Here is a 110,710-nt window from a genome sequence, read left to right on the forward strand (position 1 = left end):
CGATGCCGTCACGCGATAGCCGACGAACGCATCCAGCGCGCGCTCGCCGAAAGCGTCGACACCGCTGGCGGCGGCTTGCTGGTCTCGCTCGAAGTCGACGCCAGAATATTCGACCGCCGACAACACCAGCGGTTCGGGCGATGCTGTCGGGGGCCGGGGATCGACCGCCTCGTCGCCGAGCAGTCGCTCGATCCACGCCAGCGACTTGGTGCCGCTGGCGACGGCCTGCACGACGGCGACGAACCGGCGGACGAAATGGCGCGGAAAGCCGCCGGCCGCGACAGTGAGGGCCAGCACGTCGCCGTCGCGGTCGATACTGGCGGTTATATCGCGTTCAGTTCCGGTGTCGTCGGGCGTCAGGTTATGAAAATCGTGGCGGCCGCTGAGGGCCGCGACCGCATCGGCAGCGCGATCGTCGTCGATAGTGGAGCGGTCGTCGAGTGTGCGACCATCGGGAGTTGGCCCGTCGTCACCGACTTCTTCGGGCGCGTAGAGATGGTAGACGTACTCGCGCCGCGCCGCGTCGTGGGTCGCATGAAAATCGTCGCCAACGTCGGCACTGGCCCACGCTCGGATCGTCGCCGGCAATTCGCTGTTGAGCGCGCGCGGCGACAGCCACTCCGGGCACTCGAAGGCGACCGTCTGAGCAACCGCTGAAACGCCAGCGTCGGTGCGGCCCGCGGCGGCGTAGCCAGTGGGTTTGTCAGCCTCCGGTGGCAGGATCGACAACTCGCGGAGCGCGTCGAACAGCGCGCCTTCAACGGTCGGCACCGACGGCTGCCGCTGGAAGCCGTAGAACGGCCGGCCGTCGTAGGCGAGGCGAAACGCGCGCATCTGGCGTCCATCGCGGCTGTGTGGTGAAAACAATGCAGGAAGCGTGGCCGAACCACGGCACCGACTCAGAAGTCGTCAGTCTGTCTGGCCTCGGCGGCATCCCGATACTCGCTGTAGACGCCTTCGGCCCACTGACGAACGCGGGCATCGGTCGTCTCAAGCAGCGCACGCGGAATCCCCTCATCGTCGGCGACGCCGATCTGGACGGCCTCTTCGTCCGCCAAACCGAGGTAGTATGGCAGTTCAGTCGGCGACACGAGTACCGTCGATCGGCCAGTCGACATCCCCTCGCTGACCAGCAATTTGAACTCCGGGGTTTCGAACGTCGCCGCGACCGACGGCGAGACGACGCTCTCCAGTTCGAGTCCGTCTTCGGTCACAGCGTCGGTGACCGCCCGCGTCGACTCCAGATCAGTAGCCGGGAGGAGCACGCGAAGCCGATCAGCACGGTGGACGATTTCGGTCTGTTTTCGGGCGGGCGCGTACGGGTCCGCATCGGTGGGCGTCGTCACCGTCACGTCGGCCGTCGTCAGCAGGTCGGTATTGATCGCATCGATCGGAGCGTATCGAAGGAACGCCGATAGCTCTGCGGTAGTAGCGACTGTATCGAGTAGTTGAGTCACCGACGAGGCGATTAGTGTTCCGGTGGTCGTGAGACAGTAGCCCTCAGTTGCCTGTTCGATCCAACCACGGTCCTGTAAGGAGTTGAGGGCACGGGCGACCGTCGTTCGGGATGCATCGAGCGCGTCTCATAGTTCCCGTTGTGTGGTGTAGTCCCGCTCGGCGAGTTCGCGCATGACCGCCAGCCGCGATTCGGCCCGCGTCAGGAACTGGACGGCTTCAACTGCCGTTCGGTCGACGCGATCCGTAGCCGAGGACCGATCACTCATGAGAGCCCGGCGTTGGCACCGTTAGGTCACCACCCGATCGACCACACCCACTCCTGTTGTGCACGGTATGCACAGTGTGCACCCAGTAGTATAATACTGTATACCATCGACCGTCCGCTCAAAATGGCTGGTATGCGATGGAAGGGGGTCGCAATCGGGGTACTGCTGTGCGTGTGTTTGCTCAGCACCGGTAGCTCACCGGTCGCCGCACAAGCCACGGCCGGCGAGGTGGACGTATCGACGCTGTACGAAACCGACACCATCGACGGGAACCAGCAGGTCCGTGACCTCGTCCGCACCGAAGAGGGTGGATTAATCGCGCTGGTGATCACGAGCGGCGGACGGGAAACACTCGTCGTCCGCCTCGATAGCTCCGGCGACGTGGTGAGCGAGGAGACCGTTTCGGGACGACTCGAATCCATCAGCCGCGTCGATACCGATGCCTACGCCGCGGCCGGCACACGGGGCGAAGTGGCGATCCTCACCCGAATCAACGAGGAGGGATGGATCGAGTGGACCGAACGCTACGGCGGCGACGAACGCGATGTCGGCTTCGACGCCGTGTCGGCGCCCCACGGTGACACCTACCTCCTCGCTTCGACCGAGTCGTTCCAAAACGACACCGAGTACAACAGTTCGAACCTGTGGGCCGTTCGCGTCGACGACGAGGGCGAGCGCCGCTGGGATCGGCTGCTCGAATACGAGCAATCGACGGTCTTCCCGCAGGGTGAACGACTCAACGACGGCAGCCTCGTTATCACAGGCCAGATCGGGCGCGAACTCGACGGCGATGATACCGACGGCGATACCGAGGTCGCGGCGGTCCGGCTGGCCCCCGACGGCGATACCGAGTGGCGGACGGAAATCAGCGGCGTCGGTGAGTCGGAGGGCTCCGAGCGGGTAGCCGACGTCGCGCCGGCACACAGCAACGGCGTCGTTCTCGCTGGCGGGAGCAACAGCGGAAACGACGACGAGGAGAACTTCGACGCCTGGGCAGCCCAGCTCGGCAGCGACGGCGATGTCGTCTGGCAACAACAGTACGACTCCGATGGTCCGACGTTCGTCTCTAGTGTCGTTCGGACGGCCGACGATTACCTGCTGGCTGGCGGGCAGATCGCCAGAGCAGGGGGGCGAGAGGTAAGCGTGCGGACGCTCAGTCGGATCGATACTGACGGAGACGAACAGTTCAGCACCCTCGTTCCGCGCGACCGGAACGCCCGCGAAACCATCCAAGCAGCCGCGTGGCTCGATGATGGTCGCCTCGCTATCGGCGGGACCAGCGCGGTTGGCGTCGACAGCGGTGAGACACAGAGCGATGGCTGGATTGATGCGGCTGAAAGCTTCCCCGAAGAGGTCGATCCCGGCCCCTCGACATGGGACACTCAGCACTCCGACGCCGAGCAAAATGGCGAGGGGTGGACCGTCGAGGACTCGTCGGCAGACATCATGCTCTTGGGTGCGACAGCGGTGTCGATACTCCTGCTGTTCGTCCCGTACGGCGGACGGCGGCTTCGGAGGTGGCGATAGATGGCGATGATCGAGACACGAAACCTGACGAAACACTACGGCGACGAGCAGGCAGTACAGGGCATCGACCTGACGGTCGAGGAGGGTTCCATTCACGGCTTCGTCGGCCCCAACGGCGCGGGCAAGTCGACGACGATGGGGATGCTCGTCGGCAACATCACCCCGACGGTCGGCGAGGCCACCATCGGCGGCGAGCCCGCCGGCACCCACGCGGCCCGCGAACGGATCGGGTTTGCCCCACAGGACCCGGTGTTCTACGACTCGATGACCGCCGACCAATACCTGAAATACATTGGCACGGTCGCCGGCGTCGAGGGATCGGTCGCCGAGCGCGTCGACGAACTCCTTGAGTGGCTCTCGCTTGCCGACGCGACCAATCAACCGATCGGCGGCTACAGCGGCGGGATGAAACGCCGGCTGAACCTCGCCCAAGCGATGATCAACGATCCGGACCTACTGATCCTCGATGAGCCGACCGCCGAACTCGACCCGCAGGGCCGGTCGGCCATCATCGACGCCCTCCAGCGGTTGACCGAGGAGGGCAAAACCGTCTTCGTCAGCAGCCACATCCTCGCCGAGTTGGAGCAGTTCATCGAGACGGTGACTGTCATCAACGACGGCCAGCTGCTCATGACGGGCCCGCTCGAAGAAGTCTGGGAGAGCGTCGAAACGGCCTACATCGTCGAATCGACCGACGACGACCGGCTTGGGGAGTTGCTGGCGACACACGAGGCGGTTTCCCGCACAGAGCCGGCCGACGATGGCGGGCTCACGGTCTGGACTGACGATCCGGAGGCGTTCGCCACCGCGCTGCCGGCGGTCGCTGGCGACGCTGGCTTGGGGCTGTACTCGATCGAACGTGCCGGCGGACTCGAAGAGGCGTTCCTTGAGATGATCGACGAGGGGGGTGCGTGAATGCGGATCACCACGATCTACGCGAAGACGATAGCGGACCTAGCACGGCCGAAGCTGCTGGTCGGCTATTTCGTCCCGCTGGTGACGTTCGCGCTGTTCTTCGCGGTCGGGACATCGAACAACATGCTGACCGAGGGCGCGCCGCTGTTCCAACAGGAGGCCGAACTGTACACCGTCTCACTGTTTATGGCGTACACCCTCGGGGTCGGCATGCCGCTACAGGCGGTGTGTTCGGTCTTCTGTGCGCTCACTATCGCCTCGGAATCCCAGCGGGGGACGTTGCGAATCCTGCTGAGCAAGCCGATCAAGCGGTGGCAGCTGTATCTCGGCACCTTCGCCGGCATCGTCAGCTACGGGCTGTTGATGGGGATCGTTGGGTTGTTGGTCTCGGCGGTCCTGCTGTACTCGTTCGCGGATGTCGAGGCAGCCGCGCTCGGAGCCGGCGTCTTCGGCTCGATGGTCGGATCGCTGGCCTACGGGCTGTTCAGTATCACGCTCGTCACCGCGATCGGTCTCGCGTTGGCCGTCTATACGAAAGATCGACTCAGAACGGCCGTCGGTGGGTTCGTGATTCCCGTACTCACCTTCGTGTTCATTACGGTGAATCTCTTCGATCTCGACCTCTACGACGACTTCGCGCTGTACCTCATCGATCCCAATCGCCACTTGGCGAACGTCCTCGTCTTCCTCCACGAAACGGTCGGAGCCGGGTTGCCTGCCGAGACACAGGTCTTCATGGCGACGTTTGCAGGCGTCTACGAGCAACCGGACTCGCCGATGCACGTGCCGGAAACGCTCGCATACAGCAGCGATTTCCCCCTGGTGCTGTCGGTTGTGCTGTTGACTGCAGTCACCCTCGTCGCGTTCGTCGTCGGCCTCAGGGAGTTCAGCCGAATGGACGTCTGATCTGGAGCGGTCGCTCACGAATTGATCCGGGTTGAGAGGAGTAAGCCCCCTTCTGTTTCGACCCGACATTCGGCTGAGCAGTCGCGTCGTGTTCGGACTACCTCGGCAGCCAGCGGCGAGCCGCCGGCCGCCTGACGCGACCTTGCACCGGTGAGGATTCACCGTTCCATCCGTTCCTGCCTGTTTTCGCGGTTGACACCGCAGCCCTCGACGGGTTAGCTCCCTTCCCTTACGGGTCGGTTCGCGCGTCTCATCGGTCGGGGCAGGGGGTCTCGTTGCTGTTTCAGAGCCAGCCGTCTCCGACTCCGGGCTTGCGCCCGGTCACCTGTCCGAACGGTGGGGGGACTTTCCTCATGGGGGTGCCCGCTGGCACCGCGCCCACGGGGATCGGGCTCTCTCTACCCGGTTTTCCTACGCGGATAGCACAAATAAGGCGTTCGGTGGCCGCGTAGTCACTGCCTAATTGTCCCTCAACGAATGGGAAGAATTCAAGTCAGTACCGCCCATGCATACCTGTATGTCCGAGGCACAGGCCGTTGAGCTGAGTTATGATGACGGCGCACGAGCGGTCGAACTTGCACGTGAAGCGGTTGAATCATATGTTCTCCATGGTCAGCGCGAACATCCCGGGAGTATGCGTGATGCGTTCTATGCACGCACCGGCGCGTTCGTCCGCATCTGCTCGACCCGTGGCCGTGGCCAACTCCGCGGCTGTGCCGGCGCGTATCGCACCGACGACCAACTCGGCCACGCCATCGTCGACGCGGCGATCAAAGCCGCCTCGTCGGATTCGGCCGGCTCGGAGATCGGCCCCAAAGAACTCTCGGACCTCTCGATTTCTGTCTGCATCGTCAGTAATACCGTACTGACGAACGACCCGCTCGACGACATCGAACTCGGAACCCACGGCGTCGCCCTCGATACCGGCAACGACCACGCGTGGCTCTATCCGACACTCCCAGTCGAGCAGGACTGGAGCAAGGAAAAGTATCTCTCCCTTGTCTGCCGGAAAGCCAACGTCTCACCGATGGCATGGCAGGACGACGAAACGATGATCACTCTTTTCGAAGGCCAAGTCTTCCGCGAGCGACCTGACGGCGGCAGCGTCGAAGCCCTGTAACGCGGAGCGACCCGACCGTTCTACGGACTGTCCGTCCCACCAAAGCCGACCAGCGACGCGTCGCGGTCGGCTCGCTCGGTTGCGCCCGACAGCGAGAGATCGAAGTCGTCGACGACCTCGCCGTCCCGAAGGAGCGGTTCGAGCAGGGCCTCGCCGTCGGTCGGCGCGTCGCCAGCGCGATGGCCGATGTGGTGGCTGCCATCCTGCGTTCGATACACCGATTTGACGCCCGAGAGCTTGCCGCGTTTCGAAATCGGCTCGCCATCGATCTCAACAATGTCAAGCGCGAAATCGACGGGGTCGGCGTTCGAGATCGCGCTGCCGACGCCGAAGCCGTCGGCGACATCTCGCAGTTCGCGGAGGTCGTCGACGCCGAGCCCGCCGCTGACGAAGATGTCCACGTCATCGTGGCCGGCAGCGGCGAGTTCCCACCGCACTTCGCGGATGATATGTCGGAAATCGCCGCGACGGGAGCTCGTCGTGTCGAGGCGGACGCCGTCGAGGGCGTCACCGAGGGCGTCGGCCGCTCGGAGCGTCTCATCGACCTCGTCGGTGAACGTATCACAGAGAGCGATCCGCTGGACAGCGTCGCCAACGGCGGCGTCGAACGCCTGCCATGCGGCTTCCTGCTCGCCGCGGCCGAAACACAGCAGGAGGGCGTGGGGCATCGTCCCGCTGGCCTCGCGGTCGATCCGGTCACCGGCAGCGACGTGCGAAAAGCCATCGAGGCCGGCCAGCAGTGCGGATCGCTCGACGATCGCCGCAATCGAGGGGTGGACGTGTCGCGCGCCGAAGGAGAGCACCGGCGAGTCGGGCGCGGCTGCTCGTATCCGCCGCGCGGCGGTGGCGATGCCCGACGCATGCGAAAGAAAACCGAGCAGCGACGTTTCCAGTCGTGCGAATTCGAGATACGGCCCTTCGATTCGCATGACTGGCCCACCGTCGAAGAATCTGCCCGGCGGGATGGCGTCGACATCGACCGCGCGGTCGGCCAGCAGTGCGGCGGCGTCTTTCACGCCCGCGAGGAGTTCGAACTCGCCAGTTGGGAACTGATCGGCTGTCACCTCGGCGACGACGTGGGGGTTGCGGTCGGCGTGTTCAAGCGCGGCCTCGGTGCGCTCGAAGTAGGCGTCGGTCGCCCGACCGCTCCGGATAGCCTCGGGCGAAATAATATCGAAATCGAGATCGGTCATAGGCCGTGGTTCGGGTCGTGCCACAAAAAGAACAGTGGGGACGACAACGAAGGGAGATCAGCTTCGTCGGCGGGCGACGAACGTGGCCGAGCCAAGTGCGACCAGTGCAGTGAGCGCGGTCCCGATGCCGAAGCCCGGCAGTGAATCAGTTGTCGCATCCGGGTCGAGATCCGGTCGGAGTTCGAACAGGCCCTCGGTCGTCGGCGCGTGGACGATCGTCACGCGTGTGCCATCGACATCGACCGCGTAGGCCCCGCTGAAGCCGCCGTCGTCGACGACGTAGATGCCGGGGGCGGTCTCGTTGGCGTCGTAGGCCGCGAGGATCTCACCGTAGGCGTTCTGGAACTCGATGGCGTCCTCGGCGGTCTCCCATTCGAGGGCCCAGACGTAGCCGTCGTCGTCGCCGCGGCGGTAGGGGTAGAGTTCGTCGCTCACCCAGCCAGCCGACGGTTCGGCGATGTAGTTCCGGCGGTTGTAGGGGTTGTCTCCCGTCTCGTAGAGGACCTCGGGATCAACGGTGTCGGCCCCGTTGGTCGCCGCTTGGTACCAGAACATCACGAAGATCGAGGCCTCGCCGGCGACCTCCGCGCCGTCGCGTCCCTGGCCAGGATACCGCTGCCAGTCGCCGGTCGCCGTGTCGGCGAGATCGATCGGCTGTGGCTCGACCGGCTCGCGGTGGATAATCTCCGTTGTCGTCTCCGGCGGCTCGTTCATCTGCTCGTCGATCCCGTCCCAGCCTTCCTCGGTGACGATCTCATGGACGTACGCCGGGCCGTTCGAGTACGGCTGGAGGACGGTCGTCAGGATGCCGCGGTTGGTCGGCCCGCCACTGCCGCCCGGTGGGCGCACGTCGAAACACCGCCATCGGCCGTCGGTACATCGCTCCTCGTAGCGGGCTTCGACGTAACCTGTCACGCCCTCGTAGAGCCCGGTGACGGCGAGGTCTTCGTCCTGTGTGTCGCCGACGAACTGCGGGGATCCGAGGTTGTGTCGCTGATCCTGGAGGGCGTGCATGAGTTCGTGGATCAGCGTCTTTTCGCTAATGCGCGGCGCGTCAGGATTCTCGGTGACGATGATGATCTCGTCGTTTCGCGGGCTGTAGAGACCATTGACCGAGCCAGTCAGGGTTTGGGTGATCTCGGTTTCGCTGCTGCTGTTTTCGCCGACGATGAACAGGGCTTCCCAGACCTGATCGTTCCAGCGATTGAACATCAGGTTCGACTCGTTGGCCGAGAGCTGTTCGCGGCTGAACGTCTCCGTGTCAGTGACGCGGACCGGAACGTCGGACTCGAACCGCTCGCCGCGGATGACCTCGACACGGGCCATCGACCGGTCGATCAGCAGCTCCAGTTCCCGGTCGGTCAGCCCGTCGGCTTGGCTGAAATTGAGGCGGTCGTCGTGACAAACGCCGTCGACACAGCCAAGCGTGTCGTCAACGAGGAGGTCGTCCGCTTGGTGGACTGTAGTCCCGGAATCAGCAGGCTGTGCGGCGGCCGCGACGGGGAGGGCGGCAACGACGAGGCACAGCAGCACACAGCAGCCAACCGCCGGACGCTTCATACTCGTCGGTGGGGTTCGTGGTTCAAGTACTTTGTTCGACCCCCCACGACAGTGACCTTTAGAAGCCGGCAGCCCAACCGTCGGGTATGAACGTCGATCCGAACGGCAGCGCGCTCGTCGTCGTCGATATGCAAAACGGCTTCTGCCATCCGGATGGCTCGCTGTACGCCCCCGGCAGCGAAGATGCCATCGAGCCGGTCGGCGACCTCGTCGACCGCGCTCATGACGCGGACATGCCGGTCGTCTACACCCGGGANGTCCACCCGCCNGANCAGTTCGANGNNNNCCACTACTACGACGAGTTCGACCGCTGGGGNGANCACGTCNTCGAGGGGTCGTGGGANGCNGAGNTCNNCGACGACCTNCCCGTCGCCGATGACGACCACGTCGTCGTGAAACATACTTACGACGCCTTCTATCAAACCGAGTTAGAGGGCTGGCTACAGGCCCACGGCATCGACGACCTCCTGATCTGTGGCACGCTCGCTAACGTCTGTGTGTTCCACACCGCCGGGAGTGCCGGCGTCCGCGATTTCAAGCCGGTCGTTATCGAGGACGCGCTGGGCTACATCGAGGAAGACGACCGCGAGTACGCGGTCGATCACTGTGACTTCCTCTTTGGCGAAGTCACGACCAGCGAGGAGCTGTCGTTCTGATGGCCCCCGGTGATCTCGAAGCGGTTCCCGACACCTCGGACATCTACTACGTCGATACCGGGATGTACGATGTCGCTGGCTACGGCGCGGTCTACATTTTCGATACCGACGAACCGGCAGTCATTGACACCGGCATCGGCACCAACCGCGAACGCATCTTCGACGCGCTCGATGAACTCGGCATCGACTCACTGAGCTACGTTCTGCCGACCCACGTCCACCTCGATCACGCCGGCGGCGCGGGCTTTCTCGCCGAAGCGTTCCCCGACGCGGAAGTGTTGGTCCACGAACGCGGCGTCGACCACCTCGTCGATCCCAGTCGCTTAATCGAGGGAACGAAGGCCGCCGTCGGCGACATGTGGCCCTACTACACCGAGCCGAAACCGGTGCCCGAAGAGCGGATCGACGGACTCACAGATGGCGACGAAATCGATCTCGGCGGGCGGACGCTCACGGCGCACGAAGCCCCGGGCCACGCGCCGCACCAACTCGTCTTCGAAACCGACGGGATCGTCTTCACCGGCGATGCCGCCGGCATCTACGTCGCCGACCGCGACGAGATTCGCGTCACGTCGCCGCCACCGCAGTTCGACGTACAGGGGTGTCTCGACGACGTGTCGATGATTCAGTCGCTCGACCCCGAAACGCTGTGTTTCGCCCACTTCGGGCCGCGGAGCTATGACGAAAGACTGCTCGACGGTTACAAGCGAACGCTCGTCGAGTGGGTGCAGGCGGTCCGCGAGCAGCGCGACCGCCACGCCGACGACGAGGCAGTCATCGATTACTTCGTCACCAACACCGAGCTGACCGAAATCTGGGGCACTGAGAAAGGGTGGGCCGAAACCCGGCTCAACGTCCGCGGCGTTCTCAGTGCGTTGGATCAGGGCCGCGTCGACGGCGACTGAATTATAACCCTCGGCGACATCACCGTCACCCAATCGAGTCGCTCCAGTATTCACACTGATTCCCATGCCACCTGAGACGACCACAACTGACGGATCAGAGAACAGCGACGAGCCGTCGCTGGGTGGAATTCTGATTCATCCGATCACGTTTCTCGGCGTTTTCGGCGTCGGCTTTCTGATCGCCGGGCTGGTCTATGCGGTCGCCGATCGACCGTTCACGAGAGCCAACGCCCGCAACGCGTTGAACTGGCATCTCTCCGTGTTCGGCCTCGCCGCAGTCACGGGCGGGCTGTTCGTCCTCGGCCATACTGGCATCGTCGACGGCAGCGAGACCGTCGGCTGGTCGTTGCTGCCGGCACCGATCGATGCGGTCGTCGGAACCATCGGCGTCGTCTTCTTCGTCCTGACGCTGGTCGCGGGCCTACTCACGATCGTGTTTTCGATCGTGGCGACGATCAACGCCGTCGTCGGCGACGCGTGGCCGTATCCCTTCGCACCGGAGTTGATCGAGCGGGAGAGCTAACAGCGGGCTCGAGGTCGCTACTGGTCGGCACGAGGACCGTGACCGCGAGCGGCTGCCAGATCCTCGTGGGTGTTGATGTTGGCGAAGGCGTCAGGATCGACGTGCGCCCGCACCACGCGCTCGGGGACGACGAACGGATCGAGCAGTGGTAGCAACTCATCGAGGCGGTCAGCGTGTTGCTCACGAGCCTCCTCACAAGCAGCCGTCGCTGCGCGAACGTGGAGTGCGGCCGGCACGGGCTGAACACGGCCATCGACGCGGGGGACTGCTCCCGTTCGGTTTTCGGCCCGCGACAGCAGGTACTCGATGAACGCCGCCGGCAACGACGGCATGTCGCAGGGGATCACAGCCGCATACGTCGCCGTCGTTTCGGCAAGCGCGGTTCGCAGGCCGACGAGTGGCCCGCGGTCGGGGACAGGGTCGATAGCAAACGTCGGCTCGAAATCGTCGAGCGCGTCGGCGAAGGCATCCCGTTGGTCGCGCCGGCAGTTGACGAGGAGATCATCGACGACGGGCGCGAGATTCCCGGCGACGTGACGGATGAGTGGCTGGCCGTCCAGCGGAGCGAGGGCCTTATCGATCGTCGGGAACCGCTCGGAGCGACCGCCGGCGAGGATGATCCCGGCGCGGCCGGTGTCCGCCGCCACGTCCGTCGCGGAGGTCTCACTCGGCAGCGACATGGCTGGGTGCTCGATGCTGTGGCTTGCTCTGGGGTGAGTCCGAAGCGGTCGGTGCGGACGTGCCGATACGCTGGGTGACTGGACGATCGGTCGTGCTCACTGGATCACCCCGCCGATACGATCTCGATTCATGGATGACCGTTTGTCAGATAGTATCCGATAAAACACTGGTGATTTCACCTGTATCCATTTTATACTGTCTATTCGCTGTTTGAAAACCCTAATCATTAACGTTTAGATGATTTTCGTATTCTGAATCCGCAAGCGTTCGGTTTATATTCAAATATAAGGCCATTATATCCGAAGACAGCGGGTTAATTCAGACGATAGCAATCGTTTGTTCTGGTAAGCAACGTAGTTATAAAATTTCGTATTAAATTTCAGTGTCAGATGGCTCGATCCGTATCGAGACAGTCGTGGCTTCGACGCTCTTAAGCGAACTTAGGCAGAAGGTATGTGGGATGAGTGACCTGGCACTGGACGTGGTCGAGTGCGTCCTCACGACACACCTGTACAACGAGACGCGCTCGTTGGACGAAAACGACCTCCCGCCCCGCTTTCGTCAGGTGTTTTGGACCGACCGGACCGACGAGGACACCGACCAAGAAGCTCCCGACGACGAGCCGTTACCGCCGGGAGAGATTAACCGTCCGCTACGTGCGACCGAGTCGGTCGCCCGAACGGCCACCGGCGTCGAACGCCCGTGGGACGCGATTTCGGACCTACTGTTTACCCAGCGCGAGGAGTTCTCGGGCGAGATCTCGATTACCCAACCGGAGATGGCCATCGAGTGGTACCTCGAACGTGCTGACGACGAGCGGCTGGTGACGAACCCGACGATGGCTCACGCCGTCGAAGACGAGGAGGGCGTGACCGTCACCTACGACGACGCCCGCCAGAACAACCGCCCGATTCAGGCCGACCGCGTCTGGATCGACGCACTGCTCTCGCAGTATTTCGACGAGGACGACGACGCCGAGATGCTGGATCTCGTGTCGGTGCGCGCCCCCGAAGAGATCGAGATGANCCTCGACGANCTCGTNCTNACNACCGANCANGANGANGAAATNNAGAAGNTCGTNAAGGCCATCGAGCACCGCGANTANCTCGCNNNNATCGGCCTGCGNGAGATCGGNAAACTCCTCTTCGTCGGCCCGCCGGGGACCGGCAAAACGACGATTTCCCGCGCGCTGGCTCACGAACTCGGCCTGCCGTTCGTCGAGGTCAAACTCTCGATGATCACCAGTCAGTACCTCGGCGAGACGGCGAAAAACGTCGAGAAGACCTTCGAGGTCGCCAAGCGACTTTCGCCGTGTATCCTCTTTATCGACGAGTTCGATTCGGTCGCCAAGACCCGCCGCAGCGACGAACACGCCGCACTGAAGCGGGCAGTCAACACGCTGCTCAAGTCGATCGACGACATCTCGCTGATCCGCGACGACGTACTCCTGATCGGCGCGACTAACCACCCCGACCAACTCGACGCCGCGGCATGGCGACGCTTCGACGAGATCGTCAACTTCCCGAAACCCGATAGTGGGATGCGGGCTGACATCCTCGAAGTCATCACCAAACCGATGGAGATAGACGGTTTCGATCCCGAAATCATCGCCGAACACACCGAGGGCCTGACCGGCAGCGATCTCCGAATGGTGCTCCGTGAGGCCGTCTTGGAGGCTCTCACCGAGGAGCGGACCGAACTCACACAGGAAGATCTGATCGCCGCCGTCGAAGACTTCGAGGAGCGCGATAATCTCAAGAACATGGACATGATCGACGGCGACGGCGCGGCCCTCACCGGAAGCACGGACGGCCACGACCACGACGACCACGATCACGACCACGACGGCGAGGCCGACCACGGCGAGGCGAGCGACGCCGAAACCCCACCACAGTAGGAGCCACACGGGATGAGCATGCGTGTCACCCTTCTCGGCACCGGCGACACGACGGGGACGCCGACCGTCGGCTGTGAGTGTGACACCTGTACCGAAGCTCGTGCCCGCGGCGTCGAGCGCAGCCGGTTTTCGGTCCACATCGAAAACGAACGCACCGACGAGTCGGTTCTCATCGATCTGAGCCCGGATTTCCGCCAGCAGTTCCTCATGTGGGACGTGCCGCTACCCGATGCAGCGGTCGTCACCCACATCCATTTCGACCACCTCGACGGCCTCGGCAACGCCTATCGCGTCTTCGACTCTTTGCCCGTCTACGCCGCCAACGAAGTCGACCCAGCGACCGGAGAGTCCGTCGCCGAAACAGTCCGCCGGAAGTACGACTACCTCGACCGGGTGGCGGTTCACGACGTGACGCCGGAGGACCCAATCGAGGTCTGTGGACTCGAACTCACGCTCGTCCCCGTCGAACACCCGCCGCTGCTCTGTTACGGGCTCGTCGTCGTCGACCCCGAAACAGGGGCAAAACTCTCGCTGTCAGGCGATACCAGCTACGACGTGCCCGCCGACTCCCGTGAGCGACTCCGCGATCCCGACTTGTTTCTCGCCGACGCCATCGTGCCGGCCGCACTCTGTGAGCGCCACCCGCTCGGCGGCAGCGACCACGACGAAAGCGGTGTCCCGCAAAGCTTCGGAACGAAGCACATGACCCGCGAGGGCGCGCTGGCGATGGCCGCCGAACTCGACGCCGATGTGACGCGGCTGGTGCATACGGCTCACTACTATCCGGCCGAGGAGGCCTTCGAGGAACCGCTGGCGGTGGATGGCGAACAGTATCGCCTCGACGCCAGCGGTGTGACGCGGCTCGATACGGCGACCGAGACGACCACCGAGTCGGGGCCGATGACTGACTGATCAAATCGTTGCAACTGCTCAGAACAGTTTGTAGTATTGTTCGGCGTCGCTGTCGGGTGCGGCCCACGCAACGCCAGGATCGGGAGACTCGCCGGCCCAGCAGTCGCGTTCATCGATCGGCGTCAGCGACGAGGCAGCGTCCGCCTCGTGGGTCGCCAGTACCTCACGCAGGATATCGAGGTGGGCTTCCAACGGGTCGTCGCTGTCGGCGTCAGTAAACAGCAGCAGCGCGGTGTCGGCGGGGAGATGGCCGGGGAGGTCGGCCTCGTCGGCGGTGATCACGCGTTTCGTGAGCCGGGAGTTCGCAAGGTTGTGGAGCCGTTCAGTGACGGTCGGCTCGATTGAGCCGGCGTGGACCTCGATGATCGCCATCGTTTCGCGTCTGAACTCAGTGAGGCGGAGCGCGCTCCACGCCAGCCACGTCGCATCCTGCGAGCCGGGAGCATCGTGGGGCGTCGAAAAGTCGAGCCGGCGGACGATCTCTGCGAACTCCCCCTCGAAGAACGCCTCATAACTCGCCGGCGGCTCGGCCGGCGGCTCGGGATGGGCAGCGATGTACCACGCACACAACATGGCGAGGTGTTCGTCCAACGCCTGCGTGAACTGGGTCAACGCGGCTTCGCGGGCCCTGTCCTCGTCGCTGCGGTGGTTCTCGTCGGCCGCATCGTCGTCGATGTCGCTACCGATGTCACCGTCGATGTCGCTACCGGTATCGTCGGCGACATCGGTCCCGCCGTTGCCGACGCTGCGTGCAGCGGTGGCAGGTCGGTCGGGCTGGGCCGGCGGCTGCGGGGAGGTAGAAATCACGTCCGAGCGGGTGACGAACACGACGACGAGATACGCCGCGAACAGCGACACCGACAGCTGGCCGAGCAGGAACGTGATCTCACGGCGGGGGAAAATGCCGATCAGCGTCGGCGCGATCTCGAAGAGGTAGAGCAGATAGACGACACCGAAGGCGAGACTCGACAGCAGCAGGGAGAGATACGGCCACTGCAGCAGGTCGTCACTGAGGTCGGGCGTCGCTTGCATTGGTGTGACCAACTCACGACACCATCATTAATCATTGGTCGCCTCAGAAGTCGTCGGCGAACTTGCTGCGGTTGTTGATGTCGATCTCGCTGATGCTCGATCCCTCCCGCGTCGCGGCGAAGGCGATAGCGTCGGCTACTTCTTCGGGCTCGCTGGCCTCGCCTTCCTCGAAGACCTCCTCGAATGCGCGGCCGTCAGTTGATTCGAACTCAGTGCGGACCGCACCGGGGTTGACGACGGTGACGCCGACGCCGTCGTCACCGACTTGGGCGGCGACGCTCTTGGCGAAGCCGCGGGTCCACCACTTCGAGGCGGCATAGACGGGGTTGTACGAGCGGGGGTACTGGCCGGCAAAGCTCCCGAGGAAGATCAGATGACCTTCCTGCTCACGAACGTGGGGGATCGCCGCCCGCGTCGCATAGAACATCCCATCGATGTTGGTTTCCTGCATCGTCTCATACTCGTCGGTCGCCATCGTCTCCACGTCGCTGCCGCGTGCGAGGCCGGCGTTGTTGACGAGGATATCGAACCCGCCGAACGTGGCGACCGTCTCCTCGATCAGCTCGTCGACAGCCGATTCCTCCCGGACATCGGTCGGCACGACCAGCGTGTCGACGCCGTAGTCGGCTTCGATCTCGGCAGCGACCTCCCGCAGTCGAGCCTCGCTACGGGCAGCGAGGACGACGGTCGCGCCCTCGGCGGCGAGCGCGCGGCAGGTCGCCGCGCCGATTCCGCTGCTTGCACCGGTGACGATAGCAGTCTGCCCGTCGAGTGGGTCGGTTGACATACATGGGCTCAACGGCTCCCCGATGTAAGCCGTTCTGGAACCGACTCGCCGGGATCACGACGCGGCACCGACACACCCTCGCGGAAAATCTATACTGCTCGCAGTCCAGTGATATACTATGGGTCTCTGCAAGGATTTCGTCAACGGAATCGTCTCGCTCGTCATCAGCGTCGCAATCACCATCGCCCTCGCCGGCGACGACGACAGCTACACGCTCAGCGATGTCGCACTCTCGGTAGCGATCTCGGCGTTCCTCTCGGGCTTTTTCACGAGCTATTTCGCCGAGTGATCGCCCCAAGAATCGACGGCAGCCACACCTCACAAGAACCGGCCCAGCCCGCTCTGTGACCGACTGACGCCATCGGGATCGGCGACCCACGGGCTTCGCTCGTCGCGGATTGCCCGCAAATCCACATCGGGCGACTCTGCCGGTTCGTAGCCCGGACACGACTCGCCACAGTCGGTCGCGGGATCGACGATGCGGTCGAACCACTCGCAGTACGGCCGGCCGTCGTCGGTCGGCGCGGCGTGATCACAGGCCGGCAGGTCGTAGGTGCGCCACCCCTTCCCGTAGGCGCGTTCGGCGATCCGCCGTCGCTTGCGAGCCTTCGCGTCGGCATCGACGACAGCGATATCGGTGCGGAGCGGTTCGGCGTTCGTCGGCTCGATGCCGGGCTCATCGGGCGACAGCGGCGTCGGCTCGCGGACGACCGTTCGCTCGCCGTCGTCGGGATCAAACCGCCAGACTCCGACCGAATCCGGCAGGCGATTGAGATGGGCGCGGGTGACGTAGCTCTCAGTGGCGAGGATCACCTCGTCGAAGAGCCCCAAGGCGATATCGACGCGGAGTTGGCGGTCGAGATCACCCGGCCGGGCAAGGTCCGGCTTGTTCTCGATGCCGACGAGTGAGTCGATCCAGTCGGGGTATCGGGTCGTCTGCCGGACGTACCGCCGGCCGTTGTGTCGCTCGACTTCGAAAAAGCCGCAGTCAATAGAGCGATCAACGACACTGCGGGCGTGTTCGATGCTGCAGTCGAACGCGTCCCGCCAGTCGACGGCCGCGCCAGCACCAACGTCGCTTTCGATCGCAAGCGACGGGATTTCGCGGCTCGTGATCGCCGCGCGGTCGCCGAGAGCGTCGGTGGTGCGGACGGCACAGAGGTCCATGATCCGGCCGCCGGGGTCGGCGACCGCGCCGCCGAGTTGGCGGGCGATGAGCCAGTCGGTCGTCGCTTCGAGGTGGGCGGCCAGTGCCAACTCGAAGCGGAACTCCATACGCGGCGTTGGTCGCCGGCGAACAAAAACCGGTCGCCATCGACGCTGCCGACGCGCTACCCAGTCATTGCTACCGTCCCGAAATCGGTATCCCGAGGGGTCGCCTACGACCGGTATGCGCCGAATCATGCGGAACGCGCTGTTGCTGACGGGCTTTGTCGTCGTCGCGCTGCTGGCGGTGGGGGCGGTCCCGAGCTATCTCGGCAGCGGCGACGCCTACTACCTCGAAGCGACCCCGACCGACGAAGCGGGGGCGGCGGTCAACGCCACCGGGATCAGCGAGCGGCGGTTCCCGTATCTCACGACGGCACTGACCGCCGATGACGGCCGCTCGGAGGGCTACCAGCGCGCGCTGGGCGGCTACAAGACGTTGTTCGCCCACTCGCCGTTCGACGAGTTCGACGCCCTCCAGCGGCTCGATCGGGAGGCCGTCCGCGACGACGGCGACCGCGTGCTCGTCACCTACGATGGCGACCGCTACAGCGTCGCCATCGTCAGCGACGCGGGCGGTGGAGAGCAGTGAGCGACGACCATCACCTCTCGACGCTGGGTGAGCCTGAGTGGCCGATCATCGAATCAGTCACCGAGTACGAGACAGGGTGGTTCACCGGCGGCTACGATCTGGTCGAACAGCCCGACGGCTCCGAAAAACGGTACTATTGGGCCGAGTTGCCACCGGCCGCGGTAATCGTCGCGGTGACCGACGGCGAGCTGTTGTTCGTCGAACAGTACCGCCCGACGATCCGTGAGACGCAGTACGAACTCCCAGCCGGCATCGTCGAGCCCGACGAATCCTTCTGTGAGGCGGCGGCCCGCGAACTACAGGAGGAGGTCGGCTTTCATCCGGGAGAAACCGAGCTGTTGGAGGACTTCTGGTGTTCGACCGGCCTGCTTCGACACCGCCGCGGGATCGTGCTGGCGACCGATCTCAGCGAGGCGGACCGAACGCTGGACTCCAACGAGTTTCTGGTGCCGAAATCGGTGCCGGTCAAGGAGGCGTTGTCGGTTGCTCGCGCCCAGCCGACGAACGATGCAACGCTGGAAGGCGTCTTGCTGGCGAAAGAAAAAGGGGTGCTGGAGCGTTAACCGTTGATGTGGACGGTCAACACCGGGGTTTCGGATTGTCTGACGACTTTCTCGGTGACGCTCCCGATGAACTGCCGTTCGACACCGCTGCGGCCGTGGGTCCCCATAGCGATGAGATCGGCATCGTGCTCCTCGGCGTAGTTGATGATCTCCGTGTGGGGCGTCCCCTCACGACAGACTGAAACGGTGTCACAGCCGACATCGGCGAGCTCCTCGGCGATCGCCGAGGTATACGCCTCGCCCTCGGCTTGGAGGACCTCGTGAACGTCCACACTGCCTTTCGCCATTCCGGTCGTGCTCTGTGGCTCGGTCTTCCGTTTGAACATCCCGGTTCGCCAGTTGCCCTGCTCGTCCTTTTCGAGTGTCAAGGACGCGTCACCGGCGTCGGGGGTGACCACGTAGAGAACGTGGATCGTCGAGTCGTACGTGGTTGCGAGGCTCTCTACGTGCTGCATCACGGTTTCGGCTCCTTCACTACCGTCTGTCGGATAGACGATGTCGTCGTACATTGGAAGCCCCTCCATATGAAAATAGGAAGGAGAGTTACATAAGTGTGCTGTTCGTTCGCATTTAAAATCATGTTGTCAAGTGCGAGCCACATATGAAACTGGTCAAAAAGTGTATATAGCATCTTTCGTTGGGTTTGAACTCGTTTTACTTTTCAGATTTGGGTGGCAGATACTGCCGCCATATCGGAACTATCACCGTTCATGGGGTACCCAGCCGCCGACACGCCAAGCAACCGAGGACGGCGGAAGCAGGCTGTGACCTCCCGACANTGTTTAATANGACGNNNCTGTANGNNNCGNCGTAATGTCGGAAGTCTGCTCGACGTGCGGATTGCCCCAGGAACTCTGCGTCTGCGAGGACGTCGCCAAGGAGTCCCAGGAGATCAGCATCCGCATCGACGAGCGCCGATACGGGAAGGAGGTAACGGTCATCGAGGGGTTCGACCCGAAGGACGTCGACATGGACTCGCTGTCTTCGGACCTCAAGTCCAAGTTCGCCTGCGGGGGCACCGTCGAGGACGGCGCCATCGANCTCCANGGGAACCACNNNGGNCGCGTGGAGGACTTCCTCCGCGACAAAGGTTTCACCGTCGCGTGATCGACACCTGACGCTTTCTCCCGTCCGACACTCGTTCGCAAGTCACCAGCGGCTGTGCTCTCCGTACAGCACGGTGGCTGGGCTCGCCTGTGTCGCGGAAGCTGAACTGTTATGTGGCTGTCGACCCTGTCGTTGCCTATGAGGATTGGGTGGGTCGGCGGCTGTGTCGTACTGCTCCTGATCGCGCTCTGTACCATCCCGGCTATCGGTGCGGCCACGAGCGATGTTTCGTCGTCGCCAGCGACAGCCATCGACGACGGGTCAGCAACGGTCGAACCACTGACGACGAACGCAACGACGCTGACCGACGCGACGACGACAGAGCAGCCGAGGCCGCTGTCGAGCCACACCGATCTGACGCTGACGACGATCCTCGATCGGACGCCGGAGCAAGTCGGCGAGGTCACCGCCACGGTCGAGGTCGATATCCCGGATGCATTCACCGAGTTGGAGCTTCAAATCTCCCCGAACGTCACCGTCACCGACACCGACGGCTTCAGCGAAACGAGCGACGGCGTCTACGAGTGGGACGAACAGACAGAGCAGCCGTCGGTCACCTACCGCGTCGACGCCACCGAGCGAGGCGAAAGCGACGATCCGGAAGCTGACGGGCAGTACCGCTTCGCCGACACTGAAGACTGGTCGCTCGTTCGCATCCCACCGCAGCCGTCGATCAGCGGGCGATACACCGGCACCGATGAGCCAGCGGTCGTCCGCGAAACCGAGATCGACGGTCCCGGCGCGGCCGGCGATGCGATCGCGTTCCTCGGTGACTACGAGCGACGCACCCACACGGCCCACGGCCAGACGTTCACGCTCATCGTTCCCGAGGCAGCGGATCTCGAAGCCAGCCCTGACGAGATCTTCGAGGCCGTCGCAGGCGCGTCAGACCGGCTGCGCGTCGGCGACCGCGACGAGGAAGTGTTCATGATCGCCGCGCCGACCGGCGAGATCGATTGGGCCGTCCGCGGGCTCCAAACCGGCGATACCGACTTCTGGGTCCAAGACAGCGAGCGGCTGGATACGGCGGCGAACAACTGGGTCCACGAGTACGTCCACACCCGGCAGGACTACGAAGCCGAGACCAGCTTCCGATGGTTCACCGAGGGGAGTGCGACCTACTACGCCGCTCTCGACTCCCTGCAGTCCGGGCGAATCGGCTTCGATCGCTTCCAACGATTCATCGCTGAGGGCGAGGAGGAGCCCCAAGTCGAGGCGACGCTGAGCGAGCCCGACACGTGGGAGAACTACGCCAACTACCGGAAGGGCGCGCTGATCGCCGGCGGGATCGACCGCCAGATCCGGCTGGCGACGGACCAGGAGGCGAGCCTCGCCACTGTCTTCCGGGCGATCAACAGCCATGACGGGTCGGTCGACGCCGCGACGTTCGGCGGTTACGTCCAGCAGGTCGCCGGCGAGCAAACGGCGGACGAAGCCATCGGGGCGACGACGACTGACGCCCTCATTCCGATGTGGGATGCCGACGAACACGCTACCGCCTTCGGGCAGCAGCCGGCCGCCTTCGCCTACCGATTCGCCGACAACGAGCCGATCACCGTCACGAGCGACGGCACGACGACCACCGCGGATACGAACGTCACCCTCAGCGTCAACGACACGCTGGCGGTCGGAATGGTGGTCGAAAACGTCGGCGGAACCGTCGGCGATTACGAACTCGCCTTCCGCGTCAACGAGACCGAGTTGACCCGCGAGGGCCGACTTGATCCCAGTGAAACGGCGAGCCACCGGTTCGAGTACCGGTTCACCGAGCCCGGCGTCTACCCGGTCGCCGTCGGCGACGAGACGCTGACCGTCACCGTCGAGGAGTCCGGTCTCGGCAGCGTCGATCTTCCGGACGGCAGCGATATTCCGACCGACATCGAAACCCCCGGCTTCGGCTTCGTTCCGGCCATCGCCGCGCTGTTGGGCGTCGCCGGGCTCCGGTGGTATCGACGCGAGTGACGCGACGAAGAACGGGCAACTCAGTCGGTGCGGGCTGCGGTTTTTATAATCGGCTCTCCTGCACCACGTATGGACGTTCGGCAGTCACTGGTGGTGGGTTGTGTCCTCGTGTTCATGCTCTGTGCGGTGCCGGCCGTGAGCACGGCCGACGCCGGAACGGAGACGACAGTACAGGAAATCCGGCCGGCGGAGGACTCGCTCCCGCAAACCTCGTCGAGCGACGAGATATCGGTGACAACGACGCTCGACCGGACACCGGAGACGGTCGGCGAGATGACCGTCACGGTCGCCGTCGAGATTCCGGATCGGGTCACCGAACTCACGGCCATCATTCCGGATCGGGCACGCGTCTCGGGAACTGACGGCTTCAGTGCCGTCAGCGACACGGACTACGAGTGGGACAGCGAAACAACGCGGCCGACCGTGACCTACCGGGTCGATCCTAACCGACTGTCGGATCGAGAGGGGCCGCTGTCGGTCGACGGCCAGTACCTCTTCGCGGACACCGACGACTGGGCCCTCGTTCGGATTCCCCACACCGGGATCAGCGGTCGCTACACCGGCAGCAGGCCGATCACGCTCGACCAGGAGACCGACATAGACGGCCCCGGAGCGGCCGGCGAGCGGATGGCGTTCCTCGGCCCGGTTGACGTGCGGACGACTCGCGCCCACGGCCAGCGGTTCCGCCTCATCATTCCCGATGCGGCCGATCTCGAGGCCAGCCCCAGCGAAATTTTCGACTCGGTCACCCACGCTTCCGACCGGCTCCGGGTCGGCGACCGCGACGAGACAGTGACGATGATCGCCGCGCCGACCGGCGAAGTCGGCTGGACGGTGCGCGGCCTCCAGATCGGCGATGCGGACCTGTGGGTGCGGGACAGCGAAGGGCTGGCGACGCCGCCGAACGTCTGGCTCCACGAGTACGTCCACACCCGGCAGGGGTACACCACCGACGAGGACTTCCGGTGGTTCACCGAGGGGAGTGCGACCTACTACGCCGCGCTGCTGTCGCTCCAGCAGGATCGAACCGACTTCGAGTCCTTCCGGCGGTTCCTGCGATCCGGTGAGGGACGACCGCAGGCGTCGGCGACGCTGAGCGAGCCCGATAGCTGGGAAAACTTCGCCGAGTACCGCAAGGGCGCGCTCGTCGCCGGCGAGATCGACCGGCAGATCAGACGCGAAACCGACCGTGAGGCGACACTTGACACTGTCTTCCGTGAGGTCAACGCCGAGACAGAACCCGTGAGCGCGCGAACGTTCCGGAGCGGAGTCAGAGACGCCGCGGGGAGCGAAGTCGGCGACGCTGCGAACCGCTACACGACGACCACGGCGGTGCCGTCGATGTGGGACGGCGACGCCCACGCCGCAGCGTTCGACCAATCGCCCGCCCGGTTCAGCTACCGCCTCGCGGAGACCGACCCGATTCGCGTGAGCGGGCCGGAGCGGGACACGTCGCTATCGGGGCCTGACCTCGCGCTCGTCGCTGGCGAAACTCTTCGGATCAGGATGGCCGTCGAGAACGTCGGCGGAACCGTTGGCGACTACGAACTCGCCTTCCGCGTCGACGACACGGAGCAGCCTCGCTCGGGCCGGCTTCGGGCCGGCGAGCAGGTGATCGAGACGTTCGAATACACCTTCACCAACCCCGGCGAGTACACCGTCGCCGTCGGCAACGAGCAGTTCGCCGTCGCGGTCGCACCGGCCGACAGCGACGACGGCGAAACGGGAACCGTCGATACCGAGCCGCCGGAACCGCTTGAGGACACGGTGGAAGGAACGACTGACGACGGTGAACAGGCGGAGGAAGAGAAGGAGAACGAAACAGCGACCGACGAAAGCGATGTATCAGCTCCCGGCTTCGGCGTCGTGCCGGCACTGATCGCGCTCGTGCTCGTCGCTGGCGGCTATCGCCGACGACGGCGAACTTAGAACGGGGCTTCGGGGCCCTCGTCGAGAGCCTGTTGGGTCTCGGATTCGAGCGGCCCGTCCCACGCAGTGAGGCCGCCGTCCATGCTCTCGACGCGGCTGTCGGCGGTGCCCTCGTAGGAGCCGATCAGGCGGGCGGCTTGGACGCTGGCTTGGCCGTGCGGACAGACAGTGATGATCCGGTCGGCGTCGGCGAGTTCGGCGACGCGATCGGGGAGCGTCTCGAAGGGGATGTTCTCGCTGTCGGGGATGTGACCCTGCTCGTAGGCCGTCGGCGAGCGGATGTCGACGATCCGGGCGTCGTCGCCGTCGAGTAAGTCTTCGACCGCTGCGGGGCTGATTTCGCCGTCCATGTCTCTGCCCAGTCGAGCGGCGACCATAAGCCCCGCGGCAGCGCGGCGTGGCACGTCGCCGGCTGGCGCGCGCTGTGGCAGTCAGGGCAGCGGCAGCTCGCGGTTGTCCTTGTAGTAGAAGATGATGCCGAAGACGATCGTCATCAGGAAGTAGACGATCCCGAGGCCGACGCCCGTCAGCACGCTGAACAGGAGGCCGCTCTGCCAGACGACAAGCGAGTACAGCGTGAGCAACACGGCCAGCATGAAGGAGATGAACACCAGAGCGACGGAGGGCGACTGGCTGGCAGCTCGCAGCGCGAGCAGCACGCGGCGAGCCCGGCCGCTGGAGAGCAGCCGAACGATGCGCTCACGGACCATACCGCCACCAACGAAAGGGGTAAATAAATACTCATTGCCTGTCCGCTCGTGTATCTGCCCGTCACAGCGGGGTGAGAGTTTTACGTCGGCTGGCCGACCGTCGGGCTATGACCGCGCCGTTCGTCGTCGTCGGTGCCGACGCCGCCGGGTTGAGTGCCGCCAGCAAATACCGCCGCGTCGATCCCGACCGCGAGGTGATCGTCTTCGAGAAAGGCCAGTGGATCTCGTATGCCTACTGCGGGATGCCGTACTTCATCGCCGGCCGGATCGACCAGCTGAGCGATCTGCTCTCGCTGTCGCCAGCGGAAGCCGACGAGCGCGGGATCGACCTCAAGCGTGGCCATGAAGTGATCGCCGTCAACCCCGACGACGGAGTCGTTCACATCGAACGCGGCAAGGACGGCGAGACTATCGAGCAGCCGTACTCCGATCTCCTCGTTGCGACCGGCGGCCGGGCGTCGACTGGTCCCTTCGATGTGCGTGACCTCGACGGTGCGTTCACCCTCCACAACATGGACGCCGCGGCGGCCATCGACGCCTACATCGCCGACTCCGAGAGCTACAGTTTCGATCGCGTGGCCGACACCCCAGTCGACCGCGAGCGGATCGAATACAACGCCGGGCAGCCGGCCCCCGAGACGGCGGCGATCGTCGGCGGCGGCTACGTCGGCGTCGAGATGGCCGAAGCCCTCCGCGAGCGCGGCCTTGAGGTACATCTCTTCCAGCGATCCGGCCACGTCCTACCGCCGTTCGGGAAGCCGGTCGCTGACCGCGTCGAAACAGAACTCGCTGAACAGGGCGTGACCGTCCACACGAATACCCCAGTCGCCGAACTCCGCGGCGAGGAGCGAATCAAGGCCGTCTCCTTCGACGGCGGCGACGACGAGATTCCGGTCGATCTCGCTATCGTTGGCGTCGGCATCCAGCCGAACACGGAGCTGCTGGACGACACCGGGATCGAATTGGGTGAGGGTGGCGCGATCCGCACCGACGAGTACGGCCGAACGAATCTCGATCGGGTCTACGCGGCGGGCGACTGCGCAACCGCCCGCCACACCGTCACTGGCGAGGAGACATGGGTGCCGCTCGGGCTGACGGCCAACCGTGGCGGCCGCGCGATCGGCGCGACGGTCGCCGGCGACGAAACACCGGTCGGCGACATCGCGGGTACGGCCGTCGTCAAAGCCTTTGACATGGAATGTGGGCGGGTCGGACTGCTCGACGAGACAGCCGCCCGCAAGGCCGGCTTCGACCCAGTTCGAAAAACGATTACTGCGGGGTCGCGGTCGGGCTACTACCCCGGCAACGCCGAAACCGACGTGACGCTCGTTGCCGACCGCGAAACGGGGAAACTGCTGGGCGGAGCCATCGTCGGCAGCGACCGCGCGGCCGTCCGGATCAACACGCTGTCGACCGCGCTGGACGCCGGGCTGACGGTTCCGGAAGTCGAGCGACTCGATCTCGCCTACGCGCCGCCGTTCAGTCCGGTGTGGGATCCCGTGTTGGTCGCGGCGAAGGTGCTCGGTGGCCAGCTTCCGGACTGAAAAGTGGCCGGTTGGGTTGTCGCGGCACATTCCAGCCGCCGGCATATAAACGGCCACCCCCTATCGGTGGTGTGGCAAACGCAGCAATCGTCGTTCTGGCAGGCAACGAATCGCATGCAGACTACGGCCGGCTCGCAAACGCACTCGAAGCCGCCAAGGAGTTCGCCGAAACCGACGGCGACGACGTGAAACTGATCTTCGACGGCGCGGGCGTCCAGTGGGTGCCCGAACTCGAAGACCCCGACAGCGACTACCACGACCTCTTCGAAGCCGTTCGAGACCACGCCGCAGTCTGTGACTTCTGTGCGAGCGCGTTCGATGTCGCGGAGGCCGTTGACGAATCCGGGCTGACGACGCTCGCCGAATACGACGGCCACCCGAGCATCCGCGATCTGGTCGCCGACGAGTACGAGATCATTACGTTCTAACGCGGCCGTTTCACCTGTTTTTGCAGAAGAGCGTCCAACCGGATTCGGTGGGACAATCATGTCTCAGAAACGGTAGAACGCCTCGTGCTGAATACAGGGCGCGAATCGCTCAAGAGGGAGTGAGCAAATCGCTCCCCACTGATGGCATGATAATAATAACGACCTCAAGAAGAGCACAGCTGATGAGAAACGAATCCGGTAAGACTAGAGCGGTGTCTACTCATTAATAACCGGAGAGCCGTCTCCGGGCGGCGTTTTTCGTGTCCAGCTATCCGTGTCAGCCCCCCAAAAGGTTCCTTTTCTATAGTAGTCTGAGTTGCAAGCCTTACACGTCATTTTATAAGCAAACACTCTGTCATCGCCGTCCTGAAGCTCAAACACGTGTTTATTTAATATCCCATTCTCATTCTCATATCCGCAATAAGGACAGTCCACTTGGAGTGTCTGAGTTTCGTTTGGATTCTGCTTTCTCTCGGTTCTCGCCTCGAGAGCTAATGCATATATAGAAATAATTATGAAGATCAGCAGGACCAAAGCGAGAACCATAGCGATGAAATAGATCATTGCATAATCAGATTGCTTCTATGGCGGACTGATGAAAAAAATTTACTGCTGCTGCACCCATTCTACTGAAGAATTGCATTTGTGTAGTTCCTTACCGGCTGTCCCTCAGGCTACAAGTTCAATAGACAATAATCGCTTGCTGAGCTCAATCTCTATATCTTGCAGACTATTTATGTAAATATCACGATTTAAACACATTTCAGCAGAATAGCCGAAATTGAGAGAAGGGCGGCTACTCGCTGGGCGCGAGGCCGAACGGCTCGCCGCGGGCGTGACTCTCAGCCAGCAGGACGTACATCGCCTGACTCCACTGGAGGTTCGAGTTCCACGATACAGTGCCGTCGCCATCGACACGTTCGGGAAGCAATCCCGCGGTTGTCGTCCACTCGGTCGATTCCTGCAGGTGGTCGGCGACAGCATCGTCGTCGATGCCGGTTTGCCAGCGCACCATGTCGGCGTAGGCTTCACACAGCGGCCAGCCGCCGTCTTCGGGCGCGCCGCTGGGCGTGTAGGTGTCGGCCGGATACCGCCCGACGCAAGGCGTGCTGTCGGCTCGCCAGCGCGGATCGTCAGCCAACTCGGCTGTCTCGATCAGTGCCTCGTCGTCAGCGTCGACGACGTTCCACGGCCAGTAGGCCATGAACGCCGCCGCGTCGGGACGGGCGTCCGGCGCGGGGTGGATATTGCCCTCCGGCTTGTCGGCGGTGACGTAGTGGCTGCCGTACAGGGTGTTCTCCTTGAAGCAGTACTGCTCGAAGTTGTCGGCCCACGTCTCGGCGGTCTCGCGGCACTCGGCAGCGAAATCCGTTTCGCCCTTCGTTTCGGCCATTTCAGCCATACAGCGCAGCCCGGCGATAGCCGCCGCCGAGCCCTCGGTCGTGTGGCCCCAGACCTCCTCCCACGGGTCTTGGTGGGGTTTGGGGAAGCCCCAGCCGTTGTCCCAGTCGAGCAGGAACTCGGCGGCGCGTTTCGACATCTCGTAGTAGGCGTCGAGGTAGCTGTCGTCGTCGGTTTCGTCCCACAGCAGCCAGTGGGCGTAGATCGGCCCGCCGACCTGATCGAGTTGGAGCGCGCGCCAGTGGCTCTCACCAGTCGTGTAGTAGTTCTGCCACCACGTCCCCCGACGGTCGATCCCACGGTCGTCGTAGGTCTCTTCGGTGATTTGGACGCCGCTAAGCCAGCCGACCGCGAGTTCGGCCTCTTCGACCGCACCCGCCGCCAGCAAGGCTTGAACGATAATCACCTGATCGCGGGGCCAGATGAACTTGTAAGTCATGTCGTGCGGTTTGAACGCCCCCGCGATAGTGGCACAGCAGCCGTCCTGTGCGGTCTTGATACTCGTCAGCGATCGCTCATAGAGGTCGGTCACCGTCTGGTCGTCCGTCGGTGTCTCGGTGATTCCATCGTGCCACTCCTCCCAGGCCTCGATAAAGGCCGACAGTTCGGCGTTGTAGCCCGAATCGAGGAGGTCACGAGCGTTGGCGATGGCGTCGGCCTCGCTGTAGCCGAAGCCGACCGCTGTGAGCCACTCGACGGTGGGGCCGTCCGCGTCGGTGTCGTCATCCTCGGCGTCGCCACAGTATAAGCCGAAGCCGATGTCCAGATCGCCGGTCGCGGTCTCGTTGGAATCGATCCAGCCGTCGTTGTCCTCGTAGATCTCGCTCCACGCGCTGCGGTCGGGGCCGTCGGCGTCGCCGGCAACGCCGACGCGGTGGCCGTCGAAGCGGCGACTCCCGCCGCGCTGTTGGGCGAAGGCGATGTAGCGGTCGTCCTCGTCGTCGTGGGCGACGATCACGTCGCAGTCGGCCTCGTGGTGGACGGTTGCGGTCTGTTCGGTGATGTGGTGTTCGTGATCGTGGGCCGTGATGCCGAGTTTCGAGATCGTAAACAGCGTCCGCTCGCGGGCGTCGTCGAAGCTCGCCTCGTTGTGGAGCAGGAGGCCGGGACAGTCGATGCTGGCGACGGTCCGCTGGCTGAGTTCGGCCTCGGTGCCGTCGGCAAAGCGGAGGGTGTTGGTGAGATGGATTTCGGGGACGCGCTTGGAGTGCCAGTCCACGGTGCTCGTGACGGCGTCGTTGCGGCTGTCGAGCGTCTGGCCGAGTTCGGGATCCCAGACAAGGGTGTGGAGGTTGTAGAACAGCTCAACGTCCGAACGGAACGCGGAGGTCTCCTCGATCAGCGCGCCGTTCCACTCCGAACGTGGGTTGTCGGCGTAGCTGTTGGCGGTGACCATCGTGTGCTGGCTGTCGCCGCTGGGCGTGCTCATCAAGGCGTCCTTGTCGCTGGCGACGCGGAACGCGGCCGGTGGTTCGTCCATAGCCGAGAAGGGAGCCGCCACCGCAAGATAGTGTCGAGGGTGTGCAGAGACGACGCACTGCTGGCAAACGGATGGCAGTGACGCCGATGACAGGGAAAATCGGGTGCCGACGAGCGATCGGAAGCCGCGATCGCTTACTCGGTCAGCTGGAGGATGTTGCCGTTCCGGCTGATATGCATGTCGCGGCCGACTTCGTAGCCGAAAGAGTTGGCCGTGTTGACGTAGCCCGACAGCCCCTTCAGGTCCTGGTGGGCCGGGATCAGCTCTTTGGGCTGAAGTGCCTCAAGCATCTGGTAGTGGCCCTCCTGACTGAGGTGGCCGGAAACGTGGATGTCGTCGTAGATCCGCGCGCCCTGCATTTTCAGGAGGCGTTCGGACTGGTATCGGTTGCCCTCGTTGGTCGGCTCGGGGATGATGCCGGCCGAGAAGATCACCTTGTCGCCGTTGTCGAAGTCGTAGTTGGTCTCGCCGCGGCCCATCCGGGTGAGCAGCGCGCGCGGCTCGCCTTGGTGGCCGGTGACAATAGGTAAGAAATTCTCCTTGCCGTCTTCCATGATCCGTTCGAGGCTCTGGTCGATGGCGCGCCGGTGACCGTACATCTCGATGTTGTCGGGGAGGTCGACATCGAGGTTGGTCGCGGTGCCGGTGTATTTCTCCATCGAGCGGCCGAGGAGGATCGGCTCGCGTCCGATCTCCTGGGCAAACTCAAGCAGACTCGACACGCGGGCAATGTGGCTGGCGAACGTCGTCGCCACCATCCCGCCGTCGTAGTCTTCGAGGCTGAGCATGGTGTCGTGGAGTTCCTTCCGGGCGACGGACTCCGAGGGCGTGCGACCCTTCTGGTTGGCGTTGGTACAGTCCTCGATGTAACAGAGGACGCCGTCGCCTTCGCGGCCGATCTCGCGGAACCGTTTCATGTCGATCGGGTCGCCGAGAACGGGGTCGTGATCGAGGCGTTTGTCCAGCCCGTAGACGATCGCGCCCTCCGGCGTGTGGAGCACCGGGTTGATCGCGTCGATGGTGGAGTGCGTCACGTTGACGAACTCCATCTGGACCTGGTCGCTGATCCGCATCTGCTCGCCGGAGTTCATCACCTGCAAGTCGAGATCGACGTCGAATTTGTCCTCGTCGGCGATCTGATCGCGGACGAGTTCGATGGTGAACGGCGTGGCGACGACCGGCGCGTCGTAGCGGTGAGCGAGTTTCGGGATCGCCCCGATGTGGTCGAGGTGGCCGTGGGTGGGGACGATGGCCGTGACCTCGCCGTCGAGTTCGCTCATGACGCGGTCGTCNGGGATNGCGCCCATGTCGATGAGGTCNAGNCTGTGCATCCGCTCNGTCTNNACGTTGTCGTGNATNAGNACCTNCGAGAGGTTGAGCCCCATATCGAAGACGACGATCTCGTCGTCCATCCGCACTGCAGTCATCTGCCGCCCAACCTCTTCGTAGCCGCCAACGGTTGCGATTTCGATTTCCATAGGTAGTCCGAACGGTAGCCGTTCCCTCGTTCAGGACCGACCGCGAGGTCGTCGGGGCACGCTGCCGACGGCGGCCACGATGGCCGCCCGGAGCCGACGACCGAACGCTGCCCGGCCCGCAAGCGGGGAACCAGCGCGTTGGTTACGCGGATAGCCGCTCCCGAGGCGTAAATAGGCAGTGACTTCAATCGAAGCGATCGCCAGACCACAGTCGCCCGGATGCGGCCGCCCAGCCACCGCGACAACCGAACATGTCAGACCATGGCAGACCAAGCCAGACCAAAGGACATACATAATCGTTACACGCCGTTGTACGCATGGATACGTTGCAGTTGCACGCCAATGAGGCGGCAGCGCGGCCGCGACCCCGTTCGGTGGTGGGGCGATGACGCTCCAACTCCCCAGCGAGATCGTCGTCGAGCGGTTCCTCCCGACGGCTCGGGCGATGTTGGCGACCGAACTCGCCGACAAGGGGTTCTCTCAGCAGTCGATCGCGGACACGCTCGGTCTCTCGCAGGCCGCCGTCAGCAAGTACCTCAGCGGCGAGCAGACCGGCGATCCGCGGTTCGCCGACAACGCGAAGCTGGAGGCGACGATCAGCCACATCGCCGAGGGGTTCGCCGACGACAGCATCGACGACTACGAAGCCCTCGCCGAACTCCTCGAACTCGTTCGGGAGTTCGAAGACCGCGGCCCGATCTGTGCCGTCCACGAGGAGGAGATGCCCGCCCTCGACGGGATGGGCTGTGATCTCTGTGTCCGCGGACAGGACACGCTGGTCGAAACTGAACGCGCGGTGTTGCGGGACGTACAGGAGGCCGTCCGGCTGTTTGCGAACACGTCGGTCGTCGTCGACCACATTCCCAACGTCGGCACCAACGTCGCCATGGCCCTCCCCGATGCCGAGGGCGCAACCGACGTAGCGGCCGTCCCGGGGCGGATCCACGCGATGCGCGGCCGCGCGAACGTGCCCGCCGACCCCGAGTTCGGCGCGTCGGAACACGTCGCCACGACGATCCAAGCGGTGATGGCCGTCGATCCCGACCTGCGTGGCGCGCTCAACCTCCGGACGACCGACGCGCTGCTCGCGGCCGCCGAGGCCGCCGGCGTGCAAACCGCCACATTCGACGCCGAATACGAGGACCGCGCCGAGCGCATCGAGGCGGTCGCCGGCGACGGCGAGGGCGTGCCGCGGGTACTCTACCACGAGGGTGCCTTCGGCATCGAACCGATCACCTATGTCTTCGGCGAGACCGCCAGCGACGCCGTCGACACCGCGATCGACCTGCTGGAATCGGTGCCGGAGACGACGACTGCGTGATCGGCGGCCACCCGAGCGGAGTCTTTATTTTCTCGGCCGTGGCTAGGGTTGGCATGGACAGCGAGCCCGCCGATGGCAACGAGGCCTACGAGGAGTCGTTGAGCGAACTGGTCAACTATCTCACCCCCCGGCGGGACAACGAGATGATCTCGACGTACCAGAACACGACCGCCATCGCCTGTCCCGTCTGTGAGGAACCCTTCGACTATCTGATTCGCTGCAAACAGGAAGAGACCAGCCTCTCGCTGTCGGAGGTCATGGATCTCTGTGTCTCCGTCGACGACGGCCAAGCGTACCTCTTCACCCACGAAGAAGAGTAACCCCGGGGGTTGCTGCCGTCGTGTCGCCGTGTCGGCACCACTGAGGCGATGACACAACTAATGAGGCGATGACGCAAGGATTTTTATGAGTCGCACTAGCCACTCCGGTAATGGTAGTTGCAGCACCCGCTGTTGCGGTCGTCGCCCTCGTTGCCCTCTACGGTTTCCTCGATTCCACACACCGCGGCCCGGATGCGACCTACTGGAACCGGGTTCGCCGGCAGTACCTCCCCGGCCTCGACCGGCTGGCCCGCCGGCTCGGCCTCGGCTACGCGGCCTACGAACTCAACGCCGAGGAGTTCGCCGGCCGAATGGACGAATCAGTCGAAGACGTCGAAGCCCTGCTGGCGGCCAACGGCTTCGAGCGGATGCCGCTGTCGGCGTGGAAAACCCTCCCCGACGGCCGCGGCGAAGTCGGCTCGTGGGCCCGCCGTGACTCCCCGCTTGCCGAGCGGCAACTTCACGTCATGCTGTTTCGGGGGCCGGACGGAACAACCGAACTCTACGCCCACGAGGAGTTCAACCCGTTCAATCCGCGATACGCGTCGAAACACTACCACTGCATCGGGCACGATCCGGCCGCAGGAACGGAACAAGTCGCCGCGCTGTTCGATGACCGACTCGTCGAGCCAGCCGAACTCGACGACGCGCCGTCGGTCGCCGAATCGAGCGAGCCGATCACCGCCGAAAGCGAGACGGCCGACCCCCTCTCGACGGAACACGCCAGCGACTCACCGTCGCCGACTCACGAACCGGAGTCGACGCGGAACCACAACTCCGGGGCGGCGGCCGACTGACCGCAGCGGGTTCCATTCCACAAAACACCTAACATACCGGCCGCCGGAGACAAAATATGGATGACGTGCGACGGTTCGTCCGTCGGGCACTGTCGACCGATACCCGCGAGGAGTTCGACCGCCGGGTAACCGAGCAGGCGACAGCCCTCCGGGCGGCCATCAGCGAGGGAGCCTACGATAGCAGTGGCTTCGCCGTCGGCCTCGAATGTGAGTGCTACGGCGTCGACGGCGAGGACCGCCTCAGACGGCTCCCCGACGCGCTGTTCGAGGGGACCGGTCGAACCCGCGAGATCGGCCGCCACAACGTCGAACTCAACAGCACACCCCAGCCGTTCGACGCCGATGGCACCACCGCCCACGCCACCGAGTTGCGAACGGCACTTGCTGACCTCCGTGAGGATGCTGCCGCCTGCGACGCCGACTGCCGCATCGTCACCGACGGGATGTGGACGATCCCGCCGGCCGAAGGAAGCCACGCGTATCTCGGCGAGATCGAGCGCGACGAGGAGATCGTCGTTGCCGAAAACATGCACCGGAAGCCGCGGTACTGCGCCATCGACAACGCGCTGTTGGAGCACGCGGGCGGCTCGATCCCGCTCAGCGTCCCGGGCGCGGAGGAGTCGTTCCCGACGATCCTCGTCGAGTCGCTGACGACCTCGATCCAGCCACATCTCCAGATTCCCGACACCGAGGCGTTTCCCCAGTATTTCAACGCCGCCATCCGAACGATGGGCCCGGTACTCGCACTGGCGACGAACTCACCGTTCCTGCCCAGCGACCTCTATACCGAGATCGACGATCCCGAGCGACTGGTGGCGGAAACGCCGCATGAACTCCGGGTCCCGATCTTCGAGGCGACGGTCAACAGTGCCGGTGATATGAAGGCGGGCTGTCCCGGGGATATCGACGACCCGACCGATATCGTCGACCGAGTCGTCGACGACTGGACCTGCGGCCCGTTCCTCAGCGAGTGGGAAGTCGATGCCGACGAGGAGCCCGACCCCTACTGGGAGTTCCGCCACAAGTACGGCACCTACTGGCGGTGGGTCCGCAGCATCATCGGCGGCGACGCCAGCGCGGGCGGAGCGGCCGGCGAGCCAGCGGCCGACACAGCGAGCGACGGCGCGCTTCGGATCGAGTACCGCCCGCTGCCGACCCAGCCGACCGTCGACGACATCCTCGCCCTCCACTGGCTGGTCGTCGGCCTGCTGCGTGGGATCGTCGCTGCCGACCACCCGCTGACAGAGTTGGCGTGGAGCGACGCCAGAGATAGCTTCTACAACGCCGTCGACGACGGGCTCGACGCTGAGTTACACTGGATGACCGCTGATGGGGAGCCAACGACCGATCACGACGTGATCTACGAGGAGGTGTTCGCACTCGCCGAGCGAGGCCTCCGCGAACAGGGACACAGCGATGAGACGGCCGCCGACCGCATCGGGCCGATTCGGGCTCGATGGGAGCAGGAGACGACGCCGAGTCAGTGGAAGAAAGCGCGTGTTCGTGAGGGGCTTGCCGACGGCGAGTCGTTGGCTGGTGCGATCGAAGCAATGCAACGCAAGTACAACAAACGGAGTCGGCAGGGCGAACCGTTCGCGGCGTGGTGATGCTGCGAGGCGGCGAGTGACCCCGTCACAACGGTTTTGGTAAGACAGACGTAACACTGACGTATGTCCGAAGCAGCCACCGGCGAGGACGACGAGGTCGTCACGGTGAATTTCAAGACGACCCAGTCGTTTCTCGACACAATCGACGAAACGTGGCAGGGCCGAGGGTTCAACAGCCGTAGCGAGTTCATCCGCTACACGCTACGGGATGCCGCCGAAAACCCGACGTTCGACCGCGATGAGTTGATCGCCTTACTCCAGGCCGAGGTTGACATCGACGCCGGGCGGACGATGGACGCCGAGACTGCCCGCGAGCAGTTCGCTACCGACGAGGATGCCTGACGAATCATGGACGTGGGAACTCACACCGACTGCACAGGACAATCTCTCGCAGCTCTCGCCGACAGAACAGGAGCAGATTCTCGATAAACTCGATGAGATCGTCGACTCGCCGTGGCGTGAGCCACTCGAATACGGCGAACCGCTCCAGAACAGCCCCCGCAGCAAAATCCGTGTCGGCGCGTTCCGGCTCGCAGTAACGTTTCGGCGAGAGAGTTAACGACTGATCGTCGCTCGGATCAAACGACGGAGCGACGCCTACACCGCAGACGACGACTGACAACCCTTCTCAGTCGTTGTCGACGAGTCCGGGGTTCGTCACCGCACCTTTCGCGGCCGAGCCGAAGTCGCGGGCGTACTTCCCGAGGACGCCGCTGGTGTAGTTCGGCTCGCGTGGCTCCCACGCCTCACGCCGCGATGCCAGCTCCTCGTCGGAGAGGTCGACCGATAGCTCTCGTTCGGGAATGTCGACCGTGACGGTGTCGCCCTCTTCGAGCAGCGCGATCGGGCCGCCGTCGGCGGCTTCGGGCGCGACATGGCCGATCATCGGGCCGCGCGTGGCTCCCGAGAATCGGCCGTCGGTCAGCAGTGCCACGTCGTCTTCGTGGCCCGCGCCGACGACGGCGGCGGTGACGCCGAGCATCTCCCGCATACCGGGGCCGCCGCTGGGGCCTTCGTTGCGGATGACGATCACGTCGCCGCTCTCGATGTGGCCCTCCTGCACGTAGGCCATCGCGTCCTCCTCGTTTTCGAAGATGCGGGCAGGGCCTTCGTGGTGGAACTTGTCGTCGCCGGTGACTTTGAGGACGCCGCCGTCGGGGGCGAGATTGCCCGTCAGGATCTTGATCGCGCCCTCCTCGGAGTAGGGATCGTCGACGGTGTAGAGGTAGTCGGCCTCGATCTCATCGTCGTCGGGGATGCGGCCCTCGTTTTCGAGGTGTTCGATCTCCTCAGCGATGGTGCGGCCGGTGACGGTCATCGCGTCGCCGTGGAGGTAGCCGCCTTCCAGCAGTCGACGGAGGACGACCGGTACGCCGCCGACCTCGAAGAGGTCGTTCATGACGCGAGTGCCGCCGGGCTGAAGGTTGGCGATTTTGGGTGTCCGGCGGGAAATCTCGTCGAACTCCGTGATGTCGAGGTCGATGCCAGCCTCTGCAGCCATCGCCAGGATGTGCAGCACCGCGTTCGTCGAGCCGCCGGTGGCGACCTGGAGGGCGATGGCGTTCTCGAAGCTCTCCTTGGTGAGGATGTTGGAGGGTCGGCGGTCGTTTTCGATGGCGTCGACTGCGACCTCGCCGGCGCGCTCGGCGATCTCGTAGCGNNCCTCGTNNTCGGCGGGCGNGNNCGCNGANCCGAGCGGNGCNAGCCCGAGCGCCTCAGAGATGGACGCCATCGTGTTGGCGGTGAACATCCCGCCACAGGAGCCCGCGCCGGGACACGCGTNGNGNTCNANCTCNNCGAGTTCNTCNTCNNNCATNTCGCCNNNGGCGACCGCGCCGACCCCCTCGAAGACGTTCTGGATCGTGATCTCACGGCCGTCGTGCTCGCCGGGCATNATNGANCCNCCGTAGAGGAANACGNNNGGGAGGTCCGTGCGGATGGCGGCCATCATCATCCCGGGGAGGTTCTTGTCGCAGCCGGCGACCGTCACCAGCGCGTCCATCCGCTCGCCGAACGCGACGAGTTCGACGGAGTCGGCGATGACCTCCCGGGAGACGAGCGACGCCTTCATCCCCTCCGTCCCCATCGAGATGGCGTCCGAGATGGTAACGGTGCCGAACTCGATCGGCATCCCGCCGTTCGCGTCGACACCGTCGATGGCCGCGTCGGCAACGTCGTCGAGGTGGACGTTACACGGCGTGATGTCGGCCGCGGGGTTCGCGATGCCGACCATCGGGCTCGCGAGGTCCTCGTCGTCGNACCCCATCGCGCGGAACATCGCNCGNGAGGGTGCCTGATCGACACCTTCGGTGACTTCGTTGCTCCGCAGATCCGGATCTTTCCCCGACTGCTTTCGGGGCTGCTGTTGGCTCATAGCCCTCTGTTGCCACCGGATGGCTTAAAACTGCTCGGCTGCGCTGTCGGCCGTCGGTGGCGAGGCCAATCCCGCGAACCGTGAGGGCTTTGCCACCCCAGCGGGAACAGCCCACAGTGAGTTCCGAGCGCGACGAGGGCGACAGCGCGGACGATGCCGACGGCTACGTCCACGAGCCCGATAGCGTCGAGCGCGACGGTACCGACGACGAGGGAGCCGACGATGATGGGACCGACGACAGCGACGGGTTCGGCCGGCAGGGATGGCTACTCGTCGGCGGCGTCATCGTCTGCTTTCTGGTGATTCCGGGCCTGATCTACCTCAAGCCGGCCGTCCCCGCCGCGGCTGGCCTGCCCTTTTTTGCGACGTTTCTGGTGTTGCCGCTGATCCCGGCGGTGATCCTCGGGCTGCTCGCGGTGTGGTCGATGCGCGCAGCGGCCTGAGCCGGAACGACGTGGCGACAGGGGGTGTCGCCGACGGCTGCAAATTCTGCAACTGGACCGGAGACCGAATAACATATACAACGACCGGAAGAGAACGTAGCATGGACACGCAGGACTACCGCGAGCACGTCGAAACGCAGGTGCTCGCTCAGGACTACGAGCCGGTGCCGCCGGAGGAAGCCAATCCCTTCACTCCGGTCTGGTACAAGCAGGACGACGATCCGACCATCGGCCGGACGAAGGTCTTTGTGACTGTCAACGACGACCCGTCGCTCGATGTCGAAACGCTGGAGACGACTGCCGAATCCTTCCGGACGCTCGTGACCTCCGCCTCGCCGTCGACCGAGACGAGTGTCGAAAACCGCTTCGGCTACATCGTCTTCGCTCTCGAAAACCCGACCGACGACGTGATCGAGTTTGCGACCGAGGATTTCACCGTCGCCGACCGCCGCTCGAACGTTTTCCCGCTGGTCTACGATCTCACAAGCGACACGCTGCACACCCACAACGTCCCGCGACTGAAGGGCCGTGGCTTCTACGAAAAGCAGAAGCTCGACGCCGAAGAGTTGCTGACGCCGTCGGCTGACTAACTCGGTTTCTTCGTCGGTCGGCAGCAGATATTACGCGCTCCGGCCCGTTGGTCCCGTATGGACGGTTCTCCATCGGCAGTCGATTCCGACGCCACAGCCGACGGGCTCCCGGGTGAGTCCGTCGTCGTCGACACGAACGGAATCAGGCTGCACACGCGACAGGCTGGCCCCGAAGACGGCCCGCTCGTGGTTTTGCTGCATGGCTTTCCCGAGTTCTGGTACGGCTGGCACCGACAGATCGAACCGCTAGCCGAGGCCGGCTACCGCGTCATCGTGCCCGACCAGCGCGGCTACAACCGTAGCGACAAACCCGACGGCGTCGCCAGCTACCACATCGAGGAGTTGGCCGCTGACGTGGTCGGGCTCATCGACGCCGCCGACCGCGAAACGGCGGCGGTGGCGGGTCACGACTGGGGGGCGGCCGTCGGCTGGTGGCTCGCGCTCAGCCACCCCGACCGCCTCGATTCGCTGACCACGGTCAACGTCCCGCATCCGACTGTGATGGAGCAGACGCTCCGGAACAGTTGGTCCCAGCGATTCAAAAGCTGGTACATGCTCGCATTCCAGGTTCCGATGCTGCCGGAGGCGATTTCGAAGGCAAACAACTGTCGGGTGCTCCAGCGCGGCCTTGAAGACAGCAGCCGGCCCGGAACGTTCTCGGCGACGGACATAGAGCACTACCGCGAGGCATGGACGCAGCCGGGCGCGTTGACCGCGATGATCAACTGGTATCGAGCGATGGTGCGGTATCGCCCGCGGCCCGCCCGACAACAGGTGTCAGTACCAACGCTCGTGATGTGGGGGCAGGAAGACGAGTTCTTAGAGGCCAAAATGGCCGACGAGAGTCTGGACTACTGCGATGATGGGCAACTGGTGACGTTCCCGTCGGCGACACACTGGGTGCTCCACGAGAAGCCAGCCGCGACGGCCGACGAGTTGCTGGCGCATCTCGACGCGACTGTCGAACAGGAATAGGAGAACGAGATATATCGAAGAGGTCGTTATTTCGGATCTGCCAACGGCAAGGTGATTTCTATTATTTTTCGCTCCGGATTGTTTTCCTTGAGCGTGAGTTTCCCTTGATGGCTGTTGATAATCGTTTGCACTTCCCACAGCCCGATGTTTTTCGCGTGTTCGAGTGGATCGGGGTCGTATCCGCCCAAAAGGGGCTGAATTTCCATGTCCGGGATCGGCTGTCCGGTATCCATGATCTGGATGTCTATCTGTTGGTCGGCGATGTTTTCGCTTGCAGAGACAGTGATATCCAAGTCCTCGTGGGAGTTGTGCCGTATTGCGTTCTCGATAAGCTCGTCAAACGCTTTTTGCAACGGCTGGTTCGCCTCTATGTACACGTTCTCGCAGTTGATCTCCCAGTTGATGTCGGGGTATTCGGTCCGATATTTCTCGATTCGGTTGGTGAGCAGCTCACAGACGTTGACTTTCTTCGGTTGTTTATCCCTGTTAAGTGAGGTGAGTGCGTTCACCCAGCTGGTGAGGTCGACCAACTCAGCGATAGCCCGCCGCATTCGGTTCAGGATTTTGTTGTTCTTTTCGCCGTGGATATGATTGAACGAGCTCTGGACGACTTGGAGTTCGTTCCGGAAATTGTGGCTGATGATACGGTTCAGTAGGTGGAGATGCCGAACCTCCATTTTGTAATCGCTGATATCGCGGATGACGGCAATGACGTGGGATTGGTTGTCAACGGAGAGTTGCGACAGGCGCATCTCTAACCAAATGATTTCCCCCGATGGCCGTTTGATCCGCCATTCGAACTCTTGGGGTTGGCCGTCCGCGGCAGCCCGTATCCGTTTGCGGAAGTCCGATTCGGAGATGGAATCCGGGCTCAGATCGCCGACATTGACTCTATTGAGTTGCTCCTTTTGATAGCCGTACAGCTCTTCGGCGTACGCATTGGCGTAGCGGATATCGCCCGTCTCAGCGTCGTAAATCGTGATCCCCACCTCTAAGCTGCTGTAGAAATGAGCGGCCTCGTCGTCAAAGTCGAATTGGGATTCCGTCATCTGAGTCCTGTGATACGGTCAAGAGGTCTGACTTCGTGCGTCTATCACGACTGAGGGCTGAGTAATTAAATATTTGCCAGCGACCGTGCGCTGAGAAGCACTCAGGAGGGGCCGTAACGAGTGGACCGAAGCAACACACCGTGATAGCTTCTGTCGAACACGGAACGACGGCCCGCTTTTCACGGTTGAGCCCGTAGGTGAAGCCATGTTACTCGTTCGTGGGCACGGCGGGGGGACCGATCTAACGGGCACGGTCTTCGAGCGCGGCGAGGAGCCGCCGAGCTACAAGGGCACGCCGGACGCGGATGCACCCTACGTCTGGATCTGTGACTCCTTCTACGCCGTCGAAAGCGGGGGCTCGCCGATCGAGGTCGATGGCGAGGAGATCCGTATTGCCTTCGAGTCACCGATGCCGCGCGGCTTCGAGACCAAAGAGCAGGCTATCGAAGCGGCCAAGGAACACGTGGTCACGCAGTTCGTCCGCATCGGCGTCGACAGCGACACCGTCGATGTGGAAGTCGAATCCGCCGAGCCGACGGCCGACTAATACTCTTCACCCCAGCGACGCTTATCGTGCGTTGACTGTTGTTCGCTGTGGAGGATGCTCTCGAATTTTCGACGGATAGCCGCCTTTTCGGAGGCACTGATTTTGGCGAGTTCGTCGGCTTTATTCACCGCCGTCGGTGGCCCGCGTTCGGCGGCGACCTCTGAGAGGATTTGCGTTTGGAGTCGCTGGCGCATCTCCGGATCACGGGTGACTGCATAAGGGGATTCAACTTTGTAACAGAGGTCGGTTCGGGGATCGTAGAGCACGAAGAAGGTCACCTCGTAGCACTCGGGATCGAGTTTCCGCTCGACGCCGAGGGCGTCGCCGTCGGCGGCCATCGCGCCGTCCGGCCCGCCGCGAGAAATAAACCACGAGGTGACAGTGAGTTCGTCGGTCCGGCGGTTCTCGCCCGGTTCGGGTTCGACATCCGGTTGAGCCTCGTCGGCCTGCTGTTCAAGAAGTCGGGTGAAGAAAGTAGTATCATTGGGCCACGGCGCATCGAACCCGGTATCATTCTCGGTGAGCGCGTCGGTAATTACACGAGCGGAGGGGTTCTTGACGAAGCCCGCAATTGGTGTTTTCTCCTCAACGAAGCGCTCGACAAGGCGGACGTAGTTTTCGAGGACGCTCTTCGGGCGGGCCTCGTATGTCAGCGCGTCGAGTTCGGGGTTTCGATCCCTCCATGTGAGAATCTCTTTCGGATAGAGCGGACCATCTAGCAATAGAAAATCCTCAACCGTATGTGCATGTTTTCTGGCGTGGTGCCCCTCTGCGAGATATAGTGATAACGCGTGAACGACCGCCTCCGCATATCGATTTACCTGTGGCGCACGGATCAGACGCCGCTGACTGTGGCCGCCGTCCATTGATACCCAGTCGGATTCCAGCGACGCGGTTCGGTCATTCGTGTGGACCGTCGCCACGATGGTCCGCGCGCGGTGAACCGAGAGTTCGGAGGGATCGACCGCCATCGCGGCGTGGGCGAGGTCGAGGACGACCCCGTTTTTGAAGGAGGTGGGGTTGATCGTCCCCGAGTCAATGCCGTGGACGGTCGGAAACGGTCGCTCCGCAAGCGCGATATCGTCGATATCGACACGGGCGCGCTGCTGCTCGCCGAGCGGTTCGACCACGGTGCGCCCCCGGCCGTCGGTGAGCGGGTCGAGCCACTCGGTCCAGACGGTCTCGGCGAAGTCGTCGTGGTCGCTGTCGTCGACCGAGTCCGCGACCGACCCCGCAAGCCGGGCGATGGCATCGACGTGGATCGGATCGAGCGTCATACGCCTACCGCCGCGGGCGACGTGCAAAAATACCGTGGTCGGGCAACGGCTGTCGCTACTCTCATACGGATGGAGCCAGAAGAGTCGTCTATGTCGATACGCGGGGTCGCTTTCGACCTCGATGACACGCTCGCCGTCCCCAACCGCGACCGGGAAACCCTGCTGGCCGAAGCGGTCGACCAAGCCGACGCGCCGCCGATCTCCCGCAGCGAGTATATTCAGGCCCACCGGAACCACCTCACGACCGAGAGCCGAACCCCGATTTTCGCCGAACTCCTCGCTGATGATACGACCGACACCGACCCCGAACAGTTGGCGACTGCCTACCGGGAGGCCGTCACCAACGCCCTCGTGCCGATCCCCGATGCCGAAACGCTCCTGCGCGACCTACGGAACGACTACCGCGTCGGCCTGCTGACCAACGGCCCGGTGCTCGCCCAACGATCGAAGATCGACTACCTCGGCTGGGAGCCGCTGTTCGATACGACACTCGTGACCGGCGAACTCGCCGCCGGAAAACCCGAGGCACCGGCCTTCGACGCGCTGCTGTCGGAACTCGGCACGGACCCCGAAGAGACGGTTTTCATCGGCGACACGCCGGATGAGGATATTCTGGGGGCCGACGATGCGGGCATCTACACTGTCCAAGTGCTGTTCGACGGCGGACCACAGAAGGACCCCCGCGCCGACGCCTACATCGAGCGGGATCGACTCGCCGCCGACCTGCCGGGGCTGCTCGCCTCGCTGTAGTTCCGCGTCGTTTTCGGTACCGCGTGCGGCGACAGTATTGTCCGAACCACGACAGACAACACTGGCAATTCGTGTCGGCGACGGCGGATTTTATACGGGCGGTTCGGCATTGTTCGGGTGGTCGTCCTGCTCGCCCGAGGGGGGACCCACATCGGCCTGCGCCGGTGTTGCCATAATCCACTTCCGGGCGGTTTCAACGCTCCGGAGCAGCGCGTCGTGGCTCGCGGCAAAAGAGAGTCGTGTGGCTATTCCTCAACGAAGACCTTCCCCAGCGTTTCGGATTCGATCCCCCACCCATCGGCCGGTTCCTCGGCTTCCGGTTTGTAGTACCGGATCGCCTCGTGGTTGTCGGGAGCCGCATCACTGAGATACGACAACTCGGTGATCTCGATCCAGTCGTCGGCATCCGGCTGGTCCTCCTGAATAGCAGTGATGCGCCCGTCGTCCGCAGTACGAATGTATCGTGTCATGGCTCAAACAGTCCGTGGTCGGATCTACTGAAGAACGATGCGAAGCCTTGGGTTTGTATGTTCCCCGGTTGGGGTCGAGGCATGCACAGCCGCCGGGGGTTACGCGCCGTCCGCCGATAGCTCCTCGAAGACAGCCTCGAAGACCGGCAGGACACGTTTCGCGTCGACGCCGCTCTCGATGAAAACGAGCGTCCGGGGCGGTTCGACGGCCTTCGGCCGCACGCGGAGCTCGGTGTCGCCAGCGGCCTCGGCGGCTCGATCCGGCGCGACGGCAAATTCGACGCGAGCGCGGGCGGGTTGGACGTAGACGGTAGCGATTTCAGTTGTTTCGGCATCGGCCTCGCTCGCCGGGTCGGCCGCGAGTGTCGGCCGGCCGCGATCGTCGGTTGCGAGCGCGTCGTCGTCAGCAACGTGGACGACGCGGTAGGCGACCGCGCCGTCGTCGGTCGGCTCGACGTCCGGGTCGGCGTCGGCGACGACGACATGGGCGAGGGTGGCGTGGTCGCCGGTGAGTTCGCTGGCCAGCAGTTGGGCGATCCGTTTCCCGTCGCGGAGCCGATCCTGTACCATACCCGATAGCGAGTGAGCCAGGCCCAAATCGGTTCGTGTTCGGCGGCGTCATCGCAATCCCGTCGTCAATGTCGCGGCGACCCGTCTCGCCAACCTCGCCACTGCACGAAACACTATACTGGTCGGGTCGAATTACTCGATATGAGCACCCCATCCGTCACCGACGTGATGACGACGCCAATGTTGACGTTGGCTGCCGACACGCCGATCGACGAGGCCGCCCGCGCGATGGGCGAGGCGGACATCAAATCGCTCGTGATCGTCGGCGAGGGCTGTCAGCCCGACGGGATCTTCACCTCGACGGACGCACTGGAAGTGCTGGCCGATGGCGAGGTGCCCGCCGACGCGACCGTCGACGAGTATATGACCACGCCCGTCAAGACCATCTCGCCGGAGACAACGCTAACAGACGCGGCTGAACGAATGCAGAACTACAGCCACCTGCCGGTCACCGACGCCGACGGCGATGCCGTGGGCATTCTTACGAAAACGGATCTCGCCGCGGCCGTCGCCGACTCGGATACCGAGATAACCACCGTCGGCGACGACGAGTAGCCATCGCGGCAGTGAACCGATCGCTTACTCCGCTTGGTCCGTGAGTTCGGCCCGAACCGCGTTGGCGGCGGCACTGACATCGATTCCTTCGCGGGTAGCGACGAGAACGGCCGCCGCCTCAAGCGTGATCCCCAGCGTTCGCTGTGTTTCGTTGGCGGCGGCGACGGCCTCCTGTTTCGCCATTCCGGCATCGACCATCGCGTCCAACAGCTGCTCGAAGGTCGACTGCTCGCGGAGGATCTCGGTGTCCGGCGTGTAGCCCGACGGCACGTCGACCGAATCGGTGTCGAACGTCGCCACGAGATCGCCGTCCTCGTTGGCAAGGAGGCCGCGACCGATCGCCACGTCGACCAGCCGTTTGGCCTGATCCGGCGAGAACCACTCCCGGTCGAGAGAGAGCGCGACAACGAACTCGCCTTCACCCAAGCGGTCGGTGCCGCGCTGGCGGAAGGGGACGGCGACGGCGACCTCCAGACTCATACCCGAACGGAACCACGAGGGGAAACCTAACGCTTGCGACTGCGCCGCCGGGTTTCGAGCGATTCAAGTAGCTGCTGGCAGTTTCGTTCGGTATGAAAGATCAGGGACGCTCGGCGCGGAAACGCACCGGCGGACGACTCAAACACGCCAGCAAGAAGAAACGGCACCAGCTCGGCCGCGAGCCAGCCGAAACCACCGTTGACGACCCCCGCTTCCAGGTCATCGACGCCCGCGGCAGTGAGGACAAACTCCGCGCGCTCTCAACCAACATCGCCCAACTCTCCGACGGCGGCGAGACGACGGAAGTCGAAATCGAGGACGTCGTCGAGAACCCGGCGAACGTCAACTACGCCCGCCGAAACATCATCACGAAGGGTGCGATTATCGAAACGAGCGAAGGGAAGGCCCGCGTCACCTCCCGACCCGGCCAGATCGGTCAGGTCAACGCCGTCGCTATCGAGTAATCGGTTCGCTCTTTTCGTCGCTTACAAGCCGACTGCCGCCGAGCACTCGGTATGGAACTCGCCGAGTTCGTCAGCCGCCTCGACGACCGCCTCGATACCGACGCCTACAGCGACATCGATGCCAGCGCGAACGGGCTCCAGGTCGGCCCCGACGAGAAACCCCTCGATCACGCGGCATTCGCTGTCGACGCAGCCACGGCGACGATTTCGGCGGCTGCCGACGCGGGCGCGGACGTGCTTGTCACTCACCACGGCCTCTCGTGGGGCGGGATCGAGCGCGTCACCGACCGCCACTACGACCGCATCGCTGCCCTCGTCGACAACGACATCGCACTCTACGTCACCCATCTCCCGCTCGACGGCCACCAGACGCTCGGCAACGCGGCCGCCCTCGCCGACTGCCTCGGGCTCGACGACACCGAACCGTTCGGCACGATGGGCCCGGAGGCCGTCGGCCAGCAAGGCACCGCACCGGCGTCGCTGACGCGGAACGAAATGACCGCGACGCTCGAAGCCGAACTCGAAGACGACGATGTACAGGTGCTCGATTTCGGGCCCGAAGACATCGAACAGGTTGCTATCGTCACCGGCAGCGGCACCGACTGGCTCGACGAGGCCCGCGAGGTCGGCGCGGACACGCTCATCACCGGCGAGGGGAAACAGCAGGTCTACCACCGCGCACGGGAGGCCGGCGTCAACGTCGTACTGGCCGGCCACTACGCGACCGAGACCGGCGGTGTCCAGCGGCTCCAAGCCCTCGCCGAGGAGTGGGGGCTGTCGACGAGCTATCACAGCCATCCGACCGGCCTCTGAGCCGAGCGAGAACGGGTCCGTCGGGGCGTCGATCCACGTCCCGCTGAGTCGCCGGCAGGCACGGTGAGCCATGGGATTTTATACCCTTGGTTTTCCAAGGGTTCGGTATATGTCCACAGACGTACCGCTCCGCGACCGTCTCGCCGCCCACGACGAGACGAGCATCGCGCTGGGTGTCGCCGGCGTGGTGTCGCTCGCGCTCGGATCGGGCCTCCTCGTGTATGTACGGTTTACGACCGCGCTCGGGTCGAGCCTCCCTGTCTACGCCCAGCTTGCGGCCGCCTTCGGCGCGGTCGCCGGCGTGCTCGGGCCGGGCGGCCTCGTCGTCGGCCTCCTGTTGTTAGGCGGCGGCCTGTCGGCCCTCGCTGTCGCGCTCACTCGGGATACCGATACTCTCAGTGACGACCTCGCCGACCTCGCCGAGACGACCGACCGACTTGCAGACGGTGAGTTCGACGTAAAGATCGAGAGCGACCGCGACGATGAACTCGGCCGACTGGCCGACCGCCTCGTCGTCCTCCGGGAAACACTGGCCGAACAGCAGGACGCCATCGCGGACGCGCAGACGACCGCCGAAACGGCCCAAGCCGATCTCGATAATCGGACCGAGGCAGCGGGCCGGACGGCCGACGCCTACCGACGCGTGCTCCGAGCGGTAGCCGACGGTGACCTCACACAGCGGGTCGATCCGCCCGCCGACAACGACGCCCTCCGCCAGATCGGCCGCGATATCAACGAGACGCTGGACGCCGTCGAGCGTTGCCTCGACGGCGCGGCGACGACCGCCGAAGGGATCGAACAGGCCGCAGCGGGCGTCGATTCCCGCACCGACCAACTCGACGCCGCGACCGACCGCGTTGCCGACGCTGTCGGCGAGATTTCCGACGGCACGGACGAGCAGGCCGCGACGCTCGGCGAGATCAGCGACGAGATGGACAGTCTCTCCTCAGGTGCAGAGGAAGTCGCCGCAACCGTCGATACGGTCGCCGAAACGACCGAGCAGGCGACCGAGGCCGGCACCGAGGGCGAGGCCGCCGCCGCGGACGCCATCGAGCAGATGGACGCCGTCGAGGCGACGACCGACGAGACGATGGCCGAACTCGAAGCCCTCGACGAGGAGATGGACGAGATCGGCGAGATCGCCGACGTGATCAGCGAGATCGCCGAGCAGACGAACCTGCTCGCCCTGAATGCGTCGATCGAGGCCGCCCGCGCCGGCGAGGAGGGTTCGGGCTTCGCGGTCGTCGCCGAAGAGGTCAAATCACTCGCCGAGGAGACGAAGGAGGCCGCCGCCGAGATCGACGGCAAGATCCAGAGCGTCCAGGCAAAGACCGGCGAGGCCGTCGCCGGGATGGACGAGACCAGCGTCCGCATCAGTCAGGGCGTCGAAACCGTCGAGGGCGCGATCGACCAACTCGACGACGTGATCGACTACGTCGAGGAGATCGACGGCAGCATGACCGAGATCAACGAGACGACCGAACAGCAGGCCGACGCCGCCAACGCCGTCGTCGAGATGCTGGACGATCTCGCGGCCGTCAGCGACACGACGAGCGAGGCCGCCGAAGCCGTCAACGACACCACGGTCGATCAGCGACAGACCGTGCGCTCGGTCGACGCCTCGGCCTCTGAGCTGCGGTCGAAAGCCGCCGAACTCCGCCAGACGCTGACCGACTTCGAAACCGGATCGGGCGCGTCGGCAGCGTCGAGTACCACGAGCAGAACGACCAACACAAACACCACCAGCCAGACATCGGCCGGAAGCCAGTCCGGCCCCTCGGCGTCGAGCGATCTCACGGCCGGCGCGAGCGGCTCGTCGAGTTCAGTCGCCGCCGACGGTGGCGACTCATGGACGAAAGACGAAGACGAGGAGGAGACCGGCGGCTTCCAGTTCGGAACCGCCGATCAGTAAGCACCGATCGGATTAGACTTCTTTTTCGCGGTCGATACCGCCATCAGCAGCCGTCGCCGGCAACAACTCCGTCAGCGACTGGACCCGGTAATCGCCGCGGACACACCGCCCGCGGCGGGCGTGACCGTGGCGTTCGACGTGTACGCCGTCGAGGCCAGCGTTCCACGCCGCGCCGATATCGACAGCCGCGTCGCCAGCGAGGACGCCCCGGTGGCTCTCATCGACGCCGAGATCGCGCATTGCCTGCCGAACCGGCGTCGGATCGGGCTTCCAGCCGATTCCCTCGTCACAGCAGACGACGGTGTCGAACCGATCGGCGAGGCCGAGTTCCGCAAGCACCGGCCCGGTGAGAAACGACTGGCAGTGAGTAACGAGGCCGACCGGCACCGACTGCTGGTCGAGCGTGGCGAGCAGGACGGCCGCGTCGTCGTGGAGCCGGCTCGCGGCGGCCCGCTCGTCGGGCGTCTCGATCTCGTGGAACGCGTCCCAGAACGCCTCGGGATCGAGGCCCATCTCCTGCAGGAGGCTGTTGCGCGCGCCGCCGAGGCCGTGCCAGATCAGTTCGGCCTCATGGTCACTAAACCGATAGCCGAGCCGCTGGCCGGCTTCGTCGAACACGCGGCGGATGTAATCCCACTCCGCGTCGATCAGGGTACCGTCGAGATCGAACAGCCAGAAGTCATACTCGTCGGTGACCATCGAGCAGGAAGCTACAACGGCGGGCTATTTGTGTGTTATGGTGTGCCAAACGGATGGACCTATTCGGTGTCGAACCCGTCGTCCCGAACGTGGATCGAACTCCCGAAGTGTTGGTGGAGCACTTCATCGACGGAGTCGGCGTTGAACCGCGCGAGATCAGCCTCGATCGTCGTCTTGAGCGCGGTGAGGTACGCCTCGTCGGTCGCCAGCTCGCTGAAGGAGATCGAGACAACGTCAACAGCGAGGCGGTCGGCAGCGACGCGGCGCATGTGCTCGGCGTCGGCGACATCGCCGCGCCAGAGGTGCTGTTGAAAGAACAGCCAGCCGTCCGCACCCGGCGGTTCGGCTGGGATTCGGAGCACCGTCTCGAAGGTATCGGGATCGACGTGGGCGTCGCTCGGATCGAGGCGGAACGTCACCCGAAACACGTAGCTGGCGTTCATGCCAAGGAAAACGAAAGCGGGACAGCCTCAGTCGTCGGAAAGCTGTTCGAGGACGTGTTGGGGGATGTCCTCTTCGGCACCTTCGGGGAGGTCCTCAAGCGAGTCAGGAATCGATGACGGCATCGACGCCGACGGAGTCGGTGCCGCTTCAGCGTCGGTGTCGTCAGCGGCAGCAGCCGCCTCGCTTTCGGGAGTCATCCCTTCTGGCATCTCGTCGAACTCGGGGTTGAACAGCTGCATCGCGGTTTGGATCGTCGTCCAGTCGTCGTCGGCCGCGGCCTCCCGCAGGCTCTTCGTCGGTGCCGACAGCAGTTGGCCGATCAGCGACTCAGCCATCGACTCGATGATCTCTCGCTGTTCGTCGGTGACATCGCCGTGGGAGTCGAGTTTGGCGAGGGCCGTCCGGACCTCTCGCTGTTTGAGCCGTTCGGCACTCTCGTACATCGTGCTGATCGCCTCGTCGGCGCGCTTGCGTTTGAACAGCGCGAGCAGGCGGTCGAACTCCTCGTCGATCATCGCCTCGACTTCGGCGGCGGCGTCCTCACGGCGGGCGTGGGTCTCGTCGGTGATCGCTTCGAGTGCGTCGATATCGTAGACCTCGGTGGTCGCGTGGTCGGCCGCTGCAGGATCAATATCCCGCGGCTGAGCCAGATCGATACAGACCGTCTCGCCGGCGTCGGCGAGATCGGCGGCGTCGAGCACGGGGTCGGGACTGCCGGTCGCCGAGATGACCACCGATGCGTCGTTGGCGGCCGAACCCGCAGCCGGGAGGCCGATCCCACTGGCCGGGACATCCAGAGTTTCGGCGATATGCGTCGCGTGTGGGATCGTCCGGTTGGCGATCAGCACGCGATCGACGCCGGTATCAGCCAGCGATTCGGCGGCGATGGTTCCCATCTCGCCGGCCCCGATGACGAGCGCGGTCGCGCCGTCGAGGTCNNNTTCNCGGNCAGCNAGCNNGACNGCNGCCGAGCCNAGCGAGACGACGCCCTCGTTGATCGCCGTCTCCGTGCGGGCGCGCTCGCCGACGTGGATGGCCTTCANCAGCGCGTCGTCNAGCNTCGGGCCGANNNCNTCAGCACTGCGGGCGGTCTCGATGGCGTCTTTGAGTTGGCCGATGATCTGATCCTCGCCGAGGACGAGCGATTCGAGCCCGGCGGCCAGCCGCATCAGGTGCCGCAGGCTCGCCTCGTGGTCCATCGTTGCGACCGCGCCGGAGCGGACCGGGGCGGCGACCGAGCTGAGGGCCTCACGGCCCTGTTCGGCGCGGTCGGTGACGACGTAGGCTTCGCTGCGGTTGCAGGTCTGGATCGCAAAGGCCTCCGAAACGCCGGGCGTCGCCAGCAGGTCGGCGATGCGCTCGCGCGTATCGGCGACACTGGCGGCTTCGATCTCCTCGACAGTCGCCCGATCATGGGCCACGCTGACCCCCGTGATGACGCCGCTACCCATCATTCGGCATCACTCCCGTCGTCCCCGTGGTCGTCCTGTGCCATTACGCGTGTTGCCTCGTGTTCGGCTTTGGCGATTCCGCTATGTAAAGCCTTCCAAACCGACGGCGAGCGGACGACTTCACGGATCGCCTCGCGGCGTTCGGCAGGGGGTTGGGAGGCCTTCAGATCCTCCCGAAGCTGGCCGGTCAGCTCCGCCATCGCGCCGGCGTTCTCTATCTCCGCTTCTATTTGTTGCCGTAAGTACCGCGAGAGAGCCGGACTCTGCCCGCCAGTCGAGATCGCCACCGACACGGGGTCGTCCTCGACAGTTGCAGGAACAACGACGCTGCCGACCGCTCGGTCGCCCGCGTGGTCGGTTTGATTGACGAGTACGTCGCGCTCGGCGGCCACGTCGGCGACAGCGGCGTTGAGGTCGCCGTCGTCGGTGGCGGCGACGACTAACGCTGGCTCGACGCGGTCGAACCACTCGGGTACGTCCTCGATGCTCGGCGCGGCCTGAATCCGATCGACGGCGGGGAAGTCGTCGGCATCGAAGCGATCATCAAACGTCGGGCTGACGACGACGACTTCGGCCTCGGCAGCGAACCGCTTGGCCTTCCGCGCGCCGACGCTGCCGCCGCCGAACACGAGGACGGTCGCGTCGCTGAAGTCGTGATACAGCGGGATCACAGTATTTCCCTATTCATCTTCCGTATTTGCCTCCGCGCGTTCGGCCATCCGGATGCCGGTCTTCTTCAGGATCTGCGTCGAGAACAACGAATCCCAGTCGTCCTCGCCGACATCCCAGAACTCGGCCATCCGGTCTCTGACCTGCTGGATGCGCTNNNGGCTCTCNNCNTCGNNNCGNCCGTGNGTCATCGCGAAGAAGTTGTACGGCCAGACGCCCTCGTGGCGCGGCCGCCGGTAGCAGTGCGTGACGAACTCCAGCGCCGCGACTTCGGGGCCGACCTCGTCGACGACCTCGTCGGGCACGTCCCAGACCGTCATCCCGTTCTCCGTGTAGCCGAGCGCGTAGTGGTTCGGNANNNCNCCGACNCGNCGNANCTTNCCCTCCTCGTTGAATCGCTTGATCGTCTCGATGACCCACTCGGTGTCGGCGTCAATGGCGTCGGCAACATCGGCGTACGGCGTCGCCGTCAGCGGGAGGCCGTCCTGTATTTCGAGGACGAGGTCACGCTCGGCGGGCGTCAGCGTCGTCCGGTCGGTCGGTTCGACAGCGGGGCCGAGATCGGAGAGGTCGAGATCGCCGTCCTCGATGGGACCGTCGAGCATGAACTTGGCCTCGACGCGGAACTCCTGCTGTTTGGGGAGATTGTAGGTCTCTTGGCCGGTTTCGGCCTCGATTTCCGCAAGGACGGTCTCGATGCGGTCNNNGTCNGCNACCGAGACGACNAACCACATGTTGAGATGCGGATGCTCCCGCTCGTAGTTGTGGGCCACCTCGCGGAACCCGTTCACCTGNTCGGCGACNTCCTCGAACCGNTCNGGCGGGGCGTGCATNGCGACNAAGGAGGCGTTGCCGCCGATCTCCTGAGCGTTGACAAGCGCGCCGAAGCGCGTCAACACGCCCTCCTCGTCGAGGTGTTGGATGCGGGCCAGTAGCTCGTCGGCGGTCACGTCGATCCCGCGGTCCCGCAGGGCGGCCGCCGCTGGCTCGAAGGGGTCGGCGACGACCGGGAACCCGCCCTGAAAGGCGTTGATGATCGCGCGGTCGAGCGTCGATAGATCCGCGTCGACCTGTTGCATACCCGTCCTCGGTGGCCGACCAGAATAAGACTCTCGGAGCCGGTCGCTCGGCGGTAGCGGGACCCGGTGTGATTGTCACTACGGCAGTCCTGGAGGACAGACCAGAACGGCTAAACCGCCGAATCGATCCCATGTAGCTAACGGGACACACCGTCGATACAGTGTCCTCGGGCGATGGGGCTCGCCTGTCTCAACCGCCGATCCGGCTGATGGCTCCTATCCACTCAGTATGATACGGAGACAGCTCCTCGTCCGACTCGAACCGCTCCTGTTGATCGCCGTCGGCGGCTTCGCCGGCGCGAACCTCAGACATTTCGTTGACCTGCTCGTCTCCAGTTCGTTGCCGGCGACGCTCGCTGTCAACGTCGTCGGTAGCTTCGCGCTGGGCGTGTTGGTCTACGATTCGCTGGCCCAGCCGGCGATCGCCGACAACTCCCGGCTGGTCTTCGGCACCGGCTTTCTGTCGTCGTTTACGACCTACAGCACGTTCGTCCTCGATACGGTGCTCAGCGATCCACTCACCGCCGGCGGCTACCTCGCGGTGAGCTATCTCGTCGGCTTCCTCGCAGTTGTTGCCGGCCGGTGGTTCGTCGGTGGAGGTGGGGCATGATCCCGACCGAGCCGGCCTATCTCGTCGGCACCGGCGGCGCGATCGGTGCCGTCTGTCGGTATCTCGCCGGGAGCCTGCTGACTCAGCGGATCGGCTCGCCGCCGTTCCCAGTAGCGACGCTCGTCGTCAACGTCGTCGGCAGCTTCGCCCTCGGGCTGTTGCTGTTCAGCGGCGTCAGCGATGAGACAGTACTGTTTTTCGGGATTGGTGCCTGCGGCGCGTTTACCACGTATTCCTCGTTTAGCGTCCAGACCGTCCGGCTCTGGGAAGGTGGCCGGCGCGGCTACGCAGTCGCCAACGCCGTCGGTAATTTCCTGTTGAGTGCCGGCGCGGTCGGCCTCGCGTGGCTGCTCGTCGGGTAGGAACGCGGAACGAAGCGACCGCGATCAGTCCGAGGTTCGGTGGATCGGCTCGGCGACGTTGACGCCGGTGATCTCGAAGCGGACGCCCTCGTCGCCGCTGTCGACGCTGAGCTCCCAGCCGTGCCCGGAAACGACGCGGGTGACGACCAACAGCCCGAGGCCGAAGGACTTGATGTTCTCAGTATCGCAGTCGTCGAGCGCGGCTTCTACGTCCGCGGGCAGCGGCGGGCCGTCGTTGGCGACGACAAACCCGTCCGGGTGGTCGGCGACGGTAACGGTGACGCCGTCGCCACCGTGTTCGACGGCGTTGCGAAACAGGTTTTCGAGGAGTTGCTGGAGGCGGGTCACGTCGGCGAAGATCGTGGTCTCGCACTCGACGGACAGCGTCGCGTCACGGGTGCGGACAGTTTCCCATGCGTCCTCGACGACTGCGGCCAGCGCGATTTCGCTCCGCTCGCCGATATCCGTCCCTTCCTTGGCGAGCATGAGACACTCGGCGATCATCGACTCCATCCGCTCCAGCGAGCGGTCGACACGGGCGAGGAACTCCAGTTGGTCACCGCTTGCGGTGTCGGCTGCGAGCTCAGTGTACCCCATCGCCGACGACAGCGGGTTTCGGAGGTCGTGGGCGATGATGCCGGCGAACTCCTCTAACCGCTCGTTTTGCTCACGGAGGTCGGCTTCGTGTCGCTTCCGCTGGAGTTCCGCACCGATCCAGTCGGCGAACAGGGCGGCGAGTTCCCGCTCGTCGTCGGTGAACTGGTCGGCCCGCGGATCGGGGTCTTCGAAGGCCAGCGTCCCAAAGAGTTCGCCGTCGACGAAGACCGGCACGCCGAGATAGCAGTCGTTGCCGGTGGTCTCCCGAGCGATATCGTCGTGATACGCGCTATCGGCCGCATCAGCGATAACGACCGGGTCGCGGGCCGCGACGACGTGGCGACACCACGATTCCGCAAGGCTTCGATCCGGCGGCGTGGTGTCGTCGCCAGCGTCAGGCGTCGTTGTGGCATCAGAGGTCGATGTGGCGGTGCCAGCCGCGGCGTCGGCGGTAGCGGCATCAGCGGTAGCGGCGTCGGGGGTGGCGACGGTGTCGCTCGCAGCGATCTCGTATTCACCGCCGGCGGTGTAGGAGAGTACGCCCGAGGCGACGCCGAGATGGCTGCGACCGATGGCGATGGCCCGCTCGATCCGCTCGGCCGGCGTCAGTTGCCTGTCAGCTAACGCGCAGAGCCGTTTGTACGGCTCATCACCGTCGCTCGCGTCCATGGGAGTGAACGTGGTAGCCATCCAAATAGCAGTGTCGGAATCGTACACGGGTGAGAGGATTACTGCCCTTGGTCGCTGTTCGACCAACCACGACTGTTTTGATCCCGGCTCAGAAACACCGCAGTATCAACCACCCGGCCACCGGTATCCCCGCCATTCACCAACCGCAACTACGCCACGTATGCGCCTGATCCAAACACTCGTTCCCGAGGGGAAACGCCAGACGGTCATCGAGATCCTTGAGGCCGCGGAGATCGATTTCGCCATGACCGAGGAGACCTCCCGGAGCGACTACAGCGACATCGTCTACATCCCCACCGACGTCGACAGCGTCGAAGGCATCCTCGAAGAACTGCGGGATGTCGGCGTCGAGCGTGACGGCTACATGATCGTTACCGACGTCGAAACGATCGTCTCCGACCGCTTCGAAGAACAGCTCGCCGAAGCCGAGGAAGCCGAAGCCGAGGACCCCGAAGAAAAAAACGGCATGGGCGAGGACGAACGCATCTCCCGAGAGGAGCTCCAGACGAAGGCGCGGAACCTCTCGCGGAGTACGCCCAACTACATCGCGCTCACGCTGATCAGTGCGATCGTCGCCACCTCGGGGCTGCTGCAGGACAGCGCGGCGGTCGTCGTCGGCTCGATGGTGATCGCACCGCTGATCGGGCCGGCGATGGCCTCCTGTGTCGGCACCGTCATCAGCGACGACGAACTGTTCTGGGAGGGGATCCGCTCGCAGGTCATCGGCCTCGTGGTGGCGGTCGCCAGCGCGACGCTGTTCGCCGCCGGCTACCGGGCCGCCCTCGCACCAGAACTCGAATTGCTCCTGATTCAGCAGGTCGCCGAGCGGGCTCACCCCGGCTTGCTCTCGCTGGCGATCGCCCTCGGCGCGGGGACCGCCGGCGCGCTGGCGTTGACCTCCGGCACCGACGAGGCACTGGTCGGCGTCATGATCGCCGTCGCGTTGATGCCGCCGGCGGCGGCGGTCGGGCTCGGCATCGCCTACGTCGATCCGACGCTCGCGGTCGGTGCTGGCGTGTTAGTGTTGGTCAATCTGCTGTCGATCAACGTCTCCGGCGTCGCCACCGTCTGGCTCAAGCGGTACAAGCCGACCCACTGGTACGACGCCGAGCAGGCCCGCCGGCTGACTGGCCGGCGGCTCGTGATCTTCGGACTCGCTATCCTCGTCCTCACGTCGTTTTTGGCGACGAGTTCGCTGGCCGCCCGGGAGAACGCACAGTTCGAGGCTGAGGTCGAACGGATCGCCGAAGACGCCAGCGAGAACCTGCTGTCGGTCGATTTCGACTACGAAGCGAACCTCCTCACCCAGCAGCCGGAGGGCGTGACGGTGCGGGTCTACGGCGACAACCCCCCGCAGGCCAGCGTGCTGCGCGAGCGGATCCGCGAGGAGACCGGCGTCGATATTCGGGTCCGCGTCGTCAACGAGCAGATCAGCGTTTCCTGACGAGACGCCGATACGTGCCGCCCGAGCGAGCGTGTCCCACCGTGCTCCGTGCCGCCGTCGATGGCGAGGTGGCTGGTGAAGTTTTATACTCCTGTCCGTCTCACGGTACGTCAATGGCTGGAACAGACGAGGAAACCCTTGCGGATCTGCCGCCGAGTGCGAAGCTNGTNTTCAAAGTNCTNGANTANNANGGNNNGNTGACNCAGAAAGGNATCGTCGAGGAGTCGATGCTNTCGGCCCGGACGGTCCGNTACGCNCTNGAACGNCTCGAAGNNATCNNNNTCGTCGANGAGGACGTCTATTTCGCCGACGCCAGACAGAACATCTACGAACTTACGCCGGACGCCGCCGACGCCATCGAGGAAGAAGCGATCGCCGACTAACGGAGTTAGTTTTCTGCCGTCGAGAGCCCGATGAGCCGGATCGCTGTCAACACCAGCGTCACGGCCAACGCCGTCGCCGACGCGAAAACGACCGCCAGCAGGAGAAACCACGCTTCCGGCCCGACGATCGGATACGAGCGCGCGCCGCCGACCGGGCCGAGCAGCTCGAAGACCCTGATCGCGTAGCCGGCGACAGCGACCGCGAAGCCGACCAGAAGGCCGATCGTCGCGTTGCGCTTGACGCCGAGAGCCTCGATCAACGCCGCCGTCGACGACCCCTCTGAACCCTCATCGCTCACAGTCGAAGGAGGTGGCGAATCCACAAAGCGATGTCGACTCACTCCATCGACACCGACGACGCGACTCAAACGTACGCCTCAAACTCCTCACCGAAGAGCAGGAAATAGCCCGTCCCGAGAAGGCCGATGACGGTTGCCACGGCGAACGCCAGCGTCGGGTTGCCGGCGAACAGTTGTCCCGCCGCTAGCGGGTTCGGCAGACCGCCGTAGAGCGCGCCGCCGAGCGCGCCGCTCGGAATCACGATGAGGTTTCGCAGGAGGTAGTACGCGCCAGTAACTCGCCCGCCAGCGTCGGCCTCGGCGGGGCCGACGATCAGGGCCTTGTGGGCCGGCAACCCGGCGAACCGGAGCCCCGAAAACGCGAAGAGAACCGCGAGAACGGTAGCGTTCGCCGGCGCGCTGATGAGCAGGATCGGAAAGATCGCATACACCGCAAACCCGGTGGCGACGACGAGTTTGAGGCCGACCCGCTCGGCGAGGGCTGCGGCGGGGGCCATCACGAGCAGGGCTACAACCATCTCGACGCCGAGCAGGAGGCCGAAAAACGTCGCCGGCGCGAGATCGACGCTCCCGACGACCGGCAGCGACAATGAGAGCCCGACATCGAGGAACTCGGTGACGACAATGATGAAGAAGACGTAGACCATGCCGTTCGCAAACCGGACCAGCGTGTCGCCGACGAGCAGCGGCCGCAGCGTCGCCGGCAGCGACTGGAGATCCGATCGAATCTGTGAGAGTCCCTCAAAAGAATCGCCGAAGGAGTCATCGCCCGCGTCGTACAGCCAGTGTTGGACGGCGGTGGCGACGACGCCGAACCCGACGGCGACGCCGAGGACGTAGCGGAAACTAACTGTAAAATCGGGATGCAACGCGAGCAGGCCGGCGGCGAGCACCGGCCCGAGCAGAAACGCGCTTCGGCGGAAGGTTTCAGTGCTGGCGAAGCCGCGGGCGAGCCGCTCGGGCGGAACGCTCTGTTTGACGATGGCGAACGTCGCGCCGAGCCCGAAGGATTTCCACGCTTGGGCGAGAACGAGCCCGACAAACACCCAGAGCCACGGCTGGATCGTGATCCCGGCGATAGCGACGGTGCCGAAGGAGGGAGCGACAAACCACAATAAAAAGCCGAGCGTCGAAGCCGCGCCGAAGACGGTGAGGGCGTACCGCGAGCCGATCCGATCGGAGATCGCGCCGCCGGGGTAGGGATACAGCGCGCTGATGAGGTTGCCGAACGTGCCGAACAGGCCGATGACGAACCCGCTCGCGCCGAGAACGCGGAGGTATTCGGGGAGAAAGCGGGTCGTCATCTGGAAGCCGAGGCTGAAGGCGAACATGGCGACCGAGAGGACGAACACGTCGCCGGAGAGAGCGAAGAACTGCCGGTAGCCGTCGAGGGGACTCGCATCGTCGGCCATCAAGGAGAGGGTCGGCCAGCATCGGCAAAACCGTACTGTGGGTGGAATTAACACACGATGGACCGGTCACGATGCCTGCACGAACGGCCACGTCGCGGTCGACACCTGAACACCCATATACCCGGATCACCAAAGCGAGGATATGAACGCGTTCGGTGGTTTCATCATCCGACTGCTCAGCGATCTGATCGAGATGCCGCTCATCTTCATCGAACAGGTCATCGGCCCGAATCCGATATCGATCGTTCTCATCGGCGTCGGCAGCGTTTTCGTGCTCGCCTCGGTCGCCGTCTTCGCCTACGTCGTCCTCGGCGCGCTCGGCGTCCCGCTGCCGTCGCCGGGTCGCGGGCCGGGTGAAACGATCGAGTAACTACAGTTCGAAATCGAGTCGGTCGCCGGTGGCGACAGCGTTGTCGTCGGTCCACTGGTAGCTGACCGCGAGGACGTACTGGGCCGTGCCGGCGTACTGTTGTTCGGTTCCTGTCTCGTCGGCTGCGGGTGCCGGCGCGTTGCGGATCGCCGTGATCGTTCCCTCACCGTCGGCGAAGACGAAATCGACGCCGAAATCCATATCCTGCATATCGTACTGTCGTTGGCCGACCGAATCGTGGACGTACAGCATCCCCCCCTCCGAGGGCATCGAATCGGTCGCGCTCAGGCCGATCTCACGCTCCGGGGGCGTCTCGGCGACCGCCGCTCGCACCGCGCCGCGAACCGAGCCGTCGTCGCTCCGGACGGTGACGGTCGTCGTCGGGTAGTCGGCGTAGGGACCGGTCGGCCAGTCCGTCTCGATCTCCGGGGCTGGCTCGTCGCTGGCGGCGTCGTTGGTGCCGCCCAGACAGCCGGCGAGCGTCGCCGGCACCCCGGCTCCGAGGGAGGCCAACAGCCGTCTCCGGTGCATACCCGCCGCGACGCCCGGCAGTGACTTAGTATTTCGTAGTGGTAGCGGATGGATACGGCAAAAGAACGAGGCGGCCGCGAGCGAGTTCAGTTCGTCGCCTGCTCGTAGGCCTCAGCGGCCAACTCGACAGCGGCGTCGAGATCCGGCCCAAGTGGCGAGCCGACGACGATGCTGTCGGCGTGGTCGGTGACGGCGGCCATCCGGTCGGCCACGTCGTCGACCGTTCCGGCCATACAGAACGCGTCGATCATGGCTGGCGTCACCAACTCGAACGCGGCGGAGAACTCACCCGCGCTGATTTTCTCGCCGATCTCTTCTGCGGTGTCGACGTCGATATCGTGGCGGCCGAGGACGGGCGGGGCCGCGCCGGCGGTGATATAGGCGACCGGCGGGCGGGCAGCCTCACGGGCGGCCTCGCGCTCGTGGGCGACGCTGACGCTGGCGTAGGCCGCGAGGTCGAACTCGCCGCGGTGGTCGGGCCGGTCGGCCGCGCCTTTCTCGACTTGCTCGCGGGCCCACGCGAGGTCGGCCGCATGCGAGCCGTTGAACAGCAGNCCNTCGGCGTGNTTGNCNGCCATNCGGCACATGTGCGGNCCCTCGCCNCCGACGTAAACCGGGATGTCGGCCCCGCTCGGTGGCTCGTAGTTGAGGCCGGCGTCGTCCGCCTCGAAAGTGCCGTCGTTGTCGACGCGCTCGCCGGCCCAGAGTTTCTGGGCGGTTTTGAACGCTTCGAGGACGGGCCGGAGCCCGCGGTCGTCGGCGAACCCGAGGTTCCGGGCGGTCGATGGGTCGCCCGGGCCGATACCGAAGACGCCGCGACCGCCGCTGGCCTCGTCGACGGTGGCGACTTTCGACGCCAGCGTGACGGGGTGGATCTCGAAGGGGTTGGCGACGCCCGGTCCCAGCCGGATGTCGTCGGTTTCGACGCCGATACGGTGGAGCGCGGCGAAGGGGTCGCGGTTGTTGTAGTGGCTGGAGACGAACACCGTGTCGTAGCCAGCGGCTTCGGCTTGCACGCCGAGGTCGGTGACCCGGTCGATCGGATGCTCGGGCGTGAGTTCGATGCCGAACATCAGGCCTCACCCCCCGCTTGGTAGGACCAGCCACGCAGTGCCTGCCGGACGTAGTCGCCCTCGATCTCTCGGAAATGGTTCTCGCTGCCCGGGAGGTCGCCGAACTCGAAATCGCGGACGACGACCGCCGGCGTGCCACCCGCGCCTTCGCCGGCGACGAGATTGGCTGCGGCGGCGAGTTCGTCGATGACGTTCTGGACGGTAACACCCATTTCGCGGCCGTTGCGGTCGGGCTGGCCGCGCCAGTCGCGGCNCGCCGGCAGNCCNGCCCAGCCGANGGCGACGCCGCGCTGGCCGTAGCGGAACGGCCGGCCGCAGGTGTCGGTGACGACGACGCGGTCGGTGGGGAGCTCGTCGGCGATGCGGGCCGCGCTCTCGCTGGGTCGCTTGGGCAGCAACAGCAGGTCGCCGTCGGGGACGTTCGAGCGGTCGATGCCGGCGTTGACGCCAATGTGTCCGAATCGGGTCTCGGTGAGGAGGAAGGGGGCCTCCATCAGCAGATCAACGCTCTCTTCGAGGACGGCTTGGGCGAACCGTGGGTCCTTGTCATCGCCCGTGATCTCGGCGAGGCGGTCGGCGATCTCTCGTGCGCGTGGGCCAGCGGGGTAGTCGTCGAGGTCGGCGATGCGGCCCTCGGCCTTCGAGACGACCGTGCTGGCGACACAGACCACGTCGTCGGGCCGGAGGTCGGCCCGCTCGCGGATCACCGCGGCGAGATCATCGCCCGGCTCGATCTCGGGGATGTCAGCGACGGTAAACAGTTCCATACGGCTCGGTGGGGACGGGAGCTAAAAAGAGCGGTCATACGGGTGGATCGAACCGGTGTTGACGGCGGCGACTACGGTTGTGGCGCGGCCATCACTGGCGACCTCTCGAAAACCCGAGAGATGGAAAGCATAGTATGGTGGGGCCCGAAGGGAGAGTGATGACACACGTCGTCACGACCTTCCTCAAACACCGTGGCTCGGTGCTGTTGACCCGGCGTGGCCCCGACGCCGAAACGAATCCCGGCCGCTGGGACGCGCTGTCGGCTCCCTCCGCGGGCGACTCCGAGGCCGCGGCCACCGAGGCCCGGCGGCTCGTCCGCGAGGCCACTGGCCGGCGGGACGTCACCCTCGCTCACGCCGGCGAGTCGGTCTCAGTCACCCACGACGGCGAGACGTGGACGCACTACCCGTTCCGGTTCGACGTGTCGAGCCGCGATCTCGACGACCTCCCCGCAGTGGAAACCACCGAGTGGACGACGCCGACGGCGATGGTCAACCGCGAGACGGTCCCCGGGCTCTGGGCGGCCTACCAGCAGGTTGCACCGTCGCCGACAACGATCGCTGAGGACACCGCACACGGCTCAGCCGCCCTGTCGATTCACGCCCTCGAAGTGCTCCGCGATCGGGCCGCCGTCGCTGACAACTGGCGGGAGATCGCCGACGTTGCCACCGAGCTACAGGACGCCCAACCGAGCATGGCAGTGTTGGCCAACCGCGTCAACCGGGTGTTGAGCGGCGCCGACCGCACACCCGAGGCAGTTCACGACCGCGCGATCGAGGCAATCGAAACCGCGCTGACCGCCGACAGCGAGGCCGCCGAAACCGCCGCCGCCCGGCTCTCGGGCCCGGTGGCGACGCTGTCGTGGTCCGGGACCGTGAAGGACGCGCTGATCGATCTCGGCGAGCCGGTGACGATCGCCGAATCGCGGCCGGACCGAGAGGGGATCGATCTCGCGGAAGCCGTCGCCGACACCGGGATCGACGTGACCGTGACGACCGACGCCGCGCTGCCGTCGTTGCTGGCGACCGAGCCCTTCGAGGCGGTACTCGTCGGCGCGGATACGATCCTGCCGACCGGCGATGTCGTCAACAAAGCCGGGACGCGCGGGCTCGCACTGGCGGCGAACGCCGCCGACGTGCCGGTCTACGTCGTGACCGCCCGCGATAAGGTCTCGAAGGACGACACCTTCCACCCCGAGGACGGCCCTGCGGCGTCGATCTACGACGGCGATAGCGACATTTCGGTTGCCAACCCCTGTTTCGATCTGACGCCCGGCGAGCTAATCGAGGGCGTGCTCACGGAGGATGGCCTGTTGGATCAACGCGGGATCGAAGTCGTCGCCGCCCAACACCGCTCGAATACGGACTGGCTGGAAGCCGGCTCGACCGCGAGTCACTGACGGGAGCCAGAGGCCGTAGGGGTTAGTTTCAACACCACTATTATGAGAATTCACTCGTACTGTTGAGATGATGGTGAGGTCGGTTGGTGGTGCCATCGTATTGGCATCGTTTGGTGCCGCTGTGGGCGCGCTGTATCTCTTGCAGTATCTGTATCGGAAGCGCGACCGATCAGGAGCGGCGTGGTTCATGGGGAACATCGCCGCAGTAGCCGTGTTCTGTGCTGCATACGGCGGTGCACTCCTTGTGTTTGATCCGACGCTCAGAGTCGCGCTTGAGGCAATCGCGTTCAGTTGTGTCGGGTTCATGGGCCCCTTTTTCCTGGCGTTTGGCCTCGATTATACCGGACGGGGAGATCTCATCCGGACACCGCTGTTCGGGATCGTCGCCATCGTGCCGATCGTGACGGCTGGACTCGCTGCGACGAACCAGGTCCATCACCTCCTGTGGACCGACCTGCAATTCGGTTCCGTCTTCGGACTGTCGACCGTGCTGTACACGATCCAACCGTGGGGCATCTTTGCCCTGTTGTTCTCGATCGGGACAGCAGCTGTCGGCTCGCTGCTGTTGATCGGAGCCATACTGAGTTACGGGCCGTTGTATCGCCGGGAAGCCACAGCGGTCATCCTGAGTACGGCCCCACCGTCGGTCGGCGTGTTCGTGTGGATGTTCGAACTCGGGCCGATCCCGGAGCTGCATCTCACGGCCCCGTTCATGCTCGTTCACGTCGCGCTCGATGGGTTTGCGTTTGTGGGGACCCACATGTTCGAGACGAATCCGGCGACCCAACGGATGGCCGAACGCACTGGCTTGGATTCCTTATCGGACCCAGTGTTTGTGCTGGACACGAACCAGCAGATCGTTCAAGTGAACAATCGCACTGAGGCGGTGTTTGAGCGCACCCGGTCGGCTGCATTACCGATACCGCTTGCAGACATCCTCGGTGTCGAGTTGGCAACGCTTCGTGAGACCCAAGAACTCACGATTGAGTCGGACGGCGGTACGGTATTTGCAGTCTCGTACTCGGAGTTGACCGATCCAAGCGATACTACCGTCGGGAGCATGCTTGTGTTGTACGACGTGACCGCAGATCGACAGCGCGAGCAACAGCTCTCGGTGTTGAACCGGGTGTTGCGGCATAACCTTCGGAACGAAACGACGGTGATCAGAGGCTATGCAGAGGCGATGGCAGCCACAGTCGAGGGATCGGAACTCGGTTCGCATGCGGAGAAGATAGACGCGGCCAGTAATCGATTGCTGTCGATCGCTGAGAAAGCGCGCAACTTCGAGAGTATTCAGGAGGGCAAAATAGCCCCGAAATCGACCGATATCGGGACCGTCCTAACGGACGTGGAAGCGGAGTGTACCGACGACAGCGCGGCGAGTATTGAATCGACAGTCACACCGTCGGAGCTGCAGTTGCGGACGGATCCGGTCGTCCTCTCGGTGCTGCTCACGAACCTGATCGAAAACGCGATAGAACATTCGACTGCCGAAACGCCGTCGGTGACGATTACGGTCGCCGAAGCAGAGGCCGGAAACGGACGCGTCAGTTTCGAAATCCGTGATCGCAACGAACCGATTCCGAAACAGGAAATCCAAACGCTTCAAACGGGCTTTGAAACGTCGCTGCAGCACGGACAAGGGATCGGGATGTGGATCATCAACTGGTGTGTCCAGAAGCTCAACGGTGAGATCGAATTTGACTACGATGACGGGAACGTGGTGACCGTGACACTGCCGCAGCTCTCCTGATTAATAGTTGGTGGCTCGGGAAAGAACCTCATCACACGGGGCTCAGAGGGGGTAACTATCGTCACTGCCACCATCGGTGCTTTGCCGGGGGACAGTAAGAACCCACGCTTCTGAGAGGGATAATCGAGTCACTACGAGGTAAATGAAATCCCAGGCTCCGGCTGGAGGAGGGGGGAGCCTCCACCCGGAGCGACGGGAGTGACGAAACGGTCTGCAACGGTCGCTCCCCTCGGGCTAGCGGGGCGACCATCTAATGGGACTTGCTGCAGACAATAAAACCTACCGGACGGCCACCCGATGGCGTGGGGTGATTCAGTTACATCGGGAGTGCTGTTCTTTTCAGACGATTGTCTTGATTCGCGCCGTAGAAGTTGACATTGTCAGTCGGTAACGAACTGCAAGAGTTCGTCCCGTTTGGCCGCGCGGATGTGTGCCTGCAGCGCGGTCCGCAGGCTACTGATCCGGCCGGCCTTGGCGGTGATCGGTGCGATGACTTCGTCTTCCCACTGTTGCCACGGCGGATAGAGGCCGAGGCGATCACAGAGGTCGTTGAGTCGCTCGTCTTTGGCATCGACTTTGTCCATCTTGTTGACCGCGACGACGGTCGGAACGCCGAGTTCGTCGAGGAAATGGTACATCTCCACGTCGTGGGGGACTTCGCCGCGGTCGCTGTGGCGATCGATGATGTCGATGACGCTCTTGCCGTCGACGACGAGGACGGCCGCCAGAATCGAGTCGGCGTTGTCCTCGATGTAGCGGACGATGTCGGTCTGGATCGTCTCGCGGTGCTCGCCTTCGACGCCCGACATGAAACCGAACCCCGGCAGGTCGGTGAACATGAAGCTCTGTGAGGACCAATCGAAGTGGTTCGGCTCGCGTGTCACCCCGGGTTTCTGTCCCGTTGGTACGCTGTGGCCCGTGAGTTCCCGCATGATCGTCGATTTCCCGACGTTCGACCGGCCGACCAACACGATCTCGTCGTCGCAGTCGGGGCGATCCTCGAACATACCGGCAGTCGGCGACCGGCAGGGAAACGGTTTGCGTTCAGTAGTGGTCGACACTGGATTTGGATCAGACAGGCAGGCAGGTCGGTCGGCCGGCCGATCAACCGCTACCTTGGCGGACTGAAAGGGCGAGACGCTATCGACGAACCCCGGCGACGTAAGCACTGCAGGAACGAGCGAAGCGAGTGACGAAGCGCGCAGCGAGCCGCGGGAGTCGATAGCGTCGAGGGCTTTCTATACATCTGTCGAGTACTCAATCGATTAATTGAATCTTGCGAGCCGATACCGGGAGTTTTCACCGCCCGAGCCAACACACGACCATGTCAAAAGCCGACCTCCGCGAGCGGATCTGGGATCACCTCGACACCGAGGGGATCGCCCGGTTCCCGTTTCCGCCGCACGGCCGTATTCCCAACTTCGCCAACGCCAGCGACGCCGCCGACCGACTGGCCGATACTGACGCGTGGCAAGCCGCCGACACGCTGAAATGCAATCCCGACGCCCCACAGTTGCCGGTGCGCCGGCAGGCCCTGCGGGACGGCAAAACGATCTATATGGCTGTCCCGCGACTCAGCGAAGACAAGCCGTTTCTCCGACTCGCACCCGACGAAATCGACGACATCGACGACGCGACGACAGTTTCCGGCTCCGCAAAACACGGCGTGCCCGTCGATCCCGAGGCAATGCCGCACATCGACCTCATCGTCGCCGGCAGCGTCGCTGTCGACGAGGACGGCAACCGCGTCGGTAAAGGCGAAGGGTTCAGCGATTTGGAGTTCGCCGTCCTGCGTGGATTCGACCGCGTCGACACCGACACCACGGTCGCCACGTCCGTCCACGACAGCCAAGTCGTCGACGACGAAATCGAGCCTGACCGCCACGACGTACCGCTGGATTTGGTCGTGACGCCGACGGGAGCGATCGAGACCAACGCTGTCGCGGATCGGCCCGATGGGCTCTACTGGGATGATATCGCGGCTGAGAAAATCGAGGAGATTCCCGTGTTACAACGGCTCCAGCCCGAATAGAGAGCGGCTCCGTTTTCAGGCGTCCCGCGAGGGGAGTTCCGGCTCGTAGCCCACAGCGTCGATCGCCAAGTCGAGGACGTCGTCGATGCCCTCCTCCTCGGTGACGCTCATGTAGGCATCGGCCTCCACGTCGGTCGAGCGGTCGCTCTTGTTGCAGATCGTCAACACCGGAANNNTATCGCGGTCGGCNNNGAAACGGTCGAGGACNNCNTCGCGGAGTTCNANCTGNNCGTCNAGCGGGTAGCCACAGTCGCCGNNNGCGTCGACGANGAACAGCACCGNNTCNGCCAGATGTTGGAGCGCGCCGGCGGCCTGTCGCTCGATGTCGTTGCGCTCGTCTTCGGGGCGGTCAAGCAGTCCGGGCGTGTCGATCAGCTGGTAGCGAATACGGTCGCGTTCGACGTGGCCGATCTGGACGCCGCGGGTCGTGAAGGGGTACTCTGCGATCTCGTTTGAGGCGCGGGTGACGTGGTTGACGAAGGAGGATTTGCCGACGTTGGGGTAGCCGGCGATGACGATAGCCGGCTCGTCGGGCCGGATGTCCGGGAGGTCTTTGAGCGCGTCGCGGGCGTCGCCGACCGCCCGGAGATCGTCTTTGATCTCATCGAGGATGTCGGCGATGCGGGCGAAGGCCTGCTTGCGGTGCTTGCGGGCGGTGTCGGGGTCGGTCTTGCGGAGTTTCGACTGGTATTCCCGGCCTAACTCCTCGATCTGGCGGCTGGCCCACGTGACCTCCGACAGCGACTGCCGGAGTTCGTCGACATTGACGATGGCGTCGGCGAGTTCGTAGTAGAACGGGTCGACGTAGTCGAAATCCGGCCACGCGGTGACGACGTTTTCGAGGTTGTCGGAGGTGATGTTGACCGCGACGGTCAGCATCGACTGCTGGGCCTCAAGGCCGCCTTTGGCGTTGCCGGCCCGGGCGGCCCGCGAGAAGGCCTTATCGAGCAGCTCCTCCGATCGGGGAGCTGTGGGGAGATTCTCGAAAATCATTTTCCGGATCTACTGCCCCAACGCGTAAAAGCGCGTTCGTTCGCGGTTCTGCGCCGGATTCGGTCGTTCGATCGGACCGATCACAACCGGTATGTCAGCAGCGAATGAAGGATTCGTATGCTCGAAGTCGGCGATCCAGCCCCGACGGTCACAGCGCGCAACCAACACGGCGAGACGGTGTCGCTCGATTTCGACGACCCGACCGTGCTCTACTTCTACCCGAAGAATTTCACCGGCGGTTGTACGATCGAGGCCAATGGCTTCCAAGCAGCCCTCCCGGAGTTTCGGGAAGTCGGGGTCGGCGTCTATGGCGTCTCGATGGAAGATACCGAGAGCCATGCCGAGTTCGCCGATGAGGAAGGGATCATCTTCGACCTCCTCGCGGACCCGGATGGTGACCTCGCCGATGCCTTCGGGCTCGATACTGACGACGGACACACCGACCGCCGGACGTTTGTTCTCGCCGACGGCGAAGTCGTCTCGGTGTACGACCCCGAACTCGCCGATCCATCGGGGCACGCCCGCGAGGTGCTGCGCGAGACGCGAAACGAGTTCGTCCGCGGCGGCTAACGGTCGTCGTCCGCGCTGCTCGCTCGTTCGTGTGGTGCGAGCTCACTGACCGGAAGAATTTTTCACTGCTCGTAGCGAGAATCATGTATGGTTCGTGAAGAACTACAGACAGCAGCCGACCGCCTTCGAACAGCAGCTGAAACGGCTGACGGCGACGCAGTCGAACGGCTCACCGGACTGGCCGACAAACTCGATACGCTGGCGACGGCCGACCGCGGGCCAGACCACGGCACGATGGCACGCATGCAGAATACGCTCAACGAGGTCAAAGACGATATCGCTCCCGAAGCCGCCGACGCCATCGACGACGCCAAAGCCGCTATCAGCGAGTACCGGTCGACGGTCGAGGGCGTATAGCTGAGATCGGCTTCATCGCCGGACCGATTCTCCGCGAAAAATCACTGCAGTGTGATGGTTGCGTCCTGATACACCCGTTGTCAGCCACCCGGTCGAACTCTTATGAGGGTCCCCACGGCGGTTTCTTTGATGTCGTCCTATCGAGGAATCCCGGCTCCTCGATAGCACCAAACGCGCGCCGGAGGATGAGCCCCACAATCAGCCCGAAGATCGTCATCGAGACGATGGACTGAGTTTTCAATACGAGGAACTCGCCAGCGGGAATGTACAATGGTAATGCTACCATACGGCATGTTCTCGGTAGACATGTAAAACAGTAAGGGTGAATTGCGCGAGCGGTACCAGAGCGAACCCGGAGGCCGTCGCAGCTTAGATCGCTGTCCGAAGCAGCCACCCGATTGAGATCGTCCCGGCAGCGGCCACAAAGACGCCGACGACAAGCGGTGCGTCGGTTGACCGAGTCGACTGATAGACGGTGAGCAGTCCGACGAGGAACACGACGACAGCGAGATAGAGTTTGAGAGCCCACGTTTCGGCAGCCGCGCTGTCTTTCTCGTATGTCTCTTGATCAGTCATACCGAGTATAACCGGAGCGACGACGTCTCGTTCGATCAGTTCGTTACTCCCAATCCTCGTAGGTCGGCCGCTCCAGATCGCCCGGGAAGTCGTCGATGGGTGCGGTCGTCTGATCGCCCGTTGCCATATCTTTCACCGTCACCTCGCCGTTTTCGAGATCGCGCTCGCCGACGATGACCACCGTCTCGGCGTTGATCGAGTCGGCGTAGTTCATCTGCGCGCCGAAGCTCCGGTCGGCAACGTCGCTTTCGACGACGTGGCCACGATTGCGGAGTTGGCGGGCGACTTCGGCGGCGACCGCGCGGGTGTCGCCGACGCTCAGGACGTAGTAGTCCGTCGACGGGGCCTCCTCGGGCCAGACGCCCGCGCGCTCACAGAGCAACTGGAGGGTNGNGTNNCCGGGCGCGANNCCGACGGCCGGCGTCGGCTGNCCGCCGAACGACTCGATGAGGTCGTCGTAGCGGCCGCCGCCGAACACCGAGCGGGAGACCTCGCCCGTCGAGTCGAAGCACTCGAAGACGACGCCGGTGTAGTAGTCGAAGCCGCGAGCGGTCTCCAGCGAAAGCTCGCAGTANTCGCNGNCGCCGAANTCGTCGNCNGCGNCGAGNACGGCNTCGAGGTTNNCGACGGCGTCGGCGACGCGGTCGGTTTCGGCGAAGTCGACGAGATCGCCGAGGTCGTCGGTCCCGAGCAGATCATCAAAGGTTTCGGCCTGATCGTACCGCAGGCCGGCGTCGTGCAGCAGATCGTAGTACTCCTCGGTCTCGATCTTGGCGGATTTGTCGACAGCGCGGATCGCCGCCTCGGTGTCGACCTCGGCATCGAAGGCGTTGAGGAGGCCGCCCAGCAGATCGCGGTGGGAAACGCGAAACTCGAAATCGTCGCCCGTCAGTCCGAGATCAGTTAGTGCGTCGGCGGCGAAGGCGAGGATTTCGGCGTCGGCAGTCGGCTCGNNNGAGCCGAAGATGTCGANGTTNGTCTGGTAGAACTCNCGGAACCGNCCCTGCTGGACCTGCTCGTAGCGCCAGAACGGGCGCGTGGAGAACCACTTGATCGGCTTCGACAGCTCCTGCTGGCGGGCGGCGACCATGCGGGCGACCGTCGGCGTCAGCTCCGGCGTNAGCGTNACGTNNCGNCCACCNTTNTCNNNGAAGTNGTAGAGCTGGTCGACGATCTCGTCGCCGGATTTGTCGGTGTAGAGCTCGGTCGCCTCCAGCGTCGGCGTGTCGATCTCGCGGAAGCCGTATCGAGCCGCCGCGCCCTCGACGGTATCGATGACCTCCCGGCGAGCGGTCATCTCGTCGGGGTAGAAATCCCGAAACCCTTTGAGTCGGTCGTACATGGCGAGCGGTTTGGGAGGGCCGCGCTTGAATGCTGTCCTTTGGCGGTTGGCGGCGCGGCTATCGCTGATGGGCAGACACACTGTGAGCGGATCGACGGCGGGGAATAGCGGTTCGACGGCGAGTCGGTGCGTCGACTACGCGACGATTTCGAGTCGCGTCCCGAGACTTTCGGCGAGTTCGGCTTCGAGATCCGGATACAGCCCGAGCAGTTGGGCGACGCGGCGGCGGAGCCGCCCGCGTTTGGTCTTACCGACGAGGACGTGATCGGCGTTCTGTCTGGCAGCTTCGTCGACGATTGCCTCTTCGAGAACGTAGCCGCGCCGAACGACGTAGTGGGCCGGGATCTCGCCGAATTCGGCTTCGACTGCCGCCTGCAGGTCGCTCCGGCTGATCCGGTCGCCGTTCTGGAGCAAGGAGATGTGGAGTACGATCAGCGAATCACCCTCGTCGTGGGCGTCGAGCCCGCGCTCGATGGTTCGGTAGCTGTCTGCAGTCAGCGGATACCGAACCGTTACCAGCGTCGTCGTCATACCTTTCCTTAGCGAACCGAGTATATCTGTCTTCCTTTTGACGCTCCCCGCGCTGCTGGTCTTCGCGGCTATATTGCGATCATCGCTACCCCGATCACCGCGAGCACGGCGGCGACGAGCCGGATGCCGAACTGCCGTTCGTTGAGTAACAGCCCGCCGAGCACGACGGCGACGACCGCTTGGGTGTTGATGATCGGCGAGGCGATACTCGCCGGCACCAAGGAAAACGCGGTGTTGGTCAACCCCTCGCCAGCAGCGACGAACAGGCCGCCGACCGCGAATTTCGGGAGATCAGCCCGGAGTGTCGCTGGCGTCGTCGCCCGCACTGCCGCCGGCAACAACACGACAGCGACGCCGCCGAGCAACAGCGGCACCCACAGCCCGACCGGGATCGCCAACTCCTGAAGCGCGACCCGTCTGGCAACGTCGCTGACGGCGAAGGCCATCGCGCTCAGGATCGCCAGCCGGGCAGCCGTCGATGTGGTCGCTCGGCGGAGTGGATCGAGCAGCGAGCCGCCGCGGAAGTTGGCGACGTAGACCGCCACGGTGGCGACGACGACGCCGGCGACTTCCAGCGGCGTCAACACCTGCCCGAGGGCGACGATCTCGATGGGGAGGACGAAGACGGGGACGATCTTGCTGATCGGCGCGACGTAGGAAACCTCACCGACCGCCAGCGCGCGGAGGAAGGCGATCATCGCCGCCGCGACCATCGTCGCCGTCAACGCGACGACGGCGACCTGTTCGATGCCGAACGCCGCCAGGGCGTCGCTCGCGCCGCTCGGGCCGGGGTCGACGAGGAAGACTGGGAAATACCACACCAGCGCGAAGCTGTTGATCGAGACGGTGAGCAGCGAGGCCGGGTAGTCATCGAAGGCCCGCTTGAGATAGAAGAGGTAGCCACCCCAGACGAGGGCTGCCCCGACGGCGACACCGATCCCACTGACCATTTCCTGAGTCGACGGCCGGCCGGCGGTTCAACGGTTCGGTCTGCTCTCACTGAATTCGGCTATCGCCGACCGTGGACGTAGGTCTGCTCGTGGTCGGGGAACACGTCGCCGACAGCGTCCTCGCCGTGCCGGTCGGCCAACACCGCACGCAACTCACCCTCGTAGTCGGCTTTCGGGATTTCCTCGCTGGGGCCGGTTTCGACCTCGAAGCTCTCGGCGACGAGGTCGTCGACGGCGTGGCGGCCAAAGCCCGATAGCGGCGCGATGTAGTCGACGCCGTGGCGGTCTTCGAGACTCTGGGCCGCCGCCCGAGAGACCGTCGGCACGCGGTCGTCGCGTCGGCTGCCGTCGGCGATGGCGTCGACAGCGAGGTCGGCAACAGTTTCGAGCGCGTGATCGTGAACGCGCTGGATGCCGTTGCGCGGGAACCCATCCGCGACCATCTGTTCGACCGCATCCTCGGCGACCGACTCGTCGAGGGCGACCGTCTCGAACGGAAAGCCGAGTGCGTCGGCAGCGTCGCGTGCGTGTTGCCAGTCGTCGGTGACGCCGAAGTGGGCCGTCACGAGCCGCACATCGTAGAACTCATCGAGGAGGAGGGCTGCGAGCGAAGAGTCTTTGCCGCCGCTGTACAGCAACGCCAACTCCATCTTAGCGTCGCTGGATGTCGAACGACTGGGAATCCGGCTGAAGCTCCTCCAGCAGTTCTTTCATCTGCTGTTCGTCGATACGGTCCTGCACTCGCCCGCTCTGAGCGAGGGCGACGATCTGCTGTTTGACCTGTTTGGCGACCTGCGGTTTCGACATCTCGACGGCGTTGAGCCGCTGGCGAGCACCGTCGGTCAGATGTTGTTTCAGCACGGCCTCGCGTTGGGCTTCGGCCTGCTCTTGGGCGGCCTGTTGGCGGTCGGCGGCGTCGCCCTCGCCGCCCTGCTGTCGCTGTTTGAGTTCCTTCCGCTTCTGTTCGCGGAGCTCTTCGAGTCGGTCGTCGTCGGGGCTGTTGCTCATACGTGTTGTGTCGTCGCGGAGCCGCAAAAACGGTTTCGGAGAGTGGAATCCGCGTTAGGCGTAGCGTTCGAGTTCGGGGTTGTCGAGGTCCTCGAAGACGGCTTGGGCGACCTCATCGAGGAAGGCATCGCCGTCGGCGGTGGTGCGGCGACCCTCGCCTTGGGCGGTCTGGATGAGCTCCTCGTCTTCGAGTTGGGTGAGGAGTTCGCGGATGATCTTCGTCGAGCCGTCGATCTGTTTCTTCGGGGCGACGGCGTAGCGGTTCGAGCCGCCCTTGGTGCCGCCGTACTCCCCGGAGAGGCGTTCGACGCCGACGGGGCCGTTGATCGCCACCTTCCGCAGGAGGCTGGCACCGCGTCGCGCCCAGAAGTCCTCCTGTTGAGGTGGGAGTTCGCGGTCGTGGCTGGTTTTCGTGTACTCAACCCACTCCGGCTCGTCGAGCCGGTCGGCGAGCCGGTCGGCGAGCTCCTCGATGAGCTCCTCCGGCGGGACGTCGTAGAGAGTTACCATAGGGCCGTATTCCGGTTTGGCGTGTTTAAAGGCATCGTATCGCCGCCGCAGCCGCCGTCTGCCGGCCGTTTTCGTGCGAAACGGTCACAAGCGAACGATCGCTGCGATCCGCTCACCGACGCGACTGCCGGCCACTCACCGACGCGACTGCCGAAGCCAGTGGACGGCCGACTCGGCGAAGACCAGCCCGCCGAGCGTCGTCGGCAACCAGTAGGCGAAGCCGCGAAACAGGACGACACCGGCGACGGCGACAGCGGGCGTCACCGACGCCAGCGGCGTCCCGACGAGGATTGCTACTAGCGCGCTCTCGATGCCACCCGCACCACCCGGCAGCGGCAGGGCCAACGCGATCGACGCCAGTGGTACCGCGACCAACGCCGTCGTCACCGGGATCGGCTCGCCGATCGCCTCGAAGGCCGCCCAGAAAGCCAGCAGTTGACACAGCCAGCCGGCCAGCGAGTAGCCGAGGACGGCCGCTAACGTCCGGCGGTCGGCCGCGATGTGTTCGAGGTCGTCGACGAAGCCCTCGACGCGCCGGGCGAGAGCCGCCCGATCCGGTGTCGAAATTCGAGGAACGTGGGATTCCAGCCACGCAAGCGCGCGGGCCAGCCCACCAGTGAGTCGGGCGGTCACGCCGCGGCGACGACGCCAGAGCGAGCGCGCCGCGAGCGCGACACCGACGCCGGTCACGACAGCAATCGCCGCCGCACCGATGAGTTGGCTGTCGAGGCTGCCATCGACCGCCAACCAGACGAAGCCCAGCACCGCGAAACAGACCGAGGAGACGATGTTGACCGCGTCGACGGCGGCCATCGCCGCCAGCCCGCGCTCGTAGGCGACGCTCGTTCGCTCAGCGACCAACAGCGTCGTCAGCGGCTCGCCGCCGGCGTTCCCGAACGGCGTGACGTTGTTCGCAAACCCCGCGCCGGTCGACAGCAACAGTCCCGTCCACACCGAGACCGACGCGCCGTAGCTCCGGAGGGCCGCCCGCATCCCGAGGCCCCAGCAAGCGACCCAGCCGAAGATCAGGGCCGCGACCATAGCGACGCCCGCGCGGTCGGCCGTCCGGAGCGTCCGCAACACGTCCTCAACGCCGACGAGCCACGCGAGGGCGGCGATGACGGCCGCCGCCAGCAGGAATCCGAGCAGCGTCGTCCGAAGCCGGTCGCTGGCCATACGGGGGCGTCGGGTGTGCCGATAATCAACGCTCCGATGGCTGCGTAATAGCACACGCTTTTGTCGCCACCGGCGCAACGGGCGATAACCCGATGGACGAACGTGCGGCCCTCCGACAGCTCGCTGCCACCCTCCCACACGCCGGCGACGACGCCGCCGTCGTTGATGGCACGGCGATCACGACCGACATGCTGCATGCGACGACGGACTTCCCGGCGGGAACGACCCGCTACACCGCCGGCTGGCGGTCGGTCGCCGCCTCGCTGTCTGATCTCGCGGCCGTCGGCGCACAGCCGACCGCGGCGGTCGCCGCCTACGCCGATACCGCCTTCGACGCCGACGAACTCGCCGACTTCGTCGATGGCGCGCAGGCCGTCTGCGAAGCGGTCGGGGCCGAATACGTCGGCGGCGATCTTGACAGCCACAGCGAGTTCACCGTGGCGACGACGGCTATCGGCGACGCCGTGGAGGCAGTCGACCGCGCGAGCGCGACTCCCGGTGACCGCGTCGTCGTCACCGGTGCGTTCGGCCGGAGTGCGGCCGCGCTCCGCCTGTTCGAGCGTGAGGACTTCGACCGCGCCAACGACCTCTTTCAGTTTTCACCGCGGATCGACGCCGGCCGCGCGCTCGCGGACACGGCGACGGCGATGATGGATTCCAGCGACGGGCTGGCGCGGTCGCTACACCAACTCGCGGAGGCCAGCGACTGCGGGTTCGCCATCGACCGCGAGGCCGTGCCCGTCGCCGACGCGCTTGCGGCGGTTGCCGACGACGCCGACGACCGCTGGGAGGCGGCGGTCCACTTCGGCGAGGATTTCGAACTCGTTGCGACGGTGCCGGCCGCGCGGCTCGATGACGTGCGGGCTGAGTCGCCGACGCCGCTGACCGAAATCGGCCGCGTTGTCGACGCCGAAGAGGGAATCACGGCCAACGGCGAACCGCTGGCCGACCGCGGGTATACACACGGCTGAGTAACGGACGTTAGCGGAACAGCACCGTCGGCCGCCGCGCAGCGTCGTCGATATCGTCGTCAGGGGTGATCGCCGGGAGCCGGATCGTCGCCGTCGTGCCGTCGGCATCGCCATCGATGTCGAAGGAGCCACCGTACCGCGTGACGATCCAGTTGATCAGCCAGAGGCCGAGCCCGGAGCCGTGTTCGAGGGGGGTCTCGCTGCCGGCCGCGACGACCGCCGCCTCCATCGCGTCGATTCCGGGGCCGTCGTCGGCGATCTCGACGACGATCCACTCGCCGTCGTCACTGACAGTCACTGTGACGCCCGGTTCGGCCGCTGGGTTGTGTGTGATCGCGTTCGTCATCGCTTCCGAGAGCGCTGCTTCGAGCTCCGCGCCGGCACAGATCGCGCGGTCGGTGGCGATCGTCACGTCGATACTGGCTGCCGGCCACGCCTCGCGGTGGTTGTCGGCAAGCCGTGTGAGTACCGTCGGCGGATCGAGCCGGCGAGGGTCGCGGTCGGTCCGGGCGTTTGATTCGAGCGTTCGGGCGTGCTCGCTCAGCGAGACAAGGTCGTCGGCGACACGTTCGATCCGCCCGGCCAGCTCCTGTGGGGAGCCGGCTTCACCGGTGGTGATGAGGTTGGCAAAGCCGAGGATCTTCCCCATGTCGTTGCGGAGGTTGTGCCGCAGCACCCGGTTGAGCAGCGCGATCAACTGCTCGGTCCGGCGGCGTTCGGTCACGTCCGTCTGAAACCCGAGGTAGTGATTGAGATCGCCGCAGTCGTCGAAAATCGGCGTGAGCTGAATGCGGTTCCAGAACGGCGTGCCGTCCTGTCGGTAGTTGATGAGCTCGACGGTAACTGACGATTCGTTTTCGAGCGCGCTGCGGAACCGCGCAACTTCGTCGGGATCGGTCGCCTTGCCCTGCAGGAACCGACAGTTGCGGCCGACAGCGTTGTCGGCGTCGTAGCCCGTGATCCGCTCGAAGCCCTCGTTGACGTAGACCAGCGGCTCGTCGGGCTGGGTCGGATCGGAGATCGTGATCCCGATATCGGCGTCGTCGATCGCCCGGGTCTTGATCCGGAGTTCGCGCTCGCGTTCCTTCCGGGCGGTGACATCGCGGCCCACGCCCTGCACGCCCTCGATGGTCCCGTTGTCGGTGATCGGGGCCGCGTTGACCTCGATGGTGACGATGTCGCCAGTGGCGTCGAGAAAGTCGAGTTCAAGCGTCTCGATCGCCCCACCGTCCAGCAGTTGGTCGTACGCCACAGCCGCATCGCGGGCCGACTCGTCGGTGATGAACTCGGTAAAAGGCTCGCCGACTAAGGTGTCGGGATGGTAATCGAGGACGCGTTCGACGGCCGCGGAGACGTAGCTGAACCGCGCCGCGTCGTCGACCCGAAACAGGATATCGAAGCTCGTTTCGGCGATCCCCTCGAACCGCTCCTTTTCGCGTCTGAGTTGCTCGTTTTGCGCGCGGAGGTCGCGCTCGTAGGCCCGCTGTTCGAGCGTGCTGCCGACGAGCCGTGCCAGCAGCTCAACGAACAGTTCCTCGGATTCCGAGAACGGGTCGTCACGCTGGTCGTGGTCGGCGAAACAGACCGTCCCGTGAACCGCGTCGTCGACGACGACTTTCGCGCCGATGTAGGTGCCGAGCCCGAACGTCTCGATGGCTGCCTCGTTGATCGTCGACACCGCAACGTCTTGGATTGCGAGCGCGCCGTCGATCTCGATGGTCCGGCGACAGTAGGCCTCATCGAGCGGACAGCTTTCACCGGGCTGGATGAGGTCGTGGTCGCCGGTGGCACGGACGATCTCCTGTCGACCGCCGTCGATCTGCGTAAAGAAGCCGACCGGTAAACCGAGGTATTCGCCTCCGATATCCAGTGCCTGATCGATCTGGGATTCCACGTTGGCACCCGGCTCCGCGAAGGCGTCGTAGAGCCGTTCACGGTAGGAGACGGAATTCACGCCCGATATTATCAGGGATCGGACTTAAACTGACGGGTCCCGCAGCGGGGTAGAATAAAATGGCATGGTCAACCATGGAATGGCGCGATACGCCGGTCAGTCGTCAACGTAGAGTTTCTGGATCGACTCGCGGATGTGGTACTTGACCTCGTCGTTCTCGGCGTTGCTGAGCGCGGCGTGGAGGTGGTCTTCGACGCTCGTGGGTTGGGGGTCGCTGGTCGCGTCCATACCGAACCGAACGACTGTGAGGAACAAGGGTATACGCCGCGTAGCCGCGGCAGCGCGACGGTAGGAGCCGCCTACTCCGATCGGTTCGACGGCTCCACCGGCGACAGCGGGCGGTCGATCCGGTCGGTCACGTCCTCCTGAAAGCCGACCATCAGTTCCTCGTCTCCGGCCTCGACCGGTGCGATGGTGACGTGGTTCCAAAACGGGGTGCCGTCGGCCCGGTAGTTCCGCAGCGTCACCGTGACGGGCTCACCGTTTTCGATCGCCTCGCCCATTCGCTCGACCCGTTCGGACTTGGTGGCCTCACCCTGCAGGAACCGACAGTTGCGGCCGATGATCTCACGTTCCGCGTAGCCAGTCAGCTCACAGAACGCCTCGTTGGCGTAGACGATGGGGTTGTCCGCGTCGGTCGGATCAGTGAGAATGATGCCGATGGGGGCGGCGTCCATCGCCTGTGTCTTCCGACTGAGTTCGGCCTCGCGGGCGACGCGCTCGGTCACGTCCCGCGCAACGAAGAGGTGCTGGCCGGGGACGATGTCGGTCGTCGCGGCGTACTCGACGATCCGATCGATCCCGTCGGCGGCCGTGAGCCGTACCGTCTCGCGGTCGGTTCCCGGTGTCTGGATCGTCTCCCATGTCTCACCGATCTCACACTCACCCGGCAGGAACTCCGGCAGGCCGCGGCCGTGGAGTGCCTGTGCGTCCAGCCCGAACAGTTCGCCGGCGGCGGGGTTGGCATCGAGGATGCGAGCGTCGTCGTTGACGACGACCATCGCGTCGTGGGCCTCGGTGAACGCGGCATGGTACTGGTCACGTGACCGCGTGACATCGGCGGGTTGCCGACTGACGGTGACTGCCGGCCGTCGTGGGATCGAGACCGTCATGACCGTTCCGTCCGCCGTCGCCGTCGCATCGATTTCGCCGCTGTGGCTGGTGACGATCCAGCGGGCGAGCCACAGTCCGAGCCCGCTGCCGTGGGTGAACGGCGTCTCCTCGCCGCAGGTGAGCACCTCGATCTCCTGTTTGCTGAGCCCCGGCCCGTCGTCGCTGATCCGCACTTCGACGGCCTCGGCGACGGTCTCGACTGTGACCGTGGCCGTCGGTGCCTCGCCGGCGTGTTTCGCGGCGTTTTCGAGCAACTCCTCGATGGCGCGTTCGAGCGTCGGGAGGATGGCCGTCGTCACCTCGTCGCCCTCAACGGTGATCGTCGCGTTCGGGTAGTCGGCGGCGACGGCCTCGGCGACGGCCTCAACGAGCGCGACGACATCCGTGACGGTTCGCTCGGCGTCGATGGTGATGATCCGTTCGAGTTCGCGGGCCTTCTCGCTCAACGCCATCAGGTCGTCGATATGGGTGAGGACGGTCTCGCTGTAGTCTTCCCCGCTGTCCTCGGCCATCAACTGGGCGAACCCGCGGATGACGGACATCTCGTTGCGGAGGTTGTGCCGGAGGACGCGGTTGAGCACGGCCGCGAGGTTGCTCTGATTGGTGAGTTCGGTCTCGACGCGGTCACGGGCGAGTTCGCGTTCCAACAGCCGAGTGAGGAACTCCGCAAAGCGGGTTTCGGCGTCGGAAAACGGCTCCTCGCGGGGGCCGGCCGAAACGAAACAGACCATCCCGCGGGGCTCCCCATCGAGGACGAGCGGCGTGCCGAGATAACAGGAGAGGCCGCGGGCGTCGAGCGCGGGATCATCCTCGTATCCTTCCTCGGCGGCGTCGGACAGGGCGAGTTGGTCGCGGCTGTCGACGGCGTGCCGGCAGTACGTCTCCCTGAGGTCGAGTTCGAGTTCCGGCGGTGTCAGCCCGTCGTCGGTGTCGGTCGTGACCATCGCCTTCCAGTGGTTGGTCTCCTCGTGGACCCGGCTGAGGTGGGCGTTATCGACACCAAGCACGCGTGTGCCGAGCTCCAACGCGGCCCGTGCCTTCTCGTCGAACGGCACGTCCTCCCGGACGATTTCGTAGAGTTGCTGGCGGGCGTCGGCAGGCGAGGGTTGGTCAGTCATTGGCTACAACTCCTGAGTGCCATCGGTGGGCTCGGTGTGGTGACACGGTGTCACTTGACACACCATATCAGTGTTAGTCAGTATATAATTCTCGGATAAAAATGTATGTGTGGAGTCAATTATAGATATGTTCTGAACCCTAGAAATCGGTCACAGCCCGCTCAGAAACGGTCAGCCGACGAGCCGGATCGGCACGAGCATGAAACACAGCAGGCCGAGCGCGAAGGTCGCTACCCCGAGGGTGATCCGCGGTAGCCCGATCGCCGTTTCGTCGGCCGGATCGGCCGGCCCCTTGTAGGCGATAAATAGCGAGAACAACCCCCAAAACGCCCAGAGGCCGACCGAATCGTTGAGCCCGAGATTCCGGACGTAGTAGAGATAGCCGGCGACGGCGAACAGCGCGGCCGGCACCAACGCGGCGACCGTCTCCTGTCGCTGGCCGACCATCGCCCGCACCATGTGGCCGCCGTCAAGCTGGCCGACGGGGAGCAGATTCAGGAACGTGAAAAACATCCCGACCCAGCCGCCGATGATGACCGGGTGGGGGTTCAACGACGGGTCGCTGTAGCTCGTCGGCTCGCCGAGCACCCATGCGATGATATCCAACAGCGGCGGATGATTGAACACGATCGAATCGCCGGAATCCGCGCCCTCAAGCAGCCGAGCCGGGATCTCGATGGGATCCAGCGAGAGGCCGATCGCGGTGACGACGACGGTGGCGACGAGGCCGGCGATGGGACCGGCGACGCCGATATCGAAGAGCGCCTTCCGGCTCGGCATCCGGCTTTTCATCTTAATTATCGCGCCGAGCGTGCCGAAGGGGAAGACGAAGGGAATGACGTACGGCAGCGAGACAGTCACGTCGTGGTATCGGCCCATGGCGTAGTGGCCCAGTTCGTGCGTCATGAGGACGCCGAGGACGGCGGCGGTAAACGGCCACGCCTGGAGCACGGACAGCGGGTTGGCCGCGATCTCCGAAAACGGGACGAAGTACCAGCCGGCGGCCCCGACGACCAACGTCGAGAGGATCGTCGCCGCGAACAGCGCGATGTTCGTCCACGGCACGCCGTCGCTGCCGACGCTGCCAGTCGGGATGGCGACGAGAGCGGTGCCGTCGGCATCGCCGGGATGGGCCAGCTTGAGCTCGTAGCCGGCCTCCTGAAACGCCGGCCACAGCTCCTCGTGGAGGCGGTTCTCGGGGATCAACGGCTCGCCGTAGTAGATGATCCGGTCGCCGTCGATCCGCACTTCGCTGAGGTGATACCACGTCTCAAGTTCGTCGGGACGTGGGATCGACTCCGGCTCAGCCATCGTCACCCATTGGCGGCGATACGTGACTGACGGGCATAAACGCTTGTCGTCGCCGACCTCCCTGCCAGCACTGTCGCTCCCTTAGCATTCCCGTTCGTGCAGCCAGAACTCTTCGTCTTCGGTCGTCTCCTTCTTGAAAATCGGCACTTCATCCTTCAGGCGGTTGATCCCATCCTCGACAGTCCGAAATGCCTCCTCGCGGTGGCCCGCGAGTACGACGACGAAGACGATGTCCTCGCCCGGGCCCATGACGCCGACGCGGTGGTGCATCAGCACCTCGAAGACGCCCTCGCGGTCGGTGAGTTCGTCGCTGATGGCGGCCATCCGTTCCGCGGCAACGCCTTCGTATTTCTCGAAGGCGAGGTGTTCGGTTCGGCTGTCGTCGGGACTGTCCTTGATGCGAACCCGGCCGGTAAAGGTCGCAATCGCACCCGATCGTTCGGCCAGCGGCGAGGCCTCCGCGCGGTCGATGAGCGTCTCCAACGTGACATGGGGCTCGAAATCGTCGATCCGGGCGGCCAGCGCGGCGGTGTCGAGGTCCGAAGCTGTCGCCGCGTCGGCAACAACGTTTGCTGGATCGTCGCTCACATCGCCAACGACGACCGTCGGGAGGCGGTGGTGGCTCGCGCCGGCGACAACGGCATACTCGTAGTCGGGGGCGAGTGAATCCAGCAGATCGACCAGCGAGCGGTCGTCGCCGCGGCCGACCCACTGACCACCGCTCGTGAGGCTGAACTGGCCGTCTGCGTCGGTAACGTCGGTGTCGACAGCAGCGTCGTCGCTGTCGCCGTACTCGACGCTAGCGATCCGGCCCTCGTGGTGCTCGGCGATCACATCGACGAGCGCGTCGGCGACCGCGCTGGCGTCCGCGCCGACGACACAGAGCGTCTGCATGGCTGAAGGTGCGGAGGTCGGCGAACTTGAGTGTTGTCGCTGTCCCGGTGTGACAACCCTTAAGGTCGGCTCGGGGGAACCCGGTGGCAATGAAGGTCATCCTCTCGCTCGGCGGCAGCGTGCTCGCACCGGATCTCTCGGCCGACCGGATCACCGCCCACGCCGACGCGATCGAATCGCTCGTCGACGCCGGCTTCCAAGTCGGCGTCGTCGTCGGCGGCGGCGAGGTCGCCCGCGACTACATTACTGCGGCCCGCCAACTCGGTGGCAACGAGGTCGAACTCGACGAACTCGGGATCGAGGTCACCCGGCTCAACGCCCGCCTGCTGATCGCCGCTCTCGACGCGAAAACGAACCCGACGCCCGCGGAGGATTACGCCGCCGCCGGCGAGGCCCTCAACCGCGGCGAGATCGCCATCATGGGCGGCGTCATGCCCGGTCAGACGACCGACGCCGTCGCCGCCGCCCTCGCCGAGTACGTCGACGCCGACCTGCTGGCCTACGCCACCAGCACCGACGGTGTCTACGACGCCGACCCGAACGAGGACCCCGAAGCGATCCGCTATACGACGATGTCGCCGGCGGAACTCGTCGAGTTGGTCGTCCCGATGAGCCGCGATGCCGGCTCCTCCGCGCCGGTCGATCTGCTGGCCGCGAAACTCATCGAGCGTGCGGGCATGCGAGCCATCGTCTTCGACGGCACCGATCCGGAGAACGTGCGACAGGCGATCCTCCACGGCGACCACACCGGGACCGACATCATCCCCGAAGGCAGCACTGAACCCGAGGAGTGGATCACGACAGAATGAGCGCGGACGAGCCGGGCGATGCGGACGCCGACCCGACGCCGGCGACCGCCCACGACACTGTCGCCGACGATCACCACGATTTCTGGGCTGAAGCCGTCGCCGACGAGATCGAACAGCGGAATCATGACGACCCGATCGTCATCAAGGGCGGCGTCTCNCCNTCNGGCGTNNCCCACNTCGGCAACNTNAACGAGNTNATGCGCGGCTACTTCGTCGCNGAAGNNCTCCGNGNNCGNGGCNACNAGGTCCGNCAGGTNTTCACNAGCGACGACCGTGACCCGCTCCGCAAACTCCCCAGAAAACTGGCCGACCCCGACGGCAACATCGTCGGCCTCGGCGAAGTCGATGCCGGCGCGCTCGGCCGCAACCTCGGGAAACCCTACACCGATATTCCCGACCCTTTCGGCGAGCGCGACTCCTACGCCGCCCACTTCGCCGCGCTGCTGGAAGCCGACGCCAAGCGACTCGGGGTCGACATCGAGATGTACTCGAACACCGAGCTTTACGAGAACGGCACCTTCGACCCGGTTGTCGAGCGCGTCCTCCGCGAGATCGATACCGCCCGAGAGGTCCTCAGCGAGTACCAAGCAAAGGCCGACGACGAGTACGTCCCGTTCAACCCGATCTGCGAGGAGTGCGGCAAACTGACCGAGACGGTCACCGACATCGATCTCAACGCCGAGACAGTCGACTACGTCTGCACCGATATGGAAGTCGGCGACGAGACGATCGAGGGCTGCGGCCACGAAGGCACCGCGACGTTCCGAGAGGGCAAACTCCCGTGGCGGTTCGAGTGGCCCGCCCAGTGGCAGGTACTGGACGTGGATTTCGAGCCGTTCGGCAAGGACCACGCCGAAGGCTCGTGGCCCTCCGGCGTCGACATCGCCGAGACCGTCCTTGATATCGAGCCGCCGGTGCCGATGGTCTACGAGTGGTTCACGCTCAATGGCGCGGCACTGTCGTCGTCCGCTGGTAACATCGTCACCGTGCCCGAACTCCTTGAGCTACTGGAACCCGAAGTCATCCGGTATTTCTTCGCGCTGCACCCGAAGAAGGCCCGCGATCTCGACCTCTCGCGGCTCGACCAACTCGTCGACGACTTCGACCGCTTCGAGCGCGCCTACTACGAGGGCGTCGACGACGAGTCGGTGACCGCCTTCGCCGAGGACGCCTACCCCTACGTCGTCGGCGACGTTGCCGACGAGCGACCGATCCGGCTGCCCTACACCTTTGCGGCTGTGCTCGGCATGGTCGAGGACCGCGACCTCCGCGAGAAACTGGCTCGCGATGAGGGCCACATCCCCGACGACGCCGACGACACGACCGTCGAGGCCGCCCTCGCTCGCGTCGAGCAGGCCCGCAACTGGGCCGAGCGGATGGACAACGCCTACAACTACCGGTTGCAGGCCGACCTCCCCGCTGTCGAGTTCGACGACGCGACGAGCGACGCCCTTGATTCGTTGGCTGCTGTCGTCGCCGACGGCCACGACGGCGAGACGATCCAGTCCGAAATCTACGACACCGCCCGCGACCACGGGATCGAGCCCGGCGACCTCTTCGAGGCCGGCTATCGGCTGTTTTTCGACGAAACGCAGGGGCCACGCCTCGGCGAGTTCCTCGGCGACTTGGAACAAGAGTTCGTCGTGGGACGACTCCGCCGCGAGCGGTGACTGCGGCCGGTAGCGTCTGCAACTGATCGCCCGATTTTACTATCTCGCCAGTCCAACAGCGACTGATGAGTGAGGATCGGCCACTGACCGAGTTTACTGACGACAGTTCGGAATCCGTCGACGGCGACGACGATCTCGACAGCGACGACGAGGGGCCGACTGAGGCAGTCGACGAAGAACCGACGACCGTCGACGAGGAGGTGACTGCGGCGACTGATCCAGCAACTGCCACCTACCGCTGGCAGCCCGACGGCGCGGCGTGTGCCCGCTGTGGCGCGACAACCGAGCGGCAGTGGCGTGACGACGATGAGTTCGTCTGTCCTGACTGCAAGGCGTGGTAGCTCGCTTGTGTGGCAGTCGTGTCAAAAGGATTTTTTGTACATTGGATATATGAGACTGTATGACAGACGATCGTTCCGAGACAACCGGGCACGGGCCGCTCGTTTCACGCCGCACTGCACTCAGAACGACTGCTGCCGTTGGCTTCGCTGCCACCGTTGGCGTGACGCCGGCTGCTGCGCAATCCTCCAGCGGTGACGTTGAGTGGGATTTCAGCACTGGTGGGACCGTCAACTCCTCGCCGACCATCGTCGATAGTTTCGTCTACGTCGGCAGCGACGACGGCAGCGTCTACTCACTGAACGCGAGCAACGCCTATGGCCGCTGGAAGTTCGGTACTGACGGGCCGGTTCGCTCCTCGCCGTTAGTCGTCGACGGGATCGTCTTCGTCGGCAGCAACGACAACAACCTCTACGCGATCGACGCCGAATCCGGCGAGGAAGAGTGGTCGTTCGAAACCGGTGGGTCGATCGTCTCTTCGCCGGTCGTCGTCGACAAAACCGCGTTCGTCGGCAGCCGCGACGGCAAGGTCTACGCGATCGATGCTGAATCGGGTCGCCAGTCGTGGACGTACGAAACCGGTGGACAGGTCGATGGCTCACCCGTCGTCGTGAACGGGACCGTCTTCATCGGCAGCTACGACAACATGCTCTACGCACTTGACGCCGAGTCCGGTGAGGAAGTCTGGACGTTCGAAACCGGCGGCGAGATTCAGACATCGCCGACAGTCGCCAACGAGATGGTCTACGTTAGCAGCGAGGACGCCAACGTCTACGCCGTCGATATCGAATCAGGAGAGGAACAGTGGAGCGAAGGGCTCTACCGGAACGGTGGACTGACAGCTCCAACGGTCGCGGAGGGAGCCTACAGCCGCGATACGCTCTTCGTCGCGGATACTGTTAGAGTCCACGGGCTGAACGCGGCGGTCGGCGGCTCACGGTGGTCAACGCGGTTCGATGGGTCGGACCCTGTTGCTCCAACAGTAATGAACGATCACGTCTTTGCCGGCGACGACAACACCGTGGCGCTCGATGCTGAAAACGGTGAGAAACTCTGGGAGACCAGCGACGGCATCACATCCGCACCGACCGGAGCCGATGATACGGTCTTCCTCGGCAGCGATGACACCGTTTACTCGCTGATTTCAGGAACCGGTGGGTCGAGCGAGGATTCACGCGTAACACTCGGCACGCTGGGACATCACGACGGCTGGCAGTACGCCGATCAGACACTCGAAATCGATACCTCACCACCCGAACCGGAGCAGGAGGAAACAACCGAGTCCGACGACGGCAACGAAACCGACACCGACGGCAACGAGACCGCAGACCAGTCCGACGACGAAGAGACGGAGTCTGCGGAGACGGGTTCCAACGCTCCGGGATTCGGGATCAGCACGACGGTAGCGGCACTTAGTGGAGCCAGTTATGTCCTGAAACGACGGTTCGGAGCCGACACCGACAACCAGTAACGCGCCGCCTCGGCCGTTTTCGGCTCGTCACTCAAAGCGCGTCGATCCACGATCAAAGCCGGCCGCAAGCGTTGTTTCGTCTATCGAGCAGACGGTCGGCCGTCCGTGTGGACAAGCGAAGGGCTGCTCGCACTCACCCAGCCGCTCCAGCAGCTGCTCAGCATCCTCCAGCGACAGCTCCGCGCCGGCTTTCAGCGACGGATGACAGGCCAGCTCCGCGAGGATCGCATCGCGTGGATTAGCCGGCGATTCCTCGGCAGCCAACGCATCAAGTGTCGTTCGCAACGCGTCGGCGTCAGCGACGCGCCCGAGCGGAGCCGGGACCGCCGACACCCGCAGCGTTCCGCCACCGAACGATTCCACGTCGAACCCGAGGTACGCAAGCAGGTCAGCGTGCTGCTCCGCGATCGACGCTGCTGCCGGCGACACAGACACCGATTCCGGCGGATCGAGCGTCGCCGTCGGAATCGCGTCGTCCGCGACAGTAGCCTGCAGTCGCTCGTAGTTGACCCGCTCGTGGGCGGCGTGTTGGTCGATCACGAGCAACGCATCGTCGTCCTCACAGAGCAGATAGAGCTCTCGAAAACTGCCGATGACGCGGAGGTCGGCGAAGGGGTCAGTGCGGTCGACGCTGTCGAGTTCAGTCGTGAGATCGGTCGCGGCCGCGTCAGCGCGGCGCGCGTCGGCCGTTGACAACGCCTCCGAAACGGCGGTTTCGACGGCAGCTTCGATAGCGTCCCGATACCGGAGTCCGACCCGTTGCTTCGCCGGGTGGACGTTCGGGTCGACGACTCCGGCCGGTGGCTCGATATCGACGGCGGCGATGGGGTACTGGTCGCCGGGCAGCAGCGAACCGTAGCCGTCGATGACCGCCTGCCGAAGTCCGGAATCAGAGACGGGACGGCCGGCGACGCTAATCCGGACGTGCTCGCGGGTCGCGCGCGTGACCGATGGATAGGCCAGAATCCCGCGGAGATCGAGCGATCCGGTTCCACCCTCGATGTCGATATCCGTCGCGTGTTCGACGACGGTCGCGTTGCGGGCGACATCCGCGTCGTAGACGCCGAGGAGCGCGTCGCGCAGGCCGCCGCCGGCCGCCGAGAACGTCTTCGTGCCATCGTGGCTGAGCGAGAACGAAACGTCGGGCTGAGCGAACGCGTAGTCGGCAACGAGATCGCTGATCCGGCTGAACTCGGCGGCCGGGCCGGCGAGCGACTCACGACGGGCCGGGCGGTCGGCGAAGAGATCGGTGACCGTGACCGTCGTTCCCTGTCCGCGTGCGGCGTCAGCGACGGTTGGCTCGCCGTTCTCGACGCGGAGCGTGGTGCCAGCGGCGTCGCCGTCGTTGGTCACGAGCTCGACGGTGGCGCAATCGCAGATCGCCGCCAATGCCTCACCGCGGAAGCCGAGCGTCGAGACCGCCGTTAGCGACGCACCGGCGTCGGCCGGGAGCTTGCTCGTCGTGTGCCGTTGGACGGCGAGTTCGGCGTCGTCCCGCGAGAGCCCGTGGCCGTCGTCCTCGACGCGAATTCGGTCGGTGCCGTCGCCGGCGACGGCGATATCGATCCGGCTCGCCCCGGCGTCGAGGGCGTTGTCGACGAGTTCGCTGACGACGCGGGCCGGGCGGCTGATGACCTCGCCGGCCGCGATTTTGGCGACCGTCGCGTCGTCGAGACGAGTGAGTTGGGACGGCATACTGGTTTGCCGAAGGTGTACGGCGCGACCGGTTTAGCCGCTTCGGGGCAGTTCCGCTCCGATCACTCTTCGTCGAGTTGTGATCGAAGCGAATCCAGCGTATTGAGGGCTTCCAGCGGCGTCATCGTCGCAATATCGAGTGCTTGGAGTTCGGCAGCGACCGCAGCGACTGTCTCCGGGTCGAGTGTCTGCTCTGCCAGCGCGTCGGCGAGAGCGTCGTCAGCGGCCGCCGCGCTGGCTGCCGGGTCGGTCGCGGTGTCGTTGTCGGAGGTGGGATGGCTGTCAGCGGCGTCAGTAGCGTTGTCAGCAACGCTGCTGTCGCTGGCGTCGCCGGTCATCGTTGCGACGACATCGCGGGCGCGATCAACGACAGGTGTCGGCACGCCGGCCATGCGAGCGACTTCGATCCCGTAGGACGCCGACGACGCGCCGGGGGCGACGCGGTGGAGAAACGTCACGTCGTCGCCTTCTCGTGTCGCTGCGAAGTGGAGGTTGTGGACGCCCTCGCGCTCGTCGGCGAGGTCGGTCAGGCCGTGATAGTGGGTCGCAAACAGCGTCGTCGCGTCGAGTTCGTCGTGGATGAATTCCGTGGTCGCTTGGGCGATGGCGAGGCCGTCGGCCGTGCTCGTCCCGCGACCGACCTCGTCAAGCAAGACAAGCGAGCGGTCGGTCGCGTCGTGGAGAATCTCGGTGAGTTCGCTCATCTCGCGCATGAACGTCGACTGGCCGCCGGCGATGTCGTCGCTCGCGCCGACACGCGTGAAGATCCGGTCGAGAACCGGGAGGGTGGCGGCCTCCGCGGGGACGAAGCTCCCGGTCTGGGCGAGGAGGCAGATCAACGCGACCTGGCGCATGTAGGTCGATTTCCCGCTCATGTTGGGGCCGGTGATGATCGCCACGTCGCCACCGGCGAGGTCGGTATCGTTCGGGACGAACTCCGCTTGGGTGGTCTCGACGACCGGATGACGGCCGCCGTGGATCGAGATATGCGCATCGTCGCTGGCGGCTCGGAGTTCGGGCCGGACGTAATCGCCCTCAGTCGCGGCAATAGAGAAGGAACACAGCGCGTCGAGTTCGGCGATCGTCGTCGCCAACGCCTGAATTCGGTCGGTTTCGGCGGCGACGGTCTCGCGGACCTCACAGAACAGTTCGTATTCGAGGCTGTCGGCGCGTTCAGCCGCGCCGAAAATCTCGTCTTCGCGCTCTTTGAGTTCCGGCGTGTAGAACCGCTCGGCGTTTTTCAGCGTTTGGCGACGGGTGTAGTCGTCGGGCACTTGATCGAGGTTCGGGTTCGTCACCTCGATGTAGTAGCCGTGAACCTGGTTGTGGCCGACCGACAGCGAGTCGATCCCGGTGCGCTCGCGTTCGGTGGCTTCGAGGTCTGCGACCCACTCGCGGCCCTCCTGTTCGGTCGTTCTGAGGGCATCGAGTTCGTCGTCGAAGGACTGCTTGATGACGCCGCCCTCGGTGAGTTCCATTGGTGGCTCGGGGCTGATCGCCTCGTCGATCAGCGTCGCCACGTCGCGGAGTTCGTCGAGGCGAGCGTGGTGATCGCTGAGCGCGGGGATGTCGGCGATGCGTTCCTTCAACTCCGGGACGATCGACAGCGTCGCGTGCAACGCGCGCAGATCGCGGGCGTTGGCGCGTTCCCGCGAGACGCGGCCGGCGAGGCGTTCGAGGTCGTAGGCTTCCGCCAACAGATCGGAAAGATCGCTGCGGACGACGCCATCGTCGACGAGGGCGTCGACCGCGTCGAGGCGATCCTCGATGGCTGCGCGATCGACCAACGGTCGGCGGAGCCAGCGGTCGAGACACCGTCGGCCGAGGGCTGAGGCGGTCTCGTCAAGCACGTCGAACACCGTCTCACCTGATCCGGGGCCGCGATTATCGAACAGTTCGAGGCTCCGGAGCGCGGCGGCGTCGAGTCGGAGTTGGTCGCGCTGGTCGTGTCGGCGAATTCGGGAGACGTATTCGAGCGGGCCGTCGTCGCCCTGCGTGTACTCGGCGTAGGCCAATACCGCGCCGCAAGCCCGCTGTTCGGCGTCGTTGTCGAGGCGGCGGTCGGGATCGGCAACGTACTCGGCCAGGCGGTCGCGGGCGACGGTGGGCTCGAATAGCTCGGCATCGACCGCGCTTTCCATCCAGTCGCCGTCGGGGGCGACCGTCGGTGCGTCGCCGGCGACGAGCAGTTCGTTCGGTTGGATCCGGTCGAGTTCCTCGCGTACGTCGCCGCGGGTCGGGACGGTCGTGACGAAACACTCGCCGGTCGAGGCATCGACGGCGGCGATGCCGTAGCCATCCCGCTCGCCGTTGGCCGCGTCGCGTTCGACGACGCTGGCGACGTAGGTCGTCGATCCCGCCGCCAGCAACTCGTCTTCGACGACCGTGCCGGGCGTAATAACTCGCGTGACGGCGCGGTCAACGAGGCCGCTCGCCTCCTCGGCGTCTTCGACTTGATCGGCGAGGGCAACACGGTAGTCAGCCTCGACGAGGCGTTCGAGATACGAGGCCGCGTTGTCGATTGGGATACCGGCCATCGGGTACTCGCCGGTGGAGTCCTCGCGTTGGGTCAGCGTCACCTCACAGACGCGGGCAACCTCCTCGGCGGCCTCACAGAACGCTTCGTAGAAGTCGCCGACCTGGAACAAGACGAGGGCATCGGGGTGTTGCTCGCAGAGCTCGACGTACTGGGAGAGCATGGGCGTCACGTCGTCCTTGCGGTCGGCCATCGTCGGCGGCAGCCCCGTCACCGCAGTCATAGCCGGGAGGGCGTCCGGCACGAATAAAACACCTCGGGTGTCGCCCGCGACACCGTTTTGACCCACGGCCCGCGAGGCACGGTATGCGCCCGCCAGTCTGCGTGGTCGGCCCCAGCGACAGCGGGAAGACGACGCTGATCGAGTCGCTGGTCGCTGCACTGGAGTCGGCCGGCCGCGTCGGGACGATCAAATCCATCCACCACGACATCGAGATCGACACGCCGGGCAAGGACACCCACCGCCACCGCACCGCCGGTGCCGACACCGTCGTCGGGCTGACGCCGTCGCTGTCGTTCGAGATCACTCCCGGCGGGAAGGACGCCGCCGACAGCGAACGCGCGCTACTGGAGGCGACCGTCAGCGACCTCCAAGACGCGGGCTACGAGTTCGTGCTCATCGAAGGGTTTCACGACGCGCCATACCCGAAGGTCGTTCTCGGTGACCGCGAGGGTATCGAACCGCCGGTCGTCGCTCGCGGCTCGCTGGAGGAGTTCGACGTGGAGGCGTTGGCGTCGTCGATTGTTGACGAAACGCTGTTCGACGACAGATAGGACGCCACGGAAGCTATAGGCATCCCACGCGTAGCCGCAGGTATGACAGACGATGGCTCCTACTGCCGGCTCTGTGGCGCGGCACTCCAACAGGGAGCCATCGCCAGCGAGCAGCGCGCCTGCTGTCTCAACGCGACGACTATCGAGGGCGTCTGTCCGACCCACGGCCCGCTCGGACCGCACCACGTCGTTGACGACCCACCGGACACCCCAGCCAACACAGGATCGAAGTCGAGTGAGTCCTCGTAGCAGCCGGTATTAGGCCGGGCGCAGCCCCCAGAAGAACGCGATCCCCAGTACCGTCACGACCGACAGCAGCAACTGTAGCGGCGCGCCAACCCGAATGAAGTCCGAGAACTTGTAGCCGCCCGGGCCGTAGACGAAAAGGTTCGTCTGGTAACCGACCGGCGTCAGAAACGCCGTCGAGGCCGCGAAGGTGACCGCGAGGACGAACGCAAACGGGTTCGCACCGATAGCGGTCGCCGCCTCGACAGCGACCGGGAGCATCAACACGACGCTGGCGTTGTTCGAGATGACGCCCGTAATCAACCCCGTTCCGAGGTAAAACACCCACAGCACGCCGATCACGGGGAGGTAGTTCCCCGTCGCGGCGACGAGCGCGCCCAGTAGGTCGGCTCCGCCGGTCTGTTCGAGCGCGATCCCCAGCGGGATGATCCCCGCCAGCAGCAGTATCACGTCCCACTCCACGGCATCGTAGAGTTCGTTGGCCTTGATGACGCCTGTCGCCACCATCGCCACGACGCCCATCAGCGCGGTCAGCATGATCGGTAGCGACAACGCCGAGAGCCCGGTGAACGCGCCGATCCCCGTTGCCGCCGCGAGCCACGCACCGATCGCCTCGAAGGGGACGGCGACGAGGCCGACGACGCCGAGCATGATCGCCGCCGCGTGAGGGATCTTCTCCGTGCGGTACTCGGGGTCGTCCGGCTCGTGGGCGACGATGAAGTCGTCGTTGCGGGACAGCCGGTCAATGCTGTCGGGGGCGGCCTGCAACAGCAGCGTGTCGCCAACGCGGAGCCGTTTGTGCTCCATGCCCTCTTGGATCGTTCCGCCGCGACTCCGGAAGGCCAACACGGTCGCGTCGTACCGCTGGCGGAACGTCGAACTCGCCAGCGTCTCGCCGGCGAGGAAGGAGCCACGGGGGATGACGACCTCGACGATGGTCTGATCGACCGCGTCGTCGGGTTCGAGTTCGGCATCGGTTTCGGGCGTGCCGGCGGCGGTCAGGATTTCGCTGTCGACCAGCTCGTCGAGGGTTTCGCGGTCGGTTCGAAGCCGGAGGGTGTCGCCGACCCTGAGCCGCGTGTTCTTCGAGGGATCGATGACCGTCTCGTCGTCGCGGACGAGCCCGAGGATGTCGGCATCGAATTCGGCGGCATCGATCGCGTCGCCGACGGTCGTGCCCGCAATCGACGACTTCTCGCCGATTACGACCTCGGTCAGGTAGGGTTCGAGGTCGTACTCCTGAATGTAGTCCTCCTCGGGCGGCACGCGCTCGGGTAGCAGTCGGTGGCCGATCGTCAGCAGGTACAAGGAGCCGACGACGAAGACGATGATGCCCAGTTGGGTGAACTCGAACATCGAAAACGGCTGGCCGAGCAGCCGGTCGGAGACGTCGCTTGCGAGAATGTTCGTCGAGGTGCCGATCAGCGTGAGCATCCCACCGAACATCGAGGCGAACGAGAGCGGCATCAGCAGTTTCGACGGCGAAGTCTTGCCCTTGTGGGCGATATCGGAAACGACGGGAACGAGGATCGCCACGACCGGCGTGTTGTTGATGAACCCCGAGACGGGGCCGGCGACGCCGATCGTCGCCAGCAACTGTTTGTTGAGGCTGTTGCCCGCGAAGTTCGCCATCTTCCGGCCGAGGATCTGGACGACGCCCGTCCGGTTGATACCGGAGCTGAGGATCAACATCGCCAGTACCGTAATCGTCGCTGGATTCGAGAACCCCGAGACACCCTCGGTGGTGGTGATCTGCGTGAGGTTGACGACTCCGTCGGGACCGAGCAAGATCAGCAGCACCATGACGAAGATGGCCGTCACGTCGATCGGCAGCCACTCGGTGACGAACAGCACCAACGCCAGCAGGATGACCCCGAAGACGACGAGCATATCGAGGGTCAGGCCCCCGGCGAGCCCGCCGGTCGCAAGCGGCAGCCCACCGGCGGTGACGGCCTCCAGCATTGTTGTCAGAGCAAGGCGGGGCAGGCGCCTTGAACCCGGCGACTGCGAGGCTGTGGAGACGACCGCGACCTACACCGCGTCGTAGGCAGCGTCGAAGAACGCGACTTCGTGGGCGACCGTGCGCTCGAACAGCCGCGCCACCCGTCGCTGGCGACGCGGCGACAGTGTCGGGCCGACCGTATCGAGTTGCTCGCGCAGCCAGTTGACGAAAGCGACAAACCCGTCGTTGGCGTGCAGATCGATCCACTCGGCGAAATAGAACTCCTCGGGGCGGTCCTCGGCCTCCCGTGTCGCCCACGAGAGATAGATCCATTCCGCCGGCACCAACACGGCCAGCGTCTCGGCGTAGCCGCCCTGCTCTTTCGCCGCGAGGAGGAGATCGATGAACGACTCCGTTGTTGCGGTTCGGTCAGGGGCTTGCCACTGCTTGGCCGGCACATCGAGCGCGTCGAAAGAGCGTTCGAAGTAGTCGTTTTCGTCGTCGGTGACGACATCGAGGAACTCGACGAACCGGCGTTTCTCGGCCATCGTGGGAGCCTGCCCGAGGGCGTATCCGAAGACGCCGACCAACGTGTCGACGAAGGCGTAGTCCTGCAGGAGATACTGGGCCATCACCTCGTCGTCGAGCGTGCCCGCGCCCAACTCCTTCGTAAACCGGTGCTCGGTCGCATCGCTCCACGCTGGCTCGGTTCGCTCGCGGAGCCAGTCGGTGAACCGCGGATCGTCGCGGTCCGCGGCGTAGTCGTCGAATGTATCCTCGCTCATAGACCCCAATCTTCCTCGGTGTAGGCCATTTCCCAGAAGCGGTATTCGAGTTTCGCGCTCGTGAGGAACGCCTCCTCCATCGCCTCGCGCTCGCCGGGATAGCGTTCCCAGCAGTCGTCAACGAACTCGCGGCCCCAGGCCACGTCCTCGCGGAACTCCTCGCCGGTGTAGGTATCGATGAACGGCGTATACTCGTGGGTGTTGTCAGCCAACTCGGCCATATGATCGGCGATATCGAGGTAGCCCTGCATGCAGGGGTACAGCGCGGCGGCGATCTCCGCGAGGCTGCCCTCGTAGGCCGTCCGAAGTAGGAAGTTCGTGTAGGCGACGCAGGTCGGGGCCTTTTCGGTCGCTTCCAACTCGTCCTGTGAGATGCCGTAGTCGGCCGCAAACGAGCGGTGGAGATCCATTTCGGTGTCGAGAATGCTGTGAGAAACGCCCAACAGCGCGGTCATCGTCGCCTCGTCGCGGGCTTTCGTGCCTGCCAGGGCCCACAGTCGGGCGTAATCCTGCAGATACCGATAGTCCTGTTTGATCCAGTGTTCGAAGGCATCGTTGTCGAGCGTGCCGTCGGCGAGTTCGACGACAAACGGATGGGCTTTCTGGGCCTGCCAGATCGATTCACCTGCTGCAAGGAGTTGGTCGCTACCGGACATGGACGAGCGTTGGCGACGATGGCTCTATAATTTGTTGGTATAATTAGGTTATAATTTCTGAGCGACCGACGTGGCGCAGATAGCTCAATCAGTCGTCGGCTCGATCGTCGGCTCAGTCCGTCGTTGCCGACTCCGGTTTGTTTGCCGCCTCGCCGTCCTCTCGCTGGATTTCCTCGTCGATCTCCTCAATGACGACGTCGACGACCTCCTCGACAACGTCCAATTCGCGCTCGCGGTAGGCGATGACCATCCGATGGATGCCGACGTAGCTGATCGCGGTGGCAATCGTCGCAAGGATGAGGTTGCCGACGACCAGCCGGATGAGGAGGTCGCCGCCGGCATCCAGCGAGATCGCCGTCACGGTGCCGCCCTCGATCGGCCCTAACAGCAGGACACCGATCGGGACGCTGGCGGCGTAGACGCCCCATTTGACGGGTGGGTTGATGACGATCCCCGAGGCGAACAGCGAGACCTTGTTGATCCACGCGACCCGGTAAGCGAGATAGACCATCGGGATCAACGCGACCCCAAACGTTGGCAGCATCGTCAGAAAGACGCCGATAGCGAAGCTGCCGGCGATCTGTTCGGGCGTCTGATCGTCGGCGAATGACTCCTGTAACGCGGTACGAACCCGCGCGAGGAATCCCCGGAGTCGCCCGCGCTGCACCACGCCAGTCATAGCGACACCTCGCCCGCGCGACGGAAGTAGCTACTGCCGGCCATTCCTCACGGCGTCGCCTCCTCATCAGCAACATAGCGGTCGTAGAGCTGGTCCCCGAGCAGCGTCCCGAACAACCCCGAAATAACGACGAACGACCCAAGCGAAACCAGCAGCAAGCTCACCCACTGGGTGATCGGTTCGACCGGCGGCCACAGCATCGGGATCGCGCGGACGACAAACTCCCAGAAAACGACCAGTTGCAGGACCGCGACGCCCGCGCTGCAGGCGGCCCGCACCCGCAGCCGTTCCCACGACGGCCCGGGGCGAGGCTCGGGAAACTCGCTGTCGCTCATTGACAGCGTTTCGATAGCCGCCCGGAAAGCACTCGCGGTCGCCTACAGCCGCCGCGGCCGCCTGCAGCTGTCGCGGTCGCCTCCAAACGTCACGCTTAGGCGCGGCGACACCACAGAGCCGCTATGGACGTTCCGTGTGTCGCCGTCGCCCGCCAACACGGCGAGGCGGCCCGCTCAGCCCTCGCCGAGGCGGACGCCCTCGACGACGACCACGAGATCGCCGTCGAGGATGGCACGATCTATATTCCCGTCAGCGATCCCGACGCGGCGACCGACGCCGTCGCCGCACTCGACGGCGACAGCGAGTTGACGACCCGTGACCTCCCCACTCGCCGTGGCGTCCGCACGCCCGCCGATATCCTCGGCTTCGAGCCCTCCTTAGAGCGGATCGGCGACATCGTCGTCATCGACGAGGACGACCCAGACCGCGCGGCAGCCATCGCCGATGCCGTCATCGAATCTGACCTCCCGGTTCGATCGGTGCTCAACCGTGCCTCAAAAATCAAAGGCGAGTGCCGCGTCCGCGATTGGGAGGTTGTGGCCGTCGACGAGGAGGCGGCCGCCGACAGCGACCTCACACCGACCGAAACCGTCCACCGCGAGTACGGCCACGAGTTTCTCCTCGACCTCGCAGCCGTCTACTTCTCGCCGCGACTCGCCACCGAACGCCACCGCGTTGTTGAGCAGATCAGTGCCGACGAGCAGGTACTGGATATGTTCGCCGGGGTCGGCCCGTTTGCGATCCCCGCGGCCAGCCGCGGGGCCGAATTGGTCGCCGTCGACCTCAACGAAACCGCCGTCGAGTACTGCCGAGAGAACGCCCGCCGGAACAACGTCGACGACGCGGTCACCGCCATCGCTGGCGATGTCCGTGATGTCGGCGACGACTACCACGGCTGGGCCGACCGGCTGGTGATGAATCTCCCCCACAGCGCGAACGAGTTCCTTGCGACGGCGGTCGCCCTCGCTGGCGAGGAGTGTGTCATCCACTACTACGACATCCAACACGAGGACGACTCCTTCGGGCCGGGGATCGACGCGATCCGCGACGCCGCCGAACCGGCGTACGACGTGCGCGTCGAGACCGAACACGTCGTTCGGTCGTACGCGCCCCACGAACTCAACGTCTGTCTGGACGTGCGGCTGACGAAACCCGACGACGAGTCAGGCTGACGTTTTTATCCGAAGCCGCAGCAGTCGCCCCGTGAGCCGTCGCACCGTCGCTCGACTGATCATCTGCCTCGTCGTTTGCGGCTGTTTTGTTGTCGCCAGCCCGGCTGCGATGCCGGCCAGCGCGACCAATGATGCGGCCGGCCAGATCGTCGAACTCTATCCGAACCCGACGACCGACGAGAACCGCGGCGAGTACGTGGCCGTCGAAATAGCTGAGCCGGGCGACTGGACGCTGACCGACGGCGAAGGCGTCGTCGACCTCCCCGAAGACCGGACGGGCCGGTTCGCCGCGACGCGCCACCCGACCGAAACTGCGACCCACACAAACGCGACACTCGTCGAATCAGACGGCAGCTTTCGACTTGCCGTGAGCGGCGAGACGCTGACGCTTCGCCGCGGCGACACGGTCGTCGATACTGTTAGCTACGAGGACGCTCCCGAAAGCCAGCAGTGGCGAGCCGACCGCGAGCCGCGCTGGCAGCCCGCCGGTTTCGAGCCACGCGCGCCGATGACGGTCAGCAACACGTCAGTAGAAGCGTTCGTGTTGCCCGACAACCCAGCCGCCCCGCTCGACGCAATCGAGGGAGCCGACAACCGGCTCTATCTCGCCGCCTACACGCTGACCGACGAGCGCGTGGTCCGCGAGTTGATCGCCGCCCAAAACCGCGGAGCGGACGTGGCTGTCCTCGTCGAAGGCGGCCCGGTCGGTGGAATGACCGAGCGACAAGCCGCACGCCTCGACGATCTCACCGCCGCCGGCATCGACGTTCGGGTGATGACGGGCGAAGCCGCCCGCTTTCGCTACCACCACGCGAAGTACGCTGTCGCTGACGACACCGCTGTCGTCCTCACCGAAAACTGGAAACCCGCCGGCACCGGCGGGGCCGACAGCCGCGGCTGGGGACTTACTGCCGACTCGGCTGCGACTGCCGACGAGTTGGCTGCCGTCTTCGAGCACGATACGACATGGAAAGACACCCCGAAATGGGAGTCCGTCCGCGGCGAAATCGAGACTATCGAGGCCGATGCGGCGCCCGACTCGTATCCGCAACGCCACCCACCGCTGTCGACGGCGGCCGACGAACTCACCGTGCTGGCCGCGCCCGACAACGCCGAATCAGAACTGGTCGGCCTCATCAACAACACCGACGAGGAACTGCTTGTCATCCAGCCGGCAATCGGTGACCGCGATTACCGGCTGCTCCGGGCGGCGATCCGTACAGCCGACCGCGGCGTCGAGGTGCGAATTCTGCTGAGCGGAAGCTGGTACGCTGAGGAGGAAAACACGGCACTGGCGGAGGCACTCCGCGACCGAGCGACCGATGACGATGTGCCGCTCAGTGTCCGTGTCGCTGACGACACCGACCGTTTTGGCAAAATACACGCCAAGGGGATCGTCGCCGACGACACTGCCGTCGTCGGGAGTCTCAACTGGAACGACAACTCCGCCGAAAACAACCGCGAACTCGCGGTCGCCGTCACCGACCCGGCCGTCGCTGACTACTACCGCGATGTGTTCGTCGCCGACTGGAAGGCGAGCAGCGGCGACGGCAGCGGGTTCAGTATCCTCCCCAACGGTGACCTTCCGGCCGGCCTCGTTGTCGTCGCCGTCGCCGTGATCAGCGGGACCGCACTGCTCGCTCACCGGCGGCTGGAATTCGAGCGAAAATGAGGGGCTGCGGTGTCGGGCTGCGTGCGTTATTCCAGCGGGGCCGCACTCGACAGCGACTCGTCGAGGTCGGCTTCGGCCATCTTCTCGACCAGCAGGTCGANCACCGNCTCGCGGNNNCCNNNGACGAACTTGATCGAGCCNACGACGAGGTGGCCGCCGCCGNNGACGCCNGCNCCCGGNAGCTCCTCNNTNAGNTCNGNGACCATCNGNGGGATGTCNAGCCGNACGCCGTCGGAGCGNAGNACNGCGAANTCNGGNCCGTAGCCGATNGTGATGACCGGNTCGCCNGTCTCNNNGACNTTNCGGTCGTGGAGNTNGCCGGTCGTCTTCCCCGGNGCGGGGTAGNTGAANCGGTGGGCGAAGTTGTCGAGGTCAACGCGGTAGAGATGCGCGTCGGATTCGAGACGTTCGTGTTCGACGTGGGGTTCGACCGCTTCGAGTTGGCGGTCCACGTCGCGCTCGGCGCGCTCGGCGAGGAACTCGATGAGGCGTTCGTGGCGGTCTGGGTCGTCACAGCCCACATCCAACACGTCGTTGACCAGCGTTTTGCCCTCGGTGTAGCGGAGCCAGTGGGCGGCGTAATCGAGGGCCTCGCCGATGGCTTCGATGGCGTCGCGGTCGTAGCCGGCGTCGGCTGCGAGGTCGATGTACTGGTCCATCACGTCGGCTTTCGAGCGATCCGAGAGGCCAGCAACGGCGGGGACGTGTTCGAGCTCGTCGGTGATCGAGGGGTCGATCAGCCGGGCGAGTTCGACACACATCATCCCCGTGGTGATTCGGTAGTCCTCGCCGTAGAGATAGGGGTTGACGTGGGCGTCGAGCAGCGGTTCGACCGCCTCGGGGTCGGGGTGGTGGTGGTCGATGACGGCGATGGGGATGTCGTAGTGGGCGAGGTTGCGGTAGGCCGGCACGTCCTCTTCGGTCGAGCCGTTATCGAGCATGAAGAGGAACGGCAGCTTCTGGCCGTGGCGGTCTTGGCCTTCGAGGGCGAAATTGAGGTCCCGCGTTACGTCCTCCATCTCGTAGTAGGGCGCCTTGCTCGGCAGGCGTTTGAACAGGTGTTCGGAGGCGTCGGGATCGGCGTGGACCTCCTCGATGAGGTTTTCGACCGCGAGTTGGAGCGGGGTCGCCGCACACATCCCGTCGCCGTCGGCGTGGTGGCGGACGCGGATCGGCCGCCCTTCGAGGACGGTCTCACGGAGCAACTGGGCGACGCCTTTCAGTTCCTCGAAGATCGGCTCGAAAGCGGGCCACTCGACCAGCGGCTCGATATCGGCCGGCTCCGCGCGCTCCTCGATCGCGCTGGCGACGGTGTCGGCCGCGTCGCTCTCGGCGTCGCCGTCGAGAATCGTCAGGGAGTCCACTTCGAGTTGGCGCGTGTCGCGGTGGGCCTCGACTTCGCCGCTAACGCGGACGAGATCGTCGATCTCGACATCGGGATACGCGCGGACGCCGGCCTCCTCGAAGGCCGCGCCGCTGACGATGCCGGTGCCGTCGGCGACGTGGAAGATCGTCGGCCCGCCGGTTTGTTTGATTTGGACGACGCGGCCCTCGATGGTCGCGCTGCTACCGGTTTCGAGGTCGTCGATGGCGGTGATATCTGGCTCGTGTTCGACGAGTTCGGTGCTGTAGTCCTCGAAGTCAGGGACATCAAAGGCGATGTCGCCGTTGTCCTTGGCTTCCTCAAGCGTGACGACGAGGCGGTCGCCCACGTCGTAGGAGCGGTCAAGGTTCGATTCGTGGATCAGTCCCGACACCGAGTCGGAGATATCGACGAAAACGCCGTAGGCGACGACGCCGTTGACGACGGCGTGGTAGTGGTTGCCGGGTTCAACGTCGGTCAGCGTACAGTCGGGTGCGAGATCGTAGACAACGGGACGCGAATCGTCCCGAACGCCGGAATCCCCGGCGGATGCGTCAGTCATACGCCGCGATAGGAGCGACCGACGTGTTAAGCTTGTTATCTCCGCTGGCCAGCTGTCGGCGGTCGCTATCGTCGCTCGGCTATCCAGTGGTTATCAAACAAACAGGCAAACAGGTGAGTCAGCTGGCCGACCAACCGCACCCCTGGCGGACTGAAAGGGCGAGACGCGCTCGGCGAACCCCGACGACGCAAGCACTGCAGGAGCGAGCACCGCAAGCGACGAAGCGCGCAGCGAGTCGCGGGAGTCGAGCGCGTCGAGGGCTTTCTACACCTATCCGACTCACACAAATTCTCACTCAAACACTACAACCGCCCTGCCTTCCGGAACCCTTAGATGGTCGCCCGGCCGACGAGTGACTAATGCGGCTGTTCCGTGCGAGTGAGATCCTCGGCATCGCCCGCGACACCCTTCAGTTCGCGCTCGACGCCAGCGAGGAAACCCACCCCAACGAGTACATGGGCCTGCTTCGCGCCGAGGACGCCCGCAAGTTCGATCTCGACCGCAACGGGCAGGTCATCACGGACGTACTCGTCATTCCCGGCACCAAATCCGATCCCCGAAGCGCGACCGTCAAGTCGAACATGATTCCCAACGATCTGAAAGCGGTCGGCTCGGTCCACTCCCACCCCAACGGCGTACTCCAACCCAGCGACGCCGACCGCGGGACGTTCCACAAAGGCAACGTTCACATCATCATCGGTTCGCCGTACGGCTGGCGGGACTGGAAGGCCTTCGACAGCAACGGCGACCCGCGCTCGCTTGACGTGTTGGACGTCGAACTCCCCGAAGAGCAGTTCTTCGACTTTACCCAAGACGATATCGACGCCGAGTTGCGAGCGGAGGGCCGTGACCCCGGCCGCAGCCAGCCGGATGACGACCGACGCGACGGAGGAACGTTCGAGCAATGACGGCGCCGACACGCGCGGTCGCTCAAGGCACGTTCGACCTGTTGCATCCGGGCCACATCCACTACCTCGAAGACGCCGCGAGCTACGCCGACGAACTCCACGTCATCGTCGCCCGCGGCGACAACGTCACCCACAAGGAACCGCCGATCCTCGCCGACCAGCAGCGACTCGACACCGTCGCCTCCCTCGGCGTCGTCGACGAAGCCCACCTCGGCCACCCTGAGGATATCTTCGTTCCGATCGAGGAACTCGCCCCCGACGTGATCGTTCTCGGCTACGACCAACACCACGACCCCGAAGCGATCCGGGAGACGTTAGTCGACCGCGGCATCGACTGCCGAATCGAGCGGGCAAGTGCACGCGAACCGACCCACGACGACGAACTGCTGTCGTCGGGGGCGATCATCGAGCGCATCCTCGACCGCCGCGGGTGACGGCCGTTTATGACGCGCAATTCAATCCGGTTTCACTGAGACCAACAGGTAAATCATTCGCGCCGAGTGTAGTGTCGTCGTAATGAGGATCCCAGCGGCGACCGTCTCGCGCCGGGCGGCCATCGGCGCGCTCGGTGCGAGTGTGCTCGGGGGTGTGGCCGGCTGTCTGGGAGAGACGGCGACCGCGGTCAGCCTGCTGTCGGCCGGCAGTCTCGCCCGGACGTTCGAAGACCACGTCGGCCCCGCATTCGAGGCCGCCACCGACTACCGGCTGCACGGCGAGTATTACGGCTCCAACGCCGTGATGCGACGCGTCGAATCCGAAACCGCACGACCGGACGTTATCACCAGCGCGGACGCGACGCTACTCCGTGACCGACTCTACGGATCGGTCACCGACTGGGACGTGTCGTTTGCGACCAATAGCCTCGGCCTCGCCTACGACGCCTCGACCGACCTCGGCAGCCGCCTCGCCGACGGCGTCCCGTGGTACGAAGTCGCCGCCGACAGCGCGCCCGGCGAGATCGCTATCTCCGACCCTGATCTCGACCCGCTCGGCTACCGCGCCGTCATGGCCTTCGACCTCGCGGCCGCCGAACACGGCCTTGCGGAGTTCCGGGAAACCATGCTCCAGCGGGTCTATCAGGAACCCGCAGAGCCGCAGCTACTGGCGGGGATCGAAAGCGGCGACCGGGCGGCGGCGATCGTCTACCACAACATGGCAGTCGAACACGACCTCCCGTTCATCGAGTTTCCGCCGGCCTACGACTTCGGAAGCCCGACAGCGGCCGACCAGTACGCCACCGTCAGCTACACGACTGACGACGGCTACACCGCGAGCGGTCGGCCGGTGATCTACAACGCAACCGTTCACGCCGATGCGCGCAACCCAACGGCCGGCCGGCGGCTCGTCCAGTTCCTCCTCGACAATCCGGACCTCCTTACTGACGCCGGACTGAGCGTTGGGTCGTCGCTCCCACGCGCCCACGGCAGCCCGCCGGAGGGGATTATCGTATGACCCACCGCTCACTGGAGGCGATTACCGTATGAGTTTCCCACTGCTCGCACGGGTCCGCCGAGCCGACCAGCCGGCGTTGCTCGTGCCGGCGATCCTCGGTGGGCTCTTCGTCTGTTATTTCGCCGTCCCGTTCGTCGCGTTCGTCAGTCGAACCGGGATCGACAACGTCGTTGCCGGGCTGTCGACGCCGGCCGCGCGGGTCGCCGTGCGGAACTCGCTGCTCACCGCGCCGGTCGCAACGCTCGTGGCGACGGTGTTGGGTGTCCCGCTGGCCTATGTCCTCGCCCGCGGCTCGTTCCGCGGAAAACGCGTCATCGAACTCTTGATCGTGTTGCCGCTGGTGGTTCCGCCGGTGGTCGGCGGTGCGATGCTGCTCACTGCTGTCGGGCAGTTCACCCCGATTGGCGCGGCAGCGGCCGATGCTGGCGTTCCGTTGACCGATAGCTTACTCGGCGTCGTTCTCGCACAGACGTTCGTCGCCGGGCCGTTCGTCGTCATCACCTCCCGGGCAGGGTTTGCCTCGGTCGACCGGCGGTTCGAGCAGGCCTCCCGCTCGCTCGGCTACGGCCCGCTGGCGACGGTCTGGAACGTCTCGCTCCCGCTGGCCCGCGGCGCGATCATTGCCGGGGTCGTGCTGACGTTCGCCCGCGCGCTCGGCGAGTTCGGCGCGACGCTGATGGTCGCCTACAACCCGCGGACGATGCCGACCCAGATCTGGGTCGCGTTCATCGGCGGCGGGATCGACGCGATCCTCCCGCTCGGCGTCGCCCTGCTGTCAGTGGCTGTCGTCGTCCTCGGCGTGATCCAACGGTTCGGACGGGTGCCACCGGTGATCGAGTGGTGATGCTCGACATCGACGGACTCAGCCACCGGTACGGCACTGAACAGGCAGTCGATGACGTCTCCTTCGGGCTCGCGGACGGCGAAATCGTCGGCCTGCTCGGCCCGAGCGGCTGCGGCAAGACCACGATCGTCCAAGCGATTGCCGGCCACCTCCGGCCAACCGAGGGGCGAATCCGGCTGCGCGGCACCGACGTTACCGCGAAGCCGCCTGAATCGCGGGGTGTCGCCGTCGTGTTCCAGCAATCGACACTGTTCGATCATATGACGGTCGCCGAGAACATCGCCTACGGGTTGGCCGATGACGCCGACCCCGTTGCCGACTACCTCGATCTCGTGTCGCTGACCAACCAACAGGCGGCCTATCCGGCGGAACTCAGCGGCGGCCAGCAACGCCGTGCTGAACTCGCCCGCGCGCTGGCGACCGACCCTGACGTGTTGCTCCTCGATGAGCCGCTGTCGGCGTTGGATCGCGCGCTGCGAACCGAGATCAGAGCCGAGATCGACCGTATCCAGCGCGAAACCGGCGTCACGACGCTGTTTGTCACCCACGACCAGTCCGACGCGATGGCACTGGCCGACCGACTCGTCGTGATGCAAAATGGGGCGGTGGCCGGCGTCGGCGAGCCGCGAACCCTCTACGAGTCGCCGCCGACGCCGTTTGTCGCCGACTTTCTCGGACGGTCGACGACACTGCAGGCGACGGTTGCCGCCCAACAGCCGCTCACGCTCAGTGTCGCCGACAGCCGACTCGTGTTCGATGGACGCACAGCCGAGTTCCCGACCGGGACCCCCGTGACCTGCTATCTCCGGCCGGAAGCACTCACGCTGGAGCCACAGCCCGACACCTCGTCGCTGCCGTGTGAGGTGGTACGCGTCGTCGATGTCGGTCGTCACTACGACGTGACGGTGGCACTCGAAACCGGCGAGGAACTACTCGTTGAGCAGTCGACACAGTCGGCTGTCGGGACGGCAACACGGGTCAGTATTCCAGCGAGGACAGTGTCGCTCTTTGCACCGGACGAGACAGCGCCCCCGGAGTAGGAGTGCCTACTCGGCTATCGCCGTCGGTGTCTCGGAGCCGGCGAGAAGTCGATAACAGGGTCCGGCCAGCAACAACGTCCCGACAGCGGCCATGCCGACCAGCAGCCACAGATCAACGTCGCCGGTGAGCCCTTGCTGCCGGAGGCGACCCAGCGAGTGGCCGGCGAGGACGCCGAGAACGGCCCACGGAAGTTCGCCGACAGCGGTTCCGAGCAGGTACGCACGGAGCCGAACGCCGGTCGCGCCGGCTGCGACGGAGACGAGATCCGACGGCAACGGGAGGAATCGCGCGCCGATCAGCCCACGCAGATCGCCGGCGTCGGCGAGAAATTCCTGACCCGCCGCCGTCACTGGCCCATCGGAGGCAGTGCGCATGCCGAACCAGTAGGGCGGCAGGTTCGTCACGACGAGTAACGCGACGGCGACACCGAGCCCGCGTGGGCCGTACCCGTAGCCGACCGCAACCGACAGCGCGGTCGTCGGCCACGCGACGGCGGGCCGGAGGAGTGCGGCAACGACGAGCAACAGCGCGTACTGAAACGGCCGCGACGCAACCGAATCGACCCACGCGAAGGCGACCGACGGCGTGACGTACCACGTCACGACACCGAGCGAGAGCACCGTCAGCACGCCGGCCGCAAGCCGGGAACGACGCCGCATGGCTGTGACCGGTCGCGCCGCCGGCATACGTATTGTGGTTGTCGTACACCGGCTCCCGCGGAAGGATTATGCGCGCCGCGAGCGAAGCCGCGGCCGTGACAGACGGCGATTCGGCGGCGGACGGTGATTCAGATTCGGACGCGGAATCCGCGATTCCCCAGCACCGAGAGGGAAAACGCGAACTCGCACTCGATCTGATCGAACACCTCGAAGCCGACGACCTTCCGCTCGCAGCCGTGATCGACCGGATCGAAACCGTCACCACCAGCCCCGCGCTCACCCGTGAGATCCTTGATACCGCCGACAAGCGCGGACTGATCGACCGGGAGGAGGGGCGAGTCCGGGTTCGCCGCGGCGGTGCCTTCGTGCGCTTCGAGAGTCAGGTCGTCGTCCGCGACGGCGACTTCGAGTGCCGACGCTGCGGGGCGGGCCTTTCGACGGGGCATTTCATCGAGTTCGATGCCGGCGAACTCGGGCCGTTCGGCTCCGAGTGTATCAAAAAAGTCGTCGGCCGTGAGGAGTAGATTAGCGGCCGCGGCGGAGTTCTTCGATCAGCGTTTCCAGCAGTTCGGTCTGGCGATCGATCTTCCGCTCCTGCTGTTCGACGCGTTCGACGAGGACGGCGAGCTGTTCGGCCATATCGTCCTCGTCGACCGGGCCAGCAGACTCAAAACCCGAGCCCTCGAAGCCGGTCGTCGCGTCCGCATCGTCGCTGCCGGTCGCGGGTGCTGGGTCCTCAGCGGTCGAATCCGCCTCGGCGACCGCGCCGCCCGAGTCGGTTGTCGGTGTCGCTGCCGACTCCGTCGTCGTCGTTTGGGTGCCGCTACCGCCGTCGTCACCGATCGACGCGGCGAGAGCCTCGTCGGATACGTCGTCGCTGGCGTCGTCAGCGGTGGGTTCGGTTGTGGCGGTCCCCGCAGCGTCGTCGACCTCGTCAGGATCCGTGCTCAACGGGTCGAGGCCTTCGCCGAAGTCCAAATTGCTGCTGCCGGTGTCGTCGGCGTCACCGTCGGCGGTCGGCTCGGCGTCGTCTTCCGCTTGCGCGCGGAGTTCGGTGATGCTATTGATGTCGTGGTACTCACAGACCGCGCCGATGATCGCCTCACGGACCTCGCGGGCCTCGTCGTTGGGCGTTTTGAAGCGATCTTGTCGGCCGCCGTGGGTGAGGACGACCGAGGTGGCGACGCTGCCCTCCTCGAAGGCCACGTCAGTGATCGTGTCGTACTCGAAGGTCTCGAAGTCCTCCGTCCAGACCGCGCTGCCGATGTGTTTGACGACGCGCTCACTCGTGACGATCAGCGTCAGATCGCTGAACCGGAACGTTTTGAGGACGGTCTCGCCCGGTTCGGTGACGCCGGCGGCGTTGATGACGCCCGCGAGGATCGGGTGGATGGCGTCATCGACTTTGCTCGCCGGGAGTGCCAGCGTCTCGTTGCCGTCGAGGCCGTACTCCATCGTGAGTTTGGCTTTCCGGCGACCGACCGACAGCGAGATGCGTTCGGCGTCGTGGGGGTACTCTTCGACGGACTCGTCGGAGAGCAGCCCTTCAGCGCGGTAGACAAGCGTCCGCGTCGGCGTGACGACGAGGACATCCTCGCCGCCGAGGGCCACCTCCGCGACGGCGGGTTCGCCCTCCAAGGCGTCGTCGAGTACGTCGGGCAGGCTCATTACCACATCATCTTTTCGGCGATTCATAAATCCGTCTGTCTCTAATCGGACAGGTGCGACGAAGCGACCGCTCCCAGTCGGTGGGAACGCGGCCCACTGTCGCAAACCGCCTGCCGTGAGGCCGGTGTAGATGAGAAGGTTAAAGAGCGGGATACGGGTATGTAGGGGTGCGGCCGGGTGGCTTAGCTGGACATAGCGCCGCACTCATAGGGTTACTGAGATTCGGTGCGGTACCGCCTTGGAAGCGTCCGCTCCCATGAGGCCTGCCGAGCCTCGTACCTGGGATATGCGGAGATCGTGGGTTCGGAGCCCACCCCGGCCACTCGCTTAATTTCCTCAAAATGCGTTCGCTCACCGAGTCACAACCGTAGCGAAATCCACGTTGCGACTGCTCTTGAACGCTCGAATCGCAAAAACAGCAGTGCCAATCAGTTCAGACCGGGCGGCCGCCTTCGCTGGTGCCAAAGAGGTACGTCCCCGCGGTCAACAGGGCCGACCCGGCGAAGAGCGTGGCCAGCGTTACTGCGTCCGCGGGCCCCGACACACCCGGGAGGAACAACAGCACCCCAACGACGATCAGGATCGCACCGATGCCGGCTTGGTTCGGAATATCCATCGTGGTCGCTACTGCGAACGCGACCGTCTTGAGCGTTCTGCCTTCCGACTTACTCGTCATCAACAACGATTGCTTCCGGTGGCTTGCGCTCGCCGGCCGGCACGACGACGTCGAGCCAGTTTTCCTCCGGCGGCAGCGGGCAGGCGAACGTCTCGCTGTAGGCACAGAAAGGATTGTACGCGAGGTTGAAATCCAGCGTCACGGTGTCACCGTTCGTTAGCTCCTCGTCGGGTTCAGTCTCCATGTACCGCCCGCGGTGGTAGGTCTGCTGGCCCGTCGTCTTATCGCGGAACGGAATGAAGATGGTGTCTGTGTCCTCGCCTTCCTGCTGGTAGCCGGCGAGCTGCTGGCGTTCGTCGCGGAGTTCGAACTCGAAGATGAACGGCCGGAGGTAGCGGATCGGCTGGCCCGCGGTCACGTCGAGTTCGATCGGATCGGGGTTGCTGTAGACGCGAACCCGCGTCGGCACGCGGAACTCCGGCTTTGGCTCGAAGTACGACAGCCCCTCGAAGTCGTCGCGGACTTCGGGTTGGATCGGCGACTGGGGATGTTCGGTGAAGAACTCGTCTTTGTCCGCCCGCATCTGTTTGATCTCGCTGACCCAGCGTTCGTACTCGGCTTCAGCGTCGGCGTCCTCGGAATCGGCCATAGTGCGGCTTCACGACGGAGCTACCTAACGGCGTTGGAAGCGGCGGTAGCGTGACGGAGATGCTGTCGGCGACCGTTATCGGCCGTATGAGTGACCGACGACCAGTGCGACGATGTTGAGCACGAGCAGGCCGAAGACGGTCGACGACGGAAACCAGTCCACTCAACGGCAAACAGCGGGAGATACACCACCGGCAGGCCGATGGCGGCCCAGAACGCGACCGCCCGCGCCGGCTGGCCGAGCCACGATACTACGCTTGGTGGCCGGATAACCCGTATCCCACGATGCGGAAGCGACATCCTAGTAGTCCGACGAACGACTCGCATAAATTCACGTCAACCCTTCGTGTCAGCCATTGCGACGGAGTACCCGTAATCCCCCTTACTTCGAAGTGAGTGTTGGTTGGGAAGCCACCACCCAACCAGCTCCAACGCACTCCTCTCGGGTGGTTTCGAGACAGTTCCTTAGTCCTGGTATCCCAGCAACCGGAGGCCGTTCAGTGAGACGAGGACGGTCGATCCTTCGTGGCCGATCACGGCCAGCGGCAGCGGGATGCCTCTGAGGAGGATCGCGCCGACCATGAGTGCAATCGCCCCGAAGGCGATGGTGAGATTGACGATGAGCGTCCGACGCGTCCGGCGTCCGAGATTGAGGACGTAAGGGATCTTGCTGAGATCGTCGCCCATCAACACCACGTCGGCGGTTTCGAGGGCGACATCGGTTCCCGCACCACCCATCGCCACACCGAGACTCGCCGTAGCGAGTGCCGGGGCGTCGTTGACGCCGTCGCCGACCATCGCCACGTGCTCGTGTCGCTCGACCAACCCCTCGATGGTCGTCACCTTCTCTTCNGGCAGCAGNTCNGCNTGNACNTCGTCGATNCCGACNTCGTCGGCGATCNGCTGGGCGACNCGNTCGTTGTCGCCGGTCAGCATGACGATGTGCTCNACNCCGAGNGNNCGNANNTCNNCGATCATCTCGGCCGCGCCAGGGCGGACCGAGTCAGTGAACGCGAGCCACCCGAGCACAGTAACGCCGTCGTCGGTCTCCCGCGCGACGAGCACGCTCGTCTTTCCTTCCGTTTCCAGTGCTCGGAGCTGTTCCATCCCAGTCTCGAAACCGTCGATTTCCCGGTCGTCGAGGACGGTCCGGAAGTAACTCCGGTTGCCGATGTGGATGGTTTCGGCGTCGACGGTCGCCCGAACTCCTTTGCCGGCGATTGACTGAAACCCCGCTGCGTCGGGCACTGGGAGGTCCCACGTTGCTGCGGCCGTCACCGTCGCGCGAGCGAGGTGGTGCTCCGAGCGTGCCTGCACCGCGGCCGCGACCGCGAGGAGGTCGTCATCGGTCAGCCCCTCGGTCTCGTGAGCCTCCCGGACGCCCACGTCGGTCAATTCTGTATCGCCGCTGGTGAGCGTCCCCGTTTTGTCGAACGCGACGGCGGTGATCGTCGCCGCCGTCTCGACGTGCTCGCCGCCCTTGAACAGGACGCCCTGTCGTCCGCCGGAGGCGATCGCCGAGAGCACCGCCGCCGGCGTCGAGATAATGACGGCACACGGCGAGGCGGCGACCATGAGCGTCATCGCCCGGTAGAACGTCCTGGTGAACTCGCTGCCGAGTGCGAGCGGCAGCAGGATCGCTACAATCGTGAGCGCGAACACGCCCAGGACGTAGGGTTGTTCGAGCCGGTCGATGAGCCGCTGTGTGGGTGCCTTCTCGCTTTGGGCGCGCTCGACCATGTGGATGAGNCGGCTGATCGCCGANTCGNNGGCCTGNCGNGTGACCTCNATNTCNAGGCTNCCNNTNTCGTTGATCGTCCCGCCGAACACCTCGTCGCCGGNCNNNTTCGNNACGGGNACNGANTCGCCGGTGAGNGACGNCTGNTCGACCGTCCCCTCNCCGGNCGCGACGACGCCGTCGAGCGGAATCCTGTCGCCAGGACGGACGACGAACACGTCGCCCACGGCAACCTCGTCNATGGNNACNGTGACNTCCTCNCCGTCACGNAGNACCTGTGCNTCGTCNGGTCGCATNTCGACGAGCGATTTGATCGCGCGGCGTGACCGCCCGATGGCGTAGTGNTGNAGCGTGTTCGANAGCGAAAACANNAANAGNAGCATCGCNCCCTCNAANNGNGCGCCNATCGAGAGNGCNCCGANNGCGGCGACNATCATCAACAGGTCGATGTCGACCGCGCGGTGNNGGAGNGTCTNGANNGCNCCTTTGAGNCCGTACCAGCCGCCGAAGCCGTAAGCGACGCCATAGCCCGCCGCCCCGAGGAGTGACGGCCCACCGAGCCACCCTGTCAGGAGGCCGGTCATCATGCCGAGGAGCGTCAGGCCGACGAAGGCTGCCTCCCGCCTGAGCGTCGACCGCGAGACAATCTCGGTGGGTGCTGTCTCGTTGGGTGCCGTCTCGGACTCGTCTTTGATCGAGAGATTCTGCGCACGGATCGCGTCTGTGAGCTGTGCTACCGAGGTGACGCTGTCGTCGTAGGTGATTCGCACACTGCCGGTGCGGAACGACACGTCGATGGCTTCGACGCCGCGTGTGGTCTGTAGTTGGCGTTCGAGTGCGCGCGCACCCGCTTCGCCACGGCCGCCTCGTCGTTCGATCCGGATCGTATGCGTCGCCAGCGAGGCCGGTTCAGTACTGGCCATCCGGTCCGATCCTCC

113 protein-coding genes, 1 tRNA gene, 1 other RNA gene, 6 pseudogenes and 1 riboswitch (1 of these 122 only partly in view) are annotated in these 110,710 nt (G+C 64.8%); of the genes and pseudogenes, 58 read left to right on the top strand and 63 right to left on the bottom strand.

Going from position 1 to position 110,710, the window contains the following annotated elements; translation table 11 throughout:
- The 4 genes and pseudogenes from truA to EGH24_RS15300 form a co-directional block, all read right to left on the bottom strand.
- A protein-coding gene (truA, locus tag EGH24_RS06920) for a tRNA pseudouridine(38-40) synthase TruA (protein WP_142979446.1) crosses the window boundary here: on the bottom strand, positions 1-834 show its 5' portion. The gene continues 66 nt to the left of window position 1, outside the view; only the first 834 of its 900 coding nucleotides appear in the window; the start codon lies at positions 832-834; its stop codon lies off the left edge, out of view.
- Between the two features lie 65 nt (positions 835-899).
- On the bottom strand, positions 900-1,457 hold the full coding sequence (locus EGH24_RS06925) for a transcriptional regulator FilR1 domain-containing protein (RefSeq protein ID WP_142979447.1): 558 nt from the start codon (positions 1,455-1,457) through the stop codon (positions 900-902).
- A pseudogene (locus tag EGH24_RS15935) lies at positions 1,437-1,571 on the bottom strand (hypothetical protein); the annotation flags it as partial. The pseudogene EGH24_RS15935 and the gene EGH24_RS06925, both read right to left, overlap by 21 nt.
- A gap of 12 nt (positions 1,572-1,583) precedes the next feature.
- Entirely contained in the window at positions 1,584-1,724 is a 141-nt protein-coding gene (locus tag EGH24_RS15300; RefSeq protein ID WP_185903264.1) for a hypothetical protein, read from the bottom strand.
- Positions 1,725-1,856: 132 nt separating this feature from the next.
- On the opposite strand from EGH24_RS15300, the gene EGH24_RS06930 reads away from it, so the two are divergent.
- Genes EGH24_RS06930 through EGH24_RS06940 form a run of 3 tightly spaced genes read left to right on the top strand, consistent with a single transcriptional unit; the run spans position 1,857 to position 5,072 of the window.
- Positions 1,857-3,251: a hypothetical protein gene (locus tag EGH24_RS06930; protein ID WP_142979448.1), complete on the top strand. Its 1,395-nt coding sequence runs from the start codon at positions 1,857-1,859 to the stop codon at positions 3,249-3,251.
- A complete protein-coding gene (locus EGH24_RS06935; protein ID WP_142979449.1) occupies positions 3,252-4,166 on the top strand; it encodes an ABC transporter ATP-binding protein in 915 nt (304 codons plus the stop codon).
- Complete coding sequence (locus EGH24_RS06940; RefSeq protein ID WP_142979450.1) at positions 4,167-5,072, top strand: ABC transporter permease; 906 nt, start codon at positions 4,167-4,169, stop codon at positions 5,070-5,072. It abuts the gene before it with no gap.
- Positions 5,073-5,105: 33 nt separating this feature from the next.
- Here the strand turns inward: EGH24_RS06940 and rnpB are convergent.
- An RNA gene (gene rnpB, locus EGH24_RS06945) (RNase P RNA component) lies at positions 5,106-5,471 on the bottom strand.
- Between the two features lie 118 nt (positions 5,472-5,589).
- On the opposite strand from rnpB, the gene EGH24_RS06950 reads away from it, so the two are divergent.
- Complete coding sequence (locus tag EGH24_RS06950) at positions 5,590-6,192, top strand: TIGR00296 family protein (RefSeq protein ID WP_142979451.1); 603 nt, start codon at positions 5,590-5,592, stop codon at positions 6,190-6,192.
- 20 nt (positions 6,193-6,212) lie between these two features.
- On the opposite strand, the gene EGH24_RS06955 is transcribed toward EGH24_RS06950, so the two are convergent.
- On the bottom strand, positions 6,213-7,385 hold the full coding sequence (locus EGH24_RS06955; protein ID WP_142979452.1) for a nicotinate phosphoribosyltransferase: 1,173 nt from the start codon (positions 7,383-7,385) through the stop codon (positions 6,213-6,215).
- Positions 7,386-7,442: 57 nt separating this feature from the next.
- Positions 7,443-8,945: an Hvo_1808 family surface protein gene (locus tag EGH24_RS06960; protein WP_142979453.1), complete on the bottom strand. Its 1,503-nt coding sequence runs from the start codon at positions 8,943-8,945 to the stop codon at positions 7,443-7,445.
- Between the two features lie 86 nt (positions 8,946-9,031).
- On the opposite strand from EGH24_RS06960, the gene EGH24_RS06965 reads away from it, so the two are divergent.
- The 3 genes from EGH24_RS06965 (at position 9,032) to EGH24_RS06975 (ending at position 11,029) form a co-directional block, all read left to right on the top strand.
- A complete protein-coding gene (locus EGH24_RS06965) occupies positions 9,032-9,601 on the top strand; it encodes a cysteine hydrolase family protein (RefSeq protein ID WP_142979454.1) in 570 nt (189 codons plus the stop codon).
- Positions 9,601-10,506 carry an MBL fold metallo-hydrolase gene (locus EGH24_RS06970; RefSeq protein ID WP_142979455.1) on the top strand — a complete coding sequence of 302 codons (906 nt, stop codon included), beginning with the start codon at positions 9,601-9,603 and terminating at the stop codon, positions 10,504-10,506. Before EGH24_RS06965 ends, EGH24_RS06970 begins: the two co-directional genes overlap by 1 nt.
- A 64-nt stretch (positions 10,507-10,570) precedes the next feature.
- A complete protein-coding gene (locus EGH24_RS06975; RefSeq protein ID WP_142979456.1) occupies positions 10,571-11,029 on the top strand; it encodes a DUF4870 domain-containing protein in 459 nt (152 codons plus the stop codon).
- A 17-nt stretch (positions 11,030-11,046) separates the two neighbouring features.
- Here EGH24_RS06975 and EGH24_RS06980 read toward each other — a convergent pair whose 3' ends face one another.
- Positions 11,047-11,709 (bottom strand): molybdenum cofactor guanylyltransferase, encoded by a 663-nt coding sequence (locus EGH24_RS06980; protein ID WP_142979457.1) that lies wholly within the window; start codon positions 11,707-11,709, stop codon positions 11,047-11,049.
- 461 nt (positions 11,710-12,170) lie between these two features.
- On the opposite strand from EGH24_RS06980, the pseudogene EGH24_RS06985 reads away from it, so the two are divergent.
- Together EGH24_RS06985 and EGH24_RS06990 are read left to right on the top strand one after the other, a co-directional pair.
- Positions 12,171-13,607, top strand: a pseudogene (locus EGH24_RS06985) (ATP-binding protein).
- Positions 13,608-13,625: 18 nt separating this feature from the next.
- Positions 13,626-14,447: pseudogene (locus tag EGH24_RS06990) on the top strand (MBL fold metallo-hydrolase); the annotation flags it as partial.
- Between the two features lie 90 nt (positions 14,448-14,537).
- Here EGH24_RS06990 and EGH24_RS06995 read toward each other — a convergent pair.
- Positions 14,538-15,551, bottom strand: a complete 1,014-nt coding sequence (locus EGH24_RS06995; protein WP_142979458.1) for a hypothetical protein — start codon at positions 15,549-15,551, stop codon at positions 14,538-14,540.
- Between the two features lie 43 nt (positions 15,552-15,594).
- Positions 15,595-16,338, bottom strand: coding sequence for an SDR family oxidoreductase (locus tag EGH24_RS07000; RefSeq protein WP_142979459.1), 744 nt, complete (start codon positions 16,336-16,338; stop codon positions 15,595-15,597).
- Between the two features lie 118 nt (positions 16,339-16,456).
- Here EGH24_RS07000 and EGH24_RS15305 point away from each other — a divergent pair, with 118 nt between their 5' ends.
- Positions 16,457-16,627 carry a hypothetical protein gene (locus EGH24_RS15305; protein ID WP_185903265.1) on the top strand — a complete coding sequence of 57 codons (171 nt, stop codon included), beginning with the start codon at positions 16,457-16,459 and terminating at the stop codon, positions 16,625-16,627.
- 29 nt (positions 16,628-16,656) lie between these two features.
- Here the strand turns inward: EGH24_RS15305 and EGH24_RS07005 are convergent, their stop codons facing one another.
- Complete coding sequence (locus tag EGH24_RS07005; protein ID WP_142979460.1) at positions 16,657-17,613, bottom strand: DUF5787 family protein; 957 nt, start codon at positions 17,611-17,613, stop codon at positions 16,657-16,659.
- 115 nt (positions 17,614-17,728) lie between these two features.
- Between EGH24_RS07005 and EGH24_RS07010 the strand changes: the two genes are divergently transcribed.
- Positions 17,729-18,136 (top strand): hypothetical protein, encoded by a 408-nt coding sequence (locus tag EGH24_RS07010; protein WP_142979461.1) that lies wholly within the window; start codon positions 17,729-17,731, stop codon positions 18,134-18,136.
- On the top strand, positions 18,133-18,699 hold the full coding sequence (locus EGH24_RS07015) for an NUDIX hydrolase (protein WP_142979462.1): 567 nt from the start codon (positions 18,133-18,135) through the stop codon (positions 18,697-18,699). The genes EGH24_RS07010 and EGH24_RS07015 overlap by 4 nt, the downstream gene beginning before the upstream one ends.
- Here the strand turns inward: EGH24_RS07015 and EGH24_RS07020 are convergent.
- Entirely contained in the window at positions 18,696-19,223 is a 528-nt protein-coding gene (locus EGH24_RS07020; protein ID WP_142979463.1) for a universal stress protein, read from the bottom strand. The genes EGH24_RS07015 and EGH24_RS07020 overlap by 4 nt on opposite strands.
- Before the next feature lie 289 nt (positions 19,224-19,512).
- Here EGH24_RS07020 and yciH point away from each other — a divergent pair, with 289 nt between their 5' ends.
- The 3 genes from yciH to EGH24_RS07035 all read left to right on the top strand — a co-directional run bounded on the left by yciH (position 19,513) and on the right by EGH24_RS07035 (position 23,697).
- Entirely contained in the window at positions 19,513-19,806 is a 294-nt protein-coding gene (gene yciH, locus EGH24_RS07025) for a translation initiation factor (protein WP_142979464.1), read from the top strand.
- Between the two features lie 138 nt (positions 19,807-19,944).
- Positions 19,945-21,768: a PGF-CTERM sorting domain-containing protein gene (locus EGH24_RS07030; RefSeq protein ID WP_142979465.1), complete on the top strand. Its 1,824-nt coding sequence runs from the start codon at positions 19,945-19,947 to the stop codon at positions 21,766-21,768.
- A gap of 69 nt (positions 21,769-21,837) precedes the next feature.
- Positions 21,838-23,697 (top strand): hypothetical protein, encoded by a 1,860-nt coding sequence (locus EGH24_RS07035; RefSeq protein ID WP_142979466.1) that lies wholly within the window; start codon positions 21,838-21,840, stop codon positions 23,695-23,697.
- Here the strand turns inward: EGH24_RS07035 and EGH24_RS07040 are convergent.
- Positions 23,694-24,047: a rhodanese-like domain-containing protein gene (locus tag EGH24_RS07040; protein ID WP_142979467.1), complete on the bottom strand. Its 354-nt coding sequence runs from the start codon at positions 24,045-24,047 to the stop codon at positions 23,694-23,696. The genes EGH24_RS07035 and EGH24_RS07040 overlap by 4 nt on opposite strands.
- A gap of 81 nt (positions 24,048-24,128) precedes the next feature.
- Positions 24,129-24,407: a hypothetical protein gene (locus EGH24_RS07045; protein WP_142979468.1), complete on the bottom strand. Its 279-nt coding sequence runs from the start codon at positions 24,405-24,407 to the stop codon at positions 24,129-24,131.
- A gap of 107 nt (positions 24,408-24,514) precedes the next feature.
- On the opposite strand from EGH24_RS07045, the gene EGH24_RS07050 reads away from it, so the two are divergent.
- Both EGH24_RS07050 and EGH24_RS07055 read left to right on the top strand, forming a co-directional pair.
- Positions 24,515-25,951, top strand: a complete 1,437-nt coding sequence (locus EGH24_RS07050; protein ID WP_142979469.1) for an FAD-dependent oxidoreductase — start codon at positions 24,515-24,517, stop codon at positions 25,949-25,951.
- 71 nt (positions 25,952-26,022) lie between these two features.
- Positions 26,023-26,379: a DsrE family protein gene (locus EGH24_RS07055; protein ID WP_142979470.1), complete on the top strand. Its 357-nt coding sequence runs from the start codon at positions 26,023-26,025 to the stop codon at positions 26,377-26,379.
- A 216-nt stretch (positions 26,380-26,595) separates the two neighbouring features.
- Here the strand turns inward: EGH24_RS07055 and EGH24_RS07060 are convergent, their stop codons facing one another.
- From EGH24_RS07060 to EGH24_RS07070, 3 genes are all read right to left on the bottom strand, one after another.
- Entirely contained in the window at positions 26,596-26,943 is a 348-nt protein-coding gene (locus EGH24_RS07060) for a hypothetical protein (protein ID WP_142979471.1), read from the bottom strand.
- A 232-nt stretch (positions 26,944-27,175) separates the two neighbouring features.
- The gene (locus tag EGH24_RS07065) at positions 27,176-29,260 is read right to left on the bottom strand and encodes a glycoside hydrolase family 15 protein (RefSeq protein WP_246057926.1); all 2,085 of its coding nucleotides are present in this window, start codon (positions 29,258-29,260) and stop codon (positions 27,176-27,178) included.
- A 134-nt stretch (positions 29,261-29,394) separates the two neighbouring features.
- On the bottom strand, positions 29,395-30,738 hold the full coding sequence (locus EGH24_RS07070; protein WP_142979472.1) for an RNase J family beta-CASP ribonuclease: 1,344 nt from the start codon (positions 30,736-30,738) through the stop codon (positions 29,395-29,397).
- 385 nt (positions 30,739-31,123) lie between these two features.
- On the opposite strand from EGH24_RS07070, the gene EGH24_RS07075 reads away from it, so the two are divergent.
- The 6 genes from EGH24_RS07075 to EGH24_RS07100 all read left to right on the top strand — a co-directional run bounded on the left by EGH24_RS07075 (position 31,124) and on the right by EGH24_RS07100 (position 35,342).
- The gene (locus EGH24_RS07075) at positions 31,124-32,059 is read left to right on the top strand and encodes a thiamine-phosphate synthase family protein (RefSeq protein ID WP_142979473.1); all 936 of its coding nucleotides are present in this window, start codon (positions 31,124-31,126) and stop codon (positions 32,057-32,059) included.
- Positions 32,060-32,112: 53 nt separating this feature from the next.
- Entirely contained in the window at positions 32,113-32,379 is a 267-nt protein-coding gene (locus EGH24_RS07080; protein WP_142979474.1) for a DUF7385 family protein, read from the top strand.
- A gap of 110 nt (positions 32,380-32,489) precedes the next feature.
- Positions 32,490-33,176: a hypothetical protein gene (locus EGH24_RS07085; RefSeq protein ID WP_142979475.1), complete on the top strand. Its 687-nt coding sequence runs from the start codon at positions 32,490-32,492 to the stop codon at positions 33,174-33,176.
- Positions 33,177-33,232: 56 nt separating this feature from the next.
- Positions 33,233-34,783, top strand: coding sequence for a hypothetical protein (locus EGH24_RS07090; protein WP_142979476.1), 1,551 nt, complete (start codon positions 33,233-33,235; stop codon positions 34,781-34,783).
- 63 nt (positions 34,784-34,846) lie between these two features.
- The gene (locus EGH24_RS07095; protein WP_142979477.1) at positions 34,847-35,125 is read left to right on the top strand and encodes a ribbon-helix-helix domain-containing protein; all 279 of its coding nucleotides are present in this window, start codon (positions 34,847-34,849) and stop codon (positions 35,123-35,125) included.
- Positions 35,118-35,342, top strand: a complete 225-nt coding sequence (locus EGH24_RS07100; protein ID WP_142979478.1) for a type II toxin-antitoxin system RelE family toxin — start codon at positions 35,118-35,120, stop codon at positions 35,340-35,342. The genes EGH24_RS07095 and EGH24_RS07100 overlap by 8 nt, the downstream gene beginning before the upstream one ends.
- A 69-nt stretch (positions 35,343-35,411) precedes the next feature.
- Here EGH24_RS07100 and ilvD read toward each other — a convergent pair.
- Positions 35,412-37,157: pseudogene (ilvD, locus tag EGH24_RS07105) on the bottom strand (dihydroxy-acid dehydratase).
- A 116-nt stretch (positions 37,158-37,273) separates the two neighbouring features.
- Between ilvD and EGH24_RS07110 the strand changes: the two are divergent.
- The 3 genes from EGH24_RS07110 (at position 37,274) to EGH24_RS07120 (ending at position 39,165) form a co-directional block, all read left to right on the top strand.
- A complete protein-coding gene (locus tag EGH24_RS07110; RefSeq protein WP_142979479.1) occupies positions 37,274-37,600 on the top strand; it encodes a hypothetical protein in 327 nt (108 codons plus the stop codon).
- A 101-nt stretch (positions 37,601-37,701) separates the two neighbouring features.
- Positions 37,702-38,190, top strand: coding sequence for a hypothetical protein (locus EGH24_RS07115; RefSeq protein WP_142979480.1), 489 nt, complete (start codon positions 37,702-37,704; stop codon positions 38,188-38,190).
- A 57-nt stretch (positions 38,191-38,247) separates the two neighbouring features.
- On the top strand, positions 38,248-39,165 hold the full coding sequence (locus tag EGH24_RS07120; protein ID WP_142979481.1) for an alpha/beta fold hydrolase: 918 nt from the start codon (positions 38,248-38,250) through the stop codon (positions 39,163-39,165).
- 26 nt (positions 39,166-39,191) lie between these two features.
- Here the strand turns inward: EGH24_RS07120 and EGH24_RS07125 are convergent, their stop codons facing one another.
- Positions 39,192-40,214 (bottom strand): PAS domain S-box protein, encoded by a 1,023-nt coding sequence (locus EGH24_RS07125; protein WP_142979482.1) that lies wholly within the window; start codon positions 40,212-40,214, stop codon positions 39,192-39,194.
- A 205-nt stretch (positions 40,215-40,419) separates the two neighbouring features.
- Here EGH24_RS07125 and EGH24_RS07130 point away from each other — a divergent pair, with 205 nt between their 5' ends.
- On the top strand, positions 40,420-40,761 hold the full coding sequence (locus tag EGH24_RS07130) for a DUF7113 family protein (protein ID WP_142979483.1): 342 nt from the start codon (positions 40,420-40,422) through the stop codon (positions 40,759-40,761).
- On the opposite strand, the gene EGH24_RS07135 is transcribed toward EGH24_RS07130, so the two are convergent.
- Entirely contained in the window at positions 40,758-42,038 is a 1,281-nt protein-coding gene (locus EGH24_RS07135; RefSeq protein ID WP_142979484.1) for a DNA double-strand break repair nuclease NurA, read from the bottom strand. The genes EGH24_RS07130 and EGH24_RS07135 overlap by 4 nt on opposite strands.
- Positions 42,039-42,128: 90 nt before the next feature.
- Here EGH24_RS07135 and EGH24_RS07140 point away from each other — a divergent pair, with 90 nt between their 5' ends.
- The gene (locus EGH24_RS07140; protein ID WP_142979485.1) at positions 42,129-42,788 is read left to right on the top strand and encodes an HAD family hydrolase; all 660 of its coding nucleotides are present in this window, start codon (positions 42,129-42,131) and stop codon (positions 42,786-42,788) included.
- A gap of 245 nt (positions 42,789-43,033) precedes the next feature.
- Here EGH24_RS07140 and EGH24_RS07145 read toward each other — a convergent pair whose 3' ends face one another.
- Together EGH24_RS07145 and EGH24_RS07150 are read right to left on the bottom strand one after the other, a co-directional pair.
- Positions 43,034-43,258: a hypothetical protein gene (locus EGH24_RS07145; protein ID WP_142979486.1), complete on the bottom strand. Its 225-nt coding sequence runs from the start codon at positions 43,256-43,258 to the stop codon at positions 43,034-43,036.
- A 99-nt stretch (positions 43,259-43,357) separates the two neighbouring features.
- Positions 43,358-43,828, bottom strand: coding sequence for a hypothetical protein (locus EGH24_RS07150; protein WP_142979487.1), 471 nt, complete (start codon positions 43,826-43,828; stop codon positions 43,358-43,360).
- 141 nt (positions 43,829-43,969) lie between these two features.
- Between EGH24_RS07150 and EGH24_RS07155 the strand changes: the two genes are divergently transcribed.
- The gene (locus EGH24_RS07155) at positions 43,970-44,383 is read left to right on the top strand and encodes a CBS domain-containing protein (protein WP_142979488.1); all 414 of its coding nucleotides are present in this window, start codon (positions 43,970-43,972) and stop codon (positions 44,381-44,383) included.
- Positions 44,384-44,407: 24 nt separating this feature from the next.
- Here the strand turns inward: EGH24_RS07155 and EGH24_RS07160 are convergent, their stop codons facing one another.
- Positions 44,408-44,863 carry a DUF2240 family protein gene (locus EGH24_RS07160; RefSeq protein WP_185903266.1) on the bottom strand — a complete coding sequence of 152 codons (456 nt, stop codon included), beginning with the start codon at positions 44,861-44,863 and terminating at the stop codon, positions 44,408-44,410.
- A 92-nt stretch (positions 44,864-44,955) separates the two neighbouring features.
- Here EGH24_RS07160 and EGH24_RS07165 point away from each other — a divergent pair, with 92 nt between their 5' ends.
- The 3 genes from EGH24_RS07165 (at position 44,956) to EGH24_RS07175 (ending at position 48,052) form a co-directional block, all read left to right on the top strand.
- The gene (locus EGH24_RS07165; protein ID WP_142979489.1) at positions 44,956-45,327 is read left to right on the top strand and encodes a 30S ribosomal protein S8e; all 372 of its coding nucleotides are present in this window, start codon (positions 44,956-44,958) and stop codon (positions 45,325-45,327) included.
- Positions 45,328-45,378: 51 nt separating this feature from the next.
- Positions 45,379-46,140, top strand: a complete 762-nt coding sequence (locus EGH24_RS07170) for a Nif3-like dinuclear metal center hexameric protein (RefSeq protein ID WP_142979490.1) — start codon at positions 45,379-45,381, stop codon at positions 46,138-46,140.
- Positions 46,141-46,249: 109 nt separating this feature from the next.
- The gene (locus EGH24_RS07175) at positions 46,250-48,052 is read left to right on the top strand and encodes a methyl-accepting chemotaxis protein (protein WP_185903267.1); all 1,803 of its coding nucleotides are present in this window, start codon (positions 46,250-46,252) and stop codon (positions 48,050-48,052) included.
- Between the two features lie 12 nt (positions 48,053-48,064).
- On the opposite strand, the gene EGH24_RS07180 is transcribed toward EGH24_RS07175, so the two are convergent.
- The 5 genes from EGH24_RS07180 to ahbB form a co-directional block, all read right to left on the bottom strand.
- A complete protein-coding gene (locus tag EGH24_RS07180; protein ID WP_142979492.1) occupies positions 48,065-48,751 on the bottom strand; it encodes an HAD family hydrolase in 687 nt (228 codons plus the stop codon).
- Positions 48,752-48,810: 59 nt separating this feature from the next.
- On the bottom strand, positions 48,811-49,194 hold the full coding sequence (gene lwrS / locus EGH24_RS07185) for an LWR-salt protein (RefSeq protein WP_142979493.1): 384 nt from the start codon (positions 49,192-49,194) through the stop codon (positions 48,811-48,813).
- A 27-nt stretch (positions 49,195-49,221) separates the two neighbouring features.
- The gene (gene hemA / locus EGH24_RS07190) at positions 49,222-50,649 is read right to left on the bottom strand and encodes a glutamyl-tRNA reductase (RefSeq protein WP_142979494.1); all 1,428 of its coding nucleotides are present in this window, start codon (positions 50,647-50,649) and stop codon (positions 49,222-49,224) included.
- Positions 50,646-51,317: a precorrin-2 dehydrogenase/sirohydrochlorin ferrochelatase family protein gene (locus EGH24_RS07195; RefSeq protein WP_142979495.1), complete on the bottom strand. Its 672-nt coding sequence runs from the start codon at positions 51,315-51,317 to the stop codon at positions 50,646-50,648. The genes hemA and EGH24_RS07195 overlap by 4 nt, the downstream gene beginning before the upstream one ends.
- 9 nt (positions 51,318-51,326) lie before the next feature.
- Complete coding sequence (ahbB, locus tag EGH24_RS07200) at positions 51,327-52,394, bottom strand: siroheme decarboxylase subunit beta (protein ID WP_142979496.1); 1,068 nt, start codon at positions 52,392-52,394, stop codon at positions 51,327-51,329.
- 161 nt (positions 52,395-52,555) lie between these two features.
- A riboswitch (Fluoride riboswitch) is annotated at positions 52,556-52,620 on the top strand.
- A gap of 3 nt (positions 52,621-52,623) precedes the next feature.
- On the opposite strand from ahbB, the gene EGH24_RS07205 reads away from it, so the two are divergent.
- Both EGH24_RS07205 and crcB read left to right on the top strand, forming a co-directional pair.
- Positions 52,624-53,004 carry a fluoride efflux transporter FluC gene (locus tag EGH24_RS07205; protein WP_142979497.1) on the top strand — a complete coding sequence of 127 codons (381 nt, stop codon included), beginning with the start codon at positions 52,624-52,626 and terminating at the stop codon, positions 53,002-53,004.
- On the top strand, positions 53,001-53,366 hold the full coding sequence (gene crcB, locus EGH24_RS07210; RefSeq protein WP_142979498.1) for a fluoride efflux transporter CrcB: 366 nt from the start codon (positions 53,001-53,003) through the stop codon (positions 53,364-53,366). Before EGH24_RS07205 ends, crcB begins: the two co-directional genes overlap by 4 nt.
- A 24-nt stretch (positions 53,367-53,390) precedes the next feature.
- Here the strand turns inward: crcB and EGH24_RS07215 are convergent, their stop codons facing one another.
- Positions 53,391-54,632, bottom strand: a complete 1,242-nt coding sequence (locus EGH24_RS07215; RefSeq protein ID WP_185903268.1) for a sensor histidine kinase — start codon at positions 54,630-54,632, stop codon at positions 53,391-53,393.
- 181 nt (positions 54,633-54,813) lie between these two features.
- Between EGH24_RS07215 and EGH24_RS07220 the strand changes: the two genes are divergently transcribed.
- Both EGH24_RS07220 and EGH24_RS15495 read left to right on the top strand, forming a co-directional pair.
- Positions 54,814-56,097 carry a TIGR00341 family protein gene (locus EGH24_RS07220; protein WP_185903269.1) on the top strand — a complete coding sequence of 428 codons (1,284 nt, stop codon included), beginning with the start codon at positions 54,814-54,816 and terminating at the stop codon, positions 56,095-56,097.
- Positions 56,098-56,210: 113 nt separating this feature from the next.
- Positions 56,211-56,480 (top strand): annotated as a pseudogene (locus EGH24_RS15495) (ArsR family transcriptional regulator).
- A 5-nt stretch (positions 56,481-56,485) separates the two neighbouring features.
- Here EGH24_RS15495 and EGH24_RS07230 read toward each other — a convergent pair.
- Positions 56,486-56,779, bottom strand: coding sequence for a DUF7536 family protein (locus EGH24_RS07230; protein ID WP_142979501.1), 294 nt, complete (start codon positions 56,777-56,779; stop codon positions 56,486-56,488).
- A 65-nt stretch (positions 56,780-56,844) separates the two neighbouring features.
- On the bottom strand, positions 56,845-58,191 hold the full coding sequence (locus EGH24_RS07235; RefSeq protein WP_142979502.1) for an MFS transporter: 1,347 nt from the start codon (positions 58,189-58,191) through the stop codon (positions 56,845-56,847).
- 142 nt (positions 58,192-58,333) lie between these two features.
- On the opposite strand from EGH24_RS07235, the gene EGH24_RS07240 reads away from it, so the two are divergent.
- Positions 58,334-58,561, top strand: coding sequence for a hypothetical protein (locus EGH24_RS07240; RefSeq protein WP_142979503.1), 228 nt, complete (start codon positions 58,334-58,336; stop codon positions 58,559-58,561).
- On the opposite strand, the gene EGH24_RS07245 is transcribed toward EGH24_RS07240, so the two are convergent.
- From EGH24_RS07245 to EGH24_RS07255, 3 genes are all read right to left on the bottom strand, one after another.
- A complete protein-coding gene (locus EGH24_RS07245; RefSeq protein ID WP_142979504.1) occupies positions 58,562-59,092 on the bottom strand; it encodes a DUF192 domain-containing protein in 531 nt (176 codons plus the stop codon). It lies immediately after the preceding gene.
- An 86-nt stretch (positions 59,093-59,178) separates the two neighbouring features.
- Positions 59,179-60,165 (bottom strand): 5,10-methylenetetrahydromethanopterin reductase, encoded by a 987-nt coding sequence (locus EGH24_RS07250; protein ID WP_142979505.1) that lies wholly within the window; start codon positions 60,163-60,165, stop codon positions 59,179-59,181.
- A complete protein-coding gene (locus tag EGH24_RS07255; protein ID WP_142979506.1) occupies positions 60,165-60,932 on the bottom strand; it encodes a coenzyme F420-0:L-glutamate ligase in 768 nt (255 codons plus the stop codon). Before EGH24_RS07255 ends, EGH24_RS07250 begins: the two co-directional genes overlap by 1 nt.
- A 158-nt stretch (positions 60,933-61,090) precedes the next feature.
- Between EGH24_RS07255 and EGH24_RS07260 the strand changes: the two genes are divergently transcribed.
- Entirely contained in the window at positions 61,091-62,332 is a 1,242-nt protein-coding gene (locus EGH24_RS07260) for a translation initiation factor 2 (RefSeq protein ID WP_142979507.1), read from the top strand.
- A 100-nt stretch (positions 62,333-62,432) separates the two neighbouring features.
- A complete protein-coding gene (locus tag EGH24_RS07265; protein WP_246057928.1) occupies positions 62,433-64,085 on the top strand; it encodes a sensor histidine kinase in 1,653 nt (550 codons plus the stop codon).
- A 380-nt stretch (positions 64,086-64,465) separates the two neighbouring features.
- Here the strand turns inward: EGH24_RS07265 and engB are convergent, their stop codons facing one another.
- The gene (engB, locus tag EGH24_RS07270) at positions 64,466-65,092 is read right to left on the bottom strand and encodes a GTP-binding protein EngB (protein WP_142979509.1); all 627 of its coding nucleotides are present in this window, start codon (positions 65,090-65,092) and stop codon (positions 64,466-64,468) included.
- Positions 65,093-65,409: 317 nt separating this feature from the next.
- Here engB and EGH24_RS07275 point away from each other — a divergent pair, with 317 nt between their 5' ends.
- Positions 65,410-66,117: a 5-formyltetrahydrofolate cyclo-ligase gene (locus EGH24_RS07275; RefSeq protein ID WP_142979510.1), complete on the top strand. Its 708-nt coding sequence runs from the start codon at positions 65,410-65,412 to the stop codon at positions 66,115-66,117.
- 15 nt (positions 66,118-66,132) lie between these two features.
- Here the strand turns inward: EGH24_RS07275 and EGH24_RS07280 are convergent, their stop codons facing one another.
- Positions 66,133-67,110, bottom strand: coding sequence for an NOG1 family protein (locus EGH24_RS07280; protein ID WP_142979511.1), 978 nt, complete (start codon positions 67,108-67,110; stop codon positions 66,133-66,135).
- Between the two features lie 117 nt (positions 67,111-67,227).
- Between EGH24_RS07280 and EGH24_RS07285 the strand changes: the two genes are divergently transcribed.
- Together EGH24_RS07285 and EGH24_RS07290 are read left to right on the top strand one after the other, a co-directional pair.
- A complete protein-coding gene (locus EGH24_RS07285; protein ID WP_142979512.1) occupies positions 67,228-67,680 on the top strand; it encodes a peroxiredoxin in 453 nt (150 codons plus the stop codon).
- Between the two features lie 87 nt (positions 67,681-67,767).
- Positions 67,768-68,037 (top strand): DUF7553 family protein, encoded by a 270-nt coding sequence (locus tag EGH24_RS07290; RefSeq protein ID WP_142979513.1) that lies wholly within the window; start codon positions 67,768-67,770, stop codon positions 68,035-68,037.
- A gap of 100 nt (positions 68,038-68,137) precedes the next feature.
- Here EGH24_RS07290 and EGH24_RS07295 read toward each other — a convergent pair whose 3' ends face one another.
- The 9 genes from EGH24_RS07295 to EGH24_RS07335 all read right to left on the bottom strand — a co-directional run bounded on the left by EGH24_RS07295 (position 68,138) and on the right by EGH24_RS07335 (position 74,130).
- Positions 68,138-68,323 (bottom strand): hypothetical protein, encoded by a 186-nt coding sequence (locus EGH24_RS07295; protein WP_142979514.1) that lies wholly within the window; start codon positions 68,321-68,323, stop codon positions 68,138-68,140.
- Between the two features lie 83 nt (positions 68,324-68,406).
- Positions 68,407-68,613 (bottom strand): hypothetical protein, encoded by a 207-nt coding sequence (locus tag EGH24_RS07300; protein ID WP_142979515.1) that lies wholly within the window; start codon positions 68,611-68,613, stop codon positions 68,407-68,409.
- 43 nt (positions 68,614-68,656) lie between these two features.
- The gene (gene hisS, locus EGH24_RS07305; protein ID WP_142979516.1) at positions 68,657-69,955 is read right to left on the bottom strand and encodes a histidine--tRNA ligase; all 1,299 of its coding nucleotides are present in this window, start codon (positions 69,953-69,955) and stop codon (positions 68,657-68,659) included.
- Between the two features lie 135 nt (positions 69,956-70,090).
- Positions 70,091-70,486: a universal stress protein gene (locus tag EGH24_RS07310; RefSeq protein WP_142979517.1), complete on the bottom strand. Its 396-nt coding sequence runs from the start codon at positions 70,484-70,486 to the stop codon at positions 70,091-70,093.
- A gap of 68 nt (positions 70,487-70,554) precedes the next feature.
- The gene (locus tag EGH24_RS07315; protein ID WP_142979518.1) at positions 70,555-71,436 is read right to left on the bottom strand and encodes a DMT family transporter; all 882 of its coding nucleotides are present in this window, start codon (positions 71,434-71,436) and stop codon (positions 70,555-70,557) included.
- Between the two features lie 59 nt (positions 71,437-71,495).
- Positions 71,496-72,086 carry a DUF7411 family protein gene (locus EGH24_RS07320; RefSeq protein ID WP_142979519.1) on the bottom strand — a complete coding sequence of 197 codons (591 nt, stop codon included), beginning with the start codon at positions 72,084-72,086 and terminating at the stop codon, positions 71,496-71,498.
- A 1-nt stretch (position 72,087) separates the two neighbouring features.
- The gene (locus EGH24_RS07325; RefSeq protein ID WP_142979520.1) at positions 72,088-72,444 is read right to left on the bottom strand and encodes a DNA-binding protein; all 357 of its coding nucleotides are present in this window, start codon (positions 72,442-72,444) and stop codon (positions 72,088-72,090) included.
- Between the two features lie 54 nt (positions 72,445-72,498).
- Entirely contained in the window at positions 72,499-72,954 is a 456-nt protein-coding gene (locus EGH24_RS07330; protein WP_142979521.1) for a 30S ribosomal protein S19e, read from the bottom strand.
- Positions 72,955-73,089: 135 nt separating this feature from the next.
- Entirely contained in the window at positions 73,090-74,130 is a 1,041-nt protein-coding gene (locus tag EGH24_RS07335; RefSeq protein WP_142979522.1) for a lysylphosphatidylglycerol synthase transmembrane domain-containing protein, read from the bottom strand.
- A gap of 92 nt (positions 74,131-74,222) precedes the next feature.
- Here EGH24_RS07335 and thiL point away from each other — a divergent pair, with 92 nt between their 5' ends.
- Positions 74,223-75,101, top strand: coding sequence for a thiamine-phosphate kinase (thiL, locus tag EGH24_RS07340; protein ID WP_142979523.1), 879 nt, complete (start codon positions 74,223-74,225; stop codon positions 75,099-75,101).
- 10 nt (positions 75,102-75,111) lie between these two features.
- On the opposite strand, the gene EGH24_RS07345 is transcribed toward thiL, so the two are convergent.
- From EGH24_RS07345 to EGH24_RS07360, 5 genes are all read right to left on the bottom strand, one after another.
- Positions 75,112-77,055 carry a PAS domain S-box protein gene (locus tag EGH24_RS07345; RefSeq protein ID WP_142979524.1) on the bottom strand — a complete coding sequence of 648 codons (1,944 nt, stop codon included), beginning with the start codon at positions 77,053-77,055 and terminating at the stop codon, positions 75,112-75,114.
- A 96-nt stretch (positions 77,056-77,151) separates the two neighbouring features.
- Positions 77,152-77,283 (bottom strand): hypothetical protein, encoded by a 132-nt coding sequence (locus EGH24_RS15765; RefSeq protein WP_281284932.1) that lies wholly within the window; start codon positions 77,281-77,283, stop codon positions 77,152-77,154.
- 71 nt (positions 77,284-77,354) lie between these two features.
- Positions 77,355-79,286: a PAS domain-containing protein gene (locus tag EGH24_RS07350; RefSeq protein ID WP_142979525.1), complete on the bottom strand. Its 1,932-nt coding sequence runs from the start codon at positions 79,284-79,286 to the stop codon at positions 77,355-77,357.
- A 171-nt stretch (positions 79,287-79,457) separates the two neighbouring features.
- Positions 79,458-80,597, bottom strand: coding sequence for a site-2 protease family protein (locus tag EGH24_RS07355; RefSeq protein WP_142979910.1), 1,140 nt, complete (start codon positions 80,595-80,597; stop codon positions 79,458-79,460).
- An 81-nt stretch (positions 80,598-80,678) separates the two neighbouring features.
- Positions 80,679-81,491: a molybdopterin synthase gene (locus tag EGH24_RS07360; protein ID WP_142979526.1), complete on the bottom strand. Its 813-nt coding sequence runs from the start codon at positions 81,489-81,491 to the stop codon at positions 80,679-80,681.
- 89 nt (positions 81,492-81,580) lie between these two features.
- Here EGH24_RS07360 and pyrH point away from each other — a divergent pair, with 89 nt between their 5' ends.
- The 4 genes from pyrH (at position 81,581) to EGH24_RS07380 (ending at position 85,780) form a co-directional block, all read left to right on the top strand.
- On the top strand, positions 81,581-82,300 hold the full coding sequence (pyrH, locus tag EGH24_RS07365) for a UMP kinase (protein WP_142979527.1): 720 nt from the start codon (positions 81,581-81,583) through the stop codon (positions 82,298-82,300).
- Positions 82,297-83,970, top strand: coding sequence for a lysine--tRNA ligase (gene lysS, locus EGH24_RS07370; RefSeq protein WP_142979528.1), 1,674 nt, complete (start codon positions 82,297-82,299; stop codon positions 83,968-83,970). Before pyrH ends, lysS begins: the two co-directional genes overlap by 4 nt.
- A 65-nt stretch (positions 83,971-84,035) precedes the next feature.
- Positions 84,036-84,311 carry a DUF7573 domain-containing protein gene (locus EGH24_RS07375; RefSeq protein WP_142979529.1) on the top strand — a complete coding sequence of 92 codons (276 nt, stop codon included), beginning with the start codon at positions 84,036-84,038 and terminating at the stop codon, positions 84,309-84,311.
- Positions 84,312-84,370: 59 nt separating this feature from the next.
- Positions 84,371-85,780 (top strand): outer membrane protein assembly factor BamB family protein, encoded by a 1,410-nt coding sequence (locus EGH24_RS07380; RefSeq protein WP_142979530.1) that lies wholly within the window; start codon positions 84,371-84,373, stop codon positions 85,778-85,780.
- Positions 85,781-85,807: 27 nt separating this feature from the next.
- Here EGH24_RS07380 and mutL read toward each other — a convergent pair whose 3' ends face one another.
- Together mutL and mutS are read right to left on the bottom strand one after the other, a co-directional pair.
- Positions 85,808-87,475: a DNA mismatch repair endonuclease MutL gene (gene mutL / locus EGH24_RS07385; protein WP_142979531.1), complete on the bottom strand. Its 1,668-nt coding sequence runs from the start codon at positions 87,473-87,475 to the stop codon at positions 85,808-85,810.
- A gap of 62 nt (positions 87,476-87,537) precedes the next feature.
- The gene (gene mutS / locus EGH24_RS07390; protein ID WP_142979532.1) at positions 87,538-90,234 is read right to left on the bottom strand and encodes a DNA mismatch repair protein MutS; all 2,697 of its coding nucleotides are present in this window, start codon (positions 90,232-90,234) and stop codon (positions 87,538-87,540) included.
- Positions 90,235-90,317: 83 nt separating this feature from the next.
- Between mutS and mobB the strand changes: the two genes are divergently transcribed.
- Together mobB and EGH24_RS07400 are read left to right on the top strand one after the other, a co-directional pair.
- Positions 90,318-90,785 carry a molybdopterin-guanine dinucleotide biosynthesis protein B gene (gene mobB / locus EGH24_RS07395; protein WP_142979533.1) on the top strand — a complete coding sequence of 156 codons (468 nt, stop codon included), beginning with the start codon at positions 90,318-90,320 and terminating at the stop codon, positions 90,783-90,785.
- A gap of 42 nt (positions 90,786-90,827) precedes the next feature.
- Entirely contained in the window at positions 90,828-91,034 is a 207-nt protein-coding gene (locus EGH24_RS07400) for a hypothetical protein (protein WP_142979534.1), read from the top strand.
- A 9-nt stretch (positions 91,035-91,043) separates the two neighbouring features.
- On the opposite strand, the gene EGH24_RS07405 is transcribed toward EGH24_RS07400, so the two are convergent.
- From EGH24_RS07405 to EGH24_RS07425, 5 genes are all read right to left on the bottom strand, one after another.
- Entirely contained in the window at positions 91,044-92,921 is a 1,878-nt protein-coding gene (locus EGH24_RS07405; RefSeq protein ID WP_246057944.1) for an SLC13 family permease, read from the bottom strand.
- A 141-nt stretch (positions 92,922-93,062) separates the two neighbouring features.
- Positions 93,063-93,758 (bottom strand): TenA family protein, encoded by a 696-nt coding sequence (locus tag EGH24_RS07410; RefSeq protein ID WP_142979536.1) that lies wholly within the window; start codon positions 93,756-93,758, stop codon positions 93,063-93,065.
- Positions 93,755-94,414, bottom strand: a complete 660-nt coding sequence (tenA, locus tag EGH24_RS07415) for a thiaminase II (RefSeq protein WP_142979537.1) — start codon at positions 94,412-94,414, stop codon at positions 93,755-93,757. The genes EGH24_RS07410 and tenA overlap by 4 nt, the downstream gene beginning before the upstream one ends.
- Positions 94,415-94,526: 112 nt before the next feature.
- Positions 94,527-95,093: a DUF2062 domain-containing protein gene (locus EGH24_RS07420; RefSeq protein WP_142979538.1), complete on the bottom strand. Its 567-nt coding sequence runs from the start codon at positions 95,091-95,093 to the stop codon at positions 94,527-94,529.
- 47 nt (positions 95,094-95,140) lie between these two features.
- Positions 95,141-95,428 (bottom strand): hypothetical protein, encoded by a 288-nt coding sequence (locus EGH24_RS07425; RefSeq protein WP_142979539.1) that lies wholly within the window; start codon positions 95,426-95,428, stop codon positions 95,141-95,143.
- Positions 95,429-95,551: 123 nt separating this feature from the next.
- Between EGH24_RS07425 and EGH24_RS07430 the strand changes: the two genes are divergently transcribed.
- Both EGH24_RS07430 and EGH24_RS07435 read left to right on the top strand, forming a co-directional pair.
- Complete coding sequence (locus EGH24_RS07430) at positions 95,552-96,601, top strand: class I SAM-dependent methyltransferase (RefSeq protein WP_142979540.1); 1,050 nt, start codon at positions 95,552-95,554, stop codon at positions 96,599-96,601.
- Between the two features lie 31 nt (positions 96,602-96,632).
- On the top strand, positions 96,633-98,273 hold the full coding sequence (locus tag EGH24_RS07435) for a phospholipase D-like domain-containing protein (protein ID WP_142979541.1): 1,641 nt from the start codon (positions 96,633-96,635) through the stop codon (positions 98,271-98,273).
- A gap of 26 nt (positions 98,274-98,299) precedes the next feature.
- Here the strand turns inward: EGH24_RS07435 and EGH24_RS07440 are convergent, their stop codons facing one another.
- Entirely contained in the window at positions 98,300-100,198 is a 1,899-nt protein-coding gene (locus EGH24_RS07440; protein ID WP_142979542.1) for a DHH family phosphoesterase, read from the bottom strand.
- Between the two features lie 359 nt (positions 100,199-100,557).
- On the opposite strand from EGH24_RS07440, the gene EGH24_RS07445 reads away from it, so the two are divergent.
- The 5 genes from EGH24_RS07445 to EGH24_RS07465 all read left to right on the top strand — a co-directional run bounded on the left by EGH24_RS07445 (position 100,558) and on the right by EGH24_RS07465 (position 104,442).
- Positions 100,558-101,106: a Mov34/MPN/PAD-1 family protein gene (locus tag EGH24_RS07445; protein ID WP_142979543.1), complete on the top strand. Its 549-nt coding sequence runs from the start codon at positions 100,558-100,560 to the stop codon at positions 101,104-101,106.
- Positions 101,103-101,540 (top strand): adenylyltransferase/cytidyltransferase family protein, encoded by a 438-nt coding sequence (locus EGH24_RS07450; protein ID WP_142979544.1) that lies wholly within the window; start codon positions 101,103-101,105, stop codon positions 101,538-101,540. Before EGH24_RS07445 ends, EGH24_RS07450 begins: the two co-directional genes overlap by 4 nt.
- An 82-nt stretch (positions 101,541-101,622) precedes the next feature.
- A complete protein-coding gene (locus tag EGH24_RS07455) occupies positions 101,623-102,558 on the top strand; it encodes an extracellular solute-binding protein (protein ID WP_142979545.1) in 936 nt (311 codons plus the stop codon).
- Between the two features lie 28 nt (positions 102,559-102,586).
- Positions 102,587-103,402, top strand: a complete 816-nt coding sequence (locus EGH24_RS07460) for an ABC transporter permease (RefSeq protein ID WP_142979546.1) — start codon at positions 102,587-102,589, stop codon at positions 103,400-103,402.
- Positions 103,399-104,442, top strand: a complete 1,044-nt coding sequence (locus EGH24_RS07465) for an ABC transporter ATP-binding protein (RefSeq protein ID WP_142979547.1) — start codon at positions 103,399-103,401, stop codon at positions 104,440-104,442. Before EGH24_RS07460 ends, EGH24_RS07465 begins: the two co-directional genes overlap by 4 nt.
- Before the next feature lie 6 nt (positions 104,443-104,448).
- On the opposite strand, the gene EGH24_RS07470 is transcribed toward EGH24_RS07465, so the two are convergent.
- Entirely contained in the window at positions 104,449-105,102 is a 654-nt protein-coding gene (locus tag EGH24_RS07470; RefSeq protein ID WP_185903270.1) for a TVP38/TMEM64 family protein, read from the bottom strand.
- 152 nt (positions 105,103-105,254) lie between these two features.
- On the opposite strand from EGH24_RS07470, the gene EGH24_RS07475 reads away from it, so the two are divergent.
- Entirely contained in the window at positions 105,255-105,626 is a 372-nt protein-coding gene (locus tag EGH24_RS07475; RefSeq protein WP_142979911.1) for a DUF5830 family protein, read from the top strand.
- Between the two features lies 1 nt (position 105,627).
- Here the strand turns inward: EGH24_RS07475 and EGH24_RS07480 are convergent, their stop codons facing one another.
- Positions 105,628-106,770, bottom strand: a complete 1,143-nt coding sequence (locus tag EGH24_RS07480) for a DUF7115 domain-containing protein (RefSeq protein ID WP_142979549.1) — start codon at positions 106,768-106,770, stop codon at positions 105,628-105,630.
- Positions 106,771-106,941: 171 nt separating this feature from the next.
- Here EGH24_RS07480 and EGH24_RS07485 point away from each other — a divergent pair.
- Positions 106,942-107,092 (top strand) — tRNA-Met (locus tag EGH24_RS07485).
- A gap of 111 nt (positions 107,093-107,203) precedes the next feature.
- Here the strand turns inward: EGH24_RS07485 and EGH24_RS07490 are convergent.
- The 3 genes and pseudogenes from EGH24_RS07490 to EGH24_RS07500 all read right to left on the bottom strand — a co-directional run bounded on the left by EGH24_RS07490 (position 107,204) and on the right by EGH24_RS07500 (position 110,695).
- Positions 107,204-107,446: a hypothetical protein gene (locus EGH24_RS07490; RefSeq protein WP_246057931.1), complete on the bottom strand. Its 243-nt coding sequence runs from the start codon at positions 107,444-107,446 to the stop codon at positions 107,204-107,206.
- A complete protein-coding gene (locus tag EGH24_RS07495; protein ID WP_142979550.1) occupies positions 107,436-108,035 on the bottom strand; it encodes a DUF1684 domain-containing protein in 600 nt (199 codons plus the stop codon). The genes EGH24_RS07490 and EGH24_RS07495 overlap by 11 nt, the downstream gene beginning before the upstream one ends.
- A 464-nt stretch (positions 108,036-108,499) precedes the next feature.
- Positions 108,500-110,695 (bottom strand): annotated as a pseudogene (locus EGH24_RS07500) (heavy metal translocating P-type ATPase).
- Positions 110,696-110,710: the final 15 nt, after the last annotated feature.

The organism is Halonotius terrestris (assembly GCF_006861665.1).
Classification (GTDB): Archaea; Halobacteriota; Halobacteria; order Halobacteriales; family Haloferacaceae; genus Halonotius; species Halonotius terrestris.

What these genes read in the sequence shown, in the direction of transcription:
- EGH24_RS06960 (WP_142979453.1), bottom strand. Translation starts at nt 8,945, where the DNA reads ATGAAGCGTCCGGCGGTTGGCTGCTGTGTGCTGCTGTGCCTCGTCGTT.
- lwrS (WP_142979493.1), bottom strand. Translation starts at nt 49,194, where the DNA reads ATGAACGCCAGCTACGTGTTTCGGGTGACGTTCCGCCTCGATCCGAGC.
- EGH24_RS07330 (WP_142979521.1), bottom strand. Translation starts at nt 72,954, where the DNA reads ATGGTAACTCTCTACGACGTCCCGCCGGAGGAGCTCATCGAGGAGCTC.
- EGH24_RS07420 (WP_142979538.1), bottom strand. Translation starts at nt 95,093, where the DNA reads ATGACTGGCGTGGTGCAGCGCGGGCGACTCCGGGGATTCCTCGCGCGG.
- crcB (WP_142979498.1), top strand. Translation starts at nt 53,001, where the DNA reads ATGATCCCGACCGAGCCGGCCTATCTCGTCGGCACCGGCGGCGCGATC.
- EGH24_RS07140 (WP_142979485.1), top strand. Translation starts at nt 42,129, where the DNA reads ATGTCGATACGCGGGGTCGCTTTCGACCTCGATGACACGCTCGCCGTC.
- EGH24_RS07095 (WP_142979477.1), top strand. Translation starts at nt 34,847, where the DNA reads ATGTCCGAAGCAGCCACCGGCGAGGACGACGAGGTCGTCACGGTGAAT.
- EGH24_RS06970 (WP_142979455.1), top strand. Translation starts at nt 9,601, where the DNA reads ATGGCCCCCGGTGATCTCGAAGCGGTTCCCGACACCTCGGACATCTAC.
- mutL (WP_142979531.1), bottom strand. Translation starts at nt 87,475, where the DNA reads ATGCCGTCCCAACTCACTCGTCTCGACGACGCGACGGTCGCCAAAATC.
- EGH24_RS07425 (WP_142979539.1), bottom strand. Translation starts at nt 95,428, where the DNA reads ATGAGCGACAGCGAGTTTCCCGAGCCTCGCCCCGGGCCGTCGTGGGAA.
- EGH24_RS07310 (WP_142979517.1), bottom strand. Translation starts at nt 70,486, where the DNA reads ATGACGACGACGCTGGTAACGGTTCGGTATCCGCTGACTGCAGACAGC.
- EGH24_RS07335 (WP_142979522.1), bottom strand. Translation starts at nt 74,130, where the DNA reads ATGGCCAGCGACCGGCTTCGGACGACGCTGCTCGGATTCCTGCTGGCG.
- pyrH (WP_142979527.1), top strand. Translation starts at nt 81,581, where the DNA reads ATGAAGGTCATCCTCTCGCTCGGCGGCAGCGTGCTCGCACCGGATCTC.
- EGH24_RS07315 (WP_142979518.1), bottom strand. Translation starts at nt 71,436, where the DNA reads ATGGTCAGTGGGATCGGTGTCGCCGTCGGGGCAGCCCTCGTCTGGGGT.
- EGH24_RS07240 (WP_142979503.1), top strand. Translation starts at nt 58,334, where the DNA reads ATGAACGCGTTCGGTGGTTTCATCATCCGACTGCTCAGCGATCTGATC.
- EGH24_RS07245 (WP_142979504.1), bottom strand. Translation starts at nt 59,092, where the DNA reads ATGCACCGGAGACGGCTGTTGGCCTCCCTCGGAGCCGGGGTGCCGGCG.
- EGH24_RS07030 (WP_142979465.1), top strand. Translation starts at nt 19,945, where the DNA reads ATGAGGATTGGGTGGGTCGGCGGCTGTGTCGTACTGCTCCTGATCGCG.
- EGH24_RS07235 (WP_142979502.1), bottom strand. Translation starts at nt 58,191, where the DNA reads ATGGCCGACGATGCGAGTCCCCTCGACGGCTACCGGCAGTTCTTCGCT.
- EGH24_RS07295 (WP_142979514.1), bottom strand. Translation starts at nt 68,323, where the DNA reads ATGGTAGCATTACCATTGTACATTCCCGCTGGCGAGTTCCTCGTATTG.
- EGH24_RS07060 (WP_142979471.1), bottom strand. Translation starts at nt 26,943, where the DNA reads ATGATCTATTTCATCGCTATGGTTCTCGCTTTGGTCCTGCTGATCTTC.
- EGH24_RS07130 (WP_142979483.1), top strand. Translation starts at nt 40,420, where the DNA reads ATGTTACTCGTTCGTGGGCACGGCGGGGGGACCGATCTAACGGGCACG.
- EGH24_RS07010 (WP_142979461.1), top strand. Translation starts at nt 17,729, where the DNA reads ATGCGCCGAATCATGCGGAACGCGCTGTTGCTGACGGGCTTTGTCGTC.
- EGH24_RS06995 (WP_142979458.1), bottom strand. Translation starts at nt 15,551, where the DNA reads ATGCAAGCGACGCCCGACCTCAGTGACGACCTGCTGCAGTGGCCGTAT.
- EGH24_RS07410 (WP_142979536.1), bottom strand. Translation starts at nt 93,758, where the DNA reads ATGAGCGAGGATACATTCGACGACTACGCCGCGGACCGCGACGATCCG.
- EGH24_RS06975 (WP_142979456.1), top strand. Translation starts at nt 10,571, where the DNA reads ATGCCACCTGAGACGACCACAACTGACGGATCAGAGAACAGCGACGAG.
- EGH24_RS07260 (WP_142979507.1), top strand. Translation starts at nt 61,091, where the DNA reads ATGACACACGTCGTCACGACCTTCCTCAAACACCGTGGCTCGGTGCTG.
- EGH24_RS07350 (WP_142979525.1), bottom strand. Translation starts at nt 79,286, where the DNA reads ATGACTGACCAACCCTCGCCTGCCGACGCCCGCCAGCAACTCTACGAA.
- EGH24_RS07165 (WP_142979489.1), top strand. Translation starts at nt 44,956, where the DNA reads ATGAAAGATCAGGGACGCTCGGCGCGGAAACGCACCGGCGGACGACTC.
- EGH24_RS07375 (WP_142979529.1), top strand. Translation starts at nt 84,036, where the DNA reads ATGAGTGAGGATCGGCCACTGACCGAGTTTACTGACGACAGTTCGGAA.
- EGH24_RS06955 (WP_142979452.1), bottom strand. Translation starts at nt 7,385, where the DNA reads ATGACCGATCTCGATTTCGATATTATTTCGCCCGAGGCTATCCGGAGC.
- engB (WP_142979509.1), bottom strand. Translation starts at nt 65,092, where the DNA reads ATGTTCGAGGATCGCCCCGACTGCGACGACGAGATCGTGTTGGTCGGC.
- EGH24_RS07155 (WP_142979488.1), top strand. Translation starts at nt 43,970, where the DNA reads ATGAGCACCCCATCCGTCACCGACGTGATGACGACGCCAATGTTGACG.
- EGH24_RS07445 (WP_142979543.1), top strand. Translation starts at nt 100,558, where the DNA reads ATGCGGCTGTTCCGTGCGAGTGAGATCCTCGGCATCGCCCGCGACACC.
- EGH24_RS06935 (WP_142979449.1), top strand. Translation starts at nt 3,252, where the DNA reads ATGGCGATGATCGAGACACGAAACCTGACGAAACACTACGGCGACGAG.
- EGH24_RS07450 (WP_142979544.1), top strand. Translation starts at nt 101,103, where the DNA reads ATGACGGCGCCGACACGCGCGGTCGCTCAAGGCACGTTCGACCTGTTG.
- EGH24_RS06930 (WP_142979448.1), top strand. Translation starts at nt 1,857, where the DNA reads ATGCGATGGAAGGGGGTCGCAATCGGGGTACTGCTGTGCGTGTGTTTG.
- EGH24_RS07285 (WP_142979512.1), top strand. Translation starts at nt 67,228, where the DNA reads ATGCTCGAAGTCGGCGATCCAGCCCCGACGGTCACAGCGCGCAACCAA.
- EGH24_RS07160 (WP_185903266.1), bottom strand. Translation starts at nt 44,863, where the DNA reads ATGAGTCTGGAGGTCGCCGTCGCCGTCCCCTTCCGCCAGCGCGGCACC.
- EGH24_RS07380 (WP_142979530.1), top strand. Translation starts at nt 84,371, where the DNA reads ATGACAGACGATCGTTCCGAGACAACCGGGCACGGGCCGCTCGTTTCA.
- tenA (WP_142979537.1), bottom strand. Translation starts at nt 94,414, where the DNA reads ATGTCCGGTAGCGACCAACTCCTTGCAGCAGGTGAATCGATCTGGCAG.
- EGH24_RS07125 (WP_142979482.1), bottom strand. Translation starts at nt 40,214, where the DNA reads ATGACGGAATCCCAATTCGACTTTGACGACGAGGCCGCTCATTTCTAC.
- EGH24_RS07480 (WP_142979549.1), bottom strand. Translation starts at nt 106,770, where the DNA reads ATGAGCCTGCCCGACGTACTCGACGACGCCTTGGAGGGCGAACCCGCC.
- EGH24_RS07000 (WP_142979459.1), bottom strand. Translation starts at nt 16,338, where the DNA reads ATGTCAACCGACCCACTCGACGGGCAGACTGCTATCGTCACCGGTGCA.
- EGH24_RS07075 (WP_142979473.1), top strand. Translation starts at nt 31,124, where the DNA reads ATGACGCTCCAACTCCCCAGCGAGATCGTCGTCGAGCGGTTCCTCCCG.
- EGH24_RS07325 (WP_142979520.1), bottom strand. Translation starts at nt 72,444, where the DNA reads ATGAGCAACAGCCCCGACGACGACCGACTCGAAGAGCTCCGCGAACAG.
- EGH24_RS15765 (WP_281284932.1), bottom strand. Translation starts at nt 77,283, where the DNA reads ATGGACGCGACCAGCGACCCCCAACCCACGAGCGTCGAAGACCACCTC.
- EGH24_RS07215 (WP_185903268.1), bottom strand. Translation starts at nt 54,632, where the DNA reads ATGGACGCGAGCGACGGTGATGAGCCGTACAAACGGCTCTGCGCGTTA.
- EGH24_RS07035 (WP_142979466.1), top strand. Translation starts at nt 21,838, where the DNA reads ATGGACGTTCGGCAGTCACTGGTGGTGGGTTGTGTCCTCGTGTTCATG.
- EGH24_RS07065 (WP_246057926.1), bottom strand. Translation starts at nt 29,260, where the DNA reads ATGGACGAACCACCGGCCGCGTTCCGCGTCGCCAGCGACAAGGACGCC.
- EGH24_RS07320 (WP_142979519.1), bottom strand. Translation starts at nt 72,086, where the DNA reads ATGGAGTTGGCGTTGCTGTACAGCGGCGGCAAAGACTCTTCGCTCGCA.
- EGH24_RS07455 (WP_142979545.1), top strand. Translation starts at nt 101,623, where the DNA reads ATGAGGATCCCAGCGGCGACCGTCTCGCGCCGGGCGGCCATCGGCGCG.
- EGH24_RS06940 (WP_142979450.1), top strand. Translation starts at nt 4,167, where the DNA reads ATGCGGATCACCACGATCTACGCGAAGACGATAGCGGACCTAGCACGG.
- EGH24_RS06980 (WP_142979457.1), bottom strand. Translation starts at nt 11,709, where the DNA reads ATGTCGCTGCCGAGTGAGACCTCCGCGACGGACGTGGCGGCGGACACC.
- EGH24_RS07005 (WP_142979460.1), bottom strand. Translation starts at nt 17,613, where the DNA reads ATGGAGTTCCGCTTCGAGTTGGCACTGGCCGCCCACCTCGAAGCGACG.
- EGH24_RS07405 (WP_246057944.1), bottom strand. Translation starts at nt 92,921, where the DNA reads ATGCTCGTCGTCTTCGGGGTCATCCTGCTGGCGTTGGTGCTGTTCGTC.
- EGH24_RS07135 (WP_142979484.1), bottom strand. Translation starts at nt 42,038, where the DNA reads ATGACGCTCGATCCGATCCACGTCGATGCCATCGCCCGGCTTGCGGGG.
- EGH24_RS07360 (WP_142979526.1), bottom strand. Translation starts at nt 81,491, where the DNA reads ATGCAGACGCTCTGTGTCGTCGGCGCGGACGCCAGCGCGGTCGCCGAC.
- EGH24_RS07355 (WP_142979910.1), bottom strand. Translation starts at nt 80,597, where the DNA reads ATGGCTGAGCCGGAGTCGATCCCACGTCCCGACGAACTTGAGACGTGG.
- EGH24_RS07470 (WP_185903270.1), bottom strand. Translation starts at nt 105,102, where the DNA reads ATGCGGCGTCGTTCCCGGCTTGCGGCCGGCGTGCTGACGGTGCTCTCG.
- mobB (WP_142979533.1), top strand. Translation starts at nt 90,318, where the DNA reads ATGCGCCCGCCAGTCTGCGTGGTCGGCCCCAGCGACAGCGGGAAGACG.
- mutS (WP_142979532.1), bottom strand. Translation starts at nt 90,234, where the DNA reads ATGACTGCGGTGACGGGGCTGCCGCCGACGATGGCCGACCGCAAGGAC.
- EGH24_RS07430 (WP_142979540.1), top strand. Translation starts at nt 95,552, where the DNA reads ATGGACGTTCCGTGTGTCGCCGTCGCCCGCCAACACGGCGAGGCGGCC.
- thiL (WP_142979523.1), top strand. Translation starts at nt 74,223, where the DNA reads ATGGACGAACGTGCGGCCCTCCGACAGCTCGCTGCCACCCTCCCACAC.
- EGH24_RS07175 (WP_185903267.1), top strand. Translation starts at nt 46,250, where the DNA reads ATGTCCACAGACGTACCGCTCCGCGACCGTCTCGCCGCCCACGACGAG.
- EGH24_RS07290 (WP_142979513.1), top strand. Translation starts at nt 67,768, where the DNA reads ATGGTTCGTGAAGAACTACAGACAGCAGCCGACCGCCTTCGAACAGCA.
- EGH24_RS07180 (WP_142979492.1), bottom strand. Translation starts at nt 48,751, where the DNA reads ATGGTCACCGACGAGTATGACTTCTGGCTGTTCGATCTCGACGGTACC.
- EGH24_RS07275 (WP_142979510.1), top strand. Translation starts at nt 65,410, where the DNA reads ATGTCAAAAGCCGACCTCCGCGAGCGGATCTGGGATCACCTCGACACC.
- EGH24_RS07115 (WP_142979480.1), top strand. Translation starts at nt 37,702, where the DNA reads ATGGACACGCAGGACTACCGCGAGCACGTCGAAACGCAGGTGCTCGCT.
- EGH24_RS07460 (WP_142979546.1), top strand. Translation starts at nt 102,587, where the DNA reads ATGAGTTTCCCACTGCTCGCACGGGTCCGCCGAGCCGACCAGCCGGCG.
- EGH24_RS07170 (WP_142979490.1), top strand. Translation starts at nt 45,379, where the DNA reads ATGGAACTCGCCGAGTTCGTCAGCCGCCTCGACGACCGCCTCGATACC.
- EGH24_RS07040 (WP_142979467.1), bottom strand. Translation starts at nt 24,047, where the DNA reads ATGGACGGCGAAATCAGCCCCGCAGCGGTCGAAGACTTACTCGACGGC.
- EGH24_RS07120 (WP_142979481.1), top strand. Translation starts at nt 38,248, where the DNA reads ATGGACGGTTCTCCATCGGCAGTCGATTCCGACGCCACAGCCGACGGG.
- EGH24_RS07100 (WP_142979478.1), top strand. Translation starts at nt 35,118, where the DNA reads ATGCCTGACGAATCATGGACGTGGGAACTCACACCGACTGCACAGGAC.
- EGH24_RS07080 (WP_142979474.1), top strand. Translation starts at nt 32,113, where the DNA reads ATGGACAGCGAGCCCGCCGATGGCAACGAGGCCTACGAGGAGTCGTTG.
- EGH24_RS07150 (WP_142979487.1), bottom strand. Translation starts at nt 43,828, where the DNA reads ATGGTACAGGATCGGCTCCGCGACGGGAAACGGATCGCCCAACTGCTG.
- EGH24_RS07495 (WP_142979550.1), bottom strand. Translation starts at nt 108,035, where the DNA reads ATGGCCGATTCCGAGGACGCCGACGCTGAAGCCGAGTACGAACGCTGG.
- EGH24_RS07205 (WP_142979497.1), top strand. Translation starts at nt 52,624, where the DNA reads ATGATACGGAGACAGCTCCTCGTCCGACTCGAACCGCTCCTGTTGATC.
- EGH24_RS07020 (WP_142979463.1), bottom strand. Translation starts at nt 19,223, where the DNA reads ATGGAGGGGCTTCCAATGTACGACGACATCGTCTATCCGACAGACGGT.
- EGH24_RS07145 (WP_142979486.1), bottom strand. Translation starts at nt 43,258, where the DNA reads ATGACACGATACATTCGTACTGCGGACGACGGGCGCATCACTGCTATT.
- EGH24_RS07085 (WP_142979475.1), top strand. Translation starts at nt 32,490, where the DNA reads ATGGTAGTTGCAGCACCCGCTGTTGCGGTCGTCGCCCTCGTTGCCCTC.
- EGH24_RS06950 (WP_142979451.1), top strand. Translation starts at nt 5,590, where the DNA reads ATGTCCGAGGCACAGGCCGTTGAGCTGAGTTATGATGACGGCGCACGA.
- EGH24_RS07400 (WP_142979534.1), top strand. Translation starts at nt 90,828, where the DNA reads ATGACAGACGATGGCTCCTACTGCCGGCTCTGTGGCGCGGCACTCCAA.
- EGH24_RS07490 (WP_246057931.1), bottom strand. Translation starts at nt 107,446, where the DNA reads ATGACGAGTAAGTCGGAAGGCAGAACGCTCAAGACGGTCGCGTTCGCA.
- EGH24_RS07090 (WP_142979476.1), top strand. Translation starts at nt 33,233, where the DNA reads ATGGATGACGTGCGACGGTTCGTCCGTCGGGCACTGTCGACCGATACC.
- EGH24_RS07050 (WP_142979469.1), top strand. Translation starts at nt 24,515, where the DNA reads ATGACCGCGCCGTTCGTCGTCGTCGGTGCCGACGCCGCCGGGTTGAGT.
- EGH24_RS07220 (WP_185903269.1), top strand. Translation starts at nt 54,814, where the DNA reads ATGCGCCTGATCCAAACACTCGTTCCCGAGGGGAAACGCCAGACGGTC.
- EGH24_RS07045 (WP_142979468.1), bottom strand. Translation starts at nt 24,407, where the DNA reads ATGGTCCGTGAGCGCATCGTTCGGCTGCTCTCCAGCGGCCGGGCTCGC.
- EGH24_RS15300 (WP_185903264.1), bottom strand. Translation starts at nt 1,724, where the DNA reads ATGAGTGATCGGTCCTCGGCTACGGATCGCGTCGACCGAACGGCAGTT.
- EGH24_RS07300 (WP_142979515.1), bottom strand. Translation starts at nt 68,613, where the DNA reads ATGACTGATCAAGAGACATACGAGAAAGACAGCGCGGCTGCCGAAACG.
- EGH24_RS15305 (WP_185903265.1), top strand. Translation starts at nt 16,457, where the DNA reads ATGGGTCTCTGCAAGGATTTCGTCAACGGAATCGTCTCGCTCGTCATC.